Raw genomic sequence first — 113413 nt, 5'->3', positions numbered from 1 at the left:
CGTCAATGCCAGTGTTCCGGACAGCGCCTATCAAGCCGTTGGCGCCAGCATTGGCGACGCCGCCGCAGCCTTGGGCGCCGACCTGGTGCTGAAGGTCCTGGCACCCAATGCCGCCGAGCTGGCTCAGCTCAAATCCGGCGCGGTACTGGTTGGCATGCTCAACCCCTTCAACAGCGAAAACATTGCGCAGATGGCTGAACGCGGCGTGACCGCCTTCGCCCTCGAAGCCGCGCCGCGCACCTCGCGCGCGCAGAGCCTCGACGTGCTGTCCTCGCAAGCCAACATTGCCGGCTACAAGGCCGTGTTGCTGGCGGCTCATCACTACCCGCGCTTTATGCCGATGCTGATGACTGCCGCCGGTACCGTGAAGGCCGCCCGTGTGCTGATTCTCGGTGCCGGTGTCGCAGGTCTGCAGGCCATTGCCACGGCCAAGCGCCTGGGTGCGGTGATCGAAGCCTCCGACGTGCGTCCAGCCGTTAAAGAGCAGATCGAATCCCTCGGTGCCAAGTTCGTTGATGTGCCTTACGAAACCGACGAAGAGCGCGAGTGCGCCGAAGGCGTTGGCGGTTACGCCCGCCCGATGCCGGCATCCTGGATGCAGCGTCAGGCGGTTGCCGTGCACGAACGCGCCAAGCAGGCCGATATCGTCATCACCACCGCTCTGATTCCCGGCCGCAAGGCACCGGTTCTGCTCAGCGCAGAAACCGTGGAACAGATGAAACCAGGCTCCGTGGTCATCGACCTCGCGGCAGCCCAGGGCGGTAACTGCCCGCTGACCGAAGCCGATCAGGTAGTGGTCAAGCACGGCGTCACCATCGTTGGTCACACCAACCTGGCGGCCCTGGTCGCGGCAGACGCTTCGGCACTGTACGCCCGCAACTTGCTGGACTTCCTCAAGCTGGTCATCGACAGCGAAAGCAAGTTCCACGTCAACCTCGAAGACGACATCGTCGCCGCGTGCCTGATGTGCCGCGACGGCCAAGTCGTGCGTAAGAACGGCTGAGGACAAGAAAAATGGAAGAGCTGATCTCCCCCGGTATCTACAACCTGATCATCTTTGTGCTGGCCATCTATGTTGGCTACCACGTGGTCTGGAACGTGACACCAGCACTGCACACCCCGCTGATGGCCGTGACCAACGCCATCTCTGCCATCGTGATCGTCGGTGCCATGCTGGCTGCCGCCCTCACCGTGACCCCACTGGGCAAAACCATGGGCACCCTGGCGGTGGCTCTGGCTGCGGTCAACGTGTTCGGTGGCTTTCTGGTAACCCGCCGCATGCTGGAAATGTTCAAGAAAAAAGCGCCCAAGGCCAAAGTTGAGGGTGACAAGTAATGAGCATGAATCTGGTAACGACCCTGTATCTGATCGCTTCGATCTGCTTTATCCAAGCGCTCAAGGGCCTGTCGCACCCGACCACGTCGCGTCGCGGTAACTTCTTCGGCATGCTCGGTATGGCCCTGGCCGTACTGACCACCGTGGGCCTGATCTACAAGCTGGGCGCGGAAATCGCCACCCAAGGTATCGGTTACGTCATCGTTGGTTTGCTGGTCGGCGGCACTGCCGGTTCGATCATGGCCAAGCGCGTTGAAATGACCAAAATGCCGGAACTGGTTGCCTTCATGCACAGCATGATCGGCCTGGCCGCAGTGTTTATCGCTATCGCTGCCGTGGTCGAGCCGCAGTCGCTGGGTATCGTCAAGCAACTGGGCGACGCGATCCCGGCCGGCAACCGTCTGGAACTGTTCCTGGGCGCGGCCATTGGTGCCATTACCTTTTCCGGTTCGGTCATCGCCTTCGGCAAGCTCTCGGGCAAATACAAGTTCCGTCTGTTCCAGGGTGCGCCGGTGCAGTTCGCTGGCCAGCACAAACTCAACCTCGTGTTGGGCTTGAGCACCCTGGGCCTGGGTCTGTTCTTCATGTTCACCGGCAACTACGCGGCCTTCGCTGCAATGCTGGCGCTGGCCTTTATCCTCGGTGTGCTGATCATCATCCCGATTGGCGGCGCGGATATGCCGGTGGTTGTGTCGATGCTCAACAGCTACTCGGGCTGGGCAGCGGCCGGGATCGGTTTCTCGCTGAACAACTCGATGCTGATCATTGCCGGCTCGCTGGTGGGTTCGAGCGGCGCGATCCTCTCGTACATCATGTGCAAGGCGATGAACCGTTCGTTCTTCAACGTGATCGGCGGCGGCTTCGGCGGTGCGACTGATGCAGCGGCCACTGGCGGCGCGAAAGAAGCCCGTCCGGTTAAATCCGGTTCGGCTGATGACGCCACCTTCCTGCTGACCAACGCCGACACCGTGATCATCGTTCCGGGTTACGGCCTGGCAGTGGCCCGTGCTCAGCACGCCCTGAAAGAGCTGACCGAGAAGCTGACTCACCGTGGCGTGACCGTGAAGTACGCGATCCACCCGGTTGCCGGTCGTATGCCTGGCCATATGAACGTACTGCTGGCCGAAGCCGAAGTGCCGTACGACCAGGTGTTCGAGATGGAAGACATCAACTCCGAGTTCGGCCAGGCCGACGTGGTGTTGGTATTGGGTGCCAACGACGTGGTCAACCCCGCGGCGAAGAACGACCCCAACTCGCCAATCGCCGGCATGCCGATTCTCGAGGCTTATAAAGCCAAGACCATCATCGTCAACAAGCGCTCGATGGCCAGCGGCTATGCCGGCCTGGACAACGAACTGTTCTACCTGGACAAGACCATGATGGTGTTCGGCGACGCCAAGAAAGTGATTGAAGATATGGTTAAAGCGGTCGAATAAGAGCCGCGCTAGCGACACCCTTGAACCCCGGCCCACGAAAGCCGGGGTTTTTCGTTTCTGCTTCGGCGTTTGACCTTCTGCGGGCCACTCGCTAGTGGCTGGAAATTAGCGAGCTAGAGCGATGCAAGGCGAATTCGGTGAGCAAGCGGAGTTGGCTGTAGCCAATGAGCATTGCGACCCGGATTTCAACGCCCCAGCGCCGACGCGCAGCCAATTCCCTATTAGACGTAGGTATAAAGGCACGTCCTGCCCAAATCCTTAGACTGTCGGCCTTTGTTCGTCCGTACCGTCCGAGGCTTCCCCCATGTATACCGATCGCGTGCGCTTGCCCTCCCTGCTGGGCAAAGTGATGAGTGCGGCTGATGCTGCGTTGCTGATTGAAGACGGCATGACCGTCGGCATGAGCGGGTTCACCCGCGCCGGAGAAGCCAAGGCCGTGCCCCAGGCGCTGGCCGAGCGCGCCAAGCAGTCGCCGCTGAAAATCAGCCTGATGACCGGTGCCAGCCTGGGTAACGATCTGGACAAGCAACTGACCGAAGCGGGCGTTCTGGCCCGGCGTATGCCCTTTCAGGTGGATAGCACACTGCGCAAGGCGATCAACGCCGGCGAGGTGATGTTTATCGACCAGCACCTTTCGGAAACCGTCGAGCAGCTGCGCAACCACCAGCTCAAGCTGCCGGATATCGCCGTGATCGAGGCGGTGGCCATTACCGAGCAAGGCCATATCGTACCCACTACCTCGGTGGGCAACTCCGCCAGCTTCGCGATCTTCGCCAAGCAGGTGATCGTTGAGATCAACCTGGCGCACAACCCGAATCTGGAAGGTCTGCACGACATCTATATACCGACCTACCGGCCAACTCGTACGCCGATCCCGTTGACCAGCGTGGAAGACCGTATCGGCAGCGGCGCGATTCCCATCGACCCGGCCAAGATCGTCGCTATCGTCATCACCGATAAACCCGACTCGCCCTCCACGGTGCTGGCGCCGGACGCCGAGACCCAGGGCATCGCCAACCACCTGATCGATTTCTTCAAACGTGAAGTGGCCGCCGGCCGCATGACCGACAGCCTGGGCCCCCTGCAGGCCGGTATCGGCAGCATTGCCAACGCGGTGATGTGCGGCCTGATCGACTCGCCATTCAGCGACCTGACCATGTACTCCGAAGTGCTGCAGGACTCGACCTTCGACCTGATCGACGCCGGCAAACTGCGCTTTGCCTCGGGCAGTTCGATCACCCTGTCGCAGCGCCGCAATGCCGATGTGTTCGGCAATCTCGAGCACTACAAAGACAAGCTGGTGCTACGCCCGCAGGAAATTTCCAACCACCCGGAAGTGGTGCGGCGCCTGGGTATCATCGGCATCAACACGGCGCTGGAGTTCGACCTGTACGGCAACGTCAACTCCACCCATGTCGGCGGCACCAAGATGATGAATGGCATCGGCGGCTCCGGCGACTTCGCCCGCAACGCGCACCTGGCGATCTTCGTCACCAAGTCGATTGCCAAGGCCGGGGCGATTTCCAGCGTGGTGCCGATGGTCAGCCATGTCGACCATACCGAGCATGACGTCGATATTCTGGTCACGGAACAGGGCCTGGCCGATCTGCGTGGCCTGGCACCACGTGAGCGGGCGCAGGTGATCATCGACAACTGTGTGCACCCGGATTACCGCAGCGCGCTGAATCAGTACTTCGCCGCTGCCTGCGCCAAGGGCGGCCACACCCCGCACCTGTTACGCGAGGCGTTACAGTGGCATATCAATCTGGACGAAAACGGCCACATGCTCTGGCCCGGTGCAGATACTGCAAAATTGGCATAAACAGCGGTAAAAGCTTAAAAGGCGCAACAGGATAGCTACCTGTTGCGCCTTTTTTCTGCCCGCATAGCTCATAACCTGATAATCACGCAATATTCTCTACAAGCCAGCCTGCCACCGGCACCCGCACAGTTGCGGTAAAACCCGAGAAAATCTGTTTTCCAGGCGGCACTACAGGGAAAACACCTCTCACACAATCGAAACTGTACTGGTCTACTGACGCGCGAAGCGAAAAACCTGCCAATAACGTCAAGTTTTTCTGGGTAAAAATGCCTCAATAACGGGCAAACCAATACAGTTCGCACCGTTATGGATAAAACAGTTTGAGTAAAAACTACACACCACCAGAACAATTTCCAGGAACTGTGACTACAAGGTCAGCTGTTCGAAGCGCAACATATGCCTCAGTTAAATAACCAATGCCGCCATAAGCGGAAGGAAGCAAGCCATGGAACGTACCCTCAGTTCCGACATGTTCGTAAGCGAAAGTTCGAAAGCCCAAGCTGCACTGCCACTGCGCATCGTCTCCAATCTGCTGCTCTGGCAACGCCGTATGTCCAGCCGCCATCAACTGGCACGCCTGGATCCACGCCTGCTGGCCGACGCCGGTATCAGTGAAGCCCAACGCTTCGCCGAGCTGAGCAAGCCGTTCTGGCGTTAAGGGATGTATCTGGCTGAAGCACGACGTTAAAGCATCAGCCACCGAATTGAATAAAACGAAGCCCGCCGCAGGTAACTGCCGGCGGGCTTCGTTGTTTCCGGCCCAGCGATTGAATCGAACGGTTTGCCGCGCGCGTACAGCTACGGGCACAACCAGCAGTACAGTTTCAGAAAAACCATAACTGAAGCAATACAATTGCACCTGGCTGTGACTGCCGGTCTTGGGCAGCGCTGGGGGACTATGTCTCCCCATACCCAGAACTCGCGCCAAAGCGAGAAGGACCGTGCCATGGAACGCACACTCAGCCCTGCGGCTGCCCAACCTGCGACTGCCGACCTACCCAGCAGCTGGCCGCTGCGAATTCTCGCCAAGATCACCGTGTGGCGCCGCAACGCCAACACTCGCCGCCAGCTCGCGCGTCTGGATGATCGGCAATTGGCGGATGCCGGCATCGCCTTATGTGAGCGAGATATGGAGTTGGATAAACCCTTCTGGCGCGATTGAAACCCGTAGACCAGCACCTGGCTGCTTTCCTCTCCGAGAAACGGCCAGGTGCTTTCTGCGAACCTTCCGTAACCTCTGTGCTCCAACTCCCCGCCCAACCGCCGCCGCTGCGCTAGGCTGAATCTCGATACACACCCGCCTTCTTCCGGAGTACCGCCATGTCCACCTTGCGCCTGCTCACTGCTGCAACCCTGCTGGCCGTTGCCACCAACGCCTCGGCCACCAGCTTCGTGTACACCACCGATGCCGTGGTCGGTGCCTTCAAAGGCACCTCCGATGTCACCTCGGATGTCTCTTCTTCCTCCGATGACGACAAGATCGTGCTCGCCGCCCGCGAGGACGCCGCCAGTTTCGTCGCCACCGACGGCAGTATTCGTGGCGCACGCCTGGAAGCCGCCCTTGTCCACCTACGCAAAGTCGCACCGCAACTGCAGGCGCGCAGCGATATGCAACTGGCGCTATCGATTCTGGTGCTCTGAGCCCGTTTCCGCCTTCAACAGCTGGCTGCACGCAGCACCTTCGGCTAGCCTTGGCGCCCGCCGGAGTCGGCGCTGCGTGACCGCCATCAAATAGCCACAATTGGCTTGGAACTGGCACCGTACAATTTCGTCCAACTGTTCCACCAGCACCCGGTTACTTTTACCCGCATTCGTTTCGGAGATTTCCTATGCGCCGTTCGCTTTCGCTCGCCGCCTTCGCCTTGCTGATCACCACGGGCGCCGCCCAGGCCCACACCTTGGTGGAGACCAGCGAAATCATCGTTCGCGCCTTCGGCCGCGCCATCGACTTCACCTCTGACACCACCACCTCGGTCCGCGACTCCAAAGTCGTATTGGAAGCCCGCGATGACGCTGCCAGTTTCGTCGCCAGCAACGGTGAGATTCGTGGCTCGCAGCTGGAAGCGGCCTTCAACACCTTGCGTGACCGTGTACCGGAAGCACGCGATGCCAGCGACCAGACCCTGGCAGAAGCCATCCTCGCCCTGTGAGATCCCTGTGCGCCTGGCTGCTGAGCGCGGCGCTGCTCTGCGGTGCCGGCCTGGCCCAGGCGCAACTGCGTCTGCAGCTCGATAGCGAAGGCCTGGCCAGCAAGCAGCAACAGGCCAGCCAGGCCCTGCTCGATGAAGCGCTGAGCAAACTGCCGCCGGCCTTTATGCAACGCCTGGACCGCCAGGTGCAGGTACGCTGGAGCGAGCAACTGGCACCCAACGCCTACGGCCAGGCACGCAGCCCCACCCTTCTGCTGTTGAATAAAAACCTGTTGCCCGCCCTCACCGATGGCTCGGCCGCCCAGGCAAAAACCCAACGCCCCCACGGCACTGTGCGTGAAGAACTGCTGGCCACCGTGCTGCATGAACTCACCCATCTGTACGACCGCGCGCGCCTGTGGCCAGCGGCAGAGAAAACCCTGCTGTTACGTTGCCAGCGACAGGAAAAGACCCAGGGCCTGATTGGGCAGATGGACACCTGCCGCAGCCAGACCGCGCGGCGTTTCACCCTCAGCGACGATCCGCGCCTGCTCGATCTCGCCGGCTGGCCGCAGTACGTCGGCCGCCGCGGCGAGCGCGAAGCCGCCAATCACCAGGTGGCGCGCAGCCCCGACCTCTATGAACTGAGCAATCCGCGCGAATTCGTTGCGGTCAATATGGAGTACTTCCTGCTCGACCCCGCCTACGCCTGCCGCCGCCCAGCGCTGTACCGCTATTACCGCGAACAGTTCGACGGCTGGGCACCGGCCAACGCCGAGGCCTGCCCGAGCACCTTTGCCTACCTGAATGCCGGCCGCGACTTTGCCCGCCAGCCGCTGGGCAAGCTCGACCCCGAGCGCGTGTATGAAGTCGACTACCTACTGGCCGAAGCCAACGATCAATGGGCCAGCCGTTGGGGCCACAGCATGTTGCGCCTGGTGATCTGCGCACCGGGCCGGCCCCGTGGCCCGGATTGCCGGCTGGATATGGAGCAGCACCTGGTGCTCTCCTACCGCGCTTTTGTCGGCGACCTGCAGCTGTCCAGCTGGGATGGCCTGACCGGCGCCTATCCATCGCGGCTGTTTGTGTTACCGCTGAGCCAGGTGATCGAGGAATACACCAAGGTCGAGCTGCGCGGCCTGGTGTCGGTGCCGCTGAAACTGGACCGCAGCCAGCTCGAAGCGCTGGTGGAACACGCCGCCGAACAGCACTGGAGCTACGACGGCAACTACTACTTCCTGTCCAATAACTGCGCGGTGGAAGCCCTCAAGCTACTGCGCAGCGGCAGCGCCGAACCGCAGCTGCAGAGCCTCGACAACATCATGCCCAACGGCCTGCTGGCGGTGCTCGCCGGGCGTGGTCTGGCCGACCTCAGCGTGCTCGACGACCGCAATCAAGCGCTGCGCCGCGGTTACCGATTCGACTCGTTCCGCGACCGCTACCAGGCCATGTTCGAGGTACTGAAAGAACGCCTGCCGACTGCCCAGCAAGAAGTGGACGACTGGATCAGCCTGCCCGCCAGCGAGCGGCGCAACTGGTTCGCCCGCGCCGATCTACGCGCCAGCGCCGCCCTGCTGTTGCTCGAGCAAGCCGCGCAACGCCGGCAACTGCTGCTGGCCCAGGACGAACTCAAACGCCGTTACCTGAGCAGCCGCGCCCTGGCCGACGGCAGCACCGGCGAGGCGGGCAAAACCCTGGAAAAGATCCTCGCCAATAGCGGCTTTCTCAGCCGCCCGGCCGAACTGCTCGAAGGCGGCTACGGCCTGCCCCAGGCCAGTGAGTGGCAGCACTTGCAACAGGAAAGCGACAATCGCCAACAGCAACTGCGCCAGCTCAGCGACGACCTCGACCAACAGGTGCGCAGCCTGCTCGAACCGGAGCGCCTGGCCGAACTGGAAGCCGGCGAAGCCAACCTCAAACAACTCAGCGAACACCTGCGCGCCCTGCACAAAGCCGCTGGCGGTTTGATCCTGCCTTAATCAAACGCGATACCTGTAGGAGCGGCTTCAGCCGCGATTTGCCCGGGCCTGAAGATGACCCTGCAACGCTCAAAAGCATCGCGGCTGAAGCCGCTCCTACGAAACCGTGCAGGGCCAAGGTCAGTTCGTGCTTTCGCCCTCCTCACTCGGCAACTGCTCATCCAGATGCAACCACGGCAACCGTGTGGTCACCCAGATATGCCGGTCGGGCTGCGCCAACTCGGGGTGGTCGAAGGTGGCGACGGTCACGTCCAGGCTTTGCGGACTCTGTTCGGTAAAGAAGGTCAGCTGCGCGCCGCACTGAGGGCAGAAAGAGCGCGTGCAACCGGGTGAGGAAACAAAGCCCTGTGGCGTGCCTTGCAGCCATTCGAAGCGCTCCAGCGGCACGGTGATCCAGGTGGTGACGATGCCGCCGCTGGTGCGCCGGCACATGCTGCAGTGGCAATGGGCGATGTCCGTGAGCGGGGCATTGAAGCGATAGCGCAGGGCCCCGCATTGGCAGCCGCCGGTGTGGATGTCGGTCATGGTCAGTTCCTTGTTCGCGCCCCCAAGCCTAGTCCGCTCGCCTGCGCCTTGCACCCCGGCAAGCGGCTTTGCAAGATGGTGCCTCAGGCAGACAAAGGAGTACGCCGTGCTGGAGTTGTGGTTGGCCCTGTGGCCGTTGTTCGCCCTGATCGTTGGCGGTTTCGCCCTGCGCCGCCTGCGCTTTGCCGGCGACGAGTTCTGGCCGACGGCCGAGCGCCTGAACTACTTCGTGCTGTTCCCTGCCCTGCTGTTCAGCAACCTGGCTACGGCCCCCCTGGATGACCCGGCACTACCACGCCTGGCCCTGGCGGTACTGCTCGGCCTGGGCAGCGCCTGGCTGGCGCTGTTACTGGGCAAACGGCTGCGCGGTTGGACAGCCGCGCGTTTCGGCGCCATCAGCCAGGGCGTGTTGCGCTTCAATACCTACCTGGGCCTGGCCGCCGTCGGCAGTCTGTATGGCAAGGAAGGGCTGACCCTGGCGGCGCTGATGCTGGCGATGCTGGTGCCGGCGGTAAACCTGCTGTCGGTGTGGGCACTGACGGCCGAGCGTGGCCTCAGTGTGCGCCGCCTGCTGCTGCCGATTGCGCGCAACCCGCTGATCCTCGCCTGCGCCGCCGGTGCGCTGGTCAATCTGCTCGGCATCGGCCTGCCCGGCGGTAGCGAACGCCTGCTCAATCTGCTCGCCGTGGCCAGCCTGCCGCTGGGCCTGCTGTGCGTTGGCGCGGCCTTGCGACCACAGCAGTTGGCAGGTGAAGCGCCGGCGCTGGCCTGGAATTGCGCCGTGCGCTTGCTGCTGATGCCCCTGCTGGCCTACGGCGTAGCCCGTGGATTGAACCTGCCGCCCCTGGCCAGCAGCGTGCTGATTCTGTTCTTCGCCCTGCCCACCGCCCCCACCGCCTATGTGCTGACGCGCCAGCTGGGCGGCGACAGCCAGCTGATGGCCGGCATCATCACCCTGCAAACCCTGCTCGCGGCTGTCAGCCTGATGCTGGTGTTGAGTATGCTGGGTTAGTCCGGGCCAGCCGCTGCCCCTGCTCAAGCCCGCCGGCACCGTCCACCAACATACCGGTGAGTCCGCCGGCATCGAGTTCGGCGCTCAGCCGCGCTTCACCTTGAAATGGGCAGTTGTGGTTTGCCTGTGTATCCTTGTCGCCGCGCTGCTTATGGGAATTTTCCCAGTGCTTTGCGGCTAACCTTCTGAAAGCTCGAGTTCGTGTGAGAGGACGCTGTACATGGAATGGCTGACCAGCCCGGAAATCTGGATCGCATTTTTTACCCTGACGGCCCTGGAGATCGTGCTGGGGATCGACAACATCATCATGATTTCGATCCTGGTCAGCCGTATGCCCAAAGCCATGCAGCCCAAGACCCGGTTCTTCGGCCTGGCCCTGGCGATGGTCACCCGCATTCTGCTTTTGCTGTCGATCACCTGGGTGATGCGCCTGACCGCCGACCTGTTCAGCGTCATGGGCCAGGGTTTCTCCGGGCGTGACCTGATCCTGTTCTTCGGCGGCCTGTTCCTCCTGTGGAAAAGCAGCACCGAGATGTACCACGGCCTGGAAGGCGAAGACGAAACCGGCGATGAGCCCAAAGGCATGGGCGGCGGTTTTATCGGCACCATCATTCAGATCGCCATTATCGACATCGTCTTCTCCCTGGACTCGGTGATCACCGCGGTCGGCATGGTCTCCCATGTGCCGGTGATGATCGCCGCCATCGTGGTAGCCGTGATGGTAATGATGCTGGCGGCCGGCACCATCAGCGATTTTATCGACAAGCACCCGTCGCTGAAGATGCTCGCCCTGTCGTTCCTGATCATGGTCGGCACCGTGCTGATCGCCGAGGCCTTTGACATGCATCTGCCTAAAGGCTACGTGTACTTCGCCATGGCCTTCTCGTTGGCGGTAGAAGCGGTAAACATCAAAATGCGCAGCGCCCGTGACCGGAAAAAGGGTGAGGCGGTGAAGCTGCGTAAGGACATCCCAGGCGAATAACTTCGCCCTGTGGATAAAAAAACGGGACCTTCGGGTCCCGTTTTTTATGCCTACCGCTCACCGACCTCGTAGAAGCGGCTTCAGCCGCGATGCTGTTGAACCTGATCCGCCGTTTTCAGGCCAGGCCAATCGCGGCTGAAGCTGCTCCTACGGAATAGCGAACGGCGCTCAATAGCCCTTCATATCCTCGTCTTTGAACAAGCGCTTCACCCCGCTGCCCACCACCGTTTGCAGCAGGTTGTTCATGCTCGGCACGTCGTTGTCGAAACCGCCATGGCTGCGACTGCTGCTTTGTGCGCTGGCACTGCTAGCGATTAGCAGGGTGCTGCCGGCCGGCTGCGGCAGGTACTTGCCGTTGGCCATATGGGCGATCTCCATGCCCAGAATCGGGATGCGCGCGGTCTTGTTGTCGTAGGCGTTGGACACCAGGTACAGCAGCGATTTGCGGTACACCTGGGCGACGTTATCGTCTTCCTCGGCTTGATCCGACAGCACCAGCAGCTTCTGCCGGGCGATACCCTTGGCCTTGCCCAACGCCGGCAAAAAGCTCTGCTGGTACAGCTCCACACTGCACGCCGGGGCGAACAACAGCAGGTTGGCGATCTGCGGGCCATTCAGCGCCTGCCAGCGTTGCAACAGGTAGGCATGCCAGATCGAGCCGGCACTGTGGCCGGCCAGATGCACCTGCGGTGCCGCCTTGCCTTGCGCCCCCAGCCAGGCGAGCAGACGCTTGAGCACCAGGCTACCGGCCCCTTGGCTGACGAAGGCGCGCTGGGCATCCAGTTTCATTTCCTGCCAAAGGGAAAAGCCCAGCGGCTGGGTGAGTTTTTCCACCTGGTTGTCCCACCAGGAACTGGCCGCACCCACACGCTCGTCCACCCCCGGCTTCTTGATATGCAACAGGTCGCCCAGCTCGCTCCATAAGCCGGTCTCCCAAATAAAGTGCAGTTCGTACACGCCATTGGCTTCGAATACCGGCCGCCACTTGAAGGCGCGCATGGCCGAGCTTTCCACCGTGTTCAAGCCGCCGTGGGCGTACAGCACCAGGTGCTTGGGCTGACTGGTTTGCAGCGCGGCGATGATGGCGCCCAGTTGGGTGGTGTCGGAGGCGTACTGGCCCTGGTCATCCAGGCGGCCGTTGTCGATATGCAGGTAGTGCAGGTAGATCGACTCCTGCGGCGGGGCCGGCTGGGTGGCCCGCGCGGTACCGCCATCGGCGGTGTAGCGGCTGGCCGTGTCAGTCACTTCGAAATTGACCTTTACCCCCAGCTGCGCCACCCAGACGTCCCAGACATTGGCCTCGAAGTCGGCATAACTCCACAGCGCCACACCGGGATAGCTGTGCTTGCCGACGGTAAAGCCACCCCAGTTGCCCCAAGAGTTCTGCACCAGAAAACCATCAAGTGTGTACCCGACAATGGCGAAGGCATGACCGCTGTCCACTTGATTGGCGTTGGGCTGCCAGACGATCTTTCCGCTTCTGGGCGCATCCCAACCGGCATGGGTTTGCGCCGAAGCAAACAGCACGCCGACATCGCGCAGCGCCGCCTGCACATCGTTGATTCGCGAGAACACCCGGAAATAGGCACCCAGGGGAATATCCAGGGCCTGCTGCTGGATGGTCGGGTTGATCCCGCCTTTGCGTGTCAGCGGCCAACTCTGCTCCAGACAGACGCCGTGCTTGTGCCAGCCCTTCATCGCGCCACGGGCGCTGCTGTAGTCGTAGTTCTCCCCCGGCCACTGGTCGTAACGGCGGGCCATGGCAAACAGCATGGCCGGGCTGACCAGGCCTTGCTGGCCGCGGCCGGCGCGCAGGTAATTGATCGCCGCAGCCAGGCCGAAGCCAGTGCAGGCACCCTGCTGGCCTTGATTGAGAATGGTCAGGTGCGGCCAAACCGGGTACAGCTCATCCGGCAATGGGGTTAACGAAGCGTTATAGGTCAGGTCGCGAAAATCCATCGAATCGCGGCGTACATCCAGCTTGGGCTGCACCGGTTTTTTCGCGGCGGGTTTTTTTTTCGGGCTGGCGGCGGGTTTGGTTTTGGCGGAAGACGAAACAGGGCGCTTGGCCATGACGACTCCTTGTCGATGCGTGGAAGACACTGCTGGTGCCAAGCATTGACGGCTTTTTCGCAGAGTCAAACTGGAGCGGCCGTAACTGACGAAAGGCGTGCTTTGCTGGCGGCTGGAGAATGGTTTGCCGCAAAATTCTGGGTCCCAGCCTGCGCTGGGACGACGGTAGTTTTTGCTACTTACTCCGTCATCCCAGCGCAGGCTGGGATCCAGGCGCGGTGATTCAAGCTAGGTACGAGCGACATTCAAAACAAACTGAGCTGATCCTGATCGCTCGCAGGTTTAACAGGCTGCGCGGCAAACACCTCCACCGGCACCCGCAAGCGCTCGGCCAACCCTGCCGCGCGTTCGGCGCGGGTGCTGACCGCTTCGGCCAGGCGCGCCGGCAAGCCCCAGATTTCCACCTTGTGCTTGGCGCGGGTAATGCCGGTGTAGAACAGCGAGCGGGTCAACAGCGGGCTGGCGGTGTCGGGCAGCGCCAGCAACACTTCGCTGAATTCCGAGCCCTGACTTTTGTGCACGGTCATGGCAAAGGCACTGTCGTGGCTGGGCAGGCGTGCCGGGGAAAAGGGCCGGAAAGTCGGCTCGCTTTCGCCGGCAGTTTCGAAGAACACCCGCAGGCCGTTTTCACTGGCCAGACAGATACCGATATCGCCGTTGAACAGGCCCAGGGCGTAGTCGTTCTGGCGCACCATGATCGCCCGCCCGGGGTACCAGCGTTCGCGGCTGGGCAGGCTGAAGCGCCGTTTGATCCGTGCTTCCAGCGCTTCGTTGATACCTTCCACGCCCCATACACCCTGGCGTTGCGCAGTAAGGGCGCGAAAACCGTTGAAGGCGGCAAAGGTGGCCGCCACATCGCCGCTGCGCGCCGCCGCCAGATAAGGCGCGTAGCCCTGCTCCAGACGGTCGAGCAGGGCGTTGGGGCTCGGCTCGGCCTGCCAGGCCAGATCACTGCGACCCTCTTTCAGCAGGCTCAAGGTGCCGGCCGCATCGCCGCCATTGATCCGTCGCGCCAGCTCGCCAATGCCGCTGTCACCAGCAAAGCGGTGGCTGTGGGTCAGCAATACCACGGCGTCGCCCAGCCGCGAACCGGGGGCCTGGGCCTCGACGCTCTGGCCGGTAAGGCGCTGCAAAGCAGCAGCGGTATCCGGCATAAAACCGCGGCCTTCACACAGCTCGGCAAACACCGCGCCGGCCTCTACGGCGGACAGCTGATCCTTGTCGCCGAGCAATATCAGACGCGCATTCACCGGCAGGGCATCCACCAGCTTGGCCATCAGCGCCAGGTCGACCATCGAGGCTTCGTCCACCACCAGCACATCCAGCGGCAACGGGCTGGCCGCGTGATGGCGAACCTGTGGGCTGTCGCCGCGGCTGCCGAGCAGACGATGCAGGGTGCGTGCTTCCTCCGGCAGGGCAGCCTTGATCGCCTCGCTTACCGGCAGCTCGGCTTTGGCATTGCGGATGGCTTCGGCCATCCGCGCCGCGGCCTTGCCGGTGGGAGCGGCCAGGCCGATGGCCAGACGCTCACCGCCGGGCTGCTCCAGCAACGCCGCCAGCAAGCGCACCACGGTGCTGGTCTTGCCGGTGCCGGGGCCGCCGGAGATCACCGCCAGATTGCGCCGCACCGCCTGCGCGGCTGCCAGCCGTTGCCAGTCCGGCCCGGCCTGCTGGTTGTTGCGGGCGAACAGACGGGCCAGGCCGTCGGCCAAGCGCGCTTCATCCACCTCGGGATTGGCGCTGCCACGGGCCAGCAACTGCTCGGCCAACTGGGTTTCGTAATGGTGATAACGCGCCAGGTACAGGCGTTCGCCATGCAGAATCAACGGGGCAAATTGCCCCGGCGCACCCACCAAGGGCGACGCGCGCAACTGGGCCGACCACAGCTCCAGCGGAGGCAACAACACGCCGCCGGCCACTTCCGGCCACGCCCGTTGCCCGGCCCAGCGACGCAGCGGCAGGCACACATCGCCATTGACCAACGCCGCGCAGGTCAGCGCCGCAGCCACCAGCACCGCCTCCTCGGCGTCGCTATCCAGGCGTTGCAGGCTGGCGACAAAAGCGCGCTCCAAGGGCCCCAGGGGCAGGTCGGCAAGGCTCATGGCTGCTCCTCGTTGAACAGCTGGTCAAGGGCATCCAGCAGGCTGTCGGCGGGGCGCGAGAAATACACCCCGGCATTCGGCATGCCGCGCAGAAACAGGTAGTAGGCACCGCCCAGTTGCTCATTGTTGAAGTCGGCCAGGCGCTGACGGAGGAAACGTCGCAGCGCCACCAGATAGATCAGGTATTGCAGGTAGTAGTGCTCACCGGCCAGGGCCTGCAGCAAACGATCGCCGCCGTAGTAGCTGACATCCGGACCCAACCAGTTGGATTTGTAGTCGGCGATATACCAACGCCCCTGGTGCTCGAACGTCAGGTCGATAAAGCCTTTGAGAAAGCCCTTGAGGCTGTCGAATTCCAGGCGCTGCGCCGCCTCGCGCATCGGCGCGGCAAGGCCGTACTGCGGGTCGGCGAGAATGGCGCGCAAGCGCTGCACATCCAGGTTGGCCACCGGAAAGGTAAAGCCCAGCTCCGGCAAGCGCCGCGCCGACACCAGGCTGGCCAGGGTCAGGCCCTGGCCATCGAGGTCGCTATCGAGCACCAACTGCAAATGCGCGGCCGCCAGTTCGGTCCAGTCGCGGGACAGGCCGTGGTCAGTCAGCGCGCTTTCCACCAGGGCCGGCAATTCGCCCTTGCCGCGCGCCCAGTCTTCCAGCACCGCGTGCAGACAGGTACCGGCGCGGGCTCCACGGGGGAAGGCAAAAAAGCCCAGGCCCGGATCGCTGGCATCGGGGATGCTCAGGTTGTCGCGGTCCGGCGCTTCCATATGCATGCCGGCCGACAAACCGGAAAAGCTGCCAATCCGCCAGGCACTGTGCAGGCTGCGCTCGAACTGGCCCAACTGTTCGGGGGCCGCGGCCCGTTGTTCGCCGGCCGCGCTGGCTTCACTGGCGAGCAACGGCAGGCGGGCGAACGTGCCGGCGCTGCTGGCCACCAGGCTGTCGATTTCCTCCGCCAGGCTGGTGCCGCTGCGTTCATTCAGGTGTGCAGCCAACTCCCCCAAGGCGTCGCTGCCGGGCAGTTCGCGGCCGTGCAGCAGCCAGGCCAGGGCGCTGCTGTGCAGGCCCTCTTCCGGCAGCAGGCCGGTCTTTTTCACCGGTGCCGGCACCGCCACCGGCCCCCAGTGCAACCACAGACGATCACGGGCACGGGTCAGGGCCACATAGGCCAGGCGCAACTGCTCGGCGAATACCTCTTCGCGGGCACGCTGCAAGTGCTCCTCGAGGCGCTCACTGCCCATATCCAGCAACGGCTGGCCGTCATCATCGTGGCAACTGGCGCTGTCCTTGTGCTGACCGAGCAGGCGGCCATTCCACAGGTACGGGCAGAACACCAAGGGGTATTCCAGGCCCTTACTGGTGTGGATGGTGACGATCTGCACCCGTTCGGCATCGCTTTCCAGACGCAGCAACGCATCTTCACCGGCACCTTCGCTGCCGCGCTGGGCATTCAGCCAGGCCAGCAACGGCTCCAGGCCGGGGCGCTGCTGACTCTCGGCCTGCAGCAGCTCGGCCAGGTGCAGCAGGTTGGTCAGCCGCCGCTCGCCGTCCGGGGTGGCGAGTAGCCGTTCGGCCACTTGTTCCTGATCCAGCCAGGCCCGGAAAGCCCGCATAAACCCTTGCTGCTGCCACAGCTGGTGATACAGCTCGGCGTCTTCGCGCTCACGGTCCCAGGCACGCTCATCGTCCTGGCAGCGCGCCAGTTGCAGGGCATCGCGCCCCAGCAAGCGGGTGGACAAGGCATAGCGCAACACACCCTCGCGGCCCGGCTCGGCATAGGCCGCCAGCACCGCCGCCAGCTCGGCTGCCTCCTCGCTGTGCCAGACGCTCTGATTGCCGCGGCGCACGCTCGGCACCCCGCGCGCCACCAACTGCTCGGCCACTTCCGAGGCTTGCCGGTGGTTGGACACCAACACCGCAATATCGCCGCCCTTGAGCGGGGTGTGTTCACCATCTTTGGCGAAATACGCCTGGCCCTGAGCGCTGGCGGCCAGCAGGGTGGCGATGCGCTGCGCGGTATCCAGCGCCACCAGGCTGTCGGCGCGGCCTTTGTTGAGCGGCTCGTCACCCAGCCACACCAGCGCCAACGGTGCCTCGTTGCCAGGCGGCAGCACCAGCTGCGCGCGGGCCTTGGCCCCGGCCCGCACCGGCGGGTACTCCAGACCATTTACCGCAAAGGGCTGCGGGCGGGCGAACAATAGGTTCAGCGCGGCAATCAGTTCGGCGGTAGAGCGGTAGTTGAACGGCAGGTCATAGCAACGTTCGGCGGCGTCCCGGGCTTTCAGGTAGGTGGCCAGGTCGGCACCCCGGAAGGCATAGATCGCCTGCTTGGGGTCGCCGACAAAACACAGGTCGCTGCCGTCCTGATACACCCGATCGAAGATCTGGTACTGCACCGGGTCGGTGTCCTGGAATTCATCGATCAGCGCCAAGGGGTAGCGAGTGCGCAAGGTCAACGCCAGCGCTTCACCGGCCGGGCCATGCAAGGCCTCGTTGAGCCGGTTGAGCAAATCATCGAAGGCCAGAATGCGCTGCGCCGCCTTGCGGGCCGGTAGCTCGGCGTTGAGCTTGTCGAGCAGGCGTACCTGCAGGGCGATCAGGCGTTGCTCGCCGGCCGGCAGGGCATCGGCAATCGCCAACAGCAGCGCCTCGAAGGCGTCGGCAATGCTGTGACTGGGCGCGTCGTGGCCTTTTTTGGTGGCTTTGTGCAGCGCACTGGCGGTGAATTTTTCCAGCCCGGTGGGCACTTCGAACAGCGCTGCAGGGTCGGCGAAATAGCTGTCCAGCTCCGCCGACCACAGCGGAAATTTCGGCAACTTATGGGTGCTCTGGCTTAGCCCACCATGCTCCTGCAACTGCTCCACCCAGGCGTAACCGCCACGCTGCCATAGCTCGGCAGCGCTGCTCCAGGCCTGACTGGCAGCGCTCAGCTCAGCAGAGGCAGGTGCCGTGTCAGCGATACGCGGCTCGATACGCAGATACGGCTTGCCCAGGTGCGGGCGCAAGCGCTGGCGCAATAGCGCCGGGGTGATTTTCTTCTTGGCCAGAAAACGCGCCCAGGCCGGATCGGCACTGGCCAGCTCATGACGCCAGGCATCGGTAAGCAAAGCATCCAGCACCTCGCGGTCATCGCTGGCCAGTTCGCTGTCAAAATCGCCACCGGCCTCGAATGCGGCGTCCTGCAACGCCCGCTGGCAGAAGCCGTGGATGGTGAAAATCGCCGCCTCATCAAAACCATGCACCGCCAGCAGCAAACGCCGCCGCGCTTCTTCACCGGGGTACTGGGCGTGCAGACGGGTGAGGAAATCATCAGCACTCGGCGTGCCCTCATACACCGCCAACAACTCCGCCAGGCGCGCGCGAAGACGCTCGCGCAACTCGGCAGTGGCGGCGGTGGTGTAGGTCACTACCAGAATCTGCCCGACGCTCAGTTGGCGTTCCAGCAACAACCGGGCGTACAGCGCGGTCAGCGTCCAGGTTTTCCCGGTACCGGCGCTGGCCTCGATCAGCGAGCGGCCGGCGAAAGAGGACGTGTGCAGGTCAAGGCTCATCGCTGGCTCCTGGGCTAGTGGCCCTGTAAGCCTGGCGGATGTGTGTAGGTTTTGAGGGGAAAGCCAATTGGATCTGCCGACTCTTGACCATGCGGTTGAGGTACTGCTGGCGCAATGCATCCGGGCTGCGACAAAGCAGCTCGGCCAGCACATTGAGTGTCAGGTAGTGATCCTCACAGAGCTCGCTGATCACCTCACGCATACGCGCCGGCTGCATCCGTAACCGCTCGCGCGGCTCCTTGGACAGCTCATGCAAGTAACCCCAGAGGTCGTCGTTCAACTCGTCCAGGGAGTCGATCAGGGGCACATCCAGATAGTCGCTAAGCAAACAACCATCGCCATCACGGCGCGTTGCTGGAAGCTCACTATGTTCGGAGCTCACGCCCTTATGTTCGGAGCTCGTACCCTTATGTTCGGAGCTCCCACCCTGAATGCGCTCGTCCCGCGAGTCCTCGACTTGCTCGGCGAACATGCGCTTTACGCTTTCTTCGTCGCAGCGCCGATCCCCTTCATGTAGCCGGCGATAGGTGTTACCAATGGGTTGACCGTTGAGAAATACGGGGCGTTGCTTACGTGTGGCTGGCGGAACATGGACAAGCAAAATCTGCTTGCCGTCCAACAACCGCACGCTGACATTGGCGTCGGTCAGTAGGTTCGCGCTGACCTTGCTCGGATTGTTCAAGGTGTTGAACAAATCAGTACGGATTTTTTCGATGTTCGCTAAACCAGCCACACTGAAACGCCGATCTCTTTCCCGCAAACCGAGCACTACCAAACCCCCATCGGTATTGGCAAAAGCCGAATAGGTAGGCCAGAAGTCTTTCGTTAATTCGCCCTTGCCGTCCTGCCCTTGAGCGAGCTTGCACTCTAACTCAACAGTTTCAGCCAGCTCGGCCAACTGATCAGATGTCAGTAACTCCGGCATGGCTCTACTCCTGTAAAGCCGTTGCCTAGCCATATTGCCTTGCTCATTCCTCATCCTCCGCAGCCGGTGCCAGGGCTTGCAGGGCCGGGAGAATCAGTTCCTGGGCCAAGGCTTCAAAGCGCTCGCCGAGCACTTCACGGTCGCGGAAGGCCAGGGCATACCAGGGGTCTTGCGACTCGCCGGGCAGCGGGCTGAAGTCGGCGCCGTCCCAAGCCACTCGGGCTTTGAAGCGTGCGGCTTCGATGGGGTCTTTGCGCCCGGGCTTGAGCAGGCCTTCGGCAAAGCCGTAGCTGCTTTTCAGCATCACCGGCAGGGGTTCGCACAGCGCTTCGCGGTAGGCTTCCAGCCAGGGCAGCAGCAGTTCACGCGGGTTGACCAGCAGGCCGAGCTGCCAGTCCTGGGCCGGGGAAATCAGCAGACTTTCGCGGGCGATGCCCGGGGTAGCGCTGAGGTTGAGCAGCAGGTGGCGCAGCCAGAACGACGGCAAATCCCAGGCGCTTGGGGCATTCAGACGCCACTCGAACAGGCCGCTGCTGGTCACCCCTTCCAGCCAGCCATGGATATGCACGCCAGCCAGTTGCACATCCACCAGCAGTGGCTGCGCCTGCTCTTGCGGACGCGCTTCAAACAGCCGAGGCGCGAAGGCGCGCACCGGGCCACGCAGTTTGCCCCACAACGCCTGGCCCAGTTCGCCGGTGGGCAACCAGCCGGCGGCGCGGGCGACATTGCGCTCCTGCTCCAGCGACCAGTCGCGCTCCACCGCATCCAGCGCCAGCTGACGCAAGCCGCGCCAGGCCGGGCCTTCAAGGGCGAAGGGTTCGTCGCTGGCCAGCGCTTCGTCGGCATCGGCCAGACGCAAGCCCAGGCGCTGCTCCAGCAGGAAACGCGCCGGGTGGCGGAAGCACTGCAGCAGTTGCGAGGGTTCGATATGCAGCCACTCGGCACCCGGTTCCGGCAAGCGTCCGGCAAAAGCCGGCGGGCTGCTGAGCGGCGGCTGGGCCAGACGCTGGGCGGCGCGGAACCAGGAAGCGGCGTAACTGCGCTGCGCGCCGCCGGCGAAGTTGCCGGGGGCGAAGGGTTGTAGCGGGTGGGCGATGGTCAGGTGTTTGCTGGCGGGTACCTGCTCTTGTGGGAGCGGCTTTAGCCGCGATGCTTCTGGATCCAGAGCATCGCGGCTAAAGCCGCTCCTACCGACCGCATAGGCGGTGAGGTCGACCGACTCCATCACTTCACTGATCAACACCGACGGCGGTAGTTCGGCGTTGTTGCGCGGGTCGCGGCCGACGTAACTGAGGTACAGGGCATCGCGGGCGGAGAGCAGAATTTCCAGCAGCAGATAACGGTCATCCAGACGTCGCGCCCGGTCGCCACGGCGCGGGTGCTGGCTGATCAGATCGAAGCCCGCCGCCGGGGTGCGCCGCGGCAACGCGCCGTCATCCAGGCCGAGCAGGCAGACCAGACGAAACGGCAGGCTGCGCATCGGCACCATGGTGCAGAAGGTCACCGCGCCGGTGAGAAAACCCGAGGCACCACTGCCCTGCTCCAGCGCCGTGCTCAGTTGCTGGCGCACCAGCGCCAGCTCCAGCGGTCGGGTTATCCCGGCGGCTTCGGCCTGGTCGCGCAGAGCCGCGCAGGCCTGGCTGAGCAGCAGCAAGGTGTCGCCGGCTTCGCGCTCATCGAACAGGCCATCGATCAGCCCTTGCAGGGTGTCGGCCCAGGCGGCCAGCGAACGTGGACGCTGCAGGTCTTCAGCCAGCGCAGACAGGCGCTGTACAAAGCCGGCCAGGCGCCCGAGCAGTTGCGCCCGCGCGCCTTCGAGGGCATCCAGCGGCCAGGTTTCGCCCAGCAGCGGCGCGGCATCGCCGGCCAGTTGCGGCGGCGCGGCAAAACCCAACAGCAGGCGGTCCAGGCCCTGGCGCCAGGTGAACGCGGCATCCGCCGGCAAGCCTAGCTGCTCGCGGTGTTCGCTGTCGCGGCCCCAGCGCACGCCGGCTTCGCGCAGCCAGTCGCGCAGCAGCGGCAGGTCTTCGTTTTCGATGCCGGCACGGCGGGCAATCGCCGGCTGCTCTAGCCAGGTAAGAATTTCTTCGGCACCGAAGCGGCTTTGCTCCAGGGTCAGCAAGCCGAGGAAGGCTTCAATCAGCGGCACCTCGGCGCGCAGGCTGCGGTCCGCCAGGCTGAACGGAATTCGCGGCGAACGCGGGCCGCGGCCCTGGCTGTCACGGCTGGCAAACACGGCCTCGATATAGGGGGCGTAGCGCTCGATATCCGGGGTGAGTACCACCACCTGGTCAGGGGTCAGCGTCGGGTCGGCGGCGAAGCGGGCAAGCAACTGGTCATGGAGAATTTCCACCTCGCGCAGCGGCGAGTGGGCGATATGCACTTCCAGTGAGCGGTCGTCGTCGCGCAGCGCCAGGCGCTCTTCGGGCTTGCGCCTGCGCAGACGCAGAATGTCGTTTTGCAGCGCACGCAGCAGCGAGCTGTCGTGCAGATCGGCGTCTTCGGAATAGAGGCCGACTTCCTGGCCGCCCAGGCTGAATAGCGCGTCGAAAAAGTCCCGCCCCTGCTTGCCCAGGCTGGCCAGCAAGGGGTGGCCAACATCCAGGTACCAATCATCGGCCGCAGTGGCGCTGGCCACCACCGGCTGGCGCGCCAGCTCGCGCACATCACGGATATCGCCCCAGGCTTCACGGCAGGGGTTGAGGGCACAGATCACCACGTCCACATGCCGCGCCAAGCCTTCCAGCACGCGCATATGGTGCGGCGGCAGGCTGCTGATGCCGAACACCAGCAGGCGTTCCGGCAGGCCGGCGATGGGCGTGTCGTCATGCAGACGGCGCAGTAAATCTTCCAGCAAGCGCGCACGGTGCGGATGGCCGTCGCGGGTCAACTCACGCCAGAGCAGGGCCTGCCAGGCTTCGTCGGTGCCGAGCTCGAGCAGCTCGTTGCGCTCCCAGGCGGCCAGCCAGTCGTCGCGGTACAACAGGTATTGGTCGAAGACGTCGGCGATGCGCGCGGCCAGGGACAGACGCCGGCGCTCATCGCCGCCTTCCAGGTACTGCGCCAGACGCGGTGCCTGCTGCAGATTGCCCGGCTCACAGAGCCAGTCGTACAGACGCCAGGTCAAGGTGGTGGGGGAAAACGCCGACTGCTCCGGCAGGTGCCCGAGCACCAGGCGCGACACTTCCCAGACAAACTTGGCCGGCAGCTGCACCTCCAGTTGCATGGCGATGCCTTGCTTGCGCGCCAGCTCCAGGGTCAGCCAACGGCCCATGCCCTGGCTCGGCACCACCACCAACGCCGGGGCAAACGGCTCCCGTTGCGGCTGGGCCAACAGGGTGGTGGCCAGCTCGCCAAGGGTTTCCAGATCGGGGGCGTGGTAGAGCGTGAGCATGGGTGCCATCGCCAGCAAAGGTCGGCCTAGGTTAACAGCTCGGCAGCGGCGACGGGATCGGCAAATGGCACGCGTAAAACTGGCGCCAACGGCATTCGCCAACTACAGCTAACTACATGGTGGGCAACAAAAATTCGAACGACCGGGGTCTTCGCCCGGTCCATTACCCATATCCGCCATGCTGCCAGGGAGGCCGCGCCTATGCTGACCCTGCTCAATCTGCTTTCTGCTGTCGCCCTGCTGATCTGGGGCACCCATATCGTGCGTACGGGCATCCTGCGGGTGTACGGCTCACAGCTGCGCAAAGTGCTCAGCCACAACATGAACACGCGCTGGCTGGCCTTCGCCTCCGGCATCGGCGTGACAGCGCTGGTGCAAAGCAGCAATGCCACTGCGCTGCTGGTGACCTCCTTCGTCGGCCAGGGCCTGATGGCACTGACCCCGGCGCTGACCATCATGCTCGGTGCCGACGTCGGCACGGCGCTGATGGCGCGGGTGCTGACCCTGGACCTGTCGTGGCTATCGCCGCTGCTGATCTTTCTCGGGGTGATCTTCTTCCTTTCGCGCAAACAGAGCCGCGCCGGTCAGCTCGGGCGGGTTGGCATCGGCCTGGGGCTGATCGTGCTGGCGCTGGAGCTGATCGTCAGCGCCGCTCTGCCGATTACCGAAGCCCATGGCATCAAGGTGCTGTTCTCGTCCCTGACCGGCGACGTGCTGCTGGATGCCCTGGTGGGTGCCCTGTTCGCCCTGATTTCCTACTCCAGCCTGGCCGCCGTGCTGCTCACCGCGACCATGGCCAGCGCCGGCCTGATCAGCCTGCCGGTGGCGCTGGGGCTGGTAATTGGCGCCAATATCGGCAGCGGCATTCTGGCCCTGCTCAGCAGCAGCATGCAGAGCGAAGCCGGGCGCCGCGTGGCCCTCGGCAGCCTGCTGTACAAAATCATCGGCCTGCTGCTGATCAGCCCCTTTATCCACCCGCTGGTGCATTGGCTGAGCACCCTGAAAATGAGCCCGCAAACCCTGGTGATCGGCTTCCACCTGGCCTACAACATCAGCCGCTGCCTGCTGATGCTGCCCACCGTTAATGTGATGGCGCGCTTCTGCAACTGGCTGCTACCCGACCGCCAACTGGACAACGGTGTGGCCAAACCCCGCCACCTCGATATGACCGCCCTGGACACCCCAAGCCTGGCGCTGAACAACGCCGTACGCGAGACCCTGCGCATTGGCGACCTGGTGGAAACCATGCTCGGCCACTTCCTCAGCGTGCTACAGGGTCCGCAGCCGCTGGCCGGCAAGGAACTGCGGCGGCTGGGCGACGACGTCGACGCCCTCTACAGCGCAGTAAAACTGTACCTGGCCCAGGTACCCGGCGAAGCCCTGGGCGACCACGACCGCCGCCGCTGGGCCGAGATCATCGAGCTGAGCGTCGACCTGCAACAGGCCGCCGACCTGCTGGAGCGCATGCTCGGCAAAGTGCAGAACCAAAAGACCGCCCAACAGCAGTCCTTCTCCGCCGATGGCCTGCAGGAACTCACTGACATGCACCAGCAGCTGGTGGCCAACCTGCGCCTGGGGCTCAGCGTGTTTCTCTCCGGCGATGCCCACAGCGCCCGCCAACTGCTGCGGGAAAAACGTCGGTTCCGCGCCCAGGAGCGGCGCATGGCCCACGCCCATGTGCAGCGCCTGCACCTGCATGTGGTGCAAAGCATCGAAACCAGCTCGCTGCACTTGGAACTGATCGCCGATATGAAGCGCCTTAACTCGCTGTTCTGCAGCAGCGCCTACGCCGCCCTGGAAAGCCACGAACACGGTGCCCTGGCCGACAGCGACGACGACCACCCGGAAGCCGCGCTGCGCGAAGCCAGCCAGACACTGCCCCACGAGGCCAAACCGGCGACACGCTGAGCGCTGTCTTTTAGCTGACGGCTTGGGCAGAATCTTCCGCCATGCCAAACGCCATCGACCCACGCCACGCCTCCGTCAGCGCCAGCATCACCCAAGGGGTGCTGCATGCCGCCGGGCGCTTGGGTGTTTCACGCGCTGAACTGCTGAGCGCCTGCGACCTGAACGAAAGCCAACTGAGCGACCCCGACGGGCGCATCCCCTTTCGCGCCCATGAACAGCTGTGGCAGAGCCTCAGCGAGCGCCTGGCCCTCAGCGAACCGGGCCTGACCATCGGTGCCAACCTGTCCCCCGGGCCCTTCAGCGTGCTGGGCTACCTGCTGCAAAGCAGTGCCACCCTCGGCGAAGCCCTGGCCGCCGCCCTGCGTTACCAGCGCCTGGTGGGCGAAGGCGGCGAACTGCAACTGCAGGAACAGGGCAACGAACTGCATGTGCTGTACCGCCCGGTGCACCCACAAGCCGCCGCCACCCGCACCCGCGTACTGGCCCTGATGGTGTTCTGGATTCAGCTGATGGCGCCCCTGGTAACCCACTACCGCCTGCTGCGCGCCGAATTCCCCCACCCGCAACCCGACGACCTCAGTCCCTACCATAAGGCCTTCGGCTGCCCCCTGAACTTTGGTGCCAGCGACTACAACCTGGTGCTGCCCCTGGAACTGCGCGCGGCCCCGCTGATACAAGCCAACCCGCCGCTACAAACCCTCCTGCGCCAACACGCCGAAGCCCTTCTGGCGCGCCTGCCCAGCGAAGGCCTGGTGGCCCGCGTGGTCACCCTGCTGGGCGCGCAACTGGCCCACGGCGAACCCGACCGCGCCGAACTCGCCCGCACCCTTAACCTCAGCGAACGCACCCTGCAACGGCGTCTCGCCGATGAAGGCAGCAGCTATCAGCAACTGCTCAGCGATACCCGCCAGCAACTGGCCGAGCGTTATCTGGACGACGGGCAACTGCCGGCGGCGGAGATTGCGTTGTTGTTGGGGTACTCGGAGCCGAGCGTGTTTTTTCGGGCGTTCAGGAATTGGACGGGGTTGACGCCGGGGGAGTATCGGTTGCGGGCAAAAAGGGGACTAGGTCCCCTTCCCTGTACGCTTGGCAAACCTTCTTAGGGTTTGGTTGAACCTGCTTGGCCCATTCCGCCTTTGCACGCTTTGACCAAGGCCTTGGCCATTTCGCTGAGGATTTGCACGACGGCGGTTTCGTGGTCTTTGTTGACGAAGGCGTCGCAGCCGGACAGGCGTTCGACGTAGAGCATCAGGCTGGCGGCGCGTTCCAGGGCGTCTTCGATGGGTACGCCGGCGTTGACGGCGAACAGCGGAACGCTGTCGAGGGTGTCGAAGGGTTGGTAGGTGGTTACTGCGTCATTTCCGTTCATACAGGTTTCTCCTAGTTTCCAGAAGGACCACCTCCAAATCGCGACCAGGCAAAAGGGAGGCAGCTGTACGCAGGTTGGTCGACCGGGGAAACTAGGAAACCGGCACACCCGAAGGTGTCCCGCGCACAGCTGCCATAAAACAGGCGAAAAAAGCCCAATTCTTATAGCAGACGCATGCGCGTCCCGAGTTCTTCTCCGGCGACCAAACCGGATCGCTGAACATTCAGCGATGGCGAACTGTAGGTGCGGGCGATGGAGCCTGGCTGTCGGCTGCGGTGGGCGGGAGTGAGGGCTATTGCTGAGGAGGCGGGGAATTTCGGGAAGTAAAAGCATCGCGGCTGATCGGCCTCTGCCACAGCGATCGCGTGCTTTGGTGGGGGGGTTTAGCCTCGATGCTTTTCAGGGGCGGCTTTCTGCGTTTGCGGGTCTGGCTATCGCGGCTGAAGCCGCTCCTACAGGTGTGGGAGCTGCAGGCGCTTCAGCCGTTACGTGCTTGCAGAAACGCCATAAAGGCTTCGCGGCTGGTGTAGCGCGGTTGGTAGCCGAATTCTTCTTTCAACCGGCGGTTATTGAGCACCGGGCGGTAGCGCAGGAAGTCCAGCTGTTCGGGGCCGTATTGGCTCAGGCCCAGGGGTTTGAGAATGCGCAGGGCACCGCAGATCAGGCCGGCCGGTAGCGGGCGGTAGGGTTTGCCGAGAATGCCGGCGATTTCCTCCAGGCTCAGGGCCCCGTCGCCGGCCAGGTTGTAGATGCCGTGGGCGCCGCTCTCCAGGCCCTGGCGAATGATGGCGACGACGTCCTGGTCCCAGATAAATACAAAGCGGCTGTTGCTGCCTTTAATGCCCAGCACCGCGCGCTTTTTGAACATGTCGGTGATCTGGTTGTTGACCCGTTTGCCGAGGATGGTGCCGGGCCGCAGGATCAGTTGTTTCAGTGCAGGATGCTGGCGACGGGTGTTGGCCAGGAGCATTTCCACTTCGCGTTTGTGTTTGGCGTAGGCGAAGTGTTCATGGCCGCGCAGGGGGTCGTTTTCGTCGATCCAGTCGGCGTTTTCCGGGAAGTAGCCGTAGGCGGCACCGGAGCTGGTGACGATCAGTTGCTGCACGTTGTTGGCCAGCGCCGCTTCGACAATGGAACGGGTGCCGCCCACGTCGATGGCATGCAGTTGCGCGTCGCTCATGCCGCGCGGCGGGGTGACCACCGAGGCCAGGTGCACGATGGCGTCGGGCCTCCAGGCGGCCACGCATTCCAGCACCTGGCTGTGCTGGCTGATGTCGAGCAGCACCGGCTCGACGTTTAGCTTCAGGCCTTGTGTGGTTTGCGGGCGGATGTCGGCGGCGATCAGGGTCCACTTGGGATGCTGTACCGCCAGTTCGTTGAGCAGTTGCTGGCCGATAAAACCTGCAGCGCCGGTAATCAGGACGCGCATGCGTGCGGCTCCTTGGAGGTGGAAGAAACGGCCAACGGACGATTGCGCCAGAACAGCACCAGCGCCAGGCCGCTGACCAGATGCCAGGTGCCCCACAGCGCGGCCACCAGGGCCATGTTCGGCTCGCCGCCAAATTGGGAAAAGATCAGCCCCAGGGCGAGCCCGGAGTTGTGCATGGAAATCTCGATAACCATGGCACGCAGGTTGGCACCGCGCTGGCGGGCGAGTTTGGCCATCAACCAGCCGAGCACGATGGCGCTGGCGTTGTGCAGGACCACCAGAACCAGCACCAGGCCGAGGGAGGCGGTGAACATTTTCCAGTTGTTGGCCAGGGCACCAATGACGAAGAAGGCGAAGGCCAGCAGGGCGAAGCGTTTGAACCAGGGCATGATGCGTTCGGCGACGTGCGGCCACAGATTGCCCACCAGCATGCCCAGCACCAGCGGCAGGCCCAGCAGCCACAGCAGGTTGAGGATGATGCTCAGATGGTCGACGTGCAGGCTGCTCAGGCGCTCGGCGAGGTAGGCGGAGGCCTCGGGGTTGCAGGAGCTGGTAAGGGCGAAGTTCAGCGGTAGCAGCACCAGGGCCAGCAGGCTGGACAGCGCGGTCATGCTCATCGACAGCGCGGTGTTGCCGCGGGCCAGGTGGGTCATGACGTTGGAGAGGTTACCGCCGGGGCAGCAGGCGACCAACAGCAGGCCCAGTTCCAGACCGGGGTGCAGGTTTACCAGCAGCGTTACCAGCAGGGTCAGCCAGGGCAGCAGCAGGCATTGCCCGAGCATACCGGCGAGCACCGGTTGGGGATGGCGCAGCACCGCGCGAAATTGTTCCAGGCGCAGTTCCAGCGACACGCCGAAGATCAGCGCCGCCAGCACCAGGCCGAGAATCAGTTGGGAGTTCGCGTCGTAGTTCATAAACGGGCCTATTGTTTTTGTTTTAGCCCGCAGCACTGTAAGGCGCAGGCAGGGGGGCAGCAGTGGCAGAGGCCGCCAGCAGGTGTGGCCTTTTGCGCCATCAGCTATAGCGCAGCGGTTTTAAAGATCAAGGGCATCGCGGCTGAAGCCGCTCCTACAGGTCATGCGGTCTTGTAGGAGTGGCTTCAGCCGCGATGCTGTTGATCGGTTAACCGCAACCTAATGCCGCCACAGCACTCCCACATTTAGCGCCGAGGAGCATGGACCCGTCAGAGGCTCACCCGTATCCTGCGCACCTACTTTCAACCTGCCGACTCGCCACTGTGATGCTGATCTGGAAAAACCGTGCCCTCGCCGTTATCGCCCTGCTGCAACGCTATCCGGGGGTGGTGGCCGCGTTCGGGTTTATTTCCGGGGTATGCAGTTTCATGCTGGTCGACCGCCAGGCGCGTCTGGCCACGCCGATTGCGGTGATGCTGTTGGTGAGCTGGCTGTGGCTGACCCTGGAAAGTGTGGTCACCCGCGTGTTCGCCCGCCTGTTTGGCCGCGAGCTACCGCAGCCGCTGGTGCGTTATCTGACGCAGATGATCCACCAGGAAAGCCTGTTTTTCGTGCTGCCGTTTTTTATCATCACCACCACCTGGAACAGCGGCCAGTTGTTTTTCACTGGCCTGCTGGCCTGTGCCGGGCTGGTGACCATCATCGACCCCATCTACAACAAATGGCTGGCCCCGCGCCGCTGGCTGTACCTGGCGATGCACACCCTGACGCTGTTCGCCGCGTTGCTTACCGCCCTGCCGATCATCCTGCACCTGACCACTGCACAGAGTTACAAGCTGGCCCTGGGCATCGCAGTGGCGCTGTCGTTCCCCAGCCTGCTGGTGACTTTTCCGGTGCAACGCTGGTGGCGTGGTCTGGCGCTGATCGTGCTGACCCTGGCGCTGGGCGGCGTGGGCTGGCTGGCCCGTTCCTGGGTACCGCCGGCCACCCTGTGGCTGACCGAAGTGGCGGTGACCACCGAGCTGGACGACTTCAACCGCTCCCCCGGCGAAAGTCTGAGCACCATGACCGCCACCGATCTGCGTAACAAAGGGCTGTATGCCTACACCGCAATCAACGCCCCGCGTGGCCTGGCCGAGCGCATTTACCATGTGTGGCGGCATAACGGCGAAGAGATGGACCGCATCGCTCTGGATATCAGCGGTGGACGCAAGAAGGGTTACCGCTCCTGGACCCATAAACAGAACTTCCCGCAGGACGTGGAAGGGGATTGGGAAGTACGGGTGTTGACCGAGGATGGACAGGTGATTGGGGTGCTGAGGTTTGAGGTGACGCCTTGATTCATCGGGTGGCGTTCGCGTATTGATGGAGAGCGTTGTTTGATCCGGAATTCTGGGTCCCAGCCTGCGCTGGGACGACGGTGACGCTCCCGCCCGTACTCCGTCATTCCAGCGCAGGCTGGAATCCAGAATTGCCCAGGTATTCACTCATCAATCCGGAATTCTGGGTCCCAGCCTGCGCTGGGACGACGGTGACTCTCCCGCCCGTACTCCGTCATTCCAGCGCAGGCTGGAATCCAGAAGCGACCAGGCATTCACCGATGAATCCAAAACTCTGGGTCCCAGCCTTCGCTGGGACGACGGTGACTCTCCCGCCCGTACTCCGTCATTCCAGCGCAGGCTGGAATCCAGAATCGACCAGGCATTCACCGATCACGCCGAAACTCTGGGTCCCAGCCTTCGCTGGGACGACGGTGGCTCCCCCGCCCCTACTCCGTCATTCCAGCGCAGGCTGGAATCCAGAATTGCCCAGGTATTCACTGATCAATCCGGAATTCTGGGTCCCAGCCTTCGCTGGGACGACGGTGGCTCCCCCGCCCCTACTCCGTCATTCCAGCGCAGGCTGGAATCCAGAATCGCCCAGACGATCCGTTCGCTCCACAATTCTGAGTCCCACCTTCGTGAGCACAGCAGTGGACTTCAGAAAAACCCCTTCCTGCCAAACGACCCAGGTGACTTCAAAACCGCGGCTGCCTAGCTAGCATGTGAGCCCCGCTCCCAACCAGCCGAAGACAGCGCATGGAGAGACTCCCCACGGTCTACATTCTCGCCAGCCACAAGAATGGAACGCTCTATATCGGCGTGACCTCCAACCCTATCCAGCGCATTTGGCAGCATCGCAATGACTGCATACCTGGCTTTAGCCAAACCTATGGGGTTCACCTGTTGGTCTACTACGAGGTGCATGAAGACATGCAGAGCGCGATCGCTCGAGAAAAGCAGCTCAAGTGGTGGAAACGGCAATGGAAGGTGACGTTGATAGAAGCACGTAACCCACGCTGGGTGGACTTATGGGATGAGTTGGTGAGCTAACGACGGTGATTCTCCCGCCCCTACTCCGTCATTCCAGCGCAGGCTGGAATCCAGAATCGCCCAGGTATTCACTGATCACTCCGAAACTCTGGGTCCCAGCCTTCGCTGGTACGACGGTGGCTCCCCCGCCCGTACTCCGTCATTCCAGCGCAGGCTGGAATCCAGAATTGCCCAGGTATTCACTGATCAATCCGGAATTCTGGGTCCCAGCCTTCGCTGGGACGACGGTGGCTCCCCCGCCCCTACTCCGTCATTCCAGCGCAGGCTGGAATCCAGAATCGACCAGGCATTCACCGATCACTCCGAAACTCTGGGTCCCAGCCTTCGCTGGGACGACGGCGGAAAGGAGGCGTTAAACCTCGATTACAGCCGAAACCGCTGCACCATCCCATTCAGATCACTCGCAAGCTTGGCCAACTGATCACTGGCCACTGAGGTTTCGTGGGCACCGGTGGCGTTCTGTTCGGCGATGTCGCGGATGGCTACCAGGTTTCTGTCCACTTCGCGGGCCACGCTGGCTTGTTCTTCGGCGGCGCTGGCGATCACCAGGTTCATTTCGTTGATCTGGTTGACCCGTTCGGCAATCAGCACCAGGGCGCTGTCGGCCTGGCTGGCCATGATCTGGCTACGGCTGGCGTATTCGCTGCTTTGCGCCATGGCGTCGACCGATTGCTGGCTGGCGGTCTGGATGGCGCTGATCATCCGTTCGATTTCCTGGGTGCTGGTTTGTGTGCGCTGGGCCAGGGCCCGCACTTCGTCAGCAACCACGGCAAAACCACGCCCCTGATCCCCTGCCCTGGCCGCTTCGATGGCCGCGTTAAGGGCGAGCAAGTTGGTCTGTTCGGCAATGGTGCGGATCACTTCCAGTACGCGGCCGATGGCGATGGCTTCGTCGGCCAGGGTGGCAATGGTGGTGGAGGTGATGTTCAGGCGTTCGGTGAGCTGTTCGATGGTGCTACGGGTGGTGCTCACTTGCTCGCGGCCGGCCTGGGCGGTTTCCTGGGCTTCGCGGGAGGAGTCGGACGTGTGGTTGGCGTTGCGCGCCACTTCATCGACGGCGGCCGACATCTCGGTAACGGCGGTGGCCGCCATCTGGATTTCGTCGTTCTGGCGGGTGATACCGCGCGACGAGTCGTCGGTAACCGCGTGCAGCTCCTCCGCCGCCGAGGCCAGTTGAGTAGCCGAGTTCTGGATGTTCATCAGGGTGTCGCGCAAGGTGCCCTGCATATCGCCCAGGGAGCGCTGCACCTGGGTGACTTCGTCGGCACCGTCGGCCTGAACCGGTTGGCCGAGGTCCCCCGAGGCGATGCGTTCAGCGGAGGCTGCAAGTGCCGCCAGGGGGCGGGTGATGCTGCGGCTGAGCAGCACGGCAGCGAGGACGGTGAATGCCAGGCTGGCCAGCAAAATCACGCTGAAGGTGATTGTGGCGTTGCTGGCGCTGGATACCGCGCGGCCACCGGCATCGGCAGCGCCCTGGTTGTTGAGGGCGATCAGGGCATCGAGGGCGGTGATCAGGGCATCGAAGCTTTGCTCCGATTGGGCGCTGACCGCTGGCGTCACGTTGCCGCTGGCAAGGCCGGCGAGTACCGCGTCCAGGGCCTGTTCATAGGCGGCGCTTTTGCCTTGGTAGGCGCTGAACAGGCGGCGGTCTTCATCAAGGATGATGGTGCCTTCGTACTCTTTGTCGTAGCCGCGCACGCGCTGCTCGATGCTATGGATCTCGCTGCTGAGGGCGCTCAGCTCGTTGGGCTTGGCGACGATCTCGTTCTCATCCAGGCGCATCAGCTGGCGGTCGGACTTGATCTTGGCCATCAGATCCAGCCCACTCATCCACACATCTTTCACTTCCAGCAAGTTGCCCTTCAAGCTGGACAGTTCGCTCAAGGCCACCCCACCGGTGATCAACAAGCACAGGGTCAGCACCCCGAAACCGATGAAATTACGCAGGCCCACACTCACGGAACGCAAAGACATGGCGTACTCCAGAAATACCAAGGCGATTTATGGAGTGTAGGTTGGGTTGAGCAAAGCGAAGCCCAACGACGCCAGCAACGTTAACCGAAGAACCAGTAGCAAACGCCAATCGAGGCCAGCACGCCGACCAGGTCGGCGAGCAAGGCGCAGCCCACGGCGTGCCGGGCGCGCTGGATGCCCACCGAGCCGAAGTACACCGCCAGGACATAGAAGGTGGTTTCAGTACTGCCCTGCATGGTTGCCGCCACCAGCGCCGGGAAGCTGTCGACACCTTTGGTTTGCATGGTCTCGATCAGCATCGCCCGCGCGGCGCTGCCGGAGAAGGGTTTGACCAGGCCGGTGGGCAGGGCATCGACAAACCGGCTGTCCCAGCCCAGCCCTTCCACGCACCAGCGAATGCCGGCGAGCAAAACATCCAGCGCCCCCGAGGCGCGCAATACGCCGACGGCGCAAAGCATGGCAACCAGGTAAGGCAGCAGGTTCCTGGCCACCTCGAAGCCTTCTTTGGCGCCTTCGATAAAGCTCTCGTACACCGGCACCCGCTTGAGCGCGCCCATTAGCACAAAGCTCAAAATCAGGCCGAACAGGGTGAGGTTGCCGAGTAACGACGACAACGCCGTCAGCGCCGTGGCCGACAAGCCAGCCAATACCGCCATAAAGGTGCCGAGCAACAACGCCGCGCCGCCGAACCAGGCGAGCACCACCGGGTCGCTGAGTTTCAGGCGCTGCATAAACGCCACCGCCAGCAAGGCGCTGAAACTGGAAATGGCGTTGGCCAGCAGAATCGGCAGAAACACCAGGGCCGGGTCCGGAGCGCCGGCCTGGGCGCGGTACATAAAGATGGAAACCGGCAGCAGCACAAAGGAGGAGGCGTTCATCACCATAAACAGGATTTGCGCATTGCTGGCGTCGGTGCTGCTGGGGTTGAGCTCTTGCAGCGACTTCATGGCCTTGAGACCGATGGGGGTGGCGGCGTTGTCCAGACCCAGGCCATTGGCGGTGAAGCTCAGGGTGACCAGGCCCAACGCCGGATGGCCGCGTGGCACCTCGGGCATCAGCCGGGCGAACAGCGGCCCGAGCAGACGCGCCAGCACATCCACCAGCCCGGCCTTCTCGGCGATGCGCAAAAAACCCAGCCACAAGGTCAGGGTGCCGAACAGCAGCACCATCACTTCCACCGACAGCTTGGCCATGGCGAACAGGCTTTCGACCATGGCGGCGAACACCAAGGCGTTACCGCCTACCAGCCACTGCCCCAAGGCCGCGACGGCGGCTACGATAAAAAAGCTCAGCCACAGGCCGTTGAGCATGGTGTGTCCCCCTGATGTGCCGCGGATGATAGCGGCGCAGGCGGTGGCATTGCCACCAAACCCAAAGTTTTAGCTGGCGATAGCGAAGGACGCTGCATAGTCATTTTTATCGTCTAGGCTGAAATCGCCGCGCACTACGTGCCGGAGCAAAAACCGGTCTATTTCAGCCATCAGGAGCTTCATGGATGACTAAACAGTTGCTTGCCAGCTTTGCCGTAGCCACCAGTCTGCTGCTCGCCGGCTGTTCCAGTTCCACCACGCAGCCAGAGCAGTACTCGGGCTTTCTCTCAGACTATTCGATTCTCAAACCTGCGACCTCAGCCAGCGGCGAAGAGGTGTTGCGCTGGGTGAAGCCGGGGCTGGATCTGAATCACTACAGCTCGGTGCTGGTGGAAAAACCGCAGTTCTACCCCAAACCCCAACCTACCGATCAGGTCAGCCAGAAATCGCTGAATGACATCGCCGACTACCTGCAGCTGGCCATGCAACGCGAGCTGGCCGGGCGTCTGCGTATCGTCACCCAGCCGGACGCCGACACCTTGGTGCTGCGCTCGGCGATCACCGCCGTGGACGTATCGGCCGAAGGCCTGAAGTTCTATGAGGTGATCCCCATTGCGCTGGTACTGGCCGCTGCCAACACCGCCGCTGGCACCCGCGACGAAGCCACCGATATCTATGTAGAAATGCAGGCCCTGGATGGGGCCACCAGCAAACCAGTGGCCGAAATCGTGCGCAAAGGCACGGGGCTGTCGCTGGAAAACGACAGCACCCAGTTGACGGTCAAGGACATCAAGCCGGTGCTGGATGTCTGGGCGAAAGACGCGCGTAACTTCAAACCTTAAGCGCGCTGCGACACCGTGGTGGGAAGGCCGGCCGGCGCTCCGGCTCAGGCCTTCCCACAGCACGCCGGCAGACCATTGCTGCTTCCGTCCTACGCCTGTACCCGTAAAACCCCTGGCAATTGCTTGGCGAAAACCTCCCCTCCTGAATAAGCTTTGCCCCTGCTCAAGGCGCTTGCTCCTACCCGTTAGCCAGCCATCGGCGGCATCCGCGCCGCGCTTGGCAATGCAACTCTGCGACCTCCAAACGGGCACCTGTCTCGCCTGGAAAACTCACGACAAAAACAACGCAGAACTAATAGGACGGCCTACGTTATGCAATTGAGCAAAACGCCTTTTATCGCCCCCCTCGCCGCAGTGACTCTGGCGCTGCTTTTTTCCACCGCAGCTTCGGCTGGATCTACTACTGTCAGCACGATTCAATCCAGGTCTGCAAACCCGTATGTCGACTCGCCTTGGCAGGTTTGCGGACAAGGAAAGGTCGAGGCAATGAATTTCACAAACATATCGTTCCTGCGCATCCGTACCACATCAATGCCAGCCCCCGCCGGCCAATATGCGTCGATCCCAGGTCTGGGCAACATGATTGAAATGCAAAGCGCATTAAATGGCCGCGTACCGTCGGACCCGGCAGATATCGGTGCAGAACAGAAGCGCCTATTGGAACTGGCGGTGGTGAAGGATCTGCCCGTGCAGATCATGGCCAAAGGCCCGAGCTGTGCGACCAACACCAGCAACTTCGATATCACGCTGTGCAAAGACGAAAGCAGTTGCAGCCAGGCGCGATAACACCGCCCCCGGCAACTACGAGCCGTCCATAAAAAACGCCCTCTTATGGGGGCGTTTTGCGTGGTGCTGATCGGCGTCAGAATCGCCCGCTATGGCGCAAGATCAGCGCCGTGGACGTATCGGCCGAAGGCGCAGAAGCGCTACAAGGTGATCCCAATCGCGTTGCTACTGGCCGCCCGAAGCCACCGATATCTAGGTAGAAATGCAAACCCTGGATGGCACCACCGGCAAACCATTGCAGCTTCTGTCCTACACCTCTACCCGTAAAACCCCGGGCAATTGCTTGGCGAAAACCTCCCCTCCTGAATAAGTTTTGCCCCTGCTCAAGGCGCTTGCTCCTACCCGTCAGCCAGCCATCGGCGGCATCCGCGCCGCGCTTGGCAATGCAATTCTGCGACCTCCAAAAGGGCACCTGCCCCGCTTGGAAACCCACGACAAAAACAACGCAGAACCAATAGGAAGGCCTTCGTTATGCAATTGAGCAAAACAGCTTTTATCGCCCCCCTCGCCGCAGTGACTCTGGCACTGTTTTTTTCCACCGCAGCTTCTGCTGCAACTCTCAGCGCGTATGGCGGCTTGCCCTGGCAGGTTTGCGGCCAAGGAAAAATCGAAACGATGAATTTCGCAAATATGTCGACCCTGCGTATCCGCACCGCATCAATGCCAGCGCCTGCCAATCAATACGCGTCGATCACAGGTCTGGGCAACATGATTGAAATGCAAAACGCAACAGATGGCCGCGTAACAGTGCCATCGACAAATATCGGTGTAGAACAGAAGCGCCTATTGGAACTGGCGATAGCGAAGGATCTGCCCGTGCAGATCATGGCCAAAGGCCCGAGCTGCGCGACCGGTACCAGCAGCTTCGATATCACCCTGTGTAAAGACGAAAGCAGTTGCAGCCAGCAGCGGGAGCGATAAACGCCGCCCTCTGCAACTAACTACCCGTCCATAAAAAACGCCCTCTTGTGAGGGCGTTTTGCGTGGTGCTGATCGGCGTCAGACTCGACCGCGACGGCCGAAGATCAGCGAGACGATAAACATCACCAGAAACACGACAAAGAGAATTTTCGCGATGCCGGTTGCGGTGCCCGCAATACCACCAAAGCCCAGTACAGCTGCAACGATGGCGATGATCAGGAAGGTAATGGCCCAACTCAACATGATGTCTCTCCTTACATTTGGTTAGGGTTCTACACCCTGTTTGTGAGGAACCCTTACTGGCTTGGAACCGTGCCCTGGCGGCTTGGTTCAGGTTCCTTTGCTGTGTGTTTCTCGGTTAAAAATTGCCTGCTACTGAGGGAACAGCAGCGCAGTGAAAACAAAACCTGCGGATGGCTGCGCCCGGGCCGCTTCGTGGCACCCGACGCAGCTCAACAGGCTTACTTCAGCGCGTGTTTCAGTTCGCGCATGCGGTCATGGCAGGCGCGCACTTTTGGCATTTCCACTGCCAGTGCCGCACGGACATCCGGGTCCGCTTCTTCCATGGCATCTTCGAAGGCGTGCAGGATGCGGTCTTCGGTGTCTTCCAGTTCAGCCACATAGGCCGCGCCTTCGTCCTTGGTCATGCTCGCTTTGGTGTCGGCATAAACCTGGCGCAGCTTGCCCATTACGGTGCCGCCTTGGGCGGGGGTGTCGTGGTTGGCGGCGACTTTTACCGCCAGCGCCTGGATCACCTGAATCTTGGCTTGCGACATGTCGCGGAACAGGGCTTGCAGTTGCGGATCTTTGACCTCGGTGATGGCGTGCTCGTAAAAGCGCTGGCCGTCACGGGTGATTTCAATCAGTTCGTTCAGTTGGCTGGTTCGACTGCTCATGATGCGTTCCTCTCTCGGTCGGGGGCCGTTCTTGGCCTGTCTGGGAGGAGATATCGCAAGGCCTATGCCAGCTTTTTGAATGAGTTTTTATCGTTTAAAAACAATTAGTTAACCTATATGCACGGGCACCATGGCCATGCAGCTTGCAGGATGGGTACAAATCCACCGTGCAAGTTGCACGAACTTGCCTGTACTTTCCGTGACTAACGCTCACTGCAACCGATCTGAGAACGAACATGGAAGCCTCCAGCCCGAAAAGTGGCCGTATTTTGTTGGTCGATGATGAGTCGGCAATTTTGCGCACCTTCCGCTACTGCCTGGAGGACGAGGGCTACACCGTAGCCACCGCCACCAGCGCCATGCAGGCCGATACCCTGTTGCAACGCCAGGTGTTCGACCTGTGTCTGCTGGACCTGCGTCTGGGTGAGGACAATGGTCTGGAAGTACTGGCGCAGATGCGCCTGCAGGCACCGTGGATGCGGGTGATCATTGTCACCGCCCACTCGGCCATCGATACCGCCGTGGATGCCATGCAGGCTGGTGCCAGTGATTACCTGGTGAAGCCCTGCAGCCCCGACCAGCTGCGTATCGCTGCCGCCAAGCAACTGGAAATCCGCTCTCTGTCCGCGCGCATCGAGCAGCTGGAAGGTCAGGCGCGCAAGCCTGGCGATGACCTCGACTCCCACAGCCCGGCAATGATGGCCGTACTGGAAACCGCGCGGCAGGTGGCTGGCACCGACGCCAACATTCTGATCCTCGGTGAATCCGGTACCGGCAAGGGCGAACTGGCCCGCGCCATCCATGGCTGGAGCCAGCGTTCGAAGAAAGGCTCGGTGACCATCAACTGCCCGTCATTGACTGCCGAGCTGATGGAAAGTGAGCTGTTCGGCCATAGCCGCGGCGCATTCACCGGTGCCAGCGAAAGCACCCTGGGCCGGGTCAGTCAGGCCGATGGCGGCACCCTGTTTCTCGACGAGATCGGCGACTTTCCCCTGAGCCTGCAACCCAAGTTGCTGCGCTTTATTCAGGACAAGGAATACGAGCGGGTTGGCGACCCGGTAACCCGTCGCGCCGATGTGCGCATCGTGGCGGCGACCAACCTCGATCTGGATGCCATGGTCCGCGAGGGCAAGTTCCGTGAAGACCTGCTGTACCGCCTCAACGTCATCACCCTCAAGCTGCCGCCGCTACGCGAGCGCTCGGACGATGTGCTGATGCTGGCCGAGCGTTTCCTCGCTCGTTTCGTTAAAGACTACGCGCGCCCCGGGCGCGGCTTCAGCGACGAGGCGCGCAGCGCGCTGCTGGATTACCAGTGGCCCGGCAATATCCGTGAGCTGCGCAACGTGATCGAACGCGCCAGTATCATCTGCCCGCAGGAAGTGGTGGATGTCAGCCACCTCGGCCTGGTGGCACCGACCAGCAACAACGCGCCGCGGGTGGGTGCCGACCTGAGCCTGGAAGACCTGGAAAAGGCCCATATCGCCGCCGTGCTGGCCACCAGTGACACCCTTGATCAGGCCGCGAAAACCCTGGGCATCGATGCCTCGACCCTGTACCGCAAACGCAAACAGTACAACCTATGAAGCCAGCCATGACCCTGCGAACGCGGTTCTTCCTGAGCTTCTCGGCACTGATCACCGTGGCGCTGCTGGGCTTGCTGCTGGGGGTGGTCAGCGTGCTGCGCATGGCGCAGACCCAGGAGGGGCTGATTCAGAACAGCTTCGCCACCATCGACCTCAGCCAGCGCCTGCGCACCAGCTTCGGTGACCAGCTGACCATCATGCTCCGGGAAAAACCCGACATGACTGCGCTGCGCGCCTCGCAAACGCAGTTCCGCAACCTGCTGGAAGAAAGCCTGGACCTGGACAACCCCCACGACCGTGAAGGCTTCGAGCGCATCGAAAAGGTCTACAGCGAGTTTCTCACCATCCTCGACAAGGCCGACCCGGCCAGCGGTGGGGTGAATAACGACAACACCGTCAGCCAGGCCTTCAACCTGGTGCGCAAGCAGATGCTGGAAGTGCAGCAAGTGGCGATCAATAACGTCAGCATGGCTGAGTCCCAGGCTCGCGACCGCGCCAAGCTGATCGCCTTGCTGCTCAGCTTGCTGGGCGCGGCTGTGCTGTTGATCGGCGTACTGACCGCGCACAGCATCGCGCGCCGTTTCGGCGCGCCGATCGAGGCGCTGGCGAGTGCCGCCGACAAGATCGGCCAGGGCAATTTCGACGTCATCCTACCGGTGTCCTCGGTCAGCGAAATGGCCCTGCTCAGCAGCCGATTCGGGCTGATGGCCGAGGCCCTGCGCCAGCTCAAGGAAACCAATATCGAAGCCCTGATGGCCAGCCAGAAACGCCTGCAGGCAGTGCTCGACAGCATCGACGATGGCTTGGTGATCATCGACGTGCAGGGCCATATCGAACACGCCAACCCGGTAGCTATCCGCCAACTGTTCTGGGAACACGACCTGCAGGGCAAAAGCTTCGGCGCGGTGATCAACCGCCCCGAACTGGACGATGCCGTACACCTGGTGCTCAGCGGCAAGCAGCTGGAACAGATCCCCGAAGACCTGCTGATCGAAACCGCCGGCGAAAAACGCCTGCTGGCCTGGGCCCTGACCCCGGTGCACCACACCGACGGCCGTACGGTGGGCGCGGTGATGGTGCTGCGCGATGTCACCGAACAACGCGCCTTCGAACGGATCCGCATGGAATTCGTCCTGCGCGCCTCCCACGAATTGCGCACCCCGGTCACCGGCATGCACATGGCCTTCAGCCTGCTGCAGGAGCGACTCAAATTCACCGCCGAATCACGCGAAGCCGACCTGATGCGCACCGTCGACGAAGAGATGGCGCGCCTGGTGCAGCTGATCACTGACCTGCTGAATTTCTCCCGCTACCAGAACGGCTTGCAGAAACTCGAACGCGCGCCCTGCGACCTGCACGACCTGATCGCCCAGACCCAACAACGCTTCGCCGCCAAAGCCAGCGAACGCGAAATCAACATCGTCGTCGAAGTGCTCGAACCCCTGACGCAAGTGAACATCGACCGCCAACAGATCGAACGGGTACTCGACAACCTGCTGGGCAACGCCCTGCGCCACAGCATCAGCGGCAGTGAAATCCAGGTCCAGGCGCGCCGCCACGGCGAGCGCCTGATTATCAGCGTGCAAGACTACGGCGAAGGCATCGACTTCAGCCAACAGGCGCGGATCTTCGAACCCTTCGTCCAGATCGGCAAACGCAAAGGCGGTGCCGGGTTAGGCCTGGCCCTGTGCAAAGAAATCGTGCAACTGCACGGCGGACGGATCAGCGTGTATTCCCGGCCCGGCAAAGGCTCGCAGTTCTATATGGCGCTACCGATCTGAGGCAAACCCGAAGAGCATCGAGGCTGAACCGCAGCGCCGGCCGCCCTTCCCACAACAGATCGCGCACCCGTCCTCTATCTCCGCACCTGGGTCCCGGCCTGCGCTGGGATGACGGAGGTTTTGCACAGTCCACCGTCGTCCCAGCGCAGGCTGGGACCCAGAATCGTGCAGAAGTACGCCGTTCGCTGCCGCAGCGCAGCGCAACGCAACGAGCGCCGAGGTCAGGGCAAGCCGTTTTTGGTTACTTTTTTAGGGGGGGGGCCGGCAAACCGGCGACTGCTTAAACGTGACTCGCGCACGCGGTAAATCAACAGAACCGTGAAAACCTAATCAGCGCAGAACCGGATCAAACTTGATCCGCCGCCCAAACACCAACGCCACCAAAAACATTCCCATCAGCAAGCCCGTCGCCAGCTTCAACATCCCAATCACCACCAAATTGCTCAGCGGCGCATACAACACCACCCCACAGCAAACAAACGCCAGCACCAGCAAAACCACCGCGGCTTTAGACATGGCATCCATCCTCAGGCTCAACCACACAAAAACTACCCCAGCCTATGTGACAGCCAGGCACACGGGTACCCAGACGTTCGTCGGCAAGCCAGGGGGAAAAAGAGAAATCAGAAAACCCAGCGCTGATTTTCCGCCTTCGGCACATGGGCACTTTCCACGTCATCGCTGACGTTCTGCCATTGCGCCCCGCGCAGCACATCACCGGCTGGAGTGGCCTGATTACTGGCCATCTGCGGCTCAGGCTGCATAAACGGGCTTTCGGCCCACTGCGGCTCGGTGAGCGGCTTGTTCAGCATTTCGGAGTGGCTGGCCTGGGTCGCGGCCTGAACCGCCTCGGCAGCCGACACGGAGGTCGTAGCGGCAGCATAGGCACCAGCGACAACCACAGCAGCGGCACTCAGCAGGTTCAGAACATTTTTCATGGCGGCGACTCCATCGCAGATCAGATTCTTGTCTCTGAAATTGCAGGCGTCGTGCCAAGTAAAATATGATTTTTATTCTTTATAAATCAATGAGTTACAAAACAAACTCAAGCGGCGCGGTTGCACATTGCACGACCGGGCATTTTGCAGGATTGCATTTTGCACGACCGCTTATCGCCACTGGTTAGCGCCTTAGGCGCAACGGCATTCAACTGGCGTCGACGTTGCGCGCTTCCAGCGGCAGATAGACGCGAAACAGCGAGCCCTGGCCAGGGTGGCTTTCCACTTCGATGGTGCCCTGGTGCGAGGCGACGATCTGCTCGGTGATATACAGCCCCAGCCCCAGCCCCTGGGTGACCTCGTTGGACGACACCCGCTCGAATTGCTGAAAGATCCGCGCCAGGTCCGGCACGGAAATGCCGATGCCGTGGTCCTGCACTTCGATGCAGGCACCTTCCGGGGTGGCCAGCACGCGCAGGTCGATGGGCTGCTTGGCACCGTAGCGCAGCGCGTTGGTCAGCAGATTGACCACCACCTGCTCGATGCGGAATTCATCCCACAGGCCGGTCACCGGCTCGGCAGCGCTCAGGGAGACGTCACAACCGGCCGCCGCAATCTGCGCGCTGTAGTTTTCCAGCACACGCGCAACCAGCGCCGACAGGTCGAAACGGGTCGGGCGGATCGACAGCTTGCCGGTACGGATGCGCGACACATCCAGCATGTCTTCGATCAGGCGCACCAGGCTGTTGATCTGCCGCTCGTCACGCTCGGTCATGGCCTTGAGCTTGTCCGGGGTGAACGCGGCGTTATCGCCTTTGTTCAGGCGCAGCTTGCGCAACTGGGTTTCCAGCACCAGGCCATTGAGCGGGGTGCGCAGCTCGTGGGAGACGATGGACATAAAGTCATCGCGCATGCGCACCGCGTGTTGCAGTTCGTCCTGGGCAGCGCGCAATTCGCTGAGCAGAATTTCCTGTTCCTTGCGGCTTTTCTCCAGGGCCATCACTTGCTCGTTGATGGCCTGACGTTGACGGAACAGTTCAACGAATACCGTGACCTTGCTCTGCACCGCCTGGATATCCAGGGGCTTTTGCAGAAAGTCGACGGCACCGCTTTCGTAGCCGGTAAAGGCGTAGTTCATTTCGCGGCCGGCGGCGCTGACGAAGACGATGGGGATGTGTTTGGTCTTTTCCGTGCCGCGCATCAACTCGGCCAGTTCGAAGCCATTCATGTCCGGCATCTGCACATCGAGAATGGCCAGGGCAAATTCATGCTGCAACAGCAGCCCCAGGGCCTCTTCGCCGGAGGTGGCCTGGAATACCTGGCGACGCTCACCACGGATCAAGGCGTCGAGGGCCAGCAGGTTCTCCGGCAGGTCGTCGACGATCAGCAGTTTGGCTTCGATGGTGTTCAGCATGGGCTTTTATTCAACTCCGCGAGCAGCGCGTGGATGCCAGGTATCGGCAGCACGAAATCGGCTGGATGCAAGGCCAGCGCGGCTTGGGGCATGGTGGGTACCTGGGCGTCCTGTGGATCCTGGACTACGGTCAGACCGCCACAGCGTTTTATCGTTGCCATTCCTTGCGCGCCGTCCTCGTTGGCGCCCGTGAGCAAGATGCCCATCAGTCCTTCGCCGTACACATCGGCGGCGGTTTCAAACAGTACGTCAATCGACGGCCGGGAAAAGTGCAGCGGCTCTTCCCGGCTCAGGGAAAAACTGCGGTCGTTTTCAATCAGCAGGTGGTAGCCGGCGGCGGCGAAATACAGAGTGCCGCCTTGCAGGCTTTCCTTGTCGTCGGCCTCTTTCACCCGGATGCCCAGACGTTGCTGGAAGACTTCAGCCAATTGGCTGCGGCGGTCATCGGGCATGTGCAGCACGGCGATGACGGGCAACCGGTAGTCGGCACCCAGGCCGGCAAAAATCTGCAGCAGGGCCTGCACCCCGCCGGCGGAGGCACCCACCACCACCGCTTCCAGCGCGGGGGCGCGGGTTTGCAGCAGAGTGTCGAGGGCGCCGATGTTCATGCTTTGCGAAAGATCCGTTCGTGTTTCACCAGAGGTTCGAAGCGCTTGGCGTAGCTGGAAAAGTCTAGGCTCTCCTTGCTACCCAGGCCGAGGAACCCGCGGTGGCAGAGCGATTCGTGGAACAGCCCGAAGGCGCGGTCCTGCAAGGTCTTATTGAAGTAGATGAGCACATTGCGGCAGGACACCAACTGGGTTTCGGAGAACACGCTGTCGGTGGCCAGGCTGTGGTCGGCGAAGGTCACATTGTCACGCAGCGACTTGTCGAACAGCGCGCCTTCGTAGGCGGCGGTGTAGTAGTCGGAAAACGCGCGCTGGCCGCCGGCCTTCTGGTAGTTCTCGGTGTAGGTGCGGATGTTTTCCAGGGAAAAAATCCCGCGCTCGGCCTTTTCCAGCGAGCGCGGGTTGATGTCCGTGGCGTAGATGATCGAGCGCTCCAGCAAGCCTTCTTCCTTGAGCAGAATCGCCAGGGAATAGACTTCCTCGCCCGTACTGCAACCGGCCACCCAGACTTTCACCGAGGGGTAGGTTTTCAGCAGCGGCACCACTTGCTGGCGCAGCGCCAGGTAGTAGCTGGGGTCGCGGAACATCTCGCTGACCGGGATCGTCAGGTACTGCAGCAACTGCATAAACGCACTCGGCTCGTGCAGGATGCGCTCCTGCAAGGCCGTGATGGTGGCGCAGTTGAACTGCTGCAAAGCGTGGCGCACGCGGCGTTTGAACGACGCACCACTGTAATCACGGAAGTCGTAGTTGTACTTGAGGTAGATGGCCTCGATCAGCAGGCGCAGCTCGATCTCGATATTGCGGTCGGGCGACATCAGATACGTTCCAGTTTTGGCAGCCAGACGCGAATCAGCGAGAACAGCCGATCCAGGTCGATGGGTTTGGCCAGATAATCGTTGGCGCCGGCTTGCAGGCAGCGGTCTTGGTCATCCTTCATGGCCTTGGCGGTGACGGCGATCACCGGCAGCTTGCGCCAGCGCGGGTTCTTGCGAATTTCCGCAGTGGCTTCGTAGCCGTCCATTTCCGGCATCATCACGTCCATCAGCACCATGTCGATGTCTTCGACCTCTTCCAGCTTGGTCAGCGCTTCACGACCGTTGCGCGCCACTTCCACCACCGCGCCTTTGTGCTCCAGCGCGCTGGTGAGGGCGAAGATGTTGCGCACGTCGTCATCGACCACCAGGATGCGCCGACCTTCGAACACCTTGTCGCGGTTACGCGCGGCTTGCAGCATGTGCTGGCGCTCGCTGGACAGCTTCGCTTCGACCTTGTGCAGGAACAGCGTCACTTCATCCAGCAGCCGTTCCGGCGAGCGCGCGCCTTTGATGATGATCGAGCGCGAATATTTCATCAGCTCGATTTCTTCCTCACGGGTGAGGTTGCGCCCGGTGTAGACGATCACCGGCGGGAAGGAGCAGATGTCCTCTTCGGACATGCGCTTGAGCAGCTCATTGCCGCGCATATCCGGCAGCTTGAGGTCGATGATCATGCAGTCGAACACGGTGGTGCGCAGCAGCTCCAGCGCTTCGCCACCGAACTCGACGGCGGTGATCTCGATGTCGTCGTCGCCGATCAGACGGGCGATGCTGTCGCGCTGCAGGGCATCGTCTTCAACCAGCAGCACCTTTTTCACCTGCTGAACCAGCTTGGCTTCGAGCTTGGCAAACACGCCCTTGAGGTGCTCGCGGGTGGTGGGCTTCACCGCATAACCGATGGCACCCAATTGCAGCGCGGCTTCCATGCGGTCTTCCACGGAGATCACGTGCACCGGAATATGCCGGGTAACGGGGTTTTCCTTCAGCCGTTGCAGCGCCGCCAGGCCGGAGATATCCGGCAGGCGCATGTCGAGCAAGATGGCATCAGGCAGGTACTCGGCCGCCAGTTCCAGGCCGTGGTCGGCCCCGTGCGCCACCAGGCAGTCGTACTTCAGCTCGTGGGCCAGGTCGTACAGAATCTGCGCAAACTTGGGTTCGTCCTCGATCACCAGAATACGTCGGCGGCCGGGTTGCAGCTGCTGACGGTCATCGTCGAAACGGGCCACCGTGACCGGCGCGGCAAGCGAGGCGGCAGGCGCGGGGACCAATGGCAGCGGCGGAACCGGCAGCGGCTGCAGCGGCTGTAACTCGGCGACCGCACCCAGCACCCGACCCTCTTCGTAGGTCTGCGGCAGCATCAGGGTAAAGGTGCTGCCCTGTCCCGGCGCGCTGACGACGCTGATTGAACCGCCCAGCAAGGTGGCCAGGTCGCGGGAAATCGACAGACCCAGGCCGGTGCCGCCGTAGCGGCGGTTGGTGGTGCCGTCGGCCTGGCGGAACGCCTCGAAAATGTAGCCTTGCTGGTCTTCACGGATACCGATGCCCGAGTCCTGCACGGCAAACGCCACGCGGCCGTCGTCCAGACGCGACACGGTGAGCGTGACCTGGCCCTGCTCGGTGAACTTGATGGCGTTGGACAGCAGGTTTTTCAGGATCTGCTCCACGCGCTGCTGGTCGGTGAACAGGGTGCCCGGCACGCCGTTCTGCATCTCGATAGAGAAGGCCAGCTGCTTGTCGGCGGCGATCGGCGTGAACACGGTGCGCAACGTCTCGACCAGGCGCGTAACCGGAATGTTCTGCGGACGCATGTCGAGCTTGCCGGCCTCGACCTTGGAGATGTCGAGGATGTCGTTGATCAACAGCAGCAGGTCGTTGCCAGCGGAGTAGATGGAGTCGGCAAACTTCACTTGCTCGGCGGTCAGGTTGCCGGCCGGGTTGTCGCCCAACAGCTTGGCCAGAATCAGCGAGCTGTTCAGCGGCGTGCGCAGCTCGTGGCTCATATTGGCGAGGAATTCGGACTTGTACAGGCTGGCGCGCTGCAGTTCCTGAGCGCGTTCTTCCAGCTCGCGCTGGGCAATGCTCAGGGCGTTGTTCTTGTCGTCGAGGGCGTCGCGCTGGTCTTCCAGACGCTGGGCCTGGTCGGCCAGTTGTTCGTTGGTCTGCTCAAGCTCGGCCTGCTGGCTTTCCAGGTGGGCTTGGGACTCCTTGAGTACCCGCGATTGCTCTTCCAGTTCTTCGTTGGCGGTGCGCAGCTCTTCCTGCTGTACCTGCAACTCTTCGTTGAGCTGCTGGGTTTCGGCCAGCACGTCCTGCAGACGCTGGCGATAGTGCGCGGCATCGATGGAGGTGCCGATATTGCTGGCGATCAGCTCGAGGAACTCGATGTCCAGATCAGTGATGGGGCGCAGAAATGCCAGCTCCAGCACACCGTTGATAGCGTTGTCGTTGCTGATCGGCATCACCACGATATTCAGCTGCGAAGTGCTGCCCAGGCCCGAGGCGACGCTTAAATAAGCATGGGGCAGGTTGTCCAGACGAATCAGCCGACGCTCTTGCACGGCCTGGCCAACCATCGAATCGTTGCCGCTGAAACGTTGCTCGGCGGCCTCCTGTTCGGCGCTGAAACCAAAGGAGGCGACACGCTCCAGCACACCGATCGAGTCGCGCACATAGAAAGCACCGACGGTAGTGCCCAGGTAACTGGCCAATTGGCTGAGTACGCTCTGGCCCAGCTGTGCCAGGCTCTTCTGCCCCAGCACCTGCTCGGCCAGCAGACTCTGGCCATTGCGCAGCCAGGACTTTTCTTCGATAACGGCGGCGCTACGCTGTTGCTCTTCGAGGGATTTGGCATAGCTGTTGGACAGACCAAGCAATTCGCGACGTCCGACATAGGCCAGAATGCCGCTGACAATCAGGCTGAACAGCAGGTACAAAGCGATGGTCAACACCACCGTGCTGTTGGCTTCGTTGTTGCGTTGGAAGCGCAGCTGTTGTTCGGTGGCGATCACTTCGTCGAAACCTTTACGGATTTCGTCAGTCAGTTCTTTGCCACGACCGCTGGAAACGATCATTTGGTAGTTTTCGCCGGAGCGGCGGCTGTCGATCAACGAGTCGGCGAATTTCGCCCACTGTTGCTGCAAGGCTTCCATACGCCGCAGGCGATCCACCTGGCCTGGGTTGTCCTTGACCAGCTCACTGAGCGATTGCAGCTCGGACAAGATCCGCGGGCGGGCGACGTCGAAAGGGGCGAGGAATTTTTCATCACCGGTAATCAGGAAACCGCGCATGCCGGTTTCCTGGTCTACGGTGAGCCGGTAGGCCTCGTTGGTGTTGCCGATGACCCGGTCGGTGTGTTCCACCCACTGCAGGACGTTGAGCAGGTAGTACACCAGGCCGATAAAGAAGATGGCACTGATGATCCCCACGCCCAACGGCAAGGCGACGTTGCGGCTGAGGATGCGACGGAAGCTGTTCTCGTCGATGGCGGCGGAGTTGCTCATCTGCTTTCCTTGGGTAAAAAGTCAGGATTTTGCGGTAAAGGCCCGGCAATATGCATGCTTATTGCGGCAAACGCGAAAAGAATAAATTGGCCAGAGATAGCCGCTGTGCCAAGCCGCAGGTACGCTTCCGGGCACCGTCAGGCCCAGGAACAAACGTGAGGCCAGAGAGTTGGTCCACAGCTTCGCCGAGCAGTTGCAACTTTATTTTCTACTCTCTTATTTGTACCCAGCCCGAGACAGCTTGATGCCCGACAGTGTTAGTAAAAACGCCAACAAAACCATCCTGCTGGTCGAGGACGACGAAGTCGTGCGCATGCTCACCGTGGAAGTGCTGGAAGAACTGGAATACCAGGTACTGCAGGCCGAAAACGGTGCCGATGCCTTGCTTATCATTAATAGCGAACAACCGCTGGACCTGTTGATGACCGATATCGGCCTGCCCGGCATAAGTGGCCAGCAATTGATGGCCGCCGCCCACCTGATTCGCCCGACCCTGCCCGTACTGTTTGCCAGTGGCTATGCCGCGCAGGACTACCAGACCGGCACCAGCGCCGGCGTCAAGATCGCCACCATTACCAAGCCGTTCAGCCTCGACCTGCTGCGCACGACCGTCGCCGCTATGCTCGTTTAATCGTCGATTATGGGCCGAAGCGTCTGTTTTCGGCTTTCCACGCGCAGCCCTTCCGGGCTCCCTGTTGGGCTTCGCTACGCTCAGCCCAACCTACTGCGGTTTATTCATCCGATTGAGCACCACCAGCAGCGCCGCCGTCTGCGCATCCGGCGTGCCGTCGAAGCGGTGTGGGCGGTAGTGCATCTGAAAGGCCGCGATAACGTGGCGGGTGGCAACATCCAGCTCGCCATTCTGCGGCGTGGCGTAGCCCAGGCTGACCAGTTGTTGCTGGTACCAGCTGATCGGCGGCAGGTTCTGCTCGAAAGCCGCCTGCGCCTCGCTCACCGCCTTGGCCTCGGGCCACAGACCAAAACCGGCCTGCGCCAGACGCTGCCAAGGGAATAACGGACCGGGGTCGAGCTTGCGCAGCGGTGCGATATCGCTATGGCCGATCACATGGCGCGGCTCGATGTGGTTGCGGGCGGTGATGTCCTTGAGCAGCGCGATCAGCGCCTGGATCTGCCCCTCGCTGAAGGGGTACCACACCCGCCCTTCAGGGGTTTCGTCATAGCCGGCGTTGACCAGCTCGATGCCGATGGAACTGGAATTCAGCCAGGTACGCCCTTCCCACTCGCTCTCGCCGGCATGCCAGGCGCGTTTGTTCTCGTCCACCAACTGGTAGACCGTGGCCGGCCCGGCATCGATCAGGTAATGACTGCTGACCTCGCCCTGGGTCAGCAACTGCAGGGAACGCTCGAGACTGGTGGAGGTGTAATGCAGGATCACGTATTGCACCCGCTCATCCTGATTTTGCGAAGGATGGCTGGTGTCGATGCGCAGGCCGCCGGTGCAGCCCACGAGGGTGGTGAGGAGAATGACTAACAGCAGGTTCTTCATCGGAAATCGCGAGTGGGCTCGGGTTGAAATGGGGGTGGCTAGTTGTCACTTCAGCGGCGCCCTAGGTATAACGGGCCGTAGTTTAGTGCTTTAACACCGGTACTGCAGGGCAGATATGCCTGGTGCCAGTTTCCCGGCGAAAAAAGCGCCAGACAAGCGGCGTCATGGATAAAAGACGCCCGCCTATATTTAGCTGCATGCCCTGTGGGGCGCACTTCTCTGCCGCCAAGCACTGACAAGGAAATCATGCATGCGCCGCTCCCTTTTGTGGTTCAAACAGGACCTCCGTCTGGATGACCACCCCGCTCTGCGCGCCGCCGCCAGCGCTGAACGGATGCTGGCGGTTTATGTCCTCGATCCCAACCTGTTGCAGCAAGGCCCCCTCGGTTCACGGCAGCTGGGCATCCACCGCGCGCGCTTTCTTCTAGAAAGTCTGTTGGCCCTGGATGGCGCGCTGCGCGCTCGGGGCTCCAACCTGCTGGTGGTGCAGGGCCAGGCGGAACATATTCTGCCGCTGCTCGTCGAGCGCCTGGAGATCAGCGAAGTCGTTACCCATGAAGAGATCGCGCCACAGGCAGTGGAGGAAATTGCTCGCCTGCGTGCCAAGCTCGGCGAGGTGCCGCTACGCGAAATTGCCGGTCATGGCCTGCTGCAAGCCAACGAGCTGCCCTGCACCATCGAGCACCTGCCGACGGTGTACCGCGATTTCTGCAGCGTGCTGGAAGAACGCCTGGTGGTGTTCCAACCGCTGGCCGCGCCGGAGCGCCTGCCGGCCATTCCGGAAGCGGCGGTGGAGCTGTTGATGCCTCCGCCAACCCTGTCGCACTTGGGCCTGGGCGAACCCATTTATGTCGCTGATAGCGCCTTTCCGTTTTCCGGCGGCGAAGTGGCTGCCCAGGCGCGTCTGCGGGACTATCTGTGGAGCAGCCAGGGGGTTCGCCAATATTCCAGTGCGCGCGACAGCCTGATCGGCAGCGAATTTTCCTCGAAACTCTCGCCCTGGCTGGCCAATGGCTGCCTGTCGGTGCGCCGGGTGGTGGCCGAGTTGCGTCGCCATGAAGCGCAATACGGGCGCAATGCCTCCACTCAGGAGCTCTGGCGTGCGGTGCTGTGGCGCGAGTTTTTCCGCTGGACCCTGGTCCGTCGCGGCGCAGCGCTGTTCCAGGCCGGCGGCCTGAAAGCCACGCAGCAGGCACCTACCGCCGTTGATGAACGTTTTCTGCAATGGACCCAGGGCCGAACCGGCATGCCTCTGGTGGACGCCTGCATGCGGGAGCTGGCGGCTACCGGCTTTATCAGCAAACGCGGGCGGCAGGTGGTGGCCAGTTACCTGGTCAACGAACTGCGCCAGGACTGGCGCCACGGTGCCGCCTGGTTCGAAGAGCATCTGCTGGATTACGAAGCGGCGAGCAACTGGGGCAACTGGGCCTACCTCACCGGTATCGCCTGCGACCCGGTCCGCAGCCAAACCCTCAACCCGCTGCTGCAAGCCCGCCGCTTCGACCCGCAGGCGACTTACGTCAGCCTATGGCTCAGCGAGCTGCGCGCCCTGCCGGTAAACATGCGCCATACCCCTTTCGTGCTGTCGCACCTGCAACTGAACGCGCTGAACTACCCGCGGCTGGAGCATGTGCCGGAGAGTTGGCAGCCCCACCTGCCAGGCGCAGCAGCGTAGGTTGGGCTGAGCCAACGGCAAAGCCCAACAGGGAGCCTGCAGGGCTCCGCGTGATACCTGAAAAGTACTCAGCGATCGACAAGCCCCGGGCTTTGCCCGGCCTGTTGGGCTTCGCTCAGCCCAACCTACGCCGCGATGCTTTTTAGACCGCCACAGGCGCCGAGATATGCGGGTGCGCCTGGTAGTTCTGCAACTCGAAGTCTTCAAACGTGAAGGCGAACAGGTCTTTCACTTCCGGGTTCAGCTTCATGGTCGGCAGCGGCAGCGGTTCGCGGGTCAGCTGCAGGTCGGCCTGTTCCAGGTGGTTGGCGTACAGGTGACAGTCGCCGCCAGTCCAGATGAACTCACCCGGCTGCAGGTTGCACACCTGGGCCACCATCAAGGTCAGCAGCGCGTAGCTGGCGATGTTGAATGGCACGCCGAGGAAGATGTCCGCCGAGCGCTGGTACAGCTGGCAGCTGAGCTTGCCGTCAGCGACGTAGAACTGGAACAGCGCGTGGCACGGCGGCAGGGCCATTTGATCGACCAGCGCCGGGTTCCAGGCCGAGACCATCAGGCGGCGCGAATCCGGGTTCTTTTTGATCATCTCGATCAACTTGCTGATCTGGTCCACCGACTCGCCATTCGGTGCCGGCCAGTTGCGCCACTGGTAGCCATATACCGGGCCGAGGTCGCCGTTTTCGTCGGCCCATTCGTCCCAGATACGCACGCCGTGGTCTTTCAGGTACTTGATGTTGGTGTCGCCCTGCAGAAACCACAGCAACTCGTGGACGATGGATTTCAGGTGGCACTTCTTGGTGGTCACCAGGGGGAAACCGTCGGCCAGGTTGAAGCGCATCTGGTGCGCAAACAGGCTGTAGGTGCCGGTGCCGGTGCGGTCGGCCTTGAAGGTGCCGGTCTCGCGCACCAGGCGCATCATGTCGAGGTATTGCTTCATTGCACGACTCCTTTGGCGTCAGCCGGCGCACGGCGGTAGGCCCAGATGACCAGGCCGATGCCGGCGATGATCATCGGCACGCACAGCACCTGGCCCATGGTCAGCCAGCCCCAGGCAAGGTAGCCGAGCTGGGCATCCGGCACGCGGACGAATTCGACGATAAAACGGAAGATGCCGTAGAACAGCGCGAACATCCCGGACACCGCCATGGTCGGCCGCGGCTTGCGCGAATACAGCCAGAGAATCAGAAACAGCGCCACGCCTTCCAGGGCGAATTGATACAGCTGCGACGGGTGGCGCGGCAGGTGCGCGGGGTCGGTGGGGAAGATCATTGCCCATGGCACGTCGGTGGCCTTGCCCCACAGTTCGGCATTGATAAAGTTGCCGATGCGCCCGGCACCCAGGCCAATCGGCACCAGCGGGGCGATATAGTCCATCAGCTCGAAGAAGCTCTTGCCGTTGCGCCGACCGAACCAGAGCATGGCCAGCATTACCCCGATAAAGCCGCCATGAAAGGACATGCCGCCCTTCCACACTTCGAAAATCAGCAGCGGGTTGGCCACGTAAGCGGAGAGATCGTAGAACAGCACATAGCCCAGACGGCCACCGACGATCACGCCCATGGAGGCCCAGAACACCAGGTCGGAGAGTTTCTCCTGGCTCCAGGTGGCGTCGAAGCGGGCCAGCCGGCGCGAGGCCAGCCACCAGGCACCGCCGATGCCGACCAGGTACATCAGGCCGTACCAGTGGATCTTCAGCGGGCCGATGGCCAGGGCCACCGGATCGATATTCGGGTAAGCCAGCATGTGGACTCCTTAAATCAAGAAACTCGTACCCACGCCAACCAGCAGCAGGGCAAACAGACGCTTGAGCAACACCGGTGACAGGCGATGGGCCAGGCGCACACCAAACTTGGCAAAAAACATACTGGTCAGGGCAATGCCCAGCAACGCCGGCAGGTAGACAAACCCCAGGCTCCAGGTCGGCAGACGTGGATCATGCCAGCCCAGCAGAATAAAACTCAGAGTGCTGGCCACGGCAATCGGAAAACCGCAGGCCGAGGACGTCGCCACCGCCTGCTGCATAGGCACACTGCGCCAGCTGAGGAACGGCACGGTCATCGAACCGCCGCCGACCCCGAACAACGCCGAGGCCCAGCCGATCACGGCACCGGCAGCGCCCAGACCGAGCTTGCCTGGGACACCACGGCTGGCTTTGGGTTTCAGGGCGAAGGCCATCTGAATGGCCACGGCGATGGCGAACACACCAATGATTTTCTGCAGGTATTCGCCATGGATCGACTTGGCCGTCAGCGCCCCGAGGCCGGAGCCGACAACGATGCCCAACGCCATCCAGGTAACTATCGGCCAGTTCACCGCGCCCTTGCGGTGATGCTCACGCACGGCGTTGATCGAGGTGAAGATGATGGTCGCCAGCGAGGTGCCCACCGCCATCTGGGTGAGGATCGCCGGGTCGAAGCCTTGCGCGGTGAAACTGAACACCAGCACGGGCACGATGATGATGCCGCCACCCACACCGAACAGCCCGGCCAGCACGCCAGCCCCGGCACCGAGTAGCAAATAGAGCAGGAATTCCATCAGCACCCCCGAAAACAATGCGGCATGGTAACGGAAGCGTCCGACCCTCTCCAGACACTTGCCTACAGATGGCGATGGATGCCGTCTGACGCCTTGGGTAAAGTGAGCTGGCTCCCGGTACGGGAGTACCTGTACGCAGTCGACCACTGCGCCAGATCAGGCTCTGCCTGAGAGCCGTCGCATAAGGAAAGGGAAATGTGTCTGATCGTTTTCGCCTGGCGCCCCGACCACGCTCAACCGCTGGTGTTGGCCGCCAACCGTGATGAATTCTACGACCGGCCCGCACGGCCATTGGGGCCTTGGGAAGATGCTCCACAGGTGCTGGCGGGACGCGATCTGGAGGCTGGCGGCAGTTGGCTGGGCCTTGGTGCCGGCAGTCGCTTTGCTGCACTGACCAATATCCGCGATCCGCGCCAGCCGCCGTTCGGTCGCTCCCGGGGCGAATTGGTCGCCGAGTTTCTGCGCAGCGAGCTGTCAGCCGCTGCCTATCTGGATGATCTGCTACCCCGCGCGGGCAACTACGCCGGTTTCAATCTGCTGCTGGGCGATACCGAGGGCCTGTGGTTTTTCAATTCCCGCGAAGGCCAGGCGCGGCTGCTGGAGCCGGGCGTCTACGGCTTGTCCAACGCCAGCCTGGACACCCCGTGGCCAAAGCTGGAAAAAGCCAAGCAGGCCCTCAGCGAAGTGCTCCGCGAACCCACCCCGGAGGCGCTGTTGGCCATTCTCGGCGACCCGCAGCGGCCGCCCGATGCCAGCCTGCCGGACACCGGCATCGGCCTGGCCAGTGAGCAACTGCTGTCCAGCGTATTTATCGCCAGCCGCACCTATGGCACCCGCGCCTGCAGCGCGCTGATTACCCAGGCCGATGGTCGACGGTTATTGGTGGAGCGCAGCTTCGGGCCCTATGGCGGGCATTTGGGTGAGGTAAGGCTGGAAGATTGAAGTGCAAGGGCATCGCGGCTGAAGCCGCTCCTACGGGTTGATCGGAGCGCTCCGCTTTAGCCGCGATGCTGTTGATGTGGTCTGGGCGCCCAGCTCAGACCCTATCCAGGGCAAACAACGGCGCGGGCTGCTCGGGATCATCGGCGTCAGCGACCATCAGCAGTCGCCCATCGGCCTGAAACGCCAAGCCTTCGATTTTCACTGTCGGCACCAGTGGCCTTAGCCACTCCACGGCAAAGTCCTTGGTAAAACGTCCCAGCACACTGCCCATGCATTGGCCGTCCAGGTAGCTGGAGTCGGTCGCTTCTGCCGCCGCGCTGAAGTACAGCTGGCCAGCCGGGCTGATGCATAGGTCGGTCAGGCTCAGGGGTACGCCGTGCAAATCACTCAGGGTTACCGGCAGGCTGTGTTGCAAGGCTGCTGAAGTAAGCCGCCCCTCGGCGATATCGGTTAGCGCCTGCACGCGGTCGAGAAACACCAGGGCGTTTTCCCCGCCGGCACCGTTGCCGCGCTGGGCCAAAATCAGCTGCTCGCCGTGAATAACGGCACCTTCGATATTCAGCTCCTGGAACTGCTGCGCCAGCACTTCGTACAGCGGTGCCAGGTCGATGACCTGCACCTCATCGCCCCGCACCAGGCAGCCACGCTGGCGCTGCGCTTTGGAGCCAGAGCCGAGCGCCAGCAAGGCACCGTCGGGCAAAGCCAGCAGTGCTTCGAAGTCGGGTTTACGCTTTTTGCGTTTTTTCTCGTCCGCCGGCAAGGTGCCGGGCAGTAACGTCAGCTCGCGGAGCCAATTACCGCCAAGGTCGTAGTGCTGCAAGACCAGGGCGTCATCGGCGACCACCCAGAGGCCTTGTCCTTGCCGGACCAGGCCGCTGGCGGCGGATACACGCAAATGGGCCAATAGGGTCAGCCGCAGCGCGCCGACGCTCATGGCTCAGGACTGAATAGTGGCGGCAGGATTGAGCACGCGACTCAACCCCAGATTACGCAGGGCCAGGTGCAGGGTGCTGTGGATAACCTGTGGATTATCGATGGTCATGATCTGCGCCAGCAGCTCTTTGGCCTTGCTCAGGCTGATCTGGCGCAGCAGCCATTTCACTTTCGGCAGGTTGGTGGCGTTCATCGACAGGCCGTCAAAGCCCATGGCCATCAGCAGCACTGCCGACGAGGGGTCGCCCGCCATTTCCCCGCAGATGCTCACCGGCTTGCCTTCGGCATGCGCGCCCTCGACCACCAGCTTCAAGGCCTGCAATACCGCGGGGTGAAGGAAGTCGTAGAGGTCGGCGACCCGTGGGTTGTTGCGGTCCACGGCCAGCAGGTATTGGGTCAGGTCGTTGGAGCCGACCGAAAGGAAATCCACCTGGCGCGCCAGTTCACGCACCTGGTACACCGCCGCCGGCACCTCGATCATCACCCCGACCGGAGGCAGCGGTACGTCGGTGCCTTCGTCGCGCACCTCGCCCCAGGCCCTGTGGATAAGATGCAGGGCTTCTTCCAGTTCGTGGGTGCCGGAAATCATCGGCAGCAGAATGCGCAGGTTGTCCAAACCTTCGCTGGCCTTGAGCATGGCGCGGGTCTGGACCAGGAAGATTTCCGGGTGGTCGAGGGTAACGCGAATACCGCGCCAGCCGAGGAACGGGTTGTCTTCCTTGATCGGGAAGTAGGACAGCGCCTTGTCGCCACCGATATCCAGGCTGCGCATGGTCACCGGCAGCGGATGGAAGGCGGCCAGTTGCTCGCGGTAGATGGCCAGCTGTTCTTTTTCGCTGGGGAAGCGCTCTTTCATGATGAACGGCACTTCGGTGCGGTACAGGCCGACACCCTCGGCACCACGTTCCTGAGCACGCACCACATCGGCCAGCAGGCCGGTGTTCACCCACAGCGGCATACGGTGACCGTCGAGGGTTTCACACGGCAGCTCGCGCAGGGCAGCCAGGCCCTGGGTAAGCTGGCGCTCTTCTTCCACCACCTCGACGTATTGCTTGCGCAGCACGTCGCTGGGGTTGGTGAACACCTCACCGTGGTAGCCGTCGACAATCAGCTGAATGCCATCAATCTTCGAATACGGCAGGTCGACCGCACCCATCACCGTGGGAATACCCATGGCGCGGGCGAAGATCGCCACATGGGAGTTACCCGAGCCCAGTACCGACACCAGCCCCACCAGCTTGCCTTCCGGCACTTCGCCGAGCATGGCCGGGGTCAGCTCTTCACTGACCAGAATGGTGTTGTCGGGGTAAACCAGGTTCTGCTGGCGGGCCTGCTGCAGGTAGCTGAGCAGGCGGCGGCCGAGGTCTTTGACATCGGAGGCGCGCTCGCGCAGGTAGGCGTCGTCCATCAGGCCGAAGCGGTTGACGTGCTCGCCCACTACCTGGCGCAACGCACCCTGGGCCCACTGGCCGGTCTTGATCACGGTGGTGACTTCACCGCCCAGGGCGGCATCGTCGAGCATCATCAGGTAGACGTCGAACAGCGCCCGCTCTTCCGGACGCAGCTGGGTGGCCAGCTTGGCGGATAGCGCACGCATATCGGCGCGCACACGCTCCAGGGCCTGGTTGAACAGCAGCAGTTCGGCGGCGATATCGGTAACGGTCTTGTCCGGCACCACTTCCAGATCGGCCGGCGGCAACACCACCACCGCAGTACCGACGGCGGCACCCGGCGAGCCGGCCACACCGGTGAATTTGGCTTCCTGAATGCCCTTGCCCTGCCGGCCGAGGCCACGGATCGAGCCGGTGGCCTCAGCGTGGGCGATAACCCCGGCGAGCTGCGCGCTCATGGTTACCAGGAAGGCTTCTTCGCCCTCGTCGAACTGGCGACGCTCCTTTTGCTGGATAACCAGAACCCCCATCACCCGCCGGTGGTGGATGATCGGTGCGCCCAGGAAGGAGGCATAACGTTCTTCACCGGTTTCGGCAAAGTAGCGATAACGCGGGTGGTCTGCGGCGTTTTCCAGGTTCAGGGGTTCTTCGCGGGTACCGACCAGACCCACCAGACCTTCGCTGGGGGACATGCTGACTTTGCCGATGGAGCGCTTGTTCAAGCCCTCGGTGGCCATCAGCACAAAACGGTTGGTTTCCGGGTCGAGCAGGTAGACCGAGCACACCTGGCTGCCCATGGCGTCTTTTACCCGCTGCACAATAATCGTCAACGCCGACTTGAGGTCTTTGGCGCTGTTTACTTCCTGGACGATCTTGCGCAGCGTGTTGAGCATGGCTCTAAGTAGACTCCTAGGTCAGTCTTGGGTCGTGCGGTGTCAGTCTCGCGCTAACAGCCGCGGGGCCAGTTCCTTCAAGGCGCGGCGGTAGACCTCGCGCTTGAATGTCACGACTTGCCCCAGCGGGTACCAGTAACTCACCCACTTCCAGCCATCAAATTCAGGCTTGTTGGTCAGGTCCATGCGCACGCGCTCTTCGGCGGACTTCAAGCGCAGCAGAAACCACTTCTGTTTCTGCCCGATGCACAGCGGTTGGCTGTGGGTACGCACCAGACGCTGCGGCAGACGATACCGCAACCAGCCACGGGTACAGGCAAGAATCTGCACATCTTCTTGCTCAAGCCCGACTTCTTCATTCAATTCGCGGTACAGCGCTTCTTCCGGCGACTCGTGATCGTTAATGCCACCCTGGGGAAACTGCCAGGCGTCCTGATTAATACGACGTGCCCACAGCACTTGCCCGGCATCATTGGTCAGAATGATGCCGACATTAGGGCGGAAACCATCAGAATCGATCACGGTACAACCTCGCAAACGCATGTTTCGGCATTCTTTCACAAAGGTTGTGAGGGCAGCAAACCGGCCTTCGTAAGAATGGGCAATGCCGTGTAAAGCCCGTATTCTGTGGGGCCTTTTTATTTCCGTCTTGAATCTGTAAAGCGAGATTACGTATGCGTCTGGCCTTGTTCGACCTCGATAACACCCTTCTGGCGGGCGACAGCGATCATGCCTGGGGCGATTACCTGTGCGAGCGCGGCATCCTCGATGGCGTGGCGTACAAAAACCGTAACGATGCCTTCTATCAGGACTACCTGGCCGGCAAGCTGAACATCACCGACTACCTGAATTTCAGCCTGGAAATCCTCGGCCGTACCGAAATGGCCCAGTTGGACCAGTGGCACCGCGAGTTCATGCGCGATTGCGTCGAACCCATCATCACCCGCAAGGCCGTGGCCCTGCTGGACCAGCACCGCACCGCTGGCGACAAGCTGCTGATCATTACCGCCACCAACCGTTTCGTCACCGGGCCGATTGCCGCGCGCCTGGGCGTGGACACCCTGCTGGCCACTGAGTGCGAGATGGCCGACGGCCGCTACACCGGGCGTACCACCGATGTGCCGTGCTTCAAGGAAGGGAAAGTAACGCGCCTGAATCGCTGGCTGGAAGAAACCGGCATGAGCCTGGAGGACAGCTACTTCTATAGCGATTCGATGAATGATTTGCCGCTGTTGGAAAAGGTGACGAACCCGTTTGCCGTTGATCCGGACCCGACGCTGCGCGCCGAGGCTGAGCGTCGCGGTTGGCCGGTGATCAGTCTGCGCGACTGACCTGCCCCATTCCGTAGGAGCGGCTTCAGCCGCGATGCGCTTGATCTTAAAAAGCATCGCGGCTGAAGCCGCTCCTACAGGGTCAAGTGTTGGATCAAGCCGGCTTGGCGCCCATCAAGCCAAGAATGGCCACCAGCAGCACCAAAATCAGCACGCCGTAAACCAGAGCAAAGCGCTGCAACCGCTGTGGCGCTGCGACCGGCCCCAGCGCTTCCCAGGCCGCCAAACGGCCAGCCAGCAGCAGCCCGACAATAAACAGCACAATAAACAGCCCGGTACTGAGCAGCAGCCACAACTGGCTCAGCGGCCAGCCAGCAATGTGCACCAGATAAAAGCCGCTGACCGGCAGCGTCGCCGCCAGCACGGCGAAGGCCGGCAGGCTCATCAGCCGGGTGCGCCGCACTTTGCGTTGCAACACCGTCAGGTCGCCGCGTTTCTGCGCTTTCCACAACATGAGGATATGGGCAATCACCCCCAGCGGCAGCAGCACGGCCACGGCGCTGTGGATGATCTTGAACAGCAGGTAGTGTTCCATTCTCGCGTCCCTGTCAGGCGGTGTGCGCCTACCACCAGTGGTGGCGGCGCATCTGATGATTAATTAACCAAGAAACAGTTTGTAAGCCGGGTTATCGCTTTCATCCCAGTAGGGATAGCCGATCTCTTCCAGCGCTGCCGGAACCAGATGACGCTCATCTTCCGGCACTTGCAGGGCGGCGAGTACGCGACCATCAGCCGCGCCGTGGTTGCGGTAGTGGAACATGGTGATATTCCAGCGCCCGCCCAGTTTGGTCAGGAAGTTGAACAGCGCGCCCGGGCGCTCCGGGAATTCGAAGCGGAATACGCTTTCATCCGGCACCGCCGCGGCATGCCCACCCACGGTGTGGCGAATATGCAGCTTGGCCAGTTCGTTGTCGGTCAGGTCCAGCACCGGGAAGCCCTGGGCACGCAGGCCCTCCACCAGCGCGGCGCGCGGGTCAGTTTCCGGGTGGGTCTGCACGCCGACGAAAATGTGCGCTTCTTTCTCGGTGTGATAGCGGTAGTTGAATTCGGTGATCTGCCGTTTGCCGATGGCTTCGCAGAACGCTTTGAAGCTGCCCGGTTTCTCCGGGATGGTCACGGCGATGATGGCTTCGCGGCCTTCGCCCAGTTCGGCACGCTCGGCGACATGGCGCAGGCGGTCGAAGTTGACGTTGGCACCGGAGTCGATGCCCACCAGCACCTGACCCGTCACGCCTTCGCGATCCACGTATTTCTTGATCCCCGCCACCGCCAGGGCACCAGCCGGCTCGGTGATCGAACGGGTGTCGTCGTAGATGTCCTTGATCGCCGCACAGATTTCGTCGGTACTGACGGTGATCACTTCATCAACGTAATGCTGGCAGATGTCGAAGTTGTGCTTGCCGATCTGCGCCACCGCCACGCCATCGGCAAACAGCCCGACCTGGCTGAGCACCACCCGCTCGCCGGCGGCCATGGCCGCCTGCAGGCAGTTGGAGTCTTCCGGCTCGACGCCGATGATCTTGATTTCCGGGCGCAGGTATTTGACGAACGCCGCGATACCGGCGATCAGCCCGCCGCCGCCCACCGGTACGAAGATGGCGTCGATCTGGCCAGGCTGCTGACGGAGGATTTCCATGGCGACGGTGCCTTGGCCGGCAATCACGTATTCATCGTCGTAGGGGTGGATATAAACGTAGCCCTTTTCTTCGACCAGCTTGAGCGAGTGCGCGAGCGCCTCGGGAAAGCTGTCGCCATGCAACACGGCTTTACCACCACGGCTGCGCACACCCTGCACTTTCAGCTCAGGGGTGGTGCGCGGCATCACGATGGTGGCTTTGACGCCGAGGTGCTTGGCGGCCAGGGCCAGACCCTGGGCATGGTTGCCGGCCGAGGCGGTGACCACGCCACGGGCGAGCTCTTCCGGGGTCAGTTGCGCCAGCTTGTTGTAGGCACCACGAATCTTGAACGAGTACACCGGCTGCAGATCTTCGCGTTTCAGCAGAATCTGGTTGCCCAGGCGCTCGGACAGCTGGCGGGCGGGCTGCAACGGGGTTTCCACCGCGACGTCATAAACGCGCGAGGTGAGGGTTTTCTTCACGTACTGTTCAAGCATGGCGGCATCTTTGGCTAACAGGCGGGTCGGCCAGTCTACTCCAGCGCTCAGCCGCGCGGCCACCCGCTGCGGTTTTTGTGGGAGGGGCTTTAGCCGCGAGTTTTTAAGATCAAATGCATCGCGGCTAAAGCCCCTCCCACAGAAGCCTGAAGCTATAATCCGCTCCCTTCCCGTTTACCTCAGGCGCAACCCGCGATGACTCAGGATCAACTCAAACAGGCCGTGGCTCAGGCGGCCGTCGATTTCATCCTTCCCAAGCTGAATGACAAGAGCATCGTCGGGGTGGGCACTGGCTCCACGGCCAACTGCTTTATCGACGCCCTGGCCCAGCACAAAGGCGCTTTCGATGGCGCGGTGGCCAGCTCCGAAGCCACCGCCGCGCGCCTCAAGGGCCATGGTATTCCGGTGTATGAGCTGAACAGCGTCAGCGATCTGGAGTTCTACATCGACGGTGCCGACGAAAGCGACGAGCACCTGAACCTAATCAAGGGCGGGGGCGCTGCCCTGACCCGCGAGAAGATAGTCGCCGCCGTTGCGCAAACCTTTATCTGCATCGCCGATGGCAGCAAGCTGGTGCCGCTGCTGGGCAACTTCCCGCTGCCCGTGGAAGTGATCCCCATGGCCCGCAGCCATGTCGCCCGTGAGCTGGTGAAGCTGGGCGGCGACCCGGTGTTCCGCGAAGGCGTGATCACCGACAACGGCAATATCATTCTCGACGTGATGAATATGCAGATCACCAACCCGGCGCAGCTGGAAACCCAGATCAACGCCATTGTTGGTGTGGTGACCAATGGCTTGTTTGCGGCGCGTGGGGCGGATTTGTTGTTGCTGGGTACCAGCGAAGGCGTGAAAACGCTGAAGCGTGCATAGTCGTAGGGCGAATATCGCCAATGGTGATATTCGCCCTGCCTCGCGTCACTCCCCTTTCTTGAACACGTAAAACAGATTCGGCTCACTGACGATATACAGATTGCCGTGGTTATCGCTGGCAATCCCTTCCGCCTGCGGCACGGTTTTCTTCAGGCCGCTCTGGCCGCGCAGCAGTGACAAGGTGCTGATCGGCTTGCCGTTCACATCCAGTTCGATCACCAGCCGCGACTCATCCGACAGCGCCAGCAAGTGCCCGGTGGGCACATCGAAATCCAGGCTGGAGAGATCGCGCACAAACAAGCCGGCATCCCGTTTGGGGTCGTCCACTACGTGTACGGCGAAGGGGCGGCCGACGTTGGTGTGGGGAAAACCGTGCACTTCATAGATGCGCACCGGATCGCGCTCCTTGGCCACAAACAGGCGCTTGCCCTGCGGGTCATACGCCAACCCTTCGAAGCCTTTATTGCCATTCAGACCAATGCCCAGCGATAGCCGATCGGCGTCGTCGGCGCGCACGGTGGTGGAGCTCTCGTCCAGGTGTACCTTGATCAGGCGCTGCTGGCGTTCGTCGGTGATCACGTACAAACCGGCGCTGATGTATTCGATGGCTTCCGGGTCGCCAAAACCCAGCAGCGGAATACGCCGCAGCACCTTGCCTTGCAGGGTCATCTCGATGATCTGGGGGCGCTGGTTGGTGACGGTGAACAGGGTATTGCGGTCCGGGTCGTAGGTCAGGGCCGAGACATCATCACTGAGGCCTTCGATCGGCAAGGCCTCGACACTCACCCGATAAGCCGGCAGCCACAGTGAACGCGCCTGCCAGTCGCTAGCATGGCTCCATTCTTGCACTTTGAACCAGGCCCGCTCGAACAGGCGGTACTCCTGCCCGGCCACTGCCAGCAGGATCAACGCGCCGAGCAGCACGGCTCCCAGCAGGTACTTCAAGGTCAGCAGACGACGCATCGGGGGCGTTCTCACAAAGGTGGCGGGTAACAAAGCGGCGCTAGAAATAGCACAGCCTTGCTGAATTGAAACTTAACCGTGCATGCCGGCCGCAATCCGCGCAGTCGGCGTTACAAGAAGAAGCAGTTAAGGGCGAACAATGGGCTTGTCATTACTTCCCGAAGACCGTGCGCGGACCACCCTTCACACCATCGCGCTGGCCATCGGCCAACTCAGCGTAAGCGGCATTGCGCACCAGCGCCTGCTGCACGACAGCGGCCTGACCAGCGCCGATCTGGAAACCCCGGAAAAGCTCATCAGCCCCGCGCAGGAGCTGCGGGTATTCGCCAACGCCATTCACTGCACCCGCGACCCGGCCCTGGGCCTGTCCATGGGGCTGCGCATGCATGTGTCGGCCTACGGCATTCTCGGCTACAGCATGCTCGCCAGCCGCACCTTGCGTGACGCCCTCAACCTGGCGCTGGCGCAACCGGCGCTGCTCGGCACCTACTTCAAGCTGCACCTGGAAGAAGACGGCGACGAAGCCCGTCTGGTGGCACGCGGTTACCGCTACGCGCCGGAGCTGATGGTGTTCAACACCGAGCTGTGCCTGAGCTCGTTGCTCACCGTGATTCGCGATCTACTGGGGGAAAACGTGCGCCCCAGGCGGGTGCAGTTGTCCTATCGCCCGCCCCCGCATGCGCAGGCCTATACCCGTCTGTTCGGGTGCCCGGTGGAGTTTGGCGAATCGATCAGCACCCTGTGCTTCAGCGCCGCCCTGCTGGATCGCGAGCTGCCCCTGGCCGACCCGGTGAGCTGCCACAACGGCGTTCAGCAATGCCTGAAACTGGCCGCGCAACTGGACAGCGGTCAGGACGTGCTCGAGCAGATCCGTCAGCACCTGTCCAGCACCATGCCGAACGCCACCAGCCTGGAGCGCGTGGCCCACCATCTGCACCGCAGCGCGCGCACCCTGCGCCGCCACCTGACGCGGATGAACACCAGCTACCAGCGTCTGCTCGATGAAGTGCGCTACGACAAGGCGCGGCAACTGCTGATGCAGACCGACCTGCCGATCTACCTGATCGCCGAACAACTGGGCTACAGCGAAACCGCCAGCTTTCGTCATGCGTTCCTGCGTTGGAGTGGGCAAACGCCGAGCGTGTATCGGCGCTGAGAATCTGGTGTGGTTTTTGCGAGCCACCACCCTGGTGCTTGCGCGCACAGCGTAAGTCATGGAGTTAACCAACCCCACAGGACCCCACCGCCATGAGCATGCCACCCGGCGCATCGCCGAAGCTGTACAACGACGACCTCGCCCCCACCAAAGTGCGCAACTGGGGAGCCTTTTCCATCTTCAACGTCTGGACCTCGGACGTGCACAGCCTCTGGGGTTACTACCTGGCGGCCAGCCTGTTCCTGCTGTGCGGCAGCTTTATGAATTTCATCATCGCCATCGGCATCGGTTCGCTGGCGATCTTCTTTCTGATGCATATGGTCGGCGTGGCCGGGGTGCGCACCGGGGTGCCGTTTCCGGTGTTGGCGCGCGCCTCGTTCGGCATCTGGGGGGCGAATTTCCCGGCGCTGGTGCGCGCGGTGGTGGCCTGCTTCTGGTATGGCGCACAAACCGCTGCCGCCTCCGGGGCCATCGTTGCCCTATTGGTGCGCAACGACAGCGTGCTTGCCTTTCAACAGAGCAGCCACCTGCTCGGCCATACCACCCTGGAAGTGCTCTGCTTTGTGGTGGTCTGGGCGCTGCAGCTGCTGATCATCCAGCGCGGCATGGACACCGTGCGCCGCTTCCAGGACTGGGCCGGTCCGGCAGTGTGGGTAATGATGCTGCTCCTGGCGGTCTATCTGTGCGTGAAGGCTGGCGGTTTTTCCTTCAGCAATGACATTCCCATGAACGTGCTGCTGGAAAAAACCAAGGATGCCGGCGTACCGGGCACCCCAGGTTCCTGGGCTTCGCTGATGGCGGTGGCGGCGATCTGGGTTACCTACTTTTCGGCGCTGTACCTGAATTTCTGCGACTTCTCCCGCTATGCACCGAATGAGCGGGCACTGACCGTGGGCAATATCTGGGGCCTGCCGATCAACCTGATCCTGTTCTCCCTGGTGGCCGGCATCACCACCATCGCCGCCTTCAACGTCTACGGCGAAGTGCTGCTGCACCCCGACCAGATTTCCGCCAAGTTCGACAGCTGGTTCCTCGCCCTGCTGGCAGCGCTGACCTTTGCCGTGGCGACCCTGGGTATCAACGTGGTGGCCAACTTCGTGTCGCCGGCCTTCGACTTTGCCAACGTGTTTCCCAAGCACATCAGCTTTAAACGCGGCGGCTATATCGCCGCCCTGATTGCCCTGCTGCTGTATCCGTTAGCGCCCTGGGAAGGCAGTGCGGCGGCCTTTGTCGGCATGGTCGGCAACACCATGGGGCCGATCTTCGGGGTGATGATGGTGGACTACTACCTGATCCGCCGCGGCTGGCTGAATGTGGATGAGCTGTACCGGGAAAACGGTGAATACCGCTTCCAGGGCGGCTGGCATATCAATGCCCTGATCGCGGCAGGCGTGGGCATCGTGTTCTCCTCGATTCTGCCGGGCTTTACCACGCTGCTGCCGTCCTGGTGGGGGGTGTATGGCTGGTTCTTCGGCGTGGCCATTGCTGGCAGCCTGTACTTTGCCTTGCGCGCCTCGGGCCGGGTATTGGCGGCCAAGCCGGCCTGAGTATTTGCTTTGTGGGAGCGGCTTCAGCCGCGCTGCTCGTGATCTGAGGAGTATCGCGGCTAAAGCCGCTCCTACGGACTAACGCGTGGGCTGACTTGCGTGTCGGCCAACCTCAGCTATCCCTTAACAGCGAATCGATGTGGCCACGCCACTGACCACCGCACGCATGAAGTTGGCCGAAATTATCTCCTTTTGACCGTTTCTATCGTTCTGCCTCAAGGGCCGCGCTGACAGAATCAAGACACCGCTCCGCAACGCTTTCTATCTATAAAAAGCCCAACAAAAACAATTTGTTAGAGAAATTTATGGGTACTTCCAGCGCGATCAGCATCGAACAGCTCAGCATGGAATTCGGCGCGCCGGGCCAGGGCGTCAAAGCCCTCGACACGGTCTCTCTGGAAATCCAGTCCAACGAATTCTTCACCCTGCTCGGCCCATCCGGCTGCGGCAAAACCACCTTGCTGCGCCTGATTGCCGGTTTCGAGCAACCCAGCGCCGGCACCATTCGCCTGTATGGCGAGCCGATGCAGGATCTGCCGCCGTTTCGCCGTCCGGTCAATACCGTGTTCCAGAGCTACGCCCTGTTTCCCCATATGAGCGTGGCGCAGAACATCGCCTTCGGCCTGGAGATGCGTGGCCTGAGCAAAAGCGAAATCAGCGAAACCGTGACCCGCATGCTCGAGCTGGTGAAGTTGCCGGATGTGGGCGGCCGCCGCGCCGATCAGCTCTCCGGCGGGCAGCAGCAACGCATCGCCCTGGCCCGCGCGCTGGCCAACCGGCCCAAGGTGTTGCTGCTGGATGAGTCGCTGTCGGCCCTGGACCAGAAGCTGCGCAAGGACATGCAGATCGAACTCAAGCGCCTGCAGAGCGATACCGGCATCACCTTTATCTTCGTCACCCACGATCAGGAAGAAGCCCTGACCATGTCCGACCGCATTGCGGTGATGAGCAAGGGCCGAATTCTGCAGGTGGGAACGCCCACCGAAATCTACGAAACGCCGGTGAATCGCACCGTGGCCGATTTTATTGGCGAAACCAATTTCCTCAGCGCCGAGGGTCTGGAGGACGGCGTGCGCCTGAGCGACGGCCAGCTGCTGGGTGCCATCAGCGCGCAACGCGGGCCGGTGACCCTGGCCATTCGTCCCGAACGCATCAGTCTGGCCGCCGAAGGGCAATTGCTCGGCAAGGTGGAGAACGTGGTCTACGTCGGTACCGACACCGTGTACCACCTGAATGTCGCCGGCCAGGGCGGCTTTCGCGTGCGCCAGCAGAACCGCGAGGGTGCCGTCGGCGGCTATCAGGTGGGCGACCAGGTGCGTGTCCATGTGCCCAGCGCCGCCATCAAGGTGCTGGTGGAATGAGCACGCCACGACTGATTGCCGAACGCCGCCAACTGGGCCGCCGCCTGCTGCTCAGCGCGCCGGCCATGCTCACCTTGCTGGTGTTTATGCTGCTGCCACTGGGCATCATGTTCGTCGTGTCGATTCTGCAATCGGGTGATTACGGCGGCGTGAAGTGGGGCGAGTACTCGTTCGAGGCCTACCGAAATTTCTTCTACGAGCGTGATCTGGACGACCAGTTGGTGTTCAACACCGACTACCTGGAAATTTTCCAGCGCTCGTTCTGGCTATCGATTCTGACCACCTCCGGTTGCCTGCTGATCGGATTCCCCACCGCCCTCTACCTGGCACTGCAAACCGAGCGCAAACGTAACCTGCTGCTGTTTTTGGTGACGGTGCCGTTCTGGACCAACCTGCTGGTGCGTGCCTATGCCTGGATGTTGCTGCTGCGCAATGGCGGCCTGGTGGACGAAGGGCTGCAAGGCCTGGGCATCACCGACAGCGGGCTGGGCCTGCTGTATACCAACAACGCGGTGACCATCGGCCTGCTCTACACCTACCTGCCGTTTATGGTGTTGCCGATCTACACCAGCCTGGAAAAAATGGACTGGCGCCTGGTGGAAGCAGCCTTCGATCTGGGTGCCAACCGCTTCCACGCGCTGAAACGCATCATCGTGCCGCTGGCCATGCCCGGCATCGTCGCCGGCAGCATTCTGGTGTTTATCCCGTCCCTGGGTAACTACATCATTCCCGAGCTGTTGGGGGGTGGTAAAACCCTGATGATCGGCAACCTGATCCAGCTGCAATTCGGCAGTTCGCACAATTGGCCGCTGGGTGCGGCGCTGTCCTTTGCCCTGCTCAGTTTCGTGCTGCTGGCCATGCTGGTGTACAGCCTGCGCTTCAAACCGGGCAACGCCGGGGGTCATCCATGAATACCGACAATCCGCTGTGGCGCTTCGCCGGCATGCGCCCGGCCGCGTGGATCTTCTTTATCTTTCTGTACCTGCCGATCGTGGTGCTGGTGGTACTCAGCTTCAACGGCGGGCAGTCGGCAACGCTCTGGGATGGCTTCAGCCTCAAGTGGTACAGCGTGGTGGCCAATGATGCCGAGGTGGTGCGCGCGGCGAAGAACTCGCTGATTGTCGCCACCCTGGCCACCCTGATCGCCACCTCGCTGGCCACCCTCGCCGCCCTCGGCATGCGCGGCCGCGCCTTTCGCGGGCAGACCTTGATGAGCGGCGTGCTCGGCTTGCCGCTGCTGGTGCCGGAGATCGTCACAGCGGTATCGACGCTGATGTTCTTCTCCTTTATCAGCCTCAAGCTGTCGCTGTTCACCATCCTGATTGCCCACGTGGTGTTCTGCATTCCGTTCGCTTATTTGCCGATTCGCGCGCGCCTGGAAGGGATGAATCCGTACCTGTTGGAAGCCGCCGCTGACCTGTATGCCTCACCGTGGAAAGCCTTCTGGAAAATCACCTTTCCGCTGCTCGGCCCGGGGATCATTTCCGGTGCCATGTTGGCGTTCATCATTTCCATGGACGATTTCGTCATCACCTATTTCGTTGCCGGTGCCGGCGCCACCACCTTGCCGGTGTACATCTTCAGTTCGATCCGCATGGGTATCTCGCCGAAGATCAACGCGATCTCGTCGATCATCTTGGTGATCTCCATCGCTTTTGTTGCGCTGTCGTACTACGTCGGTCAGCGCAAGCGCTGACGCCCCCTGAAAAACAAGTCCAGCAAGGAGCTTTGCCATGCACGTTCGCACCACCTCGCTCGCGTTGTCCCTGCTTTGCGCCTTAGGCATTGCCACCTCGGCGCAAGCCGCCGGCACCCTGCACTTCGCCAACTGGTCGGACTACTTTCCGCCGGAGCTGCTGAAAAAGTTCGAGGCCGACACTGGCATCAAGGCCACCCTGGACGCCTACGACTCCAACGAAACCCTGCTGGCCAAGCTGAAGGCCGGCGGCGGTGCCTATGACGTGGTGGTGCCGTCGGACAGCTTTATCGAAATCATGGTGAAAGAAGACCTGCTGCAGAAGTTCGACAAGAGCAAGCTGACCAACCTGGCGCACCTCAAAGACACCTTCAAAACCCTCAGCTATGACCCGGGCCATGACTACAGCGTGCCGTACCTGTGGGGCACCACCGGCTACAGCTACGACAGCGCCCAGGTGCCCGGCGGCAAGCTGGAAGAAAGCTGGAAACCGTTCTTCGAACCGGCACCGGAGCTCAAGGGCAAGGTGGTGGCGCTCAACTCGATTGAAGAACTGTTCGTGCCCGCCGCTTATTACCTGGGCGTCGATGAATGCACCGAAGACCCGAAAGAAGCGCAGAAAATCCAGGACCTGCTGCTCAAGCAGAAACCCTCGCTGGCCATGTACAACAGTGACGGCACCATCGAGCGCATGGCCGCCGGCGAAGTGGCCATGCACGAACAATGGAACGGTGCCTTCCACCGCGCCCAGGCCCAGCGTGCCAGCCTGGTCTATGTGTATCCAAAGGAAGGTATCCGGGTGTTTATCGATAACTTCGTGATCCCCAAAGACGCCACCAACGTCGCCGAGGCCCACGCCTTTATCAACTGGATGATGGCCCCGGAAAACATCGCCGCCGCCTCCAACTTCGCCAAGTACAACAACGCCATCGAAGGCTCGGACAAATTCATGGACAAGGAGCTGTTCGAAGACCCGGCCATCAACACCCCGGCCGACAAACTCAGCCTGCTCAAACCCTTCCAGCTCTGCTCGCCCAAAGCCCTGGCCCTGCGCGCCAAGGTGTGGACCAAGCTGAAGAAATAAGCCGGCCTTACGCCCCTGTAGGAGCGGCTTCAGCCGCGATGCTCTTGATCTGCAAAAAGCATCGCGGCTGAAGCCGCTCCTACGAGGCACCGCACAACGATAAAAAACACCTTCACAGGCCTGCTCCTGAGGGCACTCCCATGCTGACCATCTATAGCGACGACCATCACCTGCACCACGGCAAATACGAGCTGATTGGCGGGCAATTCACCCCCTGCTTTGAAATGCCCAGCCGCGCCGATATGGTGCTCGACCGCGCCAAGGCTGTGGGCCTGGGCGACATTCACGCGCCGCTGGATTTCGGCCTGGCACCAATCCGTCGGGTGCATAGCGAAGGCTTTCTGCGCTTTTTGCAAAACGCCTGGAGCGACTGGCAAGCCATCGGTCGTAACCACGACATGCTGCCCATCGCCTGGCCAACCCGACGTTTGCGCCAGGTGGAACCCACCGCCATCGACGGGCGTCTGGGCTACTACTCCTTCGATGCCGGCGCGCCGATCACCGCCGGCACCTGGCAGGCGATTCGCAGCTCCGCCAACGTCGCTCTCACCGGTCAGGCTGAACTGGCCAAAGGCGCGCGCGGGGTGTTTGCCCTGTGCCGGCCGCCGGGTCACCACGCAGCCGCCGACTATATGGGCGGCTACTGCTACCTGAACAATGCGGCGATTGCCGTGCAGGCCTTGCTCGACCTCGGTGCCAAGCGCGTGGCGGTGCTGGATGTCGACTACCACCACGGCAACGGCACCCAGGACATCTTCTACGAGCGTGCCGACGTGCTGTTCACCTCGATCCACGGCGACCCGCGGTTCGAGTACCCGTACTTCCTCGGATTTGCCGATGAAAAAGGCGCGGGCGTGGGCACGGGGTTCAACTTCAACTACCCACTGGCAGAAGGCAGCGACTGGTCGGTGTGGAGCCTGGCCCTGGCCGATGCCTGCCGGCAGATCGAGGAATATGCGCCGGATGCACTGGTGGTATCCCTGGGCGTGGACACCTACAAATCCGACCCGATTTCACAGTTCAAACTCGACAGCCCGGACTACCTGCGCATGGGCGAAGCCATCGGCAAGCTGGGCCTGCAGACCTTGTTCGTAATGGAGGGGGGCTATGCGGTGGAGGAGATCGGCATTAATGCCGTGAACGTGTTGCAGGGGTTTGAGAGCGTGGCGTAGGCGCCCACATTCGAAATCTCGGCACCGGATTGCCGGACCACTGGATTCCAGCCTTCGCTGGAATGACGGCGGTTTTGCCACTATCACCGTCACTCCAGCGAAGGCTGGAATCCAGAATGTTGCAGGATTACGCAGATCGCCATCACGACGGATCGGCGTTTTTGTCTTTGCGAAACACGTAAAACAGATTCGGCTCGCTGACCATATAGATGGTGCCCTGTTCGTCGATGGCCACCCCTTCAGCGCGCGGAATGCTTTTGTGCAGGCCATTCATACCGCCATAAAGGCTGATAAAGCTGACCGGCTGACCGTGCTCGTCCATCTCCAGCAGCAGCTTGGATTGCGCCGACAGCACCAGCGAGTGTCCGGTACGCGGGTCAACGCTCAGGGCGGAGATATTGCGCATATACAGCTCATCACTGGGCAATGGCTCCATCTTGCCTTCCAAGCCGGCAGTGCCGTCGCTGCTCCAGCTGAACAGGGCGGTCGGCGAGCGCTCTTTGCCCAGCAGCAGGCGATGCTGCGCCGGGTCCCAGGCGATGCCTTCAAAACCTTTGTTGCCGGAGTCGGCATAGCCCAGGTCGAACTCGCGGGTATCGATGGCGCGCAGCTCCAACGCCACCGGGCCGAGCTTGAAGATCGACAGGGTGCGCCGACGCTCATCGGTAATGGCCATATTGCCGTTGCTGAGCATCGCCACCCCTTCCGGGTTGGAAAAGCCGATCAGGGCAATGCGCCGCAGCACTTCGCCGTCCAGGCTCAATTCCACCAGCAGGGGTTCCTTGCCGGTGACGGTGAACAGGGTTTTGCTTTCGGGGTTATAGGTGAGGTCCGAGGTTTCATCGTCCTCGAGGTCTTTCAGCGGCTTGGCCTGAATCACCGGGCGGTAGCCCGGCAGCCAGATGCTGGCGTCGCGCTCGGCCTGGTCGAAGTTGTCTTCGTCGGCCCAGTATTTGATCTGGCCCAGCCAGTGCTGGGTGTAGGTCAGCACCGCAACGATAAGCACGACGAATGCGAGCAGCAGCCAAGGCCAACGGCGGCGCAAGGAAAAGGAACGGTTGGGCATGAGGCGGTCTCTGTTACTGCCGCAGCACACTAGCCACGGTGCAGAAGATTCCGGTCCGATCGTCCTTGATCAACCGTGAACCCGCGCCGAAAGACGCGGGTGGTGCCGAACTGTACAACAGCCGTTCGCGGTTAGGACACCCGCCAGGAGTTACCACTTTTGTAGCAATGAAACGGGACTTACAAAACCCGGGTGCCAACGCTCGAATGGCCGACCAGTTCGAGCAGCAGTTCATCGCCTTGGTTCAATGGGCCAACACCCGCCGGAGTGCCGGTGAGAATCACGTCACCCGGCTGCAGGCTGAAGTGCCCGGCCATGTGGGCAATGATCGGCACGATCGGGTTGAGCATGGCGGCGCTGTTGCCGTCCTGGCGGACTTCGCCGTTGATGCTCAGGCGGATGCCGATGTCGGTCAGGTCGCTGATTGCATCGCTGCTGACAAAGGGTGCCAGCACGCAGGCACCGTCGAACGACTTGGCGATTTCCCAGGGGTAACCCTTTTCCTTGAGCGTGGCCTGCACATCGCGCAGGGTCAGATCCAGGGCCGGGGCGAAACCGGAGATGGCGTCGAGCACTTCTTCTGCATTGGGTTTGCGCGACAGCGGTTTGCCGATCAGCACGGCAATTTCCGCTTCGTAATGCACGCCGCCACGGTCGGTAGGAATACTGAAACCGCCCTCGGCTTCCACCACACAGCTGCCGGGCTTGATAAACAGCAGCGGCTCGGTGGGCACCGGGTTGTTCAGCTCTTTGGCGTGCTCGGCGTAGTTACGGCCCACGCACACCACTTTGCCGATCGGGAAATGGATGTGGGTGCCATCCAGATAACGGTGTTGATAGCTCATGAATGACTCCTGAATCGAGTGAAGGCCGGACCTGAAAACGACCGAATTACAGGGGAAAAATCTTGCCGGGGTTCATGATGCCATTCGGGTCGAATACGGCCTTGATGGCTTTCATATAGGCGATCTCGGCTTCCGAGCGGCTGTAGGTCAGGTAATCGCGCTTGGTCATGCCCACGCCGTGTTCGGCGGAGATCGAGCCGTTGTACTTCTGCACGATCTCGAACACCCACTTGTTCACCGTGGCGCACTTGGCGAAGAACTCGTCTTTGCTCAGGTTGTCCGGCTTGAGGATATTCAGGTGCAGGTTGCCGTCGCCGATATGGCCGAACCAGACAATCTCGAAGTCCGGGTAGTGCTCGCCAACGATCGCGTCGATGTCATGCAGGAACGCCGGCACATTGGCCACAGTGACCGAGATATCGTTTTTGTACGGGGTCCAGTGCGAGATGGTTTCGGAAATGTACTCGCGCAGTTTCCACAGGTTCTGCAGCTGCTGTTCGCTCTGACTCATCACTCCATCGAGCACCCAGCCCTGCTCCACGCAGTGTTCGAACGTGGCCAGCGCCGCCTCGGCCACTTCCTCGGTGGTGGCTTCGAATTCCAGCAAGGCATAGAACGGGCATTCGGTTTCGAACGGTGCCGGAACATCGCCACGACCCATGATCTTGGCCAGGGCCTTGTCGGAGAAGAATTCGAAGGCGGTGAGGTCGAGTTTGTTCTGGAAGGCGTGCAGCACCGGCATGATCGAGTCGAAATCGGCAGCGCCGAGGACCATCGCGGTGAGGTTCTGTGGCGCGCGGTCCAGACGCATGGTGGCTTCGACGACAAAGCCCAGGGTGCCTTCAGCGCCGATAAACAGCTGACGCAGGTCGTAGCCGGTGGCGTTCTTGATCAGGTCCTTGTTCAGTTCCAGCAGCTCACCCTTGCCAGTGACCACTTTCAGACCGGCGACCCAGTTACGGGTCATGCCGTAGCGAATAACCTTGATCCCGCCGGCATTGGTGCCGATATTGCCGCCAATCTGGCTGGAACCGGCCGAGGCGAAGTCCACCGGGTAGTACAGGCCCTTTTCTTCGGCGAACAGCTGCAGTTGCTTAGTGACCACGCCTGGCTGACAAACGGCAGTGCGGTCGAATTCGTTGAAGCTGAGCACTTGGTTCATATAGTCGAAGGCCACCACCACTTCGCCATTGGCGGCCACCGCAGCAGCAGAAAGACCGGTGCGACCGCCGGACGGCACCAACGCCACCTTATGTTCATTGGCCCAGCGGACAATGGCCTGCACTTGCTCGATGGTCTTGGGAAAGGCGATGGCCAGCGGTGCCGGGGCGAAATGCTTGGTCCAGTCCTTGCCGTAGGCATTCAGCGAATCGGCGTCGGTCAGTACCTTGCCAGGCTCGACCAGGGTCTTGAGTTGTTCAATCAGGGCAACGTCGGTCATCTACAGAACTCTCACGCAATTCATGGTCGCCCTGAGAACCTTTCAGGTCGCAACCGAGCAAGTAAAAAGGAAGACATGCTAGCATACGCCCCCCGCGAATCGTGCTCTGTGCTCGGTTTGCGGCAGCGGCGAGACGCCGATATGGGCCGCCCGCCACGCTGGCTTTGCCTGACTTTTCTACCGGGACAAACAGGTACTCAGATGAGCAAGACCTCTCTCGACAAGAGCAAGATCAAGTTCCTTCTTCTCGAAGGTGTGCACCAGAACGCTGTCGACACGCTGAAAGCGGCCGGCTACAGCAACATCGAGTACCTCAAAGGCGCCCTGTCGGACGCGGAGCTGAAAGAAAAGATCGCCGACGTGCACTTCCTCGGCATCCGTTCGCGCACCCAGGTCACCGACCAAGTCTTCGACTGCGCCAAAAAGCTGATCGCCGTTGGCTGCTTCTGCATCGGCACCAACCAGGTTGACCTGGATGCGGCCCGCGAGCGCGGTATCGCCGTGTTCAACGCGCCGTACTCCAACACCCGTTCGGTAGCCGAGCTGGTGCTGGCCCAGGCGATTCTGCTGCTGCGCGGCATCCCCGAGAAGAACGCCTCCTGCCACCGCGGTGGCTGGATCAAGTCGGCGGCCAACTCCTTCGAAATTCGCGGCAAGAAGCTGGGCATCGTCGGCTACGGCTCGATCGGTACCCAACTCTCGGTACTGGCTGAAGCCTTGGGCATGCAGGTGTTCTTCTATGACACCGTGACCAAGCTACCGCTGGGTAACGCCACTCAGGTCGCCAAGCTGCACGACCTGCTGGGCATGGCCGATATCGTCTCGCTGCACGTACCTGAGCTGCCGTCCACCCAGTGGATGATCGGCGAGAAAGAAATCCGCGCGATGAAAAAGGGCGGCATTCTGATCAACGCCGCACGCGGCACCGTGGTCGAGCTGGAGCACCTGGCCAACGCGATCAAGGACGAGCACCTGATTGGTGCCGCCATTGACGTGTTCCCGGTCGAGCCCAAGTCCAACGACGAAGAGTTCGAAAGCCCGCTGCGTGGCCTGGACCGCGTGATCCTCACCCCGCACATCGGGGGTTCCACCGCCGAAGCCCAGGCCAATATCGGTCTGGAAGTGGCGGAAAAGCTGGTGAAGTACAGCGACAACGGTACCTCGGTGTCTTCGGTCAACTTCCCCGAAGTCGCCCTGCCGGCGCACCCGGGCAAGCACCGTCTACTGCACATCCACGAGAACGTTCCGGGCGTGATGAGCGAAATCAACAAGGTGTTCGCCGACAACGGCATCAACATCTCCGGTCAGTTCCTGCAGACCAACGCCAAGGTGGGTTATGTGGTGATCGACGTTGATGCGGAGTACTCCGATCTGGCTCTGGAGAAACTCCAGCACGTCACCGGTACCATCCGTAGCCGCGTACTGTTCTAAGCGCGATCTGTAGATATAAAAAAGGGAGGCTTCGGCCTCCCTTTTTTATGGATTTACGAAAGTCATGAACTCGCCCTGTAGGAGCGGCTGGTCGATCATTTCACAATGATATTGATCACCGGCGAAACCACCGGCAGCGGTGCCAGTACGCCGTTCTTGTCGGTCTGCACCAGCTGCAGGCGGTGCGGGCCGCTGGGGAGGATGAATTTCTCTTGCTGGTCAGTGGTCAGCAAGCGGATCTGATCACTGCGCAGCACTGGCATATTGGCTGACACCGGCGGTGCATCGATGAGCAGGTGAATCTCGTTGTCGGTGGGCGCGGTCACCGGCGGCGACATGCCTGGGGAAACGGTCACCGTGCGCACGCCAAACTTGATCGCGAAGGGCCGGTCGACGGTGGCGCCGTTCATTGGCTCGAGAAAGTACAGCTGCGCCGTCTGCGTCACTTCAATCGGCACCGCAGGCTCTGGCGTGGTGGCAGCCTGGGCGGTGGCGCCAAGGCCAAGCGTCAAGGCTAACAACGCTGCAAAGTGGGTGTTCATGGTCGAACCCTCCTGGATCCTTATAAGAAACCGCCCGTTGTCCGAGCTGCTCATTTAGTGACCACCAGAGTGTAGGAGGGTTCAGGCTTATCGCCCCGGCGGATTCAGCTGCAATCCAGAGCCTGCAAGGCTTCAAGCGCAGCGGCCAGCTGGTCTTCGTTGAACACCTGCACGCCCGCGCGGCGCAGCAGCGCGGCGGTCACGCCTTCGCCGGCGACCTTCTGCCCGGCAAAGCTGCCGTCATAGGTTTCCCGGTTGCCGCAGGAGGGGCTGCGGGATTTCAGCACCGCCAGGCGAATGCCGTGTTGTTGCACCAGCGCCAGGGCCTGGTCGGCACCATCGAGAAACGGCGCGCTGACATCCTCGCCCGCTTCGGTCAGCACCCGCGCCTGACCGTCGAGTACCTGCGCGCCCTGACCGCCGGCAATTTCCGCTGGCGGACGCGGCGTCGACAGGCCGCCCGCCACTTCCGGACACAGCGCCACCACTCGGCCCTCGGCCTGCCAGAGCGCCAATTGGTCGAAGGGCCCATGGGCACCGCCGTCATAGCGCACCCGATGCCCCAACAGGCAGCGGCTGACCAGAATCTTTTCCATCACCACACTCCTAATCTGGTGCCACCAGGTCACCGCCGGTAACACCGCTGAAATCCGCCCCCTATCGAAGGTGAGGCTTGGCCGCCAATAACCTGCAAAAGCTCGGTATCAAGCGGTTTTCCGGCCAACCCTTCGACGGGAAGCGCTGCTGGGCGCTGGCCCAACGCCAGCGCCCTGGCCAGACTGCCGGCACCCGCACAGGAAGCGTCCCCATGATAAAAACAATCGCCGCCCTCGCCCTACTGATCAGCACTCCCTGCCTGGCCGACCTGCAGGCCCTGGACAACCCCGCCCTCAGCGAAGTGGCAGGCCAGGCCGGGATCAGCATTCGCCTCGACCTGCAGGCCCGCATCAATCAGATCCGCTTCAGCGACACCACCGGCAACGTCTCGCTGCGCAACCTGAAAATCGACAATGGCTGCGTCAATCCGAGCGACTGCCCGAATGGCGCGGGCGGCAGCTTTGCCCTCGGGCCGGCGCAACTGGGCCTGGTGCTGCCGATTTTCGGCGTCAACCAGCCGACCCTGATGGTCGATGTGGTCACCGGCACCGATGGCCAGCAACGTCTGCAATTTACCCTGCCCGACCTCACCACCATAAATGAACAGCTGATTGCCAGCGGCCTGCCGGCCCAGCGCATTCGTCTGCGGGTGGCCAGCGACATGTATGTGGGGGAAAGCCGTCTGGGCAGCCTTGAGGTGCGCGATATCACCGATCTGCATGGCACGCTGAAGGTGTGGGGGCACTAGGCCCGCAACGCCCTGTAGGAGCGGCTTTAGCCGCGATGCTTTTAAACAATCGAAGGCATCGCGGCTGAAGCCGCTCCGACGAAAAACAAGCACGCGACTACAGTGCCCGGCACCGAAACCACCCGGTCAACGACAGCCGCTCGCGCGTCGCTGGCAGCACTTCATGGGGCAATTGGCCGGACATAAAGATCACCAGACGCCCGCCCAGCGGTGCCAGGTCATGCTCTGCCTCGCCGGGATAAATCCGCAGCGCCCCACCCTGCTCGACCAACCAGCCCTCATTCAGGTACAGCACCGCCGACACGGTGCGGCGGTCATCATCGCGAAAGCGGTCGACATGGCGCTGGTAAAACGCCCCGGGCGGGTACAGCGCGAAATGGCTTTCATAGTCGTCCAGGCCCAGGTAAAGCGCCTGATTCAGCGCCTGGCGCAGCTGCTCCATCACGGCCAGATAGGCGTCGGTGGCAGCCCCTTCGCCGTGTTCCAGCCACTGAATACTGTCGCCGCGCACCCCTTGGCGGACCTGGGCCGTGGCACCGCGGCCGACCGCAGCCGGTGCCAGGCGGCCATCGGCGGCACGTTGTTGGCACTCTGCAGCCAGTTCGCGGGTCAGAGCCTGTGGAATAAATAGATCGTGCTGCGACCAGCCCTGATTCGCCAGGTCATCGATCAGGGTCGTCAGCAGCGAGGAATCGAGCCGTGGTGTTGCGCATGTGTTTGCCATGGCGGCGATTCTATCAGCGCCGCTCACGCGCCTCGACAAGCCCAGGCGATGCCGCTGAAAATAGCGGCCTGCCCGACAGGAGTCCTTATGCGCGCCCTTTTCGCCCTCGTGTTGTTGTTCTGCTCGCTATCCAGCCTCGCCGATGAGCACAGCCAGCTCTATGAAGCCGCCGGTTGGCCGCAGCAACGCGCGCATTTCAACGCCGCTCTGCAAGCCGCTCAGCAGCGCTACCGAAGCAGCCTGCCGGACGCCGTCTACCAGGCGCTGGTGACCAACAGCAACCAGCGCTTTGCGGCGCAAGGCATGGACCAGCGTGGCGCGGCCACCCTGCGGGAAAAACTGAGCAACCCGGCACCCGCGCTGGCGTTCTTCCAATCGCCGCTGGGGCGCAAGGTCGTTAACGCCGAGGTGAATGCGACGCGCCCAGAGGAGCTGGCCAAACACGCCAATGGCATTCCGCGTATTCAGGCCGACAACAGCCGCGCCCTGCTGATTCGCCACCTGGCCCAGGCCCTGCCAGCCAAGGAAGCCGGTGCCGAAGTGAGCCTGGCTCTGGCCGGTGTGGCGGCCGACAGCCTGAGCCAGATGATCCCCGGCCTGATGGGTGGCGGACAGGCTCAAGGTATGCTCGATAGCCAACGGCAGCGGTTGATGCAGCAGATTGGCGCGGATGTGGATAACACCCTGCTGTATGTCTACAGCAGCCTGTCCGACCCGGAGCTGGATGAGTTTGTGATGTTTGCCGAATCAGCCGACGGCAAAGCCTATTACCAGGCAGCGCTGGCGGCGATGCGTGCAGGGCTGGCGGTGGAGCGGACGGCACCGGCGGCAAATCCTGATCCCAACGCGGAACCAGGCATCTGAGCCTGACTGGGCACATTCCGTAGGAGCGGCTTTAGCCGCGATGCTTTTAAACAATCTAAGGCATCGCGGCTAAAGCCGCTCCTACGGGTAATCAGTTCAGCGTGCCAAACTGCTTGGTCAGAAAGGCGAAGTAGCGGGCACGGATCTGCGCGCTCTCATTGGCCAGATGATGCCGCCCCTCTTCCAGCATCAGCACCTTCACTTCACTGAACTTGCCGCGCAGCACCTCCAGGTTATGCCGCCAGTCCACAGTCATATCGGCATCGCCCTGCACGATCACGATGCCCCGCTCACTGCGCGGCGCGCGCTCGATCTGCGGCACCCAACGCGATAACGCGCCGACCCACGCAGTGGGCAAACTCAGTGGTTGCAGCGGGTCGGTCTGGATAAAGGCGAGGAACTCGGCGTCATTCGAGTTGGGGCTGAAACGCCGCGGGATCTGGGTAACAAAAGGTTTGAGCAGGCGGTAGCTGAACTTGGACCAACCCCAGGCCCGCGGCCGCACCAGCGGCGCCAACAAGAGCACTTCACCGATCTGCGGACGTTGGCCGCTGGCCAGTTGCGCGTCGCGCAGCAGGAAATCGATGATGATCGCCCCGCCGGTACTCTGCCCACACAGGTGCCAGGGTTGGGGCAGATCAAGGCTGACCGCCTCGCTCAACAGGCTCTGGAACACCGCCTGGTACTCGCTGAACTCACCAATGCTGGCGCGGGTGCCGCTGGACAGGCCATGGCCCGGCAGATCGCAGGCCAGCACGGCAAAGCCCATGCCCAGAGCCCAGGCAATCATATGGCCGTACAGGCCCATATGGTCGTAATAGCCGTGCTGCAGCACCAGCGTGGCCTTGGGCGCTGGCGGCAACCACAGCTGGGTCACCACCTCGTAGCCACCCACTTCCATCACACCAAGCCGGCAAGCGGCACCTGGAATATTCAGCCGATAGAACTGCCGATAGGCCTGTGCCTCTGGCGGCTCGGCCTGCGCTGCGGCCAAGGGTCGCAACTGGGCGCGCAGGGAATCGGGCTGAAAGGCTACTGGCATAAGGTGTCCACGGATGGCGGGGGAAAGGCGCGATAAATAAAGAGCGCGAGCAGGCCGTGTGAACATGCAGCTAAACCGAGCGCAGTGGAGTTCACGCGGACTGCGAATATTCTGCTGGCGAGCGGTCCGTGGCAAGCTATGCGCCCGCCATCGATTGAAAAGCCATGCGCCTGCCTTCTCGAAAAACCGTTCTCGCCTCCCTGCTTGCCGTTGTCTGGCTAGGTGCCATGGTCAGCGCTTTCTGGTGGTACGAGGCGCGTTATATCCGTCCGTTCGCCGAAACCACCGCGCTGTTTTCCGGCGACCCGCTGCAATTGCCCGCCAGCCTGGCCGGCCCAGGGCCGATCCGGGTGGTGCATTTCTGGGACCCGGCCTGCCCCTGCAATGTCGGCAACCAGCAACACCTGGCCGAATTGGTGGCGCGCTTCGGGCCGCAGGGCGTGGCCTTCTATGCGGTGCAAAAACCCGGCAGCCACGGCCAGTTGCCGGACACCCTCAGCACCCTGCAACCACTCACCGCGTTCCCTGGCGCCGAGCACTTGCCGGCCAGCCCGGCCGTCGGCATCTGGGACAAAAATGGCAACCTGGCCTATTTCGGCCCCTACAGCGAAGGTGCCACCTGCACCTCGAGTAACAGCTTTATCGAGCCGATCATCGAGGCCCTGACCCAAGGCCGCACGGTGAATGCCACCCACACCCTGGCGGTAGGTTGCTTCTGTCAGTGGGCCGAGCCTGGGCCCTGACAGGTCGGCAAAGCTGTACGACACTCACTAAACCCAACTGTATTCTGCCTGCCGCACGCACTACTGATTCCGATGCGGCAGCTTGCCTGAGGTGGCTATCGTGAACAGCCCGCGTTTTACTCTGGACACCCATTACCGCAAGGCCGACCGCATCATGCTGGGCGTGCTCTGGCTGATGTTTCTCTACGCCCTGGGCCTCGCCGCCTGGCATGGCACCTGGGGCCAGGCCCTGGTGGTGGGCGGGCTGACGGTGGCGGTGATGAGTGTGATGCACCAGTTGATCCCCGGTCGCCGCCTGCTGCGCTGCTGCATGGGTGCGGCATTTATGGTGATGTCGGCGCTGCATGTGAACCAGAGCCATGGCCTGCTGGAAATGCACTTCGGCATCTTCGTGCTGCTGGCATTTCTGGTGTATTACCGCGACTGGCTGCCGATCGTGGTGGCTGCCACGGTGATTGCCGTGCACCACTTGGCGTTCTTCGCCATGCAGAGCCAGGGCATCGATGTGGCGGTGATTCCCCAAGGCACCTGGCCGCGGATATTCCTCCATGCGTTCTATGTGGTGCTGGAAAGCGCCATCCTCATCTACCTGGCCCAGCAGACCTATGTCGAGGCCCAGGAAAACCTGGCGCTAATGGCCACCGCCGCGCACCTCACCCAGCGCGACGACGGCATCGACCTGCGCTACCGCAGCCCGGCCAAAGGCGATACCGCCGTACGCTTCAATCACTTTCTCGAATTGCTCGACGAGCTGGTCAGCGCGGTGATCGCCGACACCCAGGGCCTCACCGATATGGGCCAGCAATTGGGCCAGGCCACCGGCAAGCTGCGGGACGGTGCGCAGCGCCAGGAGGCAGAGGTCAACTATATGAGCCAGGCCATGCAGCAAATGAGCAGGGCCATCGATGAAGTGGCGGCGCACGCCGACCAGGCCGCGCAGTCCGCCGAGATGGCCAACCAGCAGGCCAGCGCGGGCAACCGCTCGGTCATTCTGGTGCGCGAGGAAATTGAAAAACTCGCCGACCATATCGTCGGCACCGACCGCGAGGTGCAATCACTGGCCAGCCAGTCCGAGCAGATCGGCAAGGTGCTGGAGGTGATCCGCAGCATTGCCGAGCAAACCAACCTCCTGGCGCTCAATGCCGCCATTGAAGCGGCGCGGGCCGGTGATCAAGGCCGCGGCTTTGCCGTGGTGGCCGATGAAGTGCGCAACCTGGCGCAGAAAACCGCGCTATCCACCGCCGAGATTCAGGACATCATCGCCCGCCTGCAACACAGCAGCCGCCAGGCCGCCAGCGCCATGCACGAAAGCCAGAGCAGCGTGCAGCGCTGCGTTGCCGACAGCCAGAGCGCCGCCGACCTGCTCAGCGCCGTGGCGCAGGATATCGGTGCCATCACCCGTCTTAACCAATCCATCGCCAGCGCCACCCACCAGCAGGTGGAGGTCAGCAACGAAGTCAGTGAGCACCTGCACAGCGTGCAGCAGGTGGCCGAGCAGAATGTCGGCGACGCCGCCGCGCTGGATAGCCATGGCCAGCGCCTGCGGCAGTTGGCTGATCGCCTCAATCGCCTGAGCCAACGCTTCCAGGTCAGCGCCTAAGCGCGGGAGGCCAGCGCCTGGGCTTTAAGCTGGTAGGCCTGCGGCGTCATGCCCTGCCAGCGGCGAAACGCACGGTAGAACGGCGACAGCTCGGCAAAGCCACAGGCGCGCGCCACCTCGCGAATCGGTTGCCCCGCTTCCAGCAACTGCGTGGCGTGCAAACGCCGCACTTCCTCATGCAACACCCGAAAGCTGCTGTTGTATTGCGCCAGCCCGCGCTGCAGAGCACCGGCGTTCAGGTGCAAGGCCTCGGCGCAGCCCACCAGGGTGCAGGTTGCCTGGCCCATCTGCCCTTGCAGCCAATAACGTACGCGGTTGAGCAACTGGTTTTCGCCCAGTTCTTGCAGCTCCAGCTCGGCCTGCTGACTGAGCAGGGCAAATAAGCGTGGATTGGCGCTGCGTGAAGGGCGGGTCAGCAGGCTGCTGGAAAACACCAGGGCGTCATGGGCCTGGGCAAAGCGTGGACTGAGCCCGAACAGGCGTTTGTGCTCGCCCTGCCGTCGCGGTGCCGGGTGACGGAAATCCACGCCCTGCACACGAAACTCGTCGTCCGTGACGCTGCCGAGCATCTTGATCAGCAACAGCGCCAGGCACTCGATCTGCTGGCGCAGGGAGCCGAAGCCGCGGTAGTTGAGGTCCAGCACCAGGCGCACGCTGTCGCCCTGCTCTTGCAGGTAGGCAGCGAAGCCACCGGAGAGAATGTGCTGGTAGCGCACAAAGCTTTGCAGCGCCTCGCGTAGGTCGCGGCTGGCCAGCAGCAGGTAACTCACCACATCCAGCGGCCGCGGTTTCATCACCTCGGCCAGGTGCAGACCGATATCGCAGTCGCCGGTAAGGTTCTGCAGCGCTTCCCAGAACAACGGCGCGTTGTCGTGTTCCTCGCGGCCGGCAACCGACGGCGGTGCCAGCGGCACCCCCTGGTAGGCCCGGCGGTAGGTGTCGGTGGGGTCCCAACCCAGGCTCATCAGGCCCTCATACAGCAGGCGGCGCATGGTCGGGGAGTGGGTCAGTACAGCGTTGGCAGTCGACATGGGCGGGTAACATCGAAAATGATTGACCAGAGACTTCCATCGTTCAGGTGTTTGGTCAATGCTGCGACGCCAAGGCGCTGCGCAAAATGCAGCACCCGCGCCGCGCGCGTCATAACAATAAGGAACCGCCTTGATGAAACGCACCCTGACCGCCCTGGCCGTGGTGGTAGCCGCTGTAGCCGCTGGCACCACCTGGTATATCCACAGCAAACAGCCGATGCGCGATGGCCAGGTCCAGCTCGCCCATCTGGATGGCGCGGTCAGCGTGCGTTACGACGAGCGCGGCGTACCGCATATCAAGGCGCAGAACGAGGCCGACATGTACCGCGCCCTGGGCTACGTGCATGCCCAGGACCGCTTGTTCCAGATGGAAATGCTGCGCCGCCTTTCCCGTGGTGAACTGGCCGAGGTGCTGGGCGCCAAACTGGTGGACACCGACCGCCTGTTCCGCACCCTGCGCATCCGCGAACACGCCGATGCGTTCGTGCCCAAGCTCGATCACCAGTCGCCCGCCTTCAAAGCGCTGGAGGCCTACCTGGATGGGGTCAACCAGTTCCAGGACAGCCACCCCAAACCCATCGAGTTCGACCTGCTGGGCATCAAGCCCCGCCCGTTTACCGCCGAAGACACCCTGAGCGTCGCCGGCTATATGGCCTACAGCTTTGCCGCCGCGTTCCGCACCGAGCCGGTGATGACCTATGTGCGTGACGAGCTGGGTGCCGATTACCTGAAGATTTTCGACCTCAACTGGAAGCCGCAAGGTGCCATCGGCCAGGCCGCCCTGGCCAGCAGCGACTGGAAAGACCTCAACGCCATCGCCCGAATCAGCCTTGACGCCCTGGTGGATGCCGGCCTGCCGCAGTTCGAAGGCAGCAACGCCTGGACCATCTCCGGCAGCCGCACCCAGAGTGGCAAACCGCTGCTGGCCGGTGACCCGCATATTCGCTTCGCCGTACCGGCGGTGTGGTACGAGGCGCAACTGTCGGCACCGGGCTTCGAGCTGTATGGCCATCACCAGGCGCTCAACCCGTTTGCCTCGCTCGGCCACAACATGGATTTCGGCTGGAGCCTGACCATGTTCCAGAACGACGACATCGATCTGATCGCCGAGAAGGTCAATCCGGATAACCCCAACCAGGTCTGGTCCAACGGCCAGTGGGTCGACCTGCAAACCCGCGAAGAAACCATCACCGTCAAAGACGCCGCGCCGGTGAAACTGACCCTGCGCCAGTCGCCCCACGGGCCGATCATCAACGACGCGCTGGGCGCTGCCGGCGGCAAAACGCCAATCGCCATGTGGTGGGCATTCCTGGAAACCGAGAACCCGATCCTGCAAGGCTTCTACGAGCTGAACCGCGCTAATACCCTGGAGAAAATGCGCAGCGCCGGGGCCAAGATTCAGTCGCCAGGTCTGAACCTGGTGTGGGCCAACGCCAAAGGCGATATCGGCTGGTGGGCCGCCGCACAGCTGCCAATTCGCCCGGCCGGGGTGAACCCGACCTTTATCCTCGACGGCAGCACCCACGACGCCGACAAGAACGGCTTCTACCCCTTCAGCGCCAACCCGCAGGAAGAGAACCCGGCACGCGGCTATATCGTCTCGGCCAACTTCCAGCCGGTATCGCCTACCGGTATGGAAGTGCCGGGCTATTACAACCTCGCCGATCGTGGCGCACGAATCGATTCGCACCTGGCCGACAAGTCGGTGAAATGGAACCTGGAAAACAGCCAGGCGCTGCAACTGGACACCGCCACTGACTACAGCAACCGCGTGCTCAAGCCGCTGATTCCCGTGCTGCGCACCGTGGTAACCGACCCACAGGAACTGGCCCTGCTGGAACAGCTGAGCACCTGGAAAGGCGACTATTCGCTGGACTCGGTGAGCGCGTCGATCTTTAACCAGCTGATCTATCAACTGGCCGACAGCGCTCTGCGCGACGAGCTGGGCGATGCCTTCTTCAACAACCTGATCGCCACTCGCTCCTTCGACGTCGCGTTGCCGCTGCTGGCCGCCGATGCCGAGTCGCCGTGGTGGGACAACCGCAGCACCCCGGCCAAGGAAACCCGTGCCGACACCGTGAAAGCGGCCTGGCAGGCGATCCTCGCGCACCTGAAAAGCACCGCGGGTGACGACCCGAAAACCTGGCAATGGGGCAAGCTGCACACCCTCACCCACGGCCATCCACTGGGCGCGCAGAAGCCGTTGGACAAGCTCTTCAACGTCGGCCCATTCGCCGCGCCCGGCGGCCACGAAGTGCCAAACAACCTCAGCGCTCCGGTGGGTCCGGCTCCATGGGGGGTGATCTACGGCCCGTCCACCCGGCGCCTGATCGACTTCGCCGACCCGGCGCACAGCCTGGGTATCAACCCGGTTGGCCAGAGTGGTGTGCCGTTCGACGCGCATTACTCCGACCAGGCGCAAACCTACGTCACAGGCGGGTATGTGCCGCAGCATTTCGAGGAAAGCGAAGTGGCGGCCAATACCAAAGGCACGTTGAAGTTGGTGCCGGCGAAGTAACCCAGCCGAAATGAAAAAGCCCCGCCGATGCGGGGCTTTTTTGTGGGAAAGAAGAGCAAGAGCATCGCGGCTGAAGCCGCTCCTACAGGTTTGCACATTCCGTAGGAGCGGCTTCAGCCGCGATGCTTTTGATGTTGTGATTTCCGCCTCCCTCCATCCCACAAGTTCGGCCCATAAAAAAGCGCCCCGAAGGGCGCTCCTTTTACATCCACACCATCACGCCGGAGCGTGCTGCTGGGAGGGATCACGACGACTATCCGGACCCGCGGCGTTAGCCGCGCCGGTGGTTTCATCCATGGCTTGCTGGATGGCACGCAGACGACGCTTCTCGGCTTTGCGGCTAAAGAACCAGACCAGGAAGGTGAAGATCGACACCACCAGCAGAATCAGGCTGGCCACGGCGTTGATCTCCGGTTTCACCCCCAGACGCACGGCGGAAAACACTTCCATCGGCAAGGTGGTGGAACCCGGGCCCGAGACGAAGCTGGCCAGTACCAGATCGTCCAGCGACAGGGCAAAGGACATCATGCCGCCCGCCGCCAGCGAGGGTGCGATCATCGGGATGGTGATCAACATAAACACCTTCCACGGCTTGGCACCGAGGTCCATGGCCGCTTCTTCGATGGACAGGTCCAGCTCACGCAAGCGTGCCGACACCACAACCGCCACGTAGGAGGCGCAGAAGGTGGTGTGGGCGATCCAGATGGTCAGCAGGCCACGCTCTTGCGGCCAGAACGGGATCTGCGTGAGGGCCACGAACAGCAGCAGCAACGACAGACCGGTGATCACTTCCGGCATTACCAGCGGCGCGGTGACCAGACCACCGAACAAGGTGCGACCCTTGAAGTGGGTGATACGGGTCAGCACGAACGCTGCCAAGGTGCCGAGGATGACCGCGGAAATCGCCGTGTAGAAAGCGATTTCCAGCGAGCGACCCACCGAGTTCATCAGTTGGGTGTTGTCCAGCAAACCCACATACCACTTCACCGACCAACCACCCCAGACCGTTACCAGCTTGGAGGCGTTGAACGAGTAGATGACCAGAATCACCATCGGCATGTAGATAAACAACAAGCCCATTACCAACATCACGTTCGAGAAACTGAAGCGCTTCATGCTTTGGCCTCCAGTTCTTTGGCCTGGCTACGGTTGAACAGAATGATGGGCACGATAAGGATCGCCAACATCACTACCGCCAGGGCGGAAGCCACCGGCCAGTCGCGGTTGTTGAAGAACTCTTGCCACAACACCTTACCGATCATCAGGGTTTCCGGACCGCCCAACAGCTCAGGGATCACGAACTCACCGACCACCGGAATGAACACCAGCATGCAGCCGGCAATGATGCCGTTCTTGGCCAGCGGCACGGTGATTTTCCAGAAGCTGTTGAGGTTGGTCGAACCGAGGTCCGAGGCCGCTTCCAGCAACGACAGGTCGTGTTTCACCAGGTTGGCGAACAGCGGCAGCACCATAAACGGCAGGTAGGAATAGACCACGCCGATATACACCGCCAGGTTGGTGTTGAGGATCTGCAGCGGCTCGTCGATCAGGTGCATACCCATCAGCGCGGCGTTAAGCAAACCGTTGTTGCTGAGGATGCCCATCCACGCATACACGCGGATCAGAATGGCGGTCCAGGTCGGCATCATGATCAGCAGCAACAGAACGGTCTGGGTGTCCTTGTTGGCGCGGGCAATGCCGTAGGCCATGGGGAAACCGATCAGCAGGCACAGCAGGGTGCTGAAGAACGCCATCTTCAGAGAGCCCAGGTAGGCCGAGATATACAGCTCGTCCTCGCTGAGCATCACGTAGTTGCCTACGTTGAGAAGGATCTGCAGCTTCTGCTCCACGTAGGAGAAGATCTCGGTATACGGCGGAATGGCCACGTCGGCTTCAGCGAAGCTGATCTTCAAGACGATGAAGAACGGCAGCATGAAGAACAGGAAGAGCCACAGGAACGGCACGCCGATGACGGCGTGTCTGCCCGTGGGCATGTACCGTTTTAGTTTTCTGTTCATGAGCGCAACGCGACCCCGCTATCGTCTTCCCACCAGACGTACACTTCGTCGCCCCAGGTCGGACGCGCACCGCGACGTTCGGCGTTGGCGACAAACGACTGCACGATCTTGCCGCTTGGCAGCTCCACGTAGAACACCGAGTGACCACCCAGGTAGGCGATGTCATGCACCTTGCCGCGCGACCAGTTGTATTCGCAGGTCGGCATTTCGGTGGTGACCAGCAGTTTTTCCGGGCGAATGGCGTAGGTGATGTTCTTGTCCTGCACCGAGGTGGTCACGCCGTGGCCTACGTAGATGTTGCGCTCCAGGTCCGGGCTGTCGATCAGCGCGTGGCCTTCGGCGTCGTCCACCACTTGGCCGTCGAACAGGTTCACGTTACCGATGAACTCGCAGACCATACGGCTGGTCGGGGTTTCATAGATGTCGATGGGGCTGCCGATCTGTGCGATCCAGCCCAGGTGCATGATGGCGATACGTTCGGCCATGGTCATGGCCTCTTCCTGGTCGTGGGTCACCATGACGCAGGTCACACCCACGCGCTCGATGATTTCCACCAGCTCAAGCTGCATTTGCGAGCGCAGCTTCTTGTCCAGCGCGCCCATCGGCTCGTCGAGCAGCAGCAGTTTCGGGCTCTTGGCCAGGGAGCGGGCCAGGGCCACCCGCTGACGCTGGCCACCGGAAAGCTGGTGCGGTTTGCGCTTGGCGTACTGGGTCATCTGCACCAGCTTGAGCATCTCGTTGACGCGCGCATCGATCTCGGCGGCAGACATGCGGTCCTGCTTGAGGCCGAAAGCAATGTTCTGCGCCACGGTCATATGCGGGAACAGTGCATAGGACTGGAACATCATGTTGATCGGCCGCTCGTAGGGCGGCATATCGGTGATGTCTTGGCCGTCGAGGAAAATCCGTCCCTCGGTTGGGCGTTCAAAGCCTGCCAGCATCCGCAGCAAGGTGGATTTACCCGACCCGGAGCCGCCGAGCAGGGCGAAGATTTCGCCTTTGTTGATTGTCAGGGACACGTCGTCCACTGCAATCGTCTCGTCGAACTTCTTGGTCACCCGATCGATTTTGACCAAAACCTCTTTAGGTTTCTGGTCGCCCTCGAGGGCTTTCTTGTAGGCGCCGGAGGCAACTGCCATTACAAAACTCCCAACTTTATTTTGAGGGCCGGCCCACTACGGACCGGCCTTTTTTCATCGTCACCCGACCGGGTCAGGTGATTACTGGGTTTATGAGCGCTGAATGCACGCTGCTCTTTCGGGTTACTTGCCGGACTTGATCTTGGTCCAGGAACGGGTCTCGATGCGTTGCAGCTTGGGTGGCAACGGCACGGACACATACAGGCGGTCGATGACCTCTTGCGGTGGGTAAACCGCAGGGTCGTTACGCAGCTCCTGATCCATCACCGCATCAGCTTTGCTGTTGGGGTTGGCGTAACCGACGTATTCGCTGATCGGCGAGATTACCTTGGGGTCCAGCAGGTAATTGATAAAGGCGTGGGCCTGTTTGGCGTTCGGCGCATCAGCCGGAATGGCGAGCATGTCGAACCACAGGTTGCCGCCCTCTTTGGGAATGGCGTAGGCGATCTCGATGCCTTTGCCGGCTTCCTTGGCGCGCGAGGCGGCCTGGAAGATATCGCCGGAGAAACCTGCCGCGATGCAGATATCACCGTTGGCCAGATCCGAGATGTATTTCGAGGAATGGAAATAGGTGACGTAAGGGCGAACGGCCAGGAGTTTGGCTTCGGCCTTTTTGTAGTCTTCAGGGTTGGTGCTGTTGGGGTCGAGGCCCATGTAGTTCAGCACGGCCGGGAACATTTCATCCGGCGAGTCGAGGAAGGCGACGCCGCACTGGGTCAGCTTCTTGATGTTTTCCGGTTCGAACAGCATGGCCCAGGAGTCGATATGGTCGACGCCCAACACCGCTTTGATTTTCGCCACGTTGTAGCCGATGCCGTTGGTACCCCACAGGTACGGCACCGCGTACAGATTGCCCGGATCGCTCTTTTCCAGCTGCTTGAGCAGTTTGGGATCCAGGTTGCTGAAATTCGGCAGTTGGCTACGGTCGAGCTTCTGGAACACGCCAGCCTTGATCTGCTTGGACAGGAAGTTGTTCGAAGGCACCACTACGTCGTAGCCGGTGTGGCCAGCGAGCATTTTGCCTTCCAGGGTTTCGTTGGAGTCGAAGACGTCGTAGACCGGTTTGATCCCGGTGGCTTTCTGGAAGTCCGCCAGGGTGGTTTCGCCGATGTAGTCGGTCCAGTTGTAGACATGCACTGTTGGCTCGGCCTGGGCCAGAGCACTGAAGCCCATCAGGGCGATGGCGCTTATCAGGGTTTTGCGGAAGGGAATTCGCACATGTCCATCCTCATTTTTGTTAGATCACTGTGGCCATCAACGGTGGCCTGTTGGTTACCGCGTTCACCACCTTCGACTACTGCCGACAGGAGGGAAACAACAATTCCAGGGCGCAACGAACTGCAAACGCCAACTGCTTGGAGCTCGGCACTTCAACTACTGAGCACTACATCTACTGAAGAACCTTGCCCTGACATGCCTCCAGCGAGAAACCCCGCTGGAGGTGTCATAACGCAGATTCAATTACCGGATTTCGATTACTTGCCGGACTTGATCTTGGTCCAGGAGCGGGTCATTACACGCTGAACCTTGGCCGGGAGGTCAGGGAACGCGTACAGCTTTTTCATTACGTCGTCGCTTGGGTAGATACCTGGGTCTTTGCGGATCGCTTCGCTCACCAGCGGAGTGGCGGCGGAGTTACCGTTCGGATAGGAAACCTCGTCGCTGATCTCAGCAATGATTTCCGGCTTGAGCAGGAAATTGATGAACTTCAACGCGCCGTCAGGGTTCTCGGCATCCTTCGGAATGGCCACGGTATCGAAGAACGCACCGGCACCTTCTTTCGGAATGTTGTAGCCAACATTCACCTTGTTCTTCGCTTCTTCAGCGCGCGACTTGGCCTGGTAGATATCACCCGAGTAACCGACGGCTACGCAGATGTTGCCGTTGGCCAGGTCGGAGATGTACTTGGACGAGTGGAAGTAGGCAGTCGATGGACGCACTTTGAGGAACAAGGCTTCAGCAGCGGCCAGTTCTTTCGGGTCCTGGCTATCGGGCTTGTAGCCCAGGTAGTGCAGGGCCGCCGGGAGCATTTCGGTTGGCGAATCAAGGAAGCTCACGCCGCACTCTTTGAGCTTGGCCATGTTCTCTGGCTTGAACACCAGGTCCCAGGAATCCACTGGCGCGTTTTCGCCCAGAACAGCTTTGACCTTGTCGACGTTGTAGCCGATACCGATGGTGCCCCACAGGTAAGGGATGGCGAATTTGTTCGCCGGGTCGCTGATTTCCAGGGTCTTCATCAGCTCAGGGTTGAGGTTCTTGTAGTTCGGCAGCTTGGCACGATCGAGCGGCTGGTAAACGCCAGCTTTGATCTGTTTGGCCAGGAAGGAGTTGGACGGAACCACGATGTCATAACCCGACTTGCCGGCCAGCAATTTGGCTTCGAGAACTTCGTTGCTGTCGTACACGTCGTAGACCACTTTGATGCCGGTCTCTTTGGTGAACTTCTCAACGGTGTCCGGTGCGATGTAATCGGACCAGTTGTACACGTGTAGCACTTTGTCATCGGCCTGGACCGCGCCGACCATCACTCCCAATAAGGACAACGCGAGAAAGGACTTGCCGAATGTTTTCATGCGTACAGCTCCTGTTTTATGTAGTTATCCGAACAGTGGCGTTTGCTCTGGGGGCGTTGCATCCACCCCCTTGGCGGCCACCCTTCGGTGAGCCTGGCCAACGCACCGTGCAGTCTGGCAAGGACCAGCGCGGGTTTACAACTTTTCACTACGCTGGGAGGCAAATTTTCCCTCACCAGCGAACCAACCCTCTACTGCTTAACCGAGTACTGCACTGGCGGTGAGGTCCAGGCATTTACGTGCCTTTTCCACCAGCTCATCGATTTCTGTTTTGCTGATTACCAGCGGCGGCGCAATGATCATGGTGTCGCCTACGGCGCGCATGATCAGACCGTTGTTGAAGCAGTGGCCGCGGCAGATCATGCCAACGCCCTTACCCTCGAACCGCTCGCGGGTCTTTTTGTTCTTCACCAACTCGATCGCGCCCAGCATGCCAAGACCGCGCACTTCACCCACCAGAGGGTGATCCGCCAGCTCACGCAAACGCTTTTGCAAATACGGTGCCGTTTCTGCACGGACCTTCTCGAGAATTTTCTCCTCGCGAATAATCCGCAGGTTTTCCAGCGCCACAGCCGCCGCTACTGGGTGACCGGAGTAGGTAAAGCCGTGGTTGAAATCGCCGCCTTCGTTGATCACCTCGGCAACCTTGTCGCTGACGATCAGACCCCCCATGGGGATATAGCCGGAGGTCAGGCCCTTGGCGATGGTCATCAGGTCCGGGGTGTTGCCGTAGTAGTCACTGCCGAACCACTCGCCGGTACGGCCAAAACCACAGATCACTTCGTCAGCGGCAAACAGAATGTCGTACTTGGCGAGGATTTCGCGCACGCGCGGCCAGTAGGTGTCGGGCGGAATGATCACGCCGCCGGCACCCTGGATCGGCTCGGCAATAAAGGCCGCGACCTTGTCTTCGCCGACTTCGAGAATTTTCTTTTCCAGCTGATCCGCCGCCCAGATGCCGAACTCGGCCGGGCTCATATCGCCGCCTTCACCGAACCAGTAAGGCTGTGGGATATGCACGATATCCGGCAGGGTGCCGGCCTGCTCATGCATGCCTTGCATACCGCCAAGCGCGGCACCGGCCACGGTGGAACCGTGGTAGCCGTTGATACGGCCAATCACCACTTTCTTCTCTGGCTTGCCCTTGACCTGCCAGTAGTGACGGACCATGCGCAGCATGGTGTCGTTACCTTCCGAGCCCGAACCGGTGAAAAACACATGGTTCATATGCGGCGGTGCCAGCTCGGCGATGGTCTTGGCCAGCTCCAGCACCGGCGGGTGCGCGGTCATAAAGAAGGTGTTGTAGAACGGCAGCTCTTTCATCTGCTTGGCGGCGGCATCGGCCAGCTCGTCACGGCCATAGCCGATGGCCACGCACCAGAGGCCGGCCATGGCGTCGAGAATCTTGTTGCCTTCGCTGTCCCACAGGTACACGCCGTCGGCCCTGGTGATAATGCGCGGACCGACTTCTTTCAGCTGTTTATAGTCGCTGAACGGTGCCAAGTGATGGCTGGCGCTAAGCGCTTGCCACTCGCGGGTTTGTGGGTTTTTCAAAGGGATTGTCATTGCAAACCTCAATTCAAACAGGCCCGGTGCGACCCGGGCCTGAGCGTCGTTTTGGTTAAACCGAGAGCAGCAGGAACTCACGTTCCCAGGAGCTGATGACCCGCTTGAAGTTCTCGTGCTCGGCACGCTTCACGGCGATGTAACCGCTGACAAACTTGTTGCCCAGGTACTTCTCGACGGTCTTGGAGTTTTCCATACGCTCCAGGGCGTCCTCGATGGTCAGCGGCAGGCGAAGGTTGCGTCGCTCGTAACCACGACCCTTGACCTGAGCGCTTGGATTGAGCTGCTCGACCATACCGATATAGCCACACAGCAGGCTTGCGGCGATGGCGATATAGGGGTTGGCGTCAGCGCCCGGCAGGCGGTTTTCCACCCGACGGTTCTGCGGCGAAGCGTCCGGAACCCGCAGGCCCACGGTGCGGTTTTCTTCGCCCCACTCCACGTTTACCGGGGCCGAGGTATCGGGCAGGAAGCGGCGGAACGAGTTGACGTTCGGCGCGAACAGCGGCAACAGCTCAGGGATGTACTTCTGCAGGCCACCGATGTGGTGCAGGAACAGCTGGCTCATGGTGCCGTCTTCGTTAGAGAAGATGCTCTTGCCGGTAGCAATGTCGATGATGCTCTGGTGCAAGTGCATCGCGCTGCCAGGCTCGCCGGTCATGGGCTTGGCCATAAAGGTGGCGGCGACGTTATGTTTCAACGCTGCTTCACGCATGGTGCGCTTGAAGATGATGATCTGGTCGGCCAGGTGCAGGGCGTCGCCATGACGGAAGTTGATTTCCATCTGCGCGGTGCCGTCTTCGTGGATCAGGGTATCGAGATCCAGCTCCTGCAGTTCGCACCAGTCATAGACGTCTTCGAACAGTGGGTCGAATTCGTTGGCCGCGTCGATGGAGAACGACTGGCGGCCAGTCTCGGCGCGGCCGGAGCGGCCAATCGGGGCCTGCAACGGGTAGTCCGGATCGTCGCTGCGCTTGGTCAGGTAGAACTCCATCTCTGGCGCGACGATAGGCTGCCAGCCCTTCTCGGCGTAGAGCTTGAGCACTTTCTTGAGGATGTTGCGCGGCGACAGCTCGATCGGATTGCCTTGCTTGTCGTAGGTATCGTGGATCACCTGCGCGGTGGGCTCGATGGCCCAAGGTACGAGGAACACGGCATTTTCGTCCGGGCGGCAGATCATATCGATGTCAGCCGGGTCGAGCAGGTCGTAATAAATGTCGTCTTCCACGTAGTCACCGGTGACGGTCTGCAGCAGCACGCTCTCAGGGAGGCGCATGCCCTTCTCATCGATGAACTTGTTGGTCGGTGCAATCTTGCCGCGGGAAATGCCGCTTAGATCACTAATAAAGCACTCAACTTCGGTGATCTTGCGCTCTTTCAGCCAACTGGTGAGTTGGTCGAGTTTGGGACTCATAAAGACCTCAGGGGGGATTGAAAACCTAGCTCTATAGCTAAGCTCAGCGTTGACTCGCCCGCTTGCGGCAGGCATCTCCAAATGCCTGGAAGATGGCGAGGTATTCGGGGTTGGAGCGTACTTGCCATTCTGGATGCCACTGCACCCCGAGAGCAAAGCTCGAAGCGCCCTCGACCGAGATCGACTCGATCAGTCCGTCAGGAGCCAGAGCCTCTACACGCAGGCCCGGCGCCAGACGCTCAACGCCCTGGCCATGAATGGAATTGACGCGAATCTCGTCCGGCAAGCCGAGGCCGGCGAGAACACCGCCCGGCTGCACCAGCAGCGGATGGCTTGGAGCATATTGGACTTCCACGGGCTCGTTTTCCGGCTCGCGGTGATCCATGTAAGTGCCGGTTTCGTGAACCTTTTGGTGCAGGCTGCCACCAAACGCCACGTTCAACTCCTGAAACCCCCGGCAAATGCCAAATACGGGCACGCCCGCCGCTACTGCCGCACGAATCAGGGGCAAGGTGGTGGCATCGCGTTCAGGGTCGTGGAGCGTGCCGGGCGTGCTGGCCGGGCCGCTATAAAGGTGAGGTTCTACGTTGGACGGCGAGCCGGTTAAAAGCAGGCCGTCTAGACTGTCCAGAAGGGCGTCGAAATCAAGCAGATTGCCGAGCGAGGGAATGATCAATGGCAGGCCACCCGCGCCGACGGCCACGGCCCGAACGTATTTATCACCCGCTATATGGTAGGGATGGAGGCCGACCTGCTTGGTGCAGGCGGTAACGCCGATTAACGGCAGGCGCGACATGGGACACCCGTTTTATTGCTGTTATGGGTTTGAACCGGAGCTTAGCCTTGTTCATTTTTTTACACAATAGCGATGTAAAAAATCTAACACGGCCCACTGAGCGCCGCGCCAGACAAGGGCGCCAAGGGGGTTTAGATGCCCTGAAACGCCCTAAAAATGGCCACTGCGCCCCGTTTCAGGGCAAAAGGTGGCACTATTGACAGGCTGAGGCGATTAAGATTGACTCACACCCCATCAGTCTAATGATTGATATTTTTAACAATAAAGGTGTTGCATCATGTCGGTACCCCCGCGTGCCGTTCAGCTTAACGAAGCGAACGCGTTCCTTAAGGAACATCCTGAGGTCCTGTTCGTCGACCTTCTTATTGCAGATATGAATGGTGTGGTGCGCGGCAAGCGCATCGAGCGTGCGAGCCTGCACAAGGTTTACGAGCGCGGCATCAACCTCCCGGCTTCTTTATTCGCACTCGATATCAACGGCTCGACAGTGGAAAGCACTGGTCTGGGTCTGGATATCGGCGATGCCGACCGTATCTGCTACCCCATTCCCAACACCCTGTGCAATGAGCCTTGGCAGAAGCGTCCGACCGCGCAACTGCTGATGACCATGCACGAGCTGGAAGGCGAGCCGTTCTTCGCTGACCCGCGGGAAGTGTTGCGGCAGGTGGTCGCGAAGTTCGACGAACTGGGCCTTACCATTTGCGCCGCGTTTGAACTTGAGTTTTATCTGATCGACCAGGCAAACGTGAACGGCCGGCCTCAACCGCCGCTGTCGCCGCTGTCGGGCAAACGTCCGATCTCCACCCAGGTGTATCTGATTGACGACCTGGACGAGTACGCCGAATGCCTGCAAGACATCCTCGAAGGTGCCAAAGAGCAGGGCATCCCTGCTGACGCCATCGTCAAGGAAAGTGCTCCGGCGCAATTCGAAGTCAACCTCCACCATGTGGCCGATCCAATCAAGGCGTGCGATTACGCCCTGCTGCTCAAGCGTCTGGTGAAGAACATCGCCTATGACCATGAGATGGACACCACCTTCATGGCCAAGCCGTACCCGAACCAAGCGGGCAACGGTCTGCATGTGCATATTTCGATTCTGGACAAAGAAGGCAATAACATCTTTGCCACCGATGATCCGGAACAGAACGATGCCCTGCGTCACGCCATTGGCGGCGTGCTGGAAACCATGTCGGCGTCGATGGCGTTCCTCTGCCCGAACGTCAACTCCTACCGTCGTTTCGGCGCACAGTTCTATGTGCCGAACTCGCCGAGCTGGGGTATCGACAACCGTACTGTGGCCCTGCGCGTCCCGAACGACACCCGCGATGCCGTGCGCATCGAACACCGTGTCGCCGGTGCCGACGCCAACCCGTACCTGCTGCTCTCGGCAGTACTGGCCGGCGTGCACCACGGTCTGACCAACAAGATCGAGCCCACCAAGCCCGTAGAAGGCAACTCCTACGAGCAGAATGAGCAAAGCCTGCCGAACAACCTGCGTGATGCCCTGCGCGAGTTGGACGACAGCGAGATCATGGCCCGCTATATCGACCCGAAATACATCGACGTCTTTGTCGCCTGTAAAGAGAGTGAACTCGCCGAGTTCGAAAACTCCATTTCGGACCTCGAGTACAACTGGTACCTACACACCGTGTAAGTGTCCATCCAACGCCGGCCTATCCAGGCCGGCGTTGCTTTATCTGCCCTGGCAATAACGCCTTTTTTGCCTACACCGCAGCCCTGTGACCAAGCGCTGCGTTGTTGTTTGTGTGCCATGGCCAGCCCAGACGTGCATCGAATCCACCAGACATGTCGCGGCTCGCTCAGTTGTAAAGGATTTGAGCGATAACTCCATTCGCCGCAGCCGTTGCTGCGGCCCATGCTGTGAACCGACATCGAAGGAAAGTCGACATGCCCCGTTTCTTAGCCGCGCTGCTGTTTGCTGGCTCATCCATTGTTGTCGCCAGTGCGACTGTCCAGGCCGAAGAGCTGGTGGTCTACAACTGGAACGACTACATCGCCCCCCAAGTGCTGGCCGACTTCGAAAAAGAAACCGGCATCCACATCGATTACCACACCTACAGCACCGCCGAAGAGCTGGAAAAAGCCCTGGCCAGCGGTGACTCCATCGACGTAGCCGTGCCCTCCCACGACACCCTGCCGGCGCTAATCAAAGCCGGCCGCCTGCAGCCGCTGGACATGACCCGCCTGCCCAACCGCGTGCACCTGGATAAACAGCTGCTGAGCAAGCTCAACGCAGTCGATCCGCAGAACCTCTACGCCATTCCCTACCAGTGGGGCGCGGTCGGCCTGGCGATCAACGTGCCGCAGGCCGAAAAAGCCTTTGGCGGTCCGCTGCCCAATAGCTGGAGCCTGCTGTTCGACCCGGCGCAGAGCGCCAAGCTGGCCACCTGTGGGATCAGCGTGCTGGACGCCTCGGATGAAGTGATGTCGGTGGCCATGAACTACATGGGCCGCAGCCTGGCCCACAGCCCGTCGACCCAGATCAAGCAGGGCGGCAGCATGCTGCAGGCGATTCGGCACAACGTGCGGTACGTCGACAGCGAGCGTTATATCGACGATTTGAAAGAGGGCAAGCTGTGCATGTCCCTGGCCTGGGTCGGTGATGCCCTGGGGGCCAGCGCCGCCGGGCAGAACGTGCATTTCGTGGTGCCAGATGAAGGCTCGGTGCTGTTTATCGACAACCTGGTGATCCCCAGCAGCGCCCGCCGCGCGGACCTGGCGCACCGCTTTATCGACTACCTGATGCAACCGAAAGTGGCCGCGCAGATCACCAGCGAAACCCTCTACCCGAGCGGCAACGCCGACGCTCGCGAGTTCCTCGATCCAACCCTGCGCGACCAGCCCGGGCTCTACCCGGACAAGGCCACCAAACGCCGTCTGGCCGCCCTGGAAGTGCTGCCGGAGAAGACCTCGGCGATCAAGGATGAAGTGTGGGGCAAGTTTCGCGACGGTAGCTGAAGATCAAAAGCTCGCGGCTAAAGCCCCTCCCACAAAGGAACGCATCTTCATGTAGGAGGGGCTTTAGCCGCGATGTTTTTGATCTACTTGCGGCTGGCGCAGCGAGTGACGTCCAATAGCGCCTCCACCAAGGAGAGACCCATGCAGCGTCCCGCCACCGCCCGCAAACCCCGCGCCAGCAGCCAGGCGCGCATCGCCGTAATCGTCGATGCCGCACGTGCCTTGCTGGCCGAACAGGGTGTGGCCAGTCTGTCGATCTATAGCGTGGCCGAGCGGGCGCAGATGCCGCCCTCTTCGGTGTATCACTTCTTCGCCAGCGTGCCGGCGATTCTCGAAGCGCTCACCGCTGACGTTCACGGCGCTTTTCGCGCCGTCCTCGAATTGCCCATCGACCACGCCAGCCTCAAGCACTGGCGTGACCTCTCGCGCCTGGTCGAGCAACGCATGCTGGACATCTACACCAGCGATGCCGCCGCGCGGCAGCTGATCCTTGCCCAGCATGGCCTCAGTGAAGTGACCCAGGCCGACCGCCAGCACGACATCGAGCTCGGCCGCCTGCTGCATGAACTGTTCGACCGCCACTTCCCGCTGCCCACCCTGCCCGCCGAGCTGGATGTGTTTGCCCTGGCTCTGGAGCTGAGCGACCGCGTGTACGCGCGCTCGGTGCAGCAGCATGGCGAGATCACTCCGCGCCTGGCTGAGGAAGGCATGCGCGTGTTCGATGTTTATCTGGGTTTGTACCTGCCCGACTTTCTGCCAAAGCGGGAATCGCCCGTCAAATACTAGATATTTATCGGTACTTTTATCGTAAAAACGTTGCCAATAGAAAAATACAGCTTCAAACACCGATTTTTATCGACTATAAAGTCGCACCTGCTCCCAGGCTCTTTCGCCTGCCCACAATAAAAAGAGGTGCTTCATGTCGCGTAACGTCACCGTCGCTGCCACGCAGATGGCCTGTTCCTGGGATCGCGCAGCGAATATCGCCACGGCCGAAAAACTGGTGCGTGAGGCAGCCGCCAAAGGTGCGCAGATCATCCTGATCCAGGAGCTGTTCGAGACGCCGTACTTCTGCCAGAAGCCCAACCCCGAGTACCTGCAGCTGGCCACGCCCACCGATACCAACGCCGCCATCGCGCACTTCCAGAAGCTCGCCAAAGAGCTGCAGGTGGTGCTGCCAATCAGCTACTTCGAACTGGCCGGCCGCGCACGTTTCAACAGCATCGCGATCATCGATGCCGACGGCAGCAACCTCGGCGTGTACCGCAAAAGCCATATCCCGGACGGCCCGGGTTATCACGAGAAGTACTACTTCAACCCTGGCGATACCGGCTTCAAAGTATGGAACACCCGCTACGCCAAGATCGGCGTGGGCATCTGCTGGGACCAGTGGTTTCCCGAGTGCGCCCGCAGCATGGCGCTGCTCGGTGCCGAGATTCTGTTCTACCCCACCGCCATTGGCAGCGAGCCCCATGACAAGACCATCAGCTCCCGCGACCACTGGCAGCGCGTGCAACAAGGCCATGCCGGGGCCAACCTGATGCCGCTGATTGCCTCCAACCGTATCGGTAACGAAGCGCAAGACGGCTACGACATCACCTTCTACGGCTCGTCTTTTATCGCCAACCAGTTCGGCGAAAAAGTGCAGGAGCTGAACGAAACCGAAGAAGGCATCCTGGTGCATACTTTCGACCTGGATCAGCTGGAACACATGCGCAGCGCCTGGGGCAGCTTCCGTGATCGTCGGCCGAATCTATATGGCCCGATCAAAACCCTGGACGGCGCTCTCGAATCCTGACACCTACCCCCGTAGGAGCGGCTTCAGCCGCGATGCTCTTAAAAGATCAAAAGCATCGCGGCTAAAGCCGCTCCTACGAGTTTTCCAAAGGTATTTGCAATGACCACACTGAACACCACCCCTCGCGCCGACGGCTTCGCCATGCCTGCCGAGTGGGCACCCCACAGCCAGACCTGGATGGTCTGGCCGCAGCGTCCGGACAACTGGCGGCTGGGCGGCAAGCCTGCGCAAGCGGCGTTCACCGCCGTGGCCAAGGCCATCGCGCGCTTCGAGCCGGTAACCGTGTGCGTCAGCGCCGAGCAATACGAAAACGCCCGCGCACGTCTGGACGCCGACAACATCCGCGTGGTGGAAATCAGCACCGACGATGCCTGGGTACGCGACACCGGCCCGACCTTCGTGCGCAATGCCGCCGGTGAAATCCGTGGCGTGGACTGGGGCTTCAATGCCTGGGGCGGCTTCGATGGCGGCCTGTATTCGCCGTGGATGCGCGACGACCAGGTGGCCAGCAAAATCCTCGAGATCGAGCGCCGCGACCGCTACCGCACCGAAGGGTTTGTGCTGGAAGGCGGCTCCATTCATGTCGATGGCGAAGGCACGGTAATCACTACCGAAGAGTGCCTGCTCAACCGCAACCGCAACCCGCACCTGAGCCGCGAAGAAATCGAAGCGGTACTGGGCGAGCACCTGGCCATCGACACCGTGATCTGGCTGCCGGACGGCTTGTTCAACGACGAAACCGACGGCCATGTGGATAACTTCTGCTGCTACGTACGCCCTGGCGAAGTGTTGCTGGCCTGGACCGACGATCAACAGAACCCCAACTACGAACGTTGCCAGAAGGCCATGCGCGTGCTGGAAAGCGTCAAGGACGCCAAGGGCCGTCAGCTGGTGGTGCACAAGATGCCGATCCCCGGCCCGCTGTACGCGACTGACGAAGAATGCGCGGGCGTCGACCTCGTTGCGGGTACGCAGGAACGTGACCCCTCGATTCGCCTGGCCGGCTCCTACGTCAACTTCCTGATCGTCAACGGCGGCATCATCGCTCCGAGCTTCGATGACCCGAAGGACGCCGAGGCCAAAGCGATTCTGCAGCGCCTGTTCCCCGAGCATGAGGTGGTGATGGTGCCAGGGCGGGAGATTCTGTTGGGTGGCGGCAATATTCACTGCATCACTCAGCAGCAACCGGCATAACCCCGCTTTCGATCCATACGGAATACCTGTGGGAGGGGCTTCAGCCGCGAGCTTTTAAGATCAAAAGCATCGCGGCTAAAGCCCATCCCACAATCCCGTGTTCAGGAACGAATAATGCGGTTCTTGCCCTGGCGTTTGGCGACGTACATGGCGGCGTCGGCGCGGGCGAACAGGGTGTCGAGGGTGATATCCGCGTGAGTCAGGCTGGTCAGGCCCTGGCTGACGGTGACACCAAAGGTGGTGCCGTTGCAGCTGAACACCAGGCGCTGAATTTCCCGCTGTAAGCGCTCGGCAATTTGCAGCGCCAACTCTTCGGTGCAGCAAGGAAACAACGCGGCGAATTCTTCGCCACCGATACGTCCGAACAGATCTCCCCGCCGCAACGCCGCAGTGCCGCACTGGGCGATGCGCTGCAACACCGCATCGCCCATCTGGTGGCCGTAGGTGTCGTTGATGTGCTTGAAGTTATCCACATCCAGCAGCAGAAAAGCCAGCGGAGCCTCTTCCTGAGTCGCTTGCTGGAATTCGGTGTGGGCACATTCGAAGAAGTAGCGGCGGTTGCTGCTCTGGGTCAGCACGTCGGTAGTGGCCAGGCGATGCAGTTCGCCTTCAAGGTGTTTCTTGTCGGTGATGTCTTCGGCAATGCCGACCACGATCAGCGGCTTGCCGGCCTCGGCCTGACGGCTGATAAAGCACTTGTCGCTGAGCCAGCGCAGTTGGCCGTCGGCGCGCAGGATGCGGTATTCGCGATCTTCCACGGCACCCTTGACCAACACCTCGGCAAAGCTCGCGGCGGCATGTTCGACGTCATCGGGGTAGATGCAGTTCAGCCACTCGCCATAGTCGGCCAGCAGCAGGCCGGCGCTGCGGCCAAACACCCGCTCATAAGCAGGGCTAACGTAGATGATGCGCTGCGCATCCCAGTCGAACGCCCAGAGCACGGTGTTGACGCTGTCCAGCAGCGAACTGAACAGATGTTCGCGCTCACGCAGGCGCTCCACCTCACCACGGCTGTGCAGCAACGCGAGGGTCAGTTCCTCCAACTCCGGCGAAAGCGGAGCTGTGAGAAGGGAATGTTCGTCCATCAGATGTCCTTTTCTAGTACGAAACTACGACCATTCGCGCAGCATAAGGTGCCAATCCCTGACACAGAAAAAAGCCCGCCGAACGGCGGGCTTGAGCGCGCTGAGCGGCGTCCTACAGGGCACCGGCCGGGCGCAGCGAGTAGGTTTTCAAGTGTTCGGCGAAATCGCGCAGCGACTGAATACCGCTGGCCTCGGCCTCGTGCACCCAAACCTTGATCGCTTCGAGCATGTCATGGCCGTTGCTGCTGGTTTTCACCCAGATGTGCTGCAGGGCCAGGCGTTTTTCGTAGATCACTTTCAGCGCCTGGCTCTGTTCGAGCATGGCCTGAATACGCAGGTGATGGCGTTCGTCCAGCAGGCTGGTTTCCCGCGACAGCAAACGCTTGGCGCTGTGGAACTTGGCGCGCACCGAAGCATCGGCCTTGGCCAACTCCAGCTTCACCAGCGGGGCAATCACCACCTTGCGGTACTGGGCCATGATCTGGAAGCGGTTGTTGAGGATGGCCATGGCGGTGTCCATGTCCAGATAACCCTTGCCGGTAACCCGGTGCGCAATCGGCGCCACACGCTGCACCTTGGCCAGGCGCAGGAAGCTGAACAGCTGGATCCAGGCCCAGCCCATATCGAACTCCCACTTGCGCACCGACAGCTTGGCCGAATTCGGGTAGGTGTGGTGGTTGTTATGCAGCTCTTCACCGCCGATCAGGATGCCCCAGGGCACCAGGTTGGTGGCGGCGTCACGGCATTCGAAGTTGCGGTAGCCAACGGCATGGCCCAGGCCATTGATCACGCCCGCGGCCCACACCGGAATCCACATCATCTGCACGGCCCAGACGGTGATACCGAGGGCACCGAACAACGCCAGGTCGATCACCGCCATGATCGCAATACCGCCCAGTGGGAAGCGCGAGTAGAGCTTGCGCTCGATCCAGTCTTCCGGGCAGTTCTTGCCGTAGATTCGCAGGGTTTCCGGGTTTTCCGCTTCGGCGCGGTACAACTCCGCGCCCTTGCGCAGCACGGTGGACAAACCCTTGATCACCGGGCTGTGGGGATCGTCTTCGGTTTCACATTTGGCGTGATGCTTACGGTGAATGGCCGTCCATTCACGGGTGTTCTGGCCGGTGGTCATCCACAGCCAGAAACGGAAGAAGTGCTTGAGGGCAGGATGCAGTTCCAACGAGCGGTGCGCGGAATAGCGGTGCAGATACACGGTGACGGACACGATGGTCACATGCGTCATCAGCAGGGTGACCGCCAATACCTGCCAGGCCGACAGGTCGAGAAAACCGTTGTACCACATAGATGGAGCCACCTCGGATAGTGAACGCGCGGCTCGGACAGCCTGGCGTGGGCATTATCTCCAAGAAGTGTGAGAAAACCACCCTGCTGTTAGATCAAAATATGTTCAATTTCTGCCCAATCCACTCGGCTAGCGATCAATCGACGGCCGTTTGCTGCTTGAGAGCGCAGCCACGACGATGCCGCCATCACCCGTGCGGTGCTCGCGCCGGGACATAGCCTGGAGTTGGGTCTGCTTGAAAAGCATCGCGGCTGAAGCCGCTCCTACAAGGTTGCACAATCCGTAGGAGCGGCTTTAGCCGCGATTACCTGCAAACATCAATGCCACGGCTTAGAGCTTGGCAATCGATACTTCGGTGGATTTAACGAAGGCAATCACTTCACTGCCCACGCCCAGTTCCAGCTCTTTTACCGAACGGGTGGTGATCACCGAAGTCACGATGCCGGAGGCGGTTTGTACGTCGATTTCCGACAGTACGTCGCCCAGAACGATTTCCTTGATGGTGCCTTTGAACTGGTTACGTACGTTGATCGCTTTGATAGTCATGGTGTCGCTCCTGGTGCTTGGATTTCAGAGGGTTTGCTTACAGGGCCCAGCGCAGTTGCGTGGGCAAGGGTGAAACCGGTTCGGGTGGTGGCGGGCCGGCAGGAATCTCCAGCACGCGGTTGAGAACTTCGGCTTCCAGCGCCGCCAGGCGCGCCGAGCCACGTTGCCGTGGGCGGGCGAGGTTCACGTGCAGGTCCAGGCCGACATGGCCGTCTTCAATCAGAATCACGCGGTCGGCAATCGCCACCGCTTCGCTGACGTCGTGGGTAACCAGCAGCACGGTGAAGCCATGTTGCTGCCACAGGCCCTCGATCAGTTGCTGCATCTCGATGCGGGTCAGGGCGTCCAGCGCCCCAAGGGGCTCGTCCAACAGCAGCAGACGCGGCTGGTGAATCAGTGCCCGGGCCAGCGCCACACGCTGCTTCTGCCCGCCAGACAACGCCGCCGGCCACTCATGGGCACGGTCGGCCAGGCCAACCGCTTGCAGCGCTTCCAGGGCACGACCACGCCAGTCGCCACTAAGACCCAGGCCGACATTGTCGATCACCCGCTTCCACGGCAGCAGGCGCGAGTCCTGGAACATCAGACGGGTGTCTTCGCGGGCTTCGCTCAGCGGCGCCGAACCGGCCAGCAAAGCGCCGCTGGTGGGCGTATCGAGTCCGGCCAACAGACGCAGCAAGGTACTTTTGCCACAGCCGCTACGACCGACCACGGCAACAAATTGTCCGGCCGGAATCAGCAGCTCGATGTTGTGCAACACCTCGCGCTCGCCAAAGGCTTTGTGCAGGCCTCGGACCGCCAGCGGAATACCGCCTTTGAGGTTTTGCGGCGCCACGCCATTGGGATTGAATGCATTCATGCGGCACCGCCTTTCTTCACCTGATAAGCCGGATGCCAGCGCAACCACACGCGTTCCAGACCACGGGCCGTGGTATCGGCCAGTTTGCCCAGCAGGGCGTAGAGCAGAATCGCCACCACCACCACATCGGTCTGCAGAAATTCGCGGGCGTTCATCGCCAGGTAACCGATACCGGAGCTGGCGGAAATGGTTTCAGCCACGATCAGGGTCAGCCACATAAAGCCCAGGGCAAAACGCACGCCGACCAGAATCGACGGCAAGGCACCGGGCAGAATCACCTGACGGAACAGGCCGAAGCCGGACAGGCCATAACTGCGCGCCATCTCCACCAACGCCGGGTCGACGTTGCGGATGCCGTGGTAGGTGTTGAGGTAGATCGGGAATACCGTGCCGAGGGCGACCAGAAAAATCTTCGCCGACTCATCGATACCGAACCAGAGAATCACCAGCGGAATCAGCGCCAGGTGCGGCACGTTGCGGATCATCTGCACGGTGCTGTCGAGGAAGCGTTCGCCCCACTTCGACAGGCCGGTGATAAAGCCCAGGGTCAGGCCGATGCTGCCGCCAATCAGAAAGCCGATACCGGCGCGCCAGCCACTGATGGCCAGGTGGTGCCAGATATCGCCGCTGCTGACCAGGGTCACCGCCGCTTCGAACACCGCACTGGGGGCCGGCAGAATGCGCGTCGACAGCCAGCCGGCGACCACTGCCAGCTGCCAGATGGCCAGCAGCGTCAGCGGCAGCACAAAGGGTGCTACGCGGCTGACGATGGTGTGGATAGGTTTGCTCATGTCGTCGTCCCTGGCGGTCAGCTGGCCGAGGCTGCTTTGGGCAGCACATCGTTGGCGATCATTTCCCCGAACGGGCTGACATAACTGGTGCCTTCCGGGCGCTGTGGGCGAGCCACATCCAGATGGGGGAACAACAGTTCGGCAACCCGGTACGACTCTTCCAGGTGCGGATAGCCGGAGAAGATAAACGTGTCGATACCCAGGTCGGCGTACTCCTTCACCCGTGCCGCCACGGTCGGGCCATCGCCCACCAGCGCCGTACCGGCACCGCCGCGCACCAGGCCAACGCCGGCCCACAGATTGGGGCTGACTTCGAGGTTGTCCTTGCTGCCGCCATGCAGGGCGGCCATGCGCTGTTGGCCAACCGAATCGAAGCGCGCCAGGGAAGCCTGGGCCTTTTTGATGGTCTCGTCGTCCACATGGGCAATCAGGCGATCAGCGGCTGCCCAGGCTTCTTCGTTGGTTTCGCGCACGATCACATGCAGGCGAATGCCGAAGCGCACGGTACGGCCATGCTGGGCGGCTTTCTCGCGCACCTGGGCGATTTTTTCGGCGACGGCGGCCGGCGGCTCGCCCCAGGTCAGAACCATTTCCACTTGTTCTGCGGCGAGGTCCTGCGCAGCGCCCGAAGAGCCACCGAAGTACAGCGGTGGACGCGGTTGTTGCAGCGGCGGATAGAGCAGCTTGGCGCCCTTCACGCTGATGTGTTTGCCGTCGTAGTCGACGGTTTCACCTTCCAGCACACGGCGCCAGATGCGGGTGAATTCCACCGAGGCTTCGTAGCGTTCTTCATGGCTGAGAAACAGGCCATCGCCGGCCAGCTCATCGGGATCGCCGCCGGTAACCAGGTTGAACAGCGCGCGGCCATTGGACAGACGATCCAGGGTCGCGGCCTGACGTGCCGCTACGGTCGGCGAAATGATGCCGGGGCGCAGCGCCACCAGAAATTTGAGGTTGGTGGTGACGGGAATCAGCGAGGCTGCTACCAGCCAGGAGTCTTCGCAGGACCGCCCTGTCGGGATCAGCACGCCACCAAAACCGAGGCGGTCAGCCGCCTGGGCAATCTGTTGCAGGTAGCCGTGATCGACCGCGCGAGCGCCCTCAGCGGTGCCAAGGTAATGACCGTCGCCGTGGGTGGGAAGAAACCAGAAAATGTTCAAGCTCATGGGAGTTGTCTCCTTTAAGTGCCGCTGACCCAGGGGGGCCAGCGGCGGTATCGCCAATCGGTTGATTACTGGGCGCTGGCGACTTTGGCCGGCGGGCTCCAGATCACGTCCTTGATGCTCAAGGGCTTGGGAATCAATTTGAGCTGGAAGAAGGTGTCGGCGATCTTCTGCTGTGCGGTAACCACTTCCGGGGTGATGAACTGGGCACCGTAGCCTTGGCGTTTCACTGCGGTCAGGGTGATGTCCTTGGACAGGCCCAACAGCGGTGCCACCTGATCGGTGACCTTTTGCGGGTCGGCCTTGGAGTCTTCACCCACCGCACGAACTTCGTCGATCAGGGTGGCGATGACTTTCGGGTTCTTCTCGGCGTAAGGCTTGGTGGAGAGGTAGAACTGGTGGTTGTCGACCAGGCCCTGACCATCACGCAAGGTGCGTGCACCCAGTTGGTTTTCGGCGGCAGCCTGGAAGGGGTCCCAGATAACCCAGGCGTCTACGCTGCCACGCTCGAACGCGGCACGGGCATCGGCCGGGGCCAGGTAGGCAACGTCGATGTCGCTGTATTTCAGGCCGGCATCTTCCAGGGCACGCACCAGCAGGTAGTGCACGTTGGAGCCCTTGTTGAGGACGACTTTCTTGCCCTTGAGTTCTTGCACCGATTTGATCGGCGAATCTTTCGGCACCAGGATCGCTTCGCTATGGGGCGCAGGCGGCTCGTAGGCCACGTAAAGCAGATCGGCACCAGCGGCCTGGGCGAATACCGGCGGGGTTTCGCCGGTCACGCCGAAGTCCACCGAGCCGACGTTGAGGCCTTCCAGCAGCTGCGGGCCGCCGGGGAATTCGGTCCATTTAACGTCCACGCCCTGTTCGGCGAGACGCTTCTCCAGGGTGCCCTTGGCTTTGAGCAGCACCAGGGTGCCGTATTTCTGATAACCGATCCGCAGGGTTTCGGCTTGTGCTTGGCTGATGGCCCCGAAGGCAGTGGCCGCGACAAACAGGGCGACCAGACTCCGACGCAAGGTGTGGGTGCGCATAGCGCTCTCCTTTGCTGTTCAAGTGATGTCGCCTGCTTGCCCGTTGGCGGGTGAGTAAGGCTGATGGTTGTGTTGGCTTGCTTTCTAGGTATTGGGTGGCGGCAGGCCGGGGTTTGCTTCAGATGCTCCAGTTGGCTGCGAGCAGCCGCTGGTTCAATACATTTGGGTCCAGGGGTTTTTGCCGACGGGCCAGGGCGCTGTGGAACTGCTCCAGTGCTTCATCCAGACGCTGTTCCAGGCTCGCTGCCAGCTGCGCGGCGGCCCCGTTTTCGCCATAGGCGATCTGGCTGTCGTCGGCGAATACCCCGTGCTGCACTTCCTGCGCTTTCAGCGCGGTAAGCACCGGGCGCAGGGCGTAGTCCACGGCCAGCATGTGAGCCTTGCTGCCGCCAGTGGAAAACGGCAGCACCACTTTGTGTTCCAGGGCGCGCTCGGGCAGCAGGTCGAGCAACACCTTCAGCGCACCGGAGAAGGAGGCTTTGTAAACCGGCGTGGCAATCAACAGGCCATCCGCGGCAGCCACATGGGCTTGCAAGGTCTGGATCTGCGGGCTGTCGAAACGGGCGTGCAGCAGTTCTTCAGCGTTGAAGTCCTGAATGCGGTAACTCACCACTTCCACGCCATGCTGTTGCAGCCAGCGCTGCGAGCGCTCCAGCAAGATTCCGCTACGGGATCTCTGGCTGGGACTGCCGCTCAACGAAACCACTAACATTGCCTACTCCTTGCCTTGCCATCCTGTTGCTGGCTGTCGGTGACGACCGCCAGGCTCAGGCGCGCTCAGGTACTTGCGGTTCTGGGTAAAGGACGCACGATCAGCGATTGGGCTGCGGGGTCAGGCGCAGGTAGGGTTTCACTGCGCGGTAGCCTTTGGGGAAGCGCTGTTTGATTTCGTCTTCGTCACGCAGCGACGGCACGATCACCACTTCGTCACCGTCCTGCCAGTTGGCGGGGGTGGCGACCTTGTAGTTTTCGGTCAGCTGCAGTGAGTCGATCACCCGCAGAATTTCGTGGAAATTGCGCCCGGTGCTGGCTGGGTAGGTGATGGTCAGGCGCACCTTCTTGTTCGGGTCGATGACAAACAGCGAACGTACGGTGAGGGTGTCATTGGCGTTGGGGTGGATCAGGTCGTAGAGGCCCGATACCTTGCGGTCGGCGTCCGCGATGATCGGGAAACCCACCAGGGTGTTCTGGGTTTCGTTGATGTCGTCGATCCATTTCAGGTGCGAGTCCACAGGGTCTACCGACAGGGCGATAACCTTGACGCCGCGCTCGGCGAACTGCTCTTTCAATTTGGCGGTGAAGCCCAGCTCGGTGGTGCACACCGGGGTAAAGTCGGCCGGGTGGGAAAACAGCACGCCCCAGCTATTGCCCAACCATTCGTGAAAACGAATGCGGCCTTGGCTAGAGTCTTGTTCGAAGTCGGGGGCGATGTCGCCGAGTCTGAGGCTCATGGTGCAGCTCCTGGTGCATGTCGGTGCGTGGGGCTCACTATGCTCAGGCTGCGTTCAAATTAAAAAGAATAAATAACAATTTATTTATATGTTTATGGAATATGAGTCTGTAACGGCGATGCCGCTTGATGGCATAAGCAAGGAATCAATTATTCTTTATCAGAATAAACCTGTGCTTTTATCATTCGTCGGTTAACTCATTGACCATGGACTACAGGACTAAGGAATTCTCGATGAAGCGATTGCTCTCCACCTCCCTGCTGGCCGCCAGCCTGGCCCTGGCCTCCAGCGTGCAAGCCGCCACCCTGCTGAACGTCTCCTACGACGTGATGCGCGACTTCTACAAGGACTACAACGCCGCGTTCCAGAAGCACTGGCAGGCTGAGGGCAACCCCGAGCTGACCTTGCAGATGTCCCACGGTGGTTCGAGCAAACAGGCCCGCGCTGTCATCGATGGTCTGCAGGCCGATGTGATCACCATGAACATGGCCACCGACATCAATGCCCTGCACGACAACGGCAATCTGCTTCCGGAAAACTGGGCCACCCGCCTGCCGGACAACAGCGCGCCCTTCACCTCGGCCACCGTATTTATCGTGCGCAAAGGCAACCCCAAAGGCCTGAAAGACTGGCCGGATCTGCTCAAAAGCGGCGTGGAAGTGGTAGTACCGAACCCGAAAACCTCCGGCAACGGTCGCTACACCTACCTGTCGGCCTGGGGTTATGTGCTCAAGCAAGGCGGCGACGAAAAAGCCGCACGCGAGTTCGTCGGCAAGCTGTTCAAACAAGCCCCGGTACTCGACACCGGCGGCCGTGCCGCCACCACCACCTTTATGCAGAACAACATCGGCGATGTGCTGGTGACCTTCGAAAACGAAGCGGAAATGATCGCCCGTGAATTCGGTCGTGGCAGCTTCGAAGTGGTGTACCCGAGCGTCTCCGCCGAGGCCGAGCCGCCGGTAGCCGTGGTCGACAAAGTGGTCGAGAAAAAAGGCACCCGCAAAGAAGCCGAGGCGTACCTGAAGTACCTGTGGTCCGACGAAGGTCAGCGCATTGCCGCCAACAACTACCTGCGCCCACGCAACGCGAAAATCCTCGCCGAGTTCTCCGACCGCTTCCCGAAAGTGGACTTCCTGCCGGTGGTGAAAACCTTTGGCGAATGGCCAGTGATTCAGAAGACCCACTTCAATGATGGCGGGGTGTTTGATCAGGTTTACAACGGGCAGTAAACGCCCCACTGCAACGAAAAAGCCCGGCTATATGCCGGGCTTTTTCGTAAGTGCTAAACAATGCCGCTTTAAAGGGTTAAAGCGGCTTTTTTGTTTATTGGAAAACCAGGTTCACGATGGTGTAAGTGCCATATGGTCCGGACACGGTCATTACCCTCGACCCTGGAATTGTACCGGTGGTCAACCTCAGTGTGATTTTGCCGATGGCGTCAGTAACTCCAGATACGGGGTCAAAGATATCGGCAGGCCACTCGTGTACGGATACGGAGGTCCTCCAGGAAATCGGAACATTGGGAAGCGGATTTCCGTTTTCGTCTTTTGCCGTAACCGTTATCGAGGCCGTGTAGCCGCCGTTGGACATCGCCGGGGCAGTCGCCGAAATCGAGGCCGTTGGTGCCGGAACCACATTCACCTGAGCACTGGCCGATGCACCTGTCGTGGTCGTGCCAGTGACCGTGGCAGTTCCATAGACGGGCCCAACAACGGCCGAGGTAAGTGTCACCGAGGCAACCCCGCTGGCATCCGTCATCGAACTGCTGCTGGACAATACGCCCGAGGTGGTAGTCCAGGTCACTCGCGTATTTACCACCGGAACGCCAACTCTATCGACCACCTGCATCTGAAATTTGGCTCCGCTTCTGCCGTCGGCAATGAGCGTTTCCGGGTGGCCGTAGTCAGAGATCTGTCTAGGCACTCCATCTATAAAATTCACCACAACCGGCGCGCTCATCAGATTCTGCCGTTGGTCATAGACCCAAACCTGTGCCTGCCCATAACTACTGGAGCTGATCGACATGGTGGTCACACCGTTTGCGTCGGCCTGCGCAGCAACCATATCGCCAGAGTTATTCAATGTGCCTAAGTTGGTCAGCCAGTACACAGAAGCATTTGGCACCACATTGCCGTGGGCATCCTTCACTACTGCACGCAACGCCGCCGTGCTGGTGCCATCACCAGCGACCGATGACGATTGGGGAGTCACATCGAAGGTTGCAATGGGCCCCGCCACAAACCTCACATCCGTCGAACCATGAGCAGTCCCGGAAGTAGCCGTGACGGTTGCCGTACCGACGGTTGTAGGACTGGTCAGCACAGCGCTGGCCACACCGTTGGCATCAGTGACCGAACTGGTTTTATCCAGGGTTCCGGCAGTAGTGGTCCAGTTAACCGTCACACCCGGCACCGGGTTGTCCTGGGCATCCTTCGCCACAGCGCTGATGGCCGAGGTGCTGGTGCCGTTGGCAACGATTGATGTCGGAGAAGCTGTAGTGGTTACCGTCGCCGCGGCAACTGCCACGAAGGTCACAGCTGTAGAACCATGCGCAGTCCCGGAAGTAGCGGTAACGGTCGCCGTGCCGGGCGTAGTCGAACTGGTCAGTACAGCGCTGGCCACACCGTTGGCAGCGGTGACCGAACTGGTTTTATCCAGGGTACCGCCGGTAGTAGTCCAGTTAACCGTCGCACCTGCAACCGGGTTGCCATTGGCATCCTT

99 protein-coding genes and 2 pseudogenes (1 of these 101 cut by a window edge) are annotated in these 113413 nt (G+C 61.6%); 45 read left to right on the top strand and 56 right to left on the bottom strand.

Going from position 1 to position 113413, the window contains the following annotated elements:
* The 9 genes from ACVW0Y_RS13220 to ACVW0Y_RS13180 form a co-directional block, all read left to right on the top strand.
* Positions 1-1003: the 3' portion of a Re/Si-specific NAD(P)(+) transhydrogenase subunit alpha gene (locus ACVW0Y_RS13220; protein WP_457438788.1), read on the top strand. 119 nt of this gene lie to the left of the window's left edge; 1003 of the gene's 1122 nt are visible here — the last part of the coding sequence; the start codon falls outside the window, past its left edge; it ends in the stop codon at positions 1001-1003.
* An 11-nt stretch (positions 1004-1014) separates the two neighbouring features.
* Complete coding sequence (locus tag ACVW0Y_RS13215; protein ID WP_271193707.1) at positions 1015-1335, top strand: NAD(P) transhydrogenase subunit alpha; 321 nt, start codon at positions 1015-1017, stop codon at positions 1333-1335.
* Positions 1335-2771: an NAD(P)(+) transhydrogenase (Re/Si-specific) subunit beta gene (locus ACVW0Y_RS13210; protein ID WP_457438787.1), complete on the top strand. Its 1437-nt coding sequence runs from the start codon at positions 1335-1337 to the stop codon at positions 2769-2771. Before ACVW0Y_RS13215 ends, ACVW0Y_RS13210 begins: the two co-directional genes overlap by 1 nt.
* 304 nt (positions 2772-3075) lie before the next feature.
* Positions 3076-4593, top strand: coding sequence for an acetyl-CoA hydrolase/transferase family protein (locus tag ACVW0Y_RS13205; RefSeq protein WP_457438786.1), 1518 nt, complete (start codon positions 3076-3078; stop codon positions 4591-4593).
* A 445-nt stretch (positions 4594-5038) separates the two neighbouring features.
* Entirely contained in the window at positions 5039-5251 is a 213-nt protein-coding gene (locus ACVW0Y_RS13200) for a DUF1127 domain-containing protein (protein WP_108099119.1), read from the top strand.
* A 288-nt stretch (positions 5252-5539) separates the two neighbouring features.
* The gene (locus tag ACVW0Y_RS13195; protein WP_457438785.1) at positions 5540-5755 is read left to right on the top strand and encodes a DUF1127 domain-containing protein; all 216 of its coding nucleotides are present in this window, start codon (positions 5540-5542) and stop codon (positions 5753-5755) included.
* Between the two features lie 158 nt (positions 5756-5913).
* Positions 5914-6234 (top strand): DUF2388 domain-containing protein, encoded by a 321-nt coding sequence (locus ACVW0Y_RS13190; RefSeq protein ID WP_457438784.1) that lies wholly within the window; start codon positions 5914-5916, stop codon positions 6232-6234.
* A gap of 188 nt (positions 6235-6422) precedes the next feature.
* A complete protein-coding gene (locus ACVW0Y_RS13185; protein WP_457438783.1) occupies positions 6423-6743 on the top strand; it encodes a DUF2388 domain-containing protein in 321 nt (106 codons plus the stop codon).
* Entirely contained in the window at positions 6740-8701 is a 1962-nt protein-coding gene (locus ACVW0Y_RS13180) for a DUF7844 domain-containing protein (protein WP_457438782.1), read from the top strand. The genes ACVW0Y_RS13185 and ACVW0Y_RS13180 overlap by 4 nt, the downstream gene beginning before the upstream one ends.
* Positions 8702-8821: 120 nt before the next feature.
* On the opposite strand, the gene ACVW0Y_RS13175 is transcribed toward ACVW0Y_RS13180, so the two are convergent.
* Positions 8822-9226 carry a GFA family protein gene (locus ACVW0Y_RS13175; protein ID WP_457438781.1) on the bottom strand — a complete coding sequence of 135 codons (405 nt, stop codon included), beginning with the start codon at positions 9224-9226 and terminating at the stop codon, positions 8822-8824.
* A gap of 106 nt (positions 9227-9332) precedes the next feature.
* On the opposite strand from ACVW0Y_RS13175, the gene ACVW0Y_RS13170 reads away from it, so the two are divergent.
* The 3 genes and pseudogenes from ACVW0Y_RS13170 (at position 9333) to ACVW0Y_RS13160 (ending at position 11220) form a co-directional block, all read left to right on the top strand.
* Positions 9333-10238: an AEC family transporter gene (locus tag ACVW0Y_RS13170; protein WP_457438780.1), complete on the top strand. Its 906-nt coding sequence runs from the start codon at positions 9333-9335 to the stop codon at positions 10236-10238.
* 4 nt (positions 10239-10242) lie between these two features.
* Positions 10243-10419 (top strand): annotated as a pseudogene (locus ACVW0Y_RS13165) (citrate transporter); the annotation flags it as partial.
* Between the two features lie 39 nt (positions 10420-10458).
* Entirely contained in the window at positions 10459-11220 is a 762-nt protein-coding gene (locus ACVW0Y_RS13160; protein WP_457438779.1) for a TerC family protein, read from the top strand.
* 168 nt (positions 11221-11388) lie between these two features.
* On the opposite strand, the gene ACVW0Y_RS13155 is transcribed toward ACVW0Y_RS13160, so the two are convergent.
* From ACVW0Y_RS13155 to recC, 5 genes are all read right to left on the bottom strand, one after another.
* The gene (locus ACVW0Y_RS13155) at positions 11389-13293 is read right to left on the bottom strand and encodes a hypothetical protein (RefSeq protein WP_457438778.1); all 1905 of its coding nucleotides are present in this window, start codon (positions 13291-13293) and stop codon (positions 11389-11391) included.
* A gap of 245 nt (positions 13294-13538) precedes the next feature.
* Positions 13539-15395, bottom strand: coding sequence for an exodeoxyribonuclease V subunit alpha (gene recD / locus ACVW0Y_RS13150; protein ID WP_457438777.1), 1857 nt, complete (start codon positions 15393-15395; stop codon positions 13539-13541).
* On the bottom strand, positions 15392-18943 hold the full coding sequence (recB, locus tag ACVW0Y_RS13145) for an exodeoxyribonuclease V subunit beta (RefSeq protein WP_457438776.1): 3552 nt from the start codon (positions 18941-18943) through the stop codon (positions 15392-15394). The genes recD and recB overlap by 4 nt, the downstream gene beginning before the upstream one ends.
* The gene (locus ACVW0Y_RS13140) at positions 18933-19868 is read right to left on the bottom strand and encodes an AlbA family DNA-binding domain-containing protein (RefSeq protein WP_457438775.1); all 936 of its coding nucleotides are present in this window, start codon (positions 19866-19868) and stop codon (positions 18933-18935) included. Before ACVW0Y_RS13140 ends, recB begins: the two co-directional genes overlap by 11 nt.
* A gap of 43 nt (positions 19869-19911) precedes the next feature.
* A complete protein-coding gene (gene recC, locus ACVW0Y_RS13135) occupies positions 19912-23262 on the bottom strand; it encodes an exodeoxyribonuclease V subunit gamma (protein WP_457438774.1) in 3351 nt (1116 codons plus the stop codon).
* A 201-nt stretch (positions 23263-23463) separates the two neighbouring features.
* Here recC and ACVW0Y_RS13130 point away from each other — a divergent pair, with 201 nt between their 5' ends.
* Positions 23464-25170: a Na/Pi cotransporter family protein gene (locus ACVW0Y_RS13130; RefSeq protein WP_457438773.1), complete on the top strand. Its 1707-nt coding sequence runs from the start codon at positions 23464-23466 to the stop codon at positions 25168-25170.
* A 41-nt stretch (positions 25171-25211) separates the two neighbouring features.
* Entirely contained in the window at positions 25212-26273 is a 1062-nt protein-coding gene (locus ACVW0Y_RS13125) for an AraC family transcriptional regulator (RefSeq protein ID WP_457438772.1), read from the top strand.
* Here the strand turns inward: ACVW0Y_RS13125 and ACVW0Y_RS13120 are convergent.
* The 3 genes from ACVW0Y_RS13120 to ACVW0Y_RS13110 form a co-directional block, all read right to left on the bottom strand.
* Positions 26270-26539, bottom strand: coding sequence for a DUF3077 domain-containing protein (locus tag ACVW0Y_RS13120; protein WP_457438771.1), 270 nt, complete (start codon positions 26537-26539; stop codon positions 26270-26272). The two genes, ACVW0Y_RS13125 and ACVW0Y_RS13120, sit on opposite strands and share 4 nt — an antisense overlap.
* A gap of 478 nt (positions 26540-27017) precedes the next feature.
* Positions 27018-27968, bottom strand: a complete 951-nt coding sequence (locus tag ACVW0Y_RS13115; protein WP_457438770.1) for an SDR family oxidoreductase — start codon at positions 27966-27968, stop codon at positions 27018-27020.
* A complete protein-coding gene (locus ACVW0Y_RS13110; RefSeq protein ID WP_457438769.1) occupies positions 27956-28882 on the bottom strand; it encodes a bile acid:sodium symporter family protein in 927 nt (308 codons plus the stop codon). The genes ACVW0Y_RS13115 and ACVW0Y_RS13110 overlap by 13 nt, the downstream gene beginning before the upstream one ends.
* Before the next feature lie 326 nt (positions 28883-29208).
* Here ACVW0Y_RS13110 and ACVW0Y_RS13105 point away from each other — a divergent pair, with 326 nt between their 5' ends.
* Positions 29209-30222: a DUF5924 family protein gene (locus ACVW0Y_RS13105; protein ID WP_457438768.1), complete on the top strand. Its 1014-nt coding sequence runs from the start codon at positions 29209-29211 to the stop codon at positions 30220-30222.
* Positions 30223-30960: 738 nt separating this feature from the next.
* Positions 30961-31254: a GIY-YIG nuclease family protein gene (locus ACVW0Y_RS13100; RefSeq protein WP_457438767.1), complete on the top strand. Its 294-nt coding sequence runs from the start codon at positions 30961-30963 to the stop codon at positions 31252-31254.
* 363 nt (positions 31255-31617) lie between these two features.
* On the opposite strand, the gene ACVW0Y_RS13095 is transcribed toward ACVW0Y_RS13100, so the two are convergent.
* From ACVW0Y_RS13095 to ACVW0Y_RS13085, 3 genes and pseudogenes are all read right to left on the bottom strand, one after another.
* The gene (locus ACVW0Y_RS13095; protein ID WP_457438832.1) at positions 31618-32676 is read right to left on the bottom strand and encodes a methyl-accepting chemotaxis protein; all 1059 of its coding nucleotides are present in this window, start codon (positions 32674-32676) and stop codon (positions 31618-31620) included.
* Positions 32677-32721: 45 nt separating this feature from the next.
* Positions 32722-33228, bottom strand: a pseudogene (locus ACVW0Y_RS13090) (MCP four helix bundle domain-containing protein); the annotation flags it as partial.
* An 80-nt stretch (positions 33229-33308) separates the two neighbouring features.
* Positions 33309-34538 carry a nucleoside recognition domain-containing protein gene (locus tag ACVW0Y_RS13085; protein WP_457438766.1) on the bottom strand — a complete coding sequence of 410 codons (1230 nt, stop codon included), beginning with the start codon at positions 34536-34538 and terminating at the stop codon, positions 33309-33311.
* A 185-nt stretch (positions 34539-34723) separates the two neighbouring features.
* Between ACVW0Y_RS13085 and ACVW0Y_RS13080 the strand changes: the two genes are divergently transcribed.
* The 3 genes from ACVW0Y_RS13080 (at position 34724) to ACVW0Y_RS13070 (ending at position 37087) form a co-directional block, all read left to right on the top strand.
* Positions 34724-35380, top strand: a complete 657-nt coding sequence (locus tag ACVW0Y_RS13080; protein WP_457438765.1) for a DUF3313 domain-containing protein — start codon at positions 34724-34726, stop codon at positions 35378-35380.
* A gap of 312 nt (positions 35381-35692) precedes the next feature.
* Positions 35693-36166 (top strand): hypothetical protein, encoded by a 474-nt coding sequence (locus tag ACVW0Y_RS13075; protein ID WP_457438764.1) that lies wholly within the window; start codon positions 35693-35695, stop codon positions 36164-36166.
* Between the two features lie 471 nt (positions 36167-36637).
* Positions 36638-37087, top strand: a complete 450-nt coding sequence (locus ACVW0Y_RS13070; RefSeq protein ID WP_457438763.1) for a hypothetical protein — start codon at positions 36638-36640, stop codon at positions 37085-37087.
* Positions 37088-37165: 78 nt separating this feature from the next.
* Here the strand turns inward: ACVW0Y_RS13070 and ACVW0Y_RS13065 are convergent, their stop codons facing one another.
* Both ACVW0Y_RS13065 and ACVW0Y_RS13060 read right to left on the bottom strand, forming a co-directional pair.
* On the bottom strand, positions 37166-37330 hold the full coding sequence (locus tag ACVW0Y_RS13065) for a DUF1328 domain-containing protein (RefSeq protein WP_457438762.1): 165 nt from the start codon (positions 37328-37330) through the stop codon (positions 37166-37168).
* A 218-nt stretch (positions 37331-37548) separates the two neighbouring features.
* Entirely contained in the window at positions 37549-37983 is a 435-nt protein-coding gene (locus ACVW0Y_RS13060) for a PA2169 family four-helix-bundle protein (RefSeq protein ID WP_457438761.1), read from the bottom strand.
* A gap of 236 nt (positions 37984-38219) precedes the next feature.
* Between ACVW0Y_RS13060 and algB the strand changes: the two genes are divergently transcribed.
* Positions 38220-39566 carry a sigma-54-dependent response regulator transcription factor AlgB gene (gene algB, locus ACVW0Y_RS13055; protein ID WP_457438760.1) on the top strand — a complete coding sequence of 449 codons (1347 nt, stop codon included), beginning with the start codon at positions 38220-38222 and terminating at the stop codon, positions 39564-39566.
* Entirely contained in the window at positions 39563-41347 is a 1785-nt protein-coding gene (locus ACVW0Y_RS13050; protein WP_457438759.1) for a KinB sensor domain-containing domain, read from the top strand. Before algB ends, ACVW0Y_RS13050 begins: the two co-directional genes overlap by 4 nt.
* A gap of 330 nt (positions 41348-41677) precedes the next feature.
* Here ACVW0Y_RS13050 and ACVW0Y_RS13045 read toward each other — a convergent pair whose 3' ends face one another.
* From ACVW0Y_RS13045 to ACVW0Y_RS13020, 6 genes are all read right to left on the bottom strand, one after another.
* Positions 41678-41863 (bottom strand): PA3371 family protein, encoded by a 186-nt coding sequence (locus ACVW0Y_RS13045; RefSeq protein WP_457438758.1) that lies wholly within the window; start codon positions 41861-41863, stop codon positions 41678-41680.
* A 107-nt stretch (positions 41864-41970) separates the two neighbouring features.
* Positions 41971-42285: a hypothetical protein gene (locus ACVW0Y_RS13040; RefSeq protein ID WP_457438757.1), complete on the bottom strand. Its 315-nt coding sequence runs from the start codon at positions 42283-42285 to the stop codon at positions 41971-41973.
* Positions 42286-42493: 208 nt separating this feature from the next.
* Positions 42494-43699, bottom strand: a complete 1206-nt coding sequence (locus ACVW0Y_RS13035; RefSeq protein ID WP_457438756.1) for a hybrid sensor histidine kinase/response regulator — start codon at positions 43697-43699, stop codon at positions 42494-42496.
* On the bottom strand, positions 43693-44307 hold the full coding sequence (locus ACVW0Y_RS13030) for a chemotaxis protein CheB (RefSeq protein ID WP_457438755.1): 615 nt from the start codon (positions 44305-44307) through the stop codon (positions 43693-43695). Before ACVW0Y_RS13030 ends, ACVW0Y_RS13035 begins: the two co-directional genes overlap by 7 nt.
* On the bottom strand, positions 44304-45125 hold the full coding sequence (locus tag ACVW0Y_RS13025; protein WP_108099048.1) for a CheR family methyltransferase: 822 nt from the start codon (positions 45123-45125) through the stop codon (positions 44304-44306). Before ACVW0Y_RS13025 ends, ACVW0Y_RS13030 begins: the two co-directional genes overlap by 4 nt.
* Positions 45125-48625, bottom strand: coding sequence for a response regulator (locus ACVW0Y_RS13020; RefSeq protein WP_457438754.1), 3501 nt, complete (start codon positions 48623-48625; stop codon positions 45125-45127). Before ACVW0Y_RS13020 ends, ACVW0Y_RS13025 begins: the two co-directional genes overlap by 1 nt.
* A 244-nt stretch (positions 48626-48869) precedes the next feature.
* On the opposite strand from ACVW0Y_RS13020, the gene ACVW0Y_RS13015 reads away from it, so the two are divergent.
* A complete protein-coding gene (locus tag ACVW0Y_RS13015) occupies positions 48870-49256 on the top strand; it encodes a response regulator (protein WP_457438753.1) in 387 nt (128 codons plus the stop codon).
* A 90-nt stretch (positions 49257-49346) separates the two neighbouring features.
* Here ACVW0Y_RS13015 and ACVW0Y_RS13010 read toward each other — a convergent pair whose 3' ends face one another.
* Entirely contained in the window at positions 49347-50132 is a 786-nt protein-coding gene (locus tag ACVW0Y_RS13010; protein ID WP_457438752.1) for an N-acetylmuramoyl-L-alanine amidase, read from the bottom strand.
* A 250-nt stretch (positions 50133-50382) separates the two neighbouring features.
* On the opposite strand from ACVW0Y_RS13010, the gene ACVW0Y_RS13005 reads away from it, so the two are divergent.
* Complete coding sequence (locus tag ACVW0Y_RS13005; RefSeq protein WP_457438751.1) at positions 50383-51807, top strand: DASH family cryptochrome; 1425 nt, start codon at positions 50383-50385, stop codon at positions 51805-51807.
* A gap of 142 nt (positions 51808-51949) precedes the next feature.
* Here the strand turns inward: ACVW0Y_RS13005 and ACVW0Y_RS13000 are convergent, their stop codons facing one another.
* From ACVW0Y_RS13000 to ACVW0Y_RS12990, 3 genes are read right to left on the bottom strand one after another with little or no spacing between them, the layout of a single operon-like run.
* A complete protein-coding gene (locus tag ACVW0Y_RS13000) occupies positions 51950-52744 on the bottom strand; it encodes a thymidylate synthase (RefSeq protein ID WP_457438750.1) in 795 nt (264 codons plus the stop codon).
* Complete coding sequence (gene lgt / locus ACVW0Y_RS12995) at positions 52741-53550, bottom strand: prolipoprotein diacylglyceryl transferase (protein WP_457438749.1); 810 nt, start codon at positions 53548-53550, stop codon at positions 52741-52743. Before lgt ends, ACVW0Y_RS13000 begins: the two co-directional genes overlap by 4 nt.
* A 9-nt stretch (positions 53551-53559) precedes the next feature.
* Positions 53560-54342, bottom strand: a complete 783-nt coding sequence (locus ACVW0Y_RS12990) for a sulfite exporter TauE/SafE family protein (protein ID WP_457438748.1) — start codon at positions 54340-54342, stop codon at positions 53560-53562.
* Positions 54343-54537: 195 nt separating this feature from the next.
* Here ACVW0Y_RS12990 and ACVW0Y_RS12985 point away from each other — a divergent pair, with 195 nt between their 5' ends.
* A complete protein-coding gene (locus tag ACVW0Y_RS12985; protein WP_457438747.1) occupies positions 54538-55284 on the top strand; it encodes an NRDE family protein in 747 nt (248 codons plus the stop codon).
* 94 nt (positions 55285-55378) lie between these two features.
* Here ACVW0Y_RS12985 and ACVW0Y_RS12980 read toward each other — a convergent pair whose 3' ends face one another.
* From ACVW0Y_RS12980 to ACVW0Y_RS12970, 3 genes are read right to left on the bottom strand one after another with little or no spacing between them, the layout of a single operon-like run.
* Entirely contained in the window at positions 55379-56218 is an 840-nt protein-coding gene (locus ACVW0Y_RS12980; protein ID WP_457438746.1) for a DUF6929 family protein, read from the bottom strand.
* Positions 56219-56221: 3 nt separating this feature from the next.
* Positions 56222-58501, bottom strand: coding sequence for a phosphoenolpyruvate--protein phosphotransferase (ptsP, locus tag ACVW0Y_RS12975; protein WP_457438745.1), 2280 nt, complete (start codon positions 58499-58501; stop codon positions 56222-56224).
* 42 nt (positions 58502-58543) lie between these two features.
* On the bottom strand, positions 58544-59023 hold the full coding sequence (locus ACVW0Y_RS12970) for an RNA pyrophosphohydrolase (protein WP_108099135.1): 480 nt from the start codon (positions 59021-59023) through the stop codon (positions 58544-58546).
* A gap of 152 nt (positions 59024-59175) precedes the next feature.
* Here ACVW0Y_RS12970 and ACVW0Y_RS12965 point away from each other — a divergent pair, with 152 nt between their 5' ends.
* Positions 59176-59832 (top strand): histidinol-phosphatase, encoded by a 657-nt coding sequence (locus ACVW0Y_RS12965; protein WP_457438744.1) that lies wholly within the window; start codon positions 59176-59178, stop codon positions 59830-59832.
* Between the two features lie 94 nt (positions 59833-59926).
* Here ACVW0Y_RS12965 and ACVW0Y_RS12960 read toward each other — a convergent pair whose 3' ends face one another.
* Both ACVW0Y_RS12960 and ilvA read right to left on the bottom strand, forming a co-directional pair.
* Positions 59927-60367 (bottom strand): DUF2269 family protein, encoded by a 441-nt coding sequence (locus ACVW0Y_RS12960; protein WP_457438743.1) that lies wholly within the window; start codon positions 60365-60367, stop codon positions 59927-59929.
* A gap of 63 nt (positions 60368-60430) precedes the next feature.
* Positions 60431-61966: a threonine ammonia-lyase, biosynthetic gene (gene ilvA, locus ACVW0Y_RS12955; RefSeq protein WP_457438831.1), complete on the bottom strand. Its 1536-nt coding sequence runs from the start codon at positions 61964-61966 to the stop codon at positions 60431-60433.
* Positions 61967-62140: 174 nt separating this feature from the next.
* On the opposite strand from ilvA, the gene rpiA reads away from it, so the two are divergent.
* Positions 62141-62815, top strand: a complete 675-nt coding sequence (rpiA, locus tag ACVW0Y_RS12950) for a ribose-5-phosphate isomerase RpiA (RefSeq protein ID WP_457438742.1) — start codon at positions 62141-62143, stop codon at positions 62813-62815.
* 45 nt (positions 62816-62860) lie between these two features.
* On the opposite strand, the gene ACVW0Y_RS12945 is transcribed toward rpiA, so the two are convergent.
* Complete coding sequence (locus ACVW0Y_RS12945) at positions 62861-63778, bottom strand: SdiA-regulated domain-containing protein (protein WP_457438741.1); 918 nt, start codon at positions 63776-63778, stop codon at positions 62861-62863.
* A gap of 139 nt (positions 63779-63917) precedes the next feature.
* Here ACVW0Y_RS12945 and ACVW0Y_RS12940 point away from each other — a divergent pair, with 139 nt between their 5' ends.
* The 7 genes from ACVW0Y_RS12940 (at position 63918) to ACVW0Y_RS12910 (ending at position 71794) form a co-directional block, all read left to right on the top strand.
* Positions 63918-64934 (top strand): AraC family transcriptional regulator, encoded by a 1017-nt coding sequence (locus ACVW0Y_RS12940; RefSeq protein ID WP_457438740.1) that lies wholly within the window; start codon positions 63918-63920, stop codon positions 64932-64934.
* Positions 64935-65026: 92 nt separating this feature from the next.
* Positions 65027-66481, top strand: coding sequence for an NCS1 family nucleobase:cation symporter-1 (locus tag ACVW0Y_RS12935; RefSeq protein WP_457438739.1), 1455 nt, complete (start codon positions 65027-65029; stop codon positions 66479-66481).
* Positions 66482-66786: 305 nt separating this feature from the next.
* Positions 66787-67842 carry an ABC transporter ATP-binding protein gene (locus tag ACVW0Y_RS12930; RefSeq protein ID WP_457438738.1) on the top strand — a complete coding sequence of 352 codons (1056 nt, stop codon included), beginning with the start codon at positions 66787-66789 and terminating at the stop codon, positions 67840-67842.
* Complete coding sequence (locus ACVW0Y_RS12925) at positions 67839-68753, top strand: ABC transporter permease (protein WP_457438737.1); 915 nt, start codon at positions 67839-67841, stop codon at positions 68751-68753. The genes ACVW0Y_RS12930 and ACVW0Y_RS12925 overlap by 4 nt, the downstream gene beginning before the upstream one ends.
* Positions 68750-69538: an ABC transporter permease gene (locus ACVW0Y_RS12920; RefSeq protein WP_457438736.1), complete on the top strand. Its 789-nt coding sequence runs from the start codon at positions 68750-68752 to the stop codon at positions 69536-69538. The genes ACVW0Y_RS12925 and ACVW0Y_RS12920 overlap by 4 nt, the downstream gene beginning before the upstream one ends.
* Positions 69539-69575: 37 nt before the next feature.
* On the top strand, positions 69576-70622 hold the full coding sequence (locus ACVW0Y_RS12915) for an ABC transporter substrate-binding protein (protein WP_457438735.1): 1047 nt from the start codon (positions 69576-69578) through the stop codon (positions 70620-70622).
* Between the two features lie 140 nt (positions 70623-70762).
* Complete coding sequence (locus tag ACVW0Y_RS12910; RefSeq protein WP_457438734.1) at positions 70763-71794, top strand: histone deacetylase family protein; 1032 nt, start codon at positions 70763-70765, stop codon at positions 71792-71794.
* Between the two features lie 142 nt (positions 71795-71936).
* Here ACVW0Y_RS12910 and ACVW0Y_RS12905 read toward each other — a convergent pair whose 3' ends face one another.
* The 3 genes from ACVW0Y_RS12905 to ACVW0Y_RS12895 all read right to left on the bottom strand — a co-directional run bounded on the left by ACVW0Y_RS12905 (position 71937) and on the right by ACVW0Y_RS12895 (position 75146).
* Entirely contained in the window at positions 71937-72860 is a 924-nt protein-coding gene (locus tag ACVW0Y_RS12905) for an SdiA-regulated domain-containing protein (protein ID WP_457438733.1), read from the bottom strand.
* A 179-nt stretch (positions 72861-73039) separates the two neighbouring features.
* On the bottom strand, positions 73040-73705 hold the full coding sequence (locus tag ACVW0Y_RS12900) for a fumarylacetoacetate hydrolase family protein (RefSeq protein ID WP_457438732.1): 666 nt from the start codon (positions 73703-73705) through the stop codon (positions 73040-73042).
* 46 nt (positions 73706-73751) lie between these two features.
* Positions 73752-75146 carry an FAD-binding oxidoreductase gene (locus ACVW0Y_RS12895; RefSeq protein WP_457438731.1) on the bottom strand — a complete coding sequence of 465 codons (1395 nt, stop codon included), beginning with the start codon at positions 75144-75146 and terminating at the stop codon, positions 73752-73754.
* 201 nt (positions 75147-75347) lie between these two features.
* Here ACVW0Y_RS12895 and serA point away from each other — a divergent pair, with 201 nt between their 5' ends.
* Positions 75348-76577, top strand: a complete 1230-nt coding sequence (gene serA, locus ACVW0Y_RS12890) for a phosphoglycerate dehydrogenase (protein ID WP_457438730.1) — start codon at positions 75348-75350, stop codon at positions 76575-76577.
* A 95-nt stretch (positions 76578-76672) separates the two neighbouring features.
* Here the strand turns inward: serA and ACVW0Y_RS12885 are convergent, their stop codons facing one another.
* Positions 76673-77119 (bottom strand): DUF4399 domain-containing protein, encoded by a 447-nt coding sequence (locus ACVW0Y_RS12885; protein ID WP_457438729.1) that lies wholly within the window; start codon positions 77117-77119, stop codon positions 76673-76675.
* 104 nt (positions 77120-77223) lie between these two features.
* Positions 77224-77715 (bottom strand): DUF523 domain-containing protein, encoded by a 492-nt coding sequence (locus tag ACVW0Y_RS12880; protein ID WP_457438728.1) that lies wholly within the window; start codon positions 77713-77715, stop codon positions 77224-77226.
* Between the two features lie 212 nt (positions 77716-77927).
* Here ACVW0Y_RS12880 and ACVW0Y_RS12875 point away from each other — a divergent pair, with 212 nt between their 5' ends.
* A complete protein-coding gene (locus tag ACVW0Y_RS12875) occupies positions 77928-78464 on the top strand; it encodes a DUF6160 family protein (RefSeq protein ID WP_457438727.1) in 537 nt (178 codons plus the stop codon).
* Between the two features lie 97 nt (positions 78465-78561).
* On the opposite strand, the gene ACVW0Y_RS12870 is transcribed toward ACVW0Y_RS12875, so the two are convergent.
* A complete protein-coding gene (locus ACVW0Y_RS12870) occupies positions 78562-79188 on the bottom strand; it encodes a 2OG-Fe(II) oxygenase (protein WP_457438726.1) in 627 nt (208 codons plus the stop codon).
* An 87-nt stretch (positions 79189-79275) separates the two neighbouring features.
* Here ACVW0Y_RS12870 and ACVW0Y_RS12865 point away from each other — a divergent pair, with 87 nt between their 5' ends.
* Complete coding sequence (locus ACVW0Y_RS12865) at positions 79276-80052, top strand: hypothetical protein (RefSeq protein WP_457438725.1); 777 nt, start codon at positions 79276-79278, stop codon at positions 80050-80052.
* Between the two features lie 91 nt (positions 80053-80143).
* On the opposite strand, the gene bipL is transcribed toward ACVW0Y_RS12865, so the two are convergent.
* Complete coding sequence (gene bipL, locus ACVW0Y_RS12860) at positions 80144-81094, bottom strand: phospholipase BipL (protein ID WP_457438724.1); 951 nt, start codon at positions 81092-81094, stop codon at positions 80144-80146.
* 164 nt (positions 81095-81258) lie between these two features.
* On the opposite strand from bipL, the gene ACVW0Y_RS12855 reads away from it, so the two are divergent.
* Both ACVW0Y_RS12855 and ACVW0Y_RS12850 read left to right on the top strand, forming a co-directional pair.
* Positions 81259-81837: a DUF6436 domain-containing protein gene (locus tag ACVW0Y_RS12855; RefSeq protein ID WP_457438723.1), complete on the top strand. Its 579-nt coding sequence runs from the start codon at positions 81259-81261 to the stop codon at positions 81835-81837.
* A 100-nt stretch (positions 81838-81937) separates the two neighbouring features.
* Positions 81938-83437, top strand: coding sequence for a methyl-accepting chemotaxis protein (locus ACVW0Y_RS12850; protein WP_457438722.1), 1500 nt, complete (start codon positions 81938-81940; stop codon positions 83435-83437).
* On the opposite strand, the gene ACVW0Y_RS12845 is transcribed toward ACVW0Y_RS12850, so the two are convergent.
* Positions 83434-84468, bottom strand: coding sequence for an AraC family transcriptional regulator (locus ACVW0Y_RS12845; RefSeq protein ID WP_457438721.1), 1035 nt, complete (start codon positions 84466-84468; stop codon positions 83434-83436). The genes ACVW0Y_RS12850 and ACVW0Y_RS12845 overlap by 4 nt on opposite strands.
* Positions 84469-84601: 133 nt before the next feature.
* On the opposite strand from ACVW0Y_RS12845, the gene ACVW0Y_RS12840 reads away from it, so the two are divergent.
* On the top strand, positions 84602-86986 hold the full coding sequence (locus ACVW0Y_RS12840) for a penicillin acylase family protein (protein ID WP_457438720.1): 2385 nt from the start codon (positions 84602-84604) through the stop codon (positions 86984-86986).
* A gap of 216 nt (positions 86987-87202) precedes the next feature.
* On the opposite strand, the gene ACVW0Y_RS12835 is transcribed toward ACVW0Y_RS12840, so the two are convergent.
* From ACVW0Y_RS12835 to ACVW0Y_RS12800, 8 genes are all read right to left on the bottom strand, one after another.
* Positions 87203-88102, bottom strand: a complete 900-nt coding sequence (locus tag ACVW0Y_RS12835) for an ABC transporter permease subunit (protein ID WP_457438719.1) — start codon at positions 88100-88102, stop codon at positions 87203-87205.
* On the bottom strand, positions 88099-88980 hold the full coding sequence (locus tag ACVW0Y_RS12830) for an ABC transporter permease subunit (RefSeq protein WP_457438718.1): 882 nt from the start codon (positions 88978-88980) through the stop codon (positions 88099-88101). The genes ACVW0Y_RS12835 and ACVW0Y_RS12830 overlap by 4 nt, the downstream gene beginning before the upstream one ends.
* A gap of 20 nt (positions 88981-89000) precedes the next feature.
* Positions 89001-90143 carry a polyamine ABC transporter ATP-binding protein gene (gene potA / locus ACVW0Y_RS12825; protein WP_457438717.1) on the bottom strand — a complete coding sequence of 381 codons (1143 nt, stop codon included), beginning with the start codon at positions 90141-90143 and terminating at the stop codon, positions 89001-89003.
* Between the two features lie 123 nt (positions 90144-90266).
* Positions 90267-91316 (bottom strand): polyamine ABC transporter substrate-binding protein, encoded by a 1050-nt coding sequence (locus ACVW0Y_RS12820; RefSeq protein WP_457438830.1) that lies wholly within the window; start codon positions 91314-91316, stop codon positions 90267-90269.
* A 302-nt stretch (positions 91317-91618) separates the two neighbouring features.
* Entirely contained in the window at positions 91619-92716 is a 1098-nt protein-coding gene (locus ACVW0Y_RS12815) for an extracellular solute-binding protein (RefSeq protein ID WP_457438716.1), read from the bottom strand.
* A gap of 198 nt (positions 92717-92914) precedes the next feature.
* Complete coding sequence (locus tag ACVW0Y_RS12810) at positions 92915-94282, bottom strand: aspartate aminotransferase family protein (protein WP_457438715.1); 1368 nt, start codon at positions 94280-94282, stop codon at positions 92915-92917.
* Positions 94283-94337: 55 nt separating this feature from the next.
* Positions 94338-95696, bottom strand: a complete 1359-nt coding sequence (locus ACVW0Y_RS12805) for a glutamine synthetase family protein (protein WP_108098960.1) — start codon at positions 95694-95696, stop codon at positions 94338-94340.
* Between the two features lie 43 nt (positions 95697-95739).
* Positions 95740-96492 (bottom strand): gamma-glutamyl-gamma-aminobutyrate hydrolase family protein, encoded by a 753-nt coding sequence (locus ACVW0Y_RS12800; RefSeq protein WP_457438714.1) that lies wholly within the window; start codon positions 96490-96492, stop codon positions 95740-95742.
* Between the two features lie 277 nt (positions 96493-96769).
* Between ACVW0Y_RS12800 and ACVW0Y_RS12795 the strand changes: the two genes are divergently transcribed.
* The 5 genes from ACVW0Y_RS12795 to aguA all read left to right on the top strand — a co-directional run bounded on the left by ACVW0Y_RS12795 (position 96770) and on the right by aguA (position 102463).
* The gene (locus tag ACVW0Y_RS12795; RefSeq protein WP_457438713.1) at positions 96770-98146 is read left to right on the top strand and encodes a glutamine synthetase family protein; all 1377 of its coding nucleotides are present in this window, start codon (positions 96770-96772) and stop codon (positions 98144-98146) included.
* Positions 98147-98400: 254 nt separating this feature from the next.
* Positions 98401-99471 carry a polyamine ABC transporter substrate-binding protein gene (locus ACVW0Y_RS12790; protein WP_457438712.1) on the top strand — a complete coding sequence of 357 codons (1071 nt, stop codon included), beginning with the start codon at positions 98401-98403 and terminating at the stop codon, positions 99469-99471.
* Between the two features lie 141 nt (positions 99472-99612).
* Positions 99613-100257 (top strand): TetR/AcrR family transcriptional regulator, encoded by a 645-nt coding sequence (locus ACVW0Y_RS12785; protein WP_457438711.1) that lies wholly within the window; start codon positions 99613-99615, stop codon positions 100255-100257.
* Positions 100258-100390: 133 nt separating this feature from the next.
* Positions 100391-101269 carry an N-carbamoylputrescine amidase gene (aguB, locus tag ACVW0Y_RS12780; RefSeq protein ID WP_457438710.1) on the top strand — a complete coding sequence of 293 codons (879 nt, stop codon included), beginning with the start codon at positions 100391-100393 and terminating at the stop codon, positions 101267-101269.
* Between the two features lie 99 nt (positions 101270-101368).
* A complete protein-coding gene (aguA, locus tag ACVW0Y_RS12775; protein WP_457438709.1) occupies positions 101369-102463 on the top strand; it encodes an agmatine deiminase in 1095 nt (364 codons plus the stop codon).
* A 101-nt stretch (positions 102464-102564) separates the two neighbouring features.
* Here the strand turns inward: aguA and ACVW0Y_RS12770 are convergent, their stop codons facing one another.
* The 9 genes from ACVW0Y_RS12770 to ACVW0Y_RS12730 all read right to left on the bottom strand — a co-directional run bounded on the left by ACVW0Y_RS12770 (position 102565) and on the right by ACVW0Y_RS12730 (position 110692).
* Entirely contained in the window at positions 102565-103548 is a 984-nt protein-coding gene (locus ACVW0Y_RS12770; RefSeq protein WP_457438708.1) for a GGDEF domain-containing protein, read from the bottom strand.
* A gap of 112 nt (positions 103549-103660) precedes the next feature.
* The gene (gene desA / locus ACVW0Y_RS12765) at positions 103661-104848 is read right to left on the bottom strand and encodes a delta-9 fatty acid desaturase DesA (protein ID WP_457438707.1); all 1188 of its coding nucleotides are present in this window, start codon (positions 104846-104848) and stop codon (positions 103661-103663) included.
* 330 nt (positions 104849-105178) lie between these two features.
* Positions 105179-105394 carry a TOBE domain-containing protein gene (locus ACVW0Y_RS12760; RefSeq protein ID WP_056842174.1) on the bottom strand — a complete coding sequence of 72 codons (216 nt, stop codon included), beginning with the start codon at positions 105392-105394 and terminating at the stop codon, positions 105179-105181.
* A 37-nt stretch (positions 105395-105431) separates the two neighbouring features.
* Positions 105432-106253 (bottom strand): aliphatic sulfonates ABC transporter ATP-binding protein, encoded by an 822-nt coding sequence (gene ssuB, locus ACVW0Y_RS12755; RefSeq protein WP_457438706.1) that lies wholly within the window; start codon positions 106251-106253, stop codon positions 105432-105434.
* Complete coding sequence (ssuC, locus tag ACVW0Y_RS12750; RefSeq protein WP_457438705.1) at positions 106250-107044, bottom strand: aliphatic sulfonate ABC transporter permease SsuC; 795 nt, start codon at positions 107042-107044, stop codon at positions 106250-106252. Before ssuC ends, ssuB begins: the two co-directional genes overlap by 4 nt.
* Positions 107045-107061: 17 nt before the next feature.
* Positions 107062-108210 carry an FMNH2-dependent alkanesulfonate monooxygenase gene (ssuD, locus tag ACVW0Y_RS12745; protein ID WP_457438704.1) on the bottom strand — a complete coding sequence of 383 codons (1149 nt, stop codon included), beginning with the start codon at positions 108208-108210 and terminating at the stop codon, positions 107062-107064.
* A gap of 65 nt (positions 108211-108275) precedes the next feature.
* Positions 108276-109241 carry a sulfonate ABC transporter substrate-binding protein gene (locus ACVW0Y_RS12740; RefSeq protein WP_457438703.1) on the bottom strand — a complete coding sequence of 322 codons (966 nt, stop codon included), beginning with the start codon at positions 109239-109241 and terminating at the stop codon, positions 108276-108278.
* 118 nt (positions 109242-109359) lie between these two features.
* Positions 109360-109953: an NADPH-dependent FMN reductase gene (gene ssuE / locus ACVW0Y_RS12735; RefSeq protein ID WP_457438702.1), complete on the bottom strand. Its 594-nt coding sequence runs from the start codon at positions 109951-109953 to the stop codon at positions 109360-109362.
* A gap of 100 nt (positions 109954-110053) precedes the next feature.
* Entirely contained in the window at positions 110054-110692 is a 639-nt protein-coding gene (locus ACVW0Y_RS12730; protein WP_457438701.1) for a peroxiredoxin, read from the bottom strand.
* A gap of 233 nt (positions 110693-110925) precedes the next feature.
* On the opposite strand from ACVW0Y_RS12730, the gene ACVW0Y_RS12725 reads away from it, so the two are divergent.
* Positions 110926-111921, top strand: a complete 996-nt coding sequence (locus tag ACVW0Y_RS12725; RefSeq protein WP_457438700.1) for a sulfate ABC transporter substrate-binding protein — start codon at positions 110926-110928, stop codon at positions 111919-111921.
* 94 nt (positions 111922-112015) lie between these two features.
* Here ACVW0Y_RS12725 and ACVW0Y_RS12720 read toward each other — a convergent pair.
* Positions 112016-113413, bottom strand: a 1398-nt coding sequence (locus tag ACVW0Y_RS12720; RefSeq protein ID WP_457438699.1) for an Ig-like domain-containing protein, incomplete at its 5' end; no start/stop codon positions are given.

The organism is Pseudomonas sp. TE3786 (genome assembly GCF_054057335.1).
Note: the sequence above shows the minus strand (reverse complement) of the source record. Positions and strands in the feature narration are given on the sequence as shown.

Bases quoted from the DNA above. Each gene is read 5' to 3' on its own strand.
- ACVW0Y_RS13030 (WP_457438755.1), bottom strand. From the start codon at position 44,307: ATGAACATCGGCGCCCTCGACACTCTGCTGCAAACCCGCGCCCCCGCG.
- ACVW0Y_RS12840 (WP_457438720.1), top strand. From the start codon at position 84,602: ATGAAACGCACCCTGACCGCCCTGGCCGTGGTGGTAGCCGCTGTAGCC.
- ACVW0Y_RS12770 (WP_457438708.1), bottom strand. From the start codon at position 103,548: ATGGACGAACATTCCCTTCTCACAGCTCCGCTTTCGCCGGAGTTGGAG.
- ACVW0Y_RS13010 (WP_457438752.1), bottom strand. From the start codon at position 50,132: ATGAAGAACCTGCTGTTAGTCATTCTCCTCACCACCCTCGTGGGCTGC.
- ACVW0Y_RS12930 (WP_457438738.1), top strand. From the start codon at position 66,787: ATGGGTACTTCCAGCGCGATCAGCATCGAACAGCTCAGCATGGAATTC.
- ACVW0Y_RS12945 (WP_457438741.1), bottom strand. From the start codon at position 63,778: ATGCGTCGTCTGCTGACCTTGAAGTACCTGCTGGGAGCCGTGCTGCTC.
- ACVW0Y_RS13120 (WP_457438771.1), bottom strand. From the start codon at position 26,539: ATGAACGGAAATGACGCAGTAACCACCTACCAACCCTTCGACACCCTC.
- ACVW0Y_RS13195 (WP_457438785.1), top strand. From the start codon at position 5,540: ATGGAACGCACACTCAGCCCTGCGGCTGCCCAACCTGCGACTGCCGAC.
- lgt (WP_457438749.1), bottom strand. From the start codon at position 53,550: ATGCTGGCTTACCCGAATATCGATCCGGTGGCCCTGGCCATCGGCCCG.
- ACVW0Y_RS13005 (WP_457438751.1), top strand. From the start codon at position 50,383: ATGCGCCGCTCCCTTTTGTGGTTCAAACAGGACCTCCGTCTGGATGAC.
- ACVW0Y_RS12875 (WP_457438727.1), top strand. From the start codon at position 77,928: ATGATAAAAACAATCGCCGCCCTCGCCCTACTGATCAGCACTCCCTGC.
- ACVW0Y_RS13110 (WP_457438769.1), bottom strand. From the start codon at position 28,882: ATGAACTACGACGCGAACTCCCAACTGATTCTCGGCCTGGTGCTGGCG.
- ACVW0Y_RS13125 (WP_457438772.1), top strand. From the start codon at position 25,212: ATGCCAAACGCCATCGACCCACGCCACGCCTCCGTCAGCGCCAGCATC.
- recD (WP_457438777.1), bottom strand. From the start codon at position 15,395: ATGAGCCTTGCCGACCTGCCCCTGGGGCCCTTGGAGCGCGCTTTTGTC.
- ACVW0Y_RS12865 (WP_457438725.1), top strand. From the start codon at position 79,276: ATGCGCGCCCTTTTCGCCCTCGTGTTGTTGTTCTGCTCGCTATCCAGC.
- ssuC (WP_457438705.1), bottom strand. From the start codon at position 107,044: ATGAGCAAACCTATCCACACCATCGTCAGCCGCGTAGCACCCTTTGTG.
- ACVW0Y_RS13200 (WP_108099119.1), top strand. From the start codon at position 5,039: ATGGAACGTACCCTCAGTTCCGACATGTTCGTAAGCGAAAGTTCGAAA.
- ACVW0Y_RS12740 (WP_457438703.1), bottom strand. From the start codon at position 109,241: ATGCGCACCCACACCTTGCGTCGGAGTCTGGTCGCCCTGTTTGTCGCG.
- ACVW0Y_RS12810 (WP_457438715.1), bottom strand. From the start codon at position 94,282: ATGACAATCCCTTTGAAAAACCCACAAACCCGCGAGTGGCAAGCGCTT.
- ACVW0Y_RS13185 (WP_457438783.1), top strand. From the start codon at position 6,423: ATGCGCCGTTCGCTTTCGCTCGCCGCCTTCGCCTTGCTGATCACCACG.
- ACVW0Y_RS12725 (WP_457438700.1), top strand. From the start codon at position 110,926: ATGAAGCGATTGCTCTCCACCTCCCTGCTGGCCGCCAGCCTGGCCCTG.
- ssuD (WP_457438704.1), bottom strand. From the start codon at position 108,210: ATGAGCTTGAACATTTTCTGGTTTCTTCCCACCCACGGCGACGGTCAT.
- ACVW0Y_RS12795 (WP_457438713.1), top strand. From the start codon at position 96,770: ATGTCGGTACCCCCGCGTGCCGTTCAGCTTAACGAAGCGAACGCGTTC.
- serA (WP_457438730.1), top strand. From the start codon at position 75,348: ATGAGCAAGACCTCTCTCGACAAGAGCAAGATCAAGTTCCTTCTTCTC.
- ACVW0Y_RS12925 (WP_457438737.1), top strand. From the start codon at position 67,839: ATGAGCACGCCACGACTGATTGCCGAACGCCGCCAACTGGGCCGCCGC.
- ACVW0Y_RS12820 (WP_457438830.1), bottom strand. From the start codon at position 91,316: ATGGGCTTCAGTGCTCTGGCCCAGGCCGAGCCAACAGTGCATGTCTAC.
- ACVW0Y_RS13040 (WP_457438757.1), bottom strand. From the start codon at position 42,285: ATGAAAAATGTTCTGAACCTGCTGAGTGCCGCTGCTGTGGTTGTCGCT.
- ACVW0Y_RS13140 (WP_457438775.1), bottom strand. From the start codon at position 19,868: ATGCCGGAGTTACTGACATCTGATCAGTTGGCCGAGCTGGCTGAAACT.
- ACVW0Y_RS12920 (WP_457438736.1), top strand. From the start codon at position 68,750: ATGAATACCGACAATCCGCTGTGGCGCTTCGCCGGCATGCGCCCGGCC.
- ACVW0Y_RS13050 (WP_457438759.1), top strand. From the start codon at position 39,563: ATGAAGCCAGCCATGACCCTGCGAACGCGGTTCTTCCTGAGCTTCTCG.
- ACVW0Y_RS13190 (WP_457438784.1), top strand. From the start codon at position 5,914: ATGTCCACCTTGCGCCTGCTCACTGCTGCAACCCTGCTGGCCGTTGCC.
- ACVW0Y_RS12935 (WP_457438739.1), top strand. From the start codon at position 65,027: ATGAGCATGCCACCCGGCGCATCGCCGAAGCTGTACAACGACGACCTC.
- ACVW0Y_RS13025 (WP_108099048.1), bottom strand. From the start codon at position 45,125: ATGTCGCCCGACCGCAATATCGAGATCGAGCTGCGCCTGCTGATCGAG.
- ACVW0Y_RS13160 (WP_457438779.1), top strand. From the start codon at position 10,459: ATGGAATGGCTGACCAGCCCGGAAATCTGGATCGCATTTTTTACCCTG.
- ACVW0Y_RS13080 (WP_457438765.1), top strand. From the start codon at position 34,724: ATGACTAAACAGTTGCTTGCCAGCTTTGCCGTAGCCACCAGTCTGCTG.
- ACVW0Y_RS12760 (WP_056842174.1), bottom strand. From the start codon at position 105,394: ATGACTATCAAAGCGATCAACGTACGTAACCAGTTCAAAGGCACCATC.
- ACVW0Y_RS13210 (WP_457438787.1), top strand. From the start codon at position 1,335: ATGAGCATGAATCTGGTAACGACCCTGTATCTGATCGCTTCGATCTGC.
- ssuE (WP_457438702.1), bottom strand. From the start codon at position 109,953: ATGTTAGTGGTTTCGTTGAGCGGCAGTCCCAGCCAGAGATCCCGTAGC.
- ACVW0Y_RS12870 (WP_457438726.1), bottom strand. From the start codon at position 79,188: ATGGCAAACACATGCGCAACACCACGGCTCGATTCCTCGCTGCTGACG.
- ACVW0Y_RS12960 (WP_457438743.1), bottom strand. From the start codon at position 60,367: ATGGAACACTACCTGCTGTTCAAGATCATCCACAGCGCCGTGGCCGTG.
- ACVW0Y_RS13070 (WP_457438763.1), top strand. From the start codon at position 36,638: ATGCAATTGAGCAAAACAGCTTTTATCGCCCCCCTCGCCGCAGTGACT.
- ACVW0Y_RS12835 (WP_457438719.1), bottom strand. From the start codon at position 88,102: ATGAAGCGCTTCAGTTTCTCGAACGTGATGTTGGTAATGGGCTTGTTG.
- ACVW0Y_RS13105 (WP_457438768.1), top strand. From the start codon at position 29,209: ATGCTGATCTGGAAAAACCGTGCCCTCGCCGTTATCGCCCTGCTGCAA.
- ACVW0Y_RS13100 (WP_457438767.1), top strand. From the start codon at position 30,961: ATGGAGAGACTCCCCACGGTCTACATTCTCGCCAGCCACAAGAATGGA.
- ACVW0Y_RS13075 (WP_457438764.1), top strand. From the start codon at position 35,693: ATGCAATTGAGCAAAACGCCTTTTATCGCCCCCCTCGCCGCAGTGACT.
- recC (WP_457438774.1), bottom strand. From the start codon at position 23,262: ATGCTCACGCTCTACCACGCCCCCGATCTGGAAACCCTTGGCGAGCTG.
- rpiA (WP_457438742.1), top strand. From the start codon at position 62,141: ATGACTCAGGATCAACTCAAACAGGCCGTGGCTCAGGCGGCCGTCGAT.
- ACVW0Y_RS13155 (WP_457438778.1), bottom strand. From the start codon at position 13,293: ATGGCCAAGCGCCCTGTTTCGTCTTCCGCCAAAACCAAACCCGCCGCC.
- ACVW0Y_RS12785 (WP_457438711.1), top strand. From the start codon at position 99,613: ATGCAGCGTCCCGCCACCGCCCGCAAACCCCGCGCCAGCAGCCAGGCG.
- ACVW0Y_RS13205 (WP_457438786.1), top strand. From the start codon at position 3,076: ATGTATACCGATCGCGTGCGCTTGCCCTCCCTGCTGGGCAAAGTGATG.
- ACVW0Y_RS12990 (WP_457438748.1), bottom strand. From the start codon at position 54,342: ATGGAATTCCTGCTCTATTTGCTACTCGGTGCCGGGGCTGGCGTGCTG.
- ACVW0Y_RS12790 (WP_457438712.1), top strand. From the start codon at position 98,401: ATGCCCCGTTTCTTAGCCGCGCTGCTGTTTGCTGGCTCATCCATTGTT.
- ACVW0Y_RS13115 (WP_457438770.1), bottom strand. From the start codon at position 27,968: ATGCGCGTCCTGATTACCGGCGCTGCAGGTTTTATCGGCCAGCAACTG.
- ACVW0Y_RS13015 (WP_457438753.1), top strand. From the start codon at position 48,870: ATGCCCGACAGTGTTAGTAAAAACGCCAACAAAACCATCCTGCTGGTC.
- desA (WP_457438707.1), bottom strand. From the start codon at position 104,848: ATGTGGTACAACGGTTTTCTCGACCTGTCGGCCTGGCAGGTATTGGCG.
- ACVW0Y_RS12805 (WP_108098960.1), bottom strand. From the start codon at position 95,696: ATGAGTCCCAAACTCGACCAACTCACCAGTTGGCTGAAAGAGCGCAAG.
- ACVW0Y_RS13035 (WP_457438756.1), bottom strand. From the start codon at position 43,699: ATGCTGAACACCATCGAAGCCAAACTGCTGATCGTCGACGACCTGCCG.
- ACVW0Y_RS13085 (WP_457438766.1), bottom strand. From the start codon at position 34,538: ATGCTCAACGGCCTGTGGCTGAGCTTTTTTATCGTAGCCGCCGTCGCG.
- ACVW0Y_RS12910 (WP_457438734.1), top strand. From the start codon at position 70,763: ATGCTGACCATCTATAGCGACGACCATCACCTGCACCACGGCAAATAC.
- ACVW0Y_RS12730 (WP_457438701.1), bottom strand. From the start codon at position 110,692: ATGAGCCTCAGACTCGGCGACATCGCCCCCGACTTCGAACAAGACTCT.
- ACVW0Y_RS12900 (WP_457438732.1), bottom strand. From the start codon at position 73,705: ATGAGCTATCAACACCGTTATCTGGATGGCACCCACATCCATTTCCCG.
- ACVW0Y_RS12845 (WP_457438721.1), bottom strand. From the start codon at position 84,468: ATGTCGACTGCCAACGCTGTACTGACCCACTCCCCGACCATGCGCCGC.
- ACVW0Y_RS13060 (WP_457438761.1), bottom strand. From the start codon at position 37,983: ATGAGCAGTCGAACCAGCCAACTGAACGAACTGATTGAAATCACCCGT.
- ACVW0Y_RS12940 (WP_457438740.1), top strand. From the start codon at position 63,918: ATGGGCTTGTCATTACTTCCCGAAGACCGTGCGCGGACCACCCTTCAC.
- algB (WP_457438760.1), top strand. From the start codon at position 38,220: ATGGAAGCCTCCAGCCCGAAAAGTGGCCGTATTTTGTTGGTCGATGAT.
- ACVW0Y_RS12905 (WP_457438733.1), bottom strand. From the start codon at position 72,860: ATGCCCAACCGTTCCTTTTCCTTGCGCCGCCGTTGGCCTTGGCTGCTG.
- ACVW0Y_RS12855 (WP_457438723.1), top strand. From the start codon at position 81,259: ATGCGCCTGCCTTCTCGAAAAACCGTTCTCGCCTCCCTGCTTGCCGTT.
- ACVW0Y_RS12885 (WP_457438729.1), bottom strand. From the start codon at position 77,119: ATGAACACCCACTTTGCAGCGTTGTTAGCCTTGACGCTTGGCCTTGGC.
- ACVW0Y_RS13175 (WP_457438781.1), bottom strand. From the start codon at position 9,226: ATGACCGACATCCACACCGGCGGCTGCCAATGCGGGGCCCTGCGCTAT.
- ACVW0Y_RS12965 (WP_457438744.1), top strand. From the start codon at position 59,176: ATGCGTCTGGCCTTGTTCGACCTCGATAACACCCTTCTGGCGGGCGAC.
- ACVW0Y_RS13215 (WP_271193707.1), top strand. From the start codon at position 1,015: ATGGAAGAGCTGATCTCCCCCGGTATCTACAACCTGATCATCTTTGTG.
- ACVW0Y_RS12880 (WP_457438728.1), bottom strand. From the start codon at position 77,715: ATGGAAAAGATTCTGGTCAGCCGCTGCCTGTTGGGGCATCGGGTGCGC.
- bipL (WP_457438724.1), bottom strand. From the start codon at position 81,094: ATGCCAGTAGCCTTTCAGCCCGATTCCCTGCGCGCCCAGTTGCGACCC.
- ACVW0Y_RS12830 (WP_457438718.1), bottom strand. From the start codon at position 88,980: ATGCCCACGGGCAGACACGCCGTCATCGGCGTGCCGTTCCTGTGGCTC.
- ACVW0Y_RS13130 (WP_457438773.1), top strand. From the start codon at position 23,464: ATGCTGACCCTGCTCAATCTGCTTTCTGCTGTCGCCCTGCTGATCTGG.
- ACVW0Y_RS13065 (WP_457438762.1), bottom strand. From the start codon at position 37,330: ATGTTGAGTTGGGCCATTACCTTCCTGATCATCGCCATCGTTGCAGCT.
- potA (WP_457438717.1), bottom strand. From the start codon at position 90,143: ATGGCAGTTGCCTCCGGCGCCTACAAGAAAGCCCTCGAGGGCGACCAG.
- ssuB (WP_457438706.1), bottom strand. From the start codon at position 106,253: ATGAATGCATTCAATCCCAATGGCGTGGCGCCGCAAAACCTCAAAGGC.
- ptsP (WP_457438745.1), bottom strand. From the start codon at position 58,501: ATGCTCAACACGCTGCGCAAGATCGTCCAGGAAGTAAACAGCGCCAAA.
- ACVW0Y_RS12815 (WP_457438716.1), bottom strand. From the start codon at position 92,716: ATGAAAACATTCGGCAAGTCCTTTCTCGCGTTGTCCTTATTGGGAGTG.
- ACVW0Y_RS13045 (WP_457438758.1), bottom strand. From the start codon at position 41,863: ATGTCTAAAGCCGCGGTGGTTTTGCTGGTGCTGGCGTTTGTTTGCTGT.
- ACVW0Y_RS12980 (WP_457438746.1), bottom strand. From the start codon at position 56,218: ATGAGCGTCGGCGCGCTGCGGCTGACCCTATTGGCCCATTTGCGTGTA.
- aguB (WP_457438710.1), top strand. From the start codon at position 100,391: ATGTCGCGTAACGTCACCGTCGCTGCCACGCAGATGGCCTGTTCCTGG.
- ACVW0Y_RS13020 (WP_457438754.1), bottom strand. From the start codon at position 48,625: ATGAGCAACTCCGCCGCCATCGACGAGAACAGCTTCCGTCGCATCCTC.
- recB (WP_457438776.1), bottom strand. From the start codon at position 18,943: ATGAGCCTTGACCTGCACACGTCCTCTTTCGCCGGCCGCTCGCTGATC.
- ACVW0Y_RS12915 (WP_457438735.1), top strand. From the start codon at position 69,576: ATGCACGTTCGCACCACCTCGCTCGCGTTGTCCCTGCTTTGCGCCTTA.
- ACVW0Y_RS13000 (WP_457438750.1), bottom strand. From the start codon at position 52,744: ATGAAGCAATACCTCGACATGATGCGCCTGGTGCGCGAGACCGGCACC.
- aguA (WP_457438709.1), top strand. From the start codon at position 101,369: ATGACCACACTGAACACCACCCCTCGCGCCGACGGCTTCGCCATGCCT.
- ACVW0Y_RS12800 (WP_457438714.1), bottom strand. From the start codon at position 96,492: ATGTCGCGCCTGCCGTTAATCGGCGTTACCGCCTGCACCAAGCAGGTC.
- ACVW0Y_RS12895 (WP_457438731.1), bottom strand. From the start codon at position 75,146: ATGACCGACGTTGCCCTGATTGAACAACTCAAGACCCTGGTCGAGCCT.
- ACVW0Y_RS12985 (WP_457438747.1), top strand. From the start codon at position 54,538: ATGTGTCTGATCGTTTTCGCCTGGCGCCCCGACCACGCTCAACCGCTG.